Source organism: Streptomyces sp. NPDC056373, from assembly GCF_042262425.1.
Taxonomy (GTDB): Bacteria; Actinomycetota; Actinomycetes; order Streptomycetales; family Streptomycetaceae; genus Streptomyces.
Window position 1 is genome coordinate 1 of sequence record NZ_JBHJPX010000020.1, and the last position, 115343, is coordinate 115343.

The 115343-nt window shown below is 70.9% G+C and carries 89 protein-coding genes and 2 pseudogenes (1 of these 91 running past the window's edge); 42 read left to right on the forward strand and 49 right to left on the reverse strand.

All coding sequences use genetic code 11. The annotated features are described in order from the left end of the window. Positions 1-445: 445 nt before the first annotated feature. Complete coding sequence (locus tag ACFCXS_RS33670; RefSeq protein ID WP_376647157.1) at positions 446-925, forward strand: RICIN domain-containing protein; 480 nt, start codon at positions 446-448, stop codon at positions 923-925. A gap of 366 nt (positions 926-1291) precedes the next feature. Here the strand turns inward: ACFCXS_RS33670 and ACFCXS_RS33675 are convergent, their stop codons facing one another. From ACFCXS_RS33675 to ACFCXS_RS33695, 5 genes are all read right to left on the reverse strand, one after another. Next, positions 1292-1741 carry a nuclear transport factor 2 family protein gene (locus ACFCXS_RS33675; RefSeq protein WP_376647158.1) on the reverse strand — a complete coding sequence of 150 codons (450 nt, stop codon included), beginning with the start codon at positions 1739-1741 and terminating at the stop codon, positions 1292-1294. Further along, entirely contained in the window at positions 1738-2004 is a 267-nt protein-coding gene (locus tag ACFCXS_RS33680) for a hypothetical protein (RefSeq protein WP_376647159.1), read from the reverse strand. Before ACFCXS_RS33680 ends, ACFCXS_RS33675 begins: the two co-directional genes overlap by 4 nt. A 125-nt stretch (positions 2005-2129) precedes the next feature. Further along, positions 2130-3227, reverse strand: coding sequence for a pentapeptide repeat-containing protein (locus tag ACFCXS_RS33685; protein ID WP_376647160.1), 1098 nt, complete (start codon positions 3225-3227; stop codon positions 2130-2132). A gap of 111 nt (positions 3228-3338) precedes the next feature. Next, entirely contained in the window at positions 3339-3824 is a 486-nt protein-coding gene (locus ACFCXS_RS33690) for a transposase (RefSeq protein ID WP_376647161.1), read from the reverse strand. A 9-nt stretch (positions 3825-3833) separates the two neighbouring features. Then, entirely contained in the window at positions 3834-4355 is a 522-nt protein-coding gene (locus tag ACFCXS_RS33695; RefSeq protein ID WP_376647162.1) for a transposase family protein, read from the reverse strand. 392 nt (positions 4356-4747) lie between these two features. Between ACFCXS_RS33695 and ACFCXS_RS33700 the strand changes: the two genes are divergently transcribed. From ACFCXS_RS33700 to ACFCXS_RS33710, 3 genes are all read left to right on the forward strand, one after another. Further along, positions 4748-5596 carry an alpha/beta hydrolase gene (locus ACFCXS_RS33700; RefSeq protein ID WP_376647163.1) on the forward strand — a complete coding sequence of 283 codons (849 nt, stop codon included), beginning with the start codon at positions 4748-4750 and terminating at the stop codon, positions 5594-5596. Between the two features lie 394 nt (positions 5597-5990). Next, positions 5991-7079, forward strand: a complete 1089-nt coding sequence (locus ACFCXS_RS33705; RefSeq protein WP_376647164.1) for a Ku protein — start codon at positions 5991-5993, stop codon at positions 7077-7079. A gap of 200 nt (positions 7080-7279) precedes the next feature. Beyond that, positions 7280-7885: a dihydrofolate reductase family protein gene (locus tag ACFCXS_RS33710; RefSeq protein ID WP_376647165.1), complete on the forward strand. Its 606-nt coding sequence runs from the start codon at positions 7280-7282 to the stop codon at positions 7883-7885. A gap of 244 nt (positions 7886-8129) precedes the next feature. On the opposite strand, the gene ACFCXS_RS33715 is transcribed toward ACFCXS_RS33710, so the two are convergent. The 4 genes from ACFCXS_RS33715 to ACFCXS_RS33730 form a co-directional block, all read right to left on the reverse strand. Beyond that, a complete protein-coding gene (locus tag ACFCXS_RS33715; RefSeq protein WP_376647278.1) occupies positions 8130-8870 on the reverse strand; it encodes an alpha/beta hydrolase in 741 nt (246 codons plus the stop codon). A 302-nt stretch (positions 8871-9172) separates the two neighbouring features. Next, positions 9173-9751, reverse strand: coding sequence for a hypothetical protein (locus tag ACFCXS_RS33720; RefSeq protein WP_376647166.1), 579 nt, complete (start codon positions 9749-9751; stop codon positions 9173-9175). A gap of 219 nt (positions 9752-9970) precedes the next feature. Continuing rightward, positions 9971-10609 (reverse strand): nucleotidyltransferase domain-containing protein, encoded by a 639-nt coding sequence (locus ACFCXS_RS33725; RefSeq protein WP_376647167.1) that lies wholly within the window; start codon positions 10607-10609, stop codon positions 9971-9973. Positions 10610-10628: 19 nt separating this feature from the next. Continuing rightward, positions 10629-11507: a hypothetical protein gene (locus ACFCXS_RS33730; RefSeq protein ID WP_376647168.1), complete on the reverse strand. Its 879-nt coding sequence runs from the start codon at positions 11505-11507 to the stop codon at positions 10629-10631. A 179-nt stretch (positions 11508-11686) separates the two neighbouring features. Here ACFCXS_RS33730 and ACFCXS_RS33735 point away from each other — a divergent pair, with 179 nt between their 5' ends. After that, positions 11687-12874: a PotD/PotF family extracellular solute-binding protein gene (locus ACFCXS_RS33735; protein ID WP_376647169.1), complete on the forward strand. Its 1188-nt coding sequence runs from the start codon at positions 11687-11689 to the stop codon at positions 12872-12874. 16 nt (positions 12875-12890) lie between these two features. Here the strand turns inward: ACFCXS_RS33735 and ACFCXS_RS33740 are convergent, their stop codons facing one another. Together ACFCXS_RS33740 and ACFCXS_RS33745 are read right to left on the reverse strand one after the other, a co-directional pair. After that, positions 12891-14654, reverse strand: a complete 1764-nt coding sequence (locus ACFCXS_RS33740) for an FAD-dependent oxidoreductase (RefSeq protein ID WP_376647170.1) — start codon at positions 14652-14654, stop codon at positions 12891-12893. Positions 14655-15157: 503 nt separating this feature from the next. Continuing rightward, on the reverse strand, positions 15158-17827 hold the full coding sequence (locus tag ACFCXS_RS33745; protein WP_376647171.1) for a SpoIIE family protein phosphatase: 2670 nt from the start codon (positions 17825-17827) through the stop codon (positions 15158-15160). Between the two features lie 192 nt (positions 17828-18019). Between ACFCXS_RS33745 and ACFCXS_RS33750 the strand changes: the two genes are divergently transcribed. Continuing rightward, positions 18020-19147 carry a PP2C family protein-serine/threonine phosphatase gene (locus tag ACFCXS_RS33750; RefSeq protein WP_376647172.1) on the forward strand — a complete coding sequence of 376 codons (1128 nt, stop codon included), beginning with the start codon at positions 18020-18022 and terminating at the stop codon, positions 19145-19147. Positions 19148-19291: 144 nt separating this feature from the next. Next, positions 19292-19486, forward strand: coding sequence for a hypothetical protein (locus tag ACFCXS_RS33755; RefSeq protein WP_376647173.1), 195 nt, complete (start codon positions 19292-19294; stop codon positions 19484-19486). 39 nt (positions 19487-19525) lie between these two features. Here the strand turns inward: ACFCXS_RS33755 and ACFCXS_RS33760 are convergent, their stop codons facing one another. Beyond that, entirely contained in the window at positions 19526-19891 is a 366-nt protein-coding gene (locus tag ACFCXS_RS33760) for a hypothetical protein (protein WP_376647174.1), read from the reverse strand. 415 nt (positions 19892-20306) lie between these two features. Between ACFCXS_RS33760 and ACFCXS_RS33765 the strand changes: the two genes are divergently transcribed. The 4 genes and pseudogenes from ACFCXS_RS33765 (at position 20307) to ACFCXS_RS33780 (ending at position 26088) form a co-directional block, all read left to right on the forward strand. After that, positions 20307-20747, forward strand: coding sequence for a hypothetical protein (locus ACFCXS_RS33765; RefSeq protein WP_376647175.1), 441 nt, complete (start codon positions 20307-20309; stop codon positions 20745-20747). Between the two features lie 248 nt (positions 20748-20995). Next, entirely contained in the window at positions 20996-21616 is a 621-nt protein-coding gene (locus ACFCXS_RS33770; RefSeq protein ID WP_376647176.1) for an SRPBCC family protein, read from the forward strand. Positions 21617-21651: 35 nt separating this feature from the next. Then, positions 21652-23970 carry an FdhF/YdeP family oxidoreductase gene (locus tag ACFCXS_RS33775; RefSeq protein WP_376647177.1) on the forward strand — a complete coding sequence of 773 codons (2319 nt, stop codon included), beginning with the start codon at positions 21652-21654 and terminating at the stop codon, positions 23968-23970. A gap of 608 nt (positions 23971-24578) precedes the next feature. Continuing rightward, positions 24579-26088, forward strand: a pseudogene (locus tag ACFCXS_RS33780) (DUF4246 domain-containing protein). Positions 26089-26137: 49 nt separating this feature from the next. Here the strand turns inward: ACFCXS_RS33780 and ACFCXS_RS33785 are convergent. The 3 genes from ACFCXS_RS33785 to ACFCXS_RS33795 form a co-directional block, all read right to left on the reverse strand. Then, complete coding sequence (locus ACFCXS_RS33785; RefSeq protein ID WP_376647178.1) at positions 26138-26905, reverse strand: DJ-1/PfpI family protein; 768 nt, start codon at positions 26903-26905, stop codon at positions 26138-26140. Next, positions 26902-27906, reverse strand: a complete 1005-nt coding sequence (locus tag ACFCXS_RS33790) for a GlxA family transcriptional regulator (protein ID WP_376647179.1) — start codon at positions 27904-27906, stop codon at positions 26902-26904. The genes ACFCXS_RS33785 and ACFCXS_RS33790 overlap by 4 nt, the downstream gene beginning before the upstream one ends. Positions 27907-27982: 76 nt before the next feature. Next, positions 27983-28441, reverse strand: a complete 459-nt coding sequence (locus tag ACFCXS_RS33795; RefSeq protein WP_376647180.1) for a winged helix-turn-helix transcriptional regulator — start codon at positions 28439-28441, stop codon at positions 27983-27985. 89 nt (positions 28442-28530) lie between these two features. Between ACFCXS_RS33795 and ACFCXS_RS33800 the strand changes: the two genes are divergently transcribed. The 3 genes from ACFCXS_RS33800 to ACFCXS_RS33810 all read left to right on the forward strand — a co-directional run bounded on the left by ACFCXS_RS33800 (position 28531) and on the right by ACFCXS_RS33810 (position 31087). Beyond that, positions 28531-29709: an MFS transporter gene (locus ACFCXS_RS33800; RefSeq protein ID WP_376647279.1), complete on the forward strand. Its 1179-nt coding sequence runs from the start codon at positions 28531-28533 to the stop codon at positions 29707-29709. Positions 29710-29762: 53 nt separating this feature from the next. Then, positions 29763-30443 carry an HAD family hydrolase gene (locus ACFCXS_RS33805; protein WP_376647181.1) on the forward strand — a complete coding sequence of 227 codons (681 nt, stop codon included), beginning with the start codon at positions 29763-29765 and terminating at the stop codon, positions 30441-30443. A 254-nt stretch (positions 30444-30697) separates the two neighbouring features. Then, positions 30698-31087 carry a hypothetical protein gene (locus ACFCXS_RS33810; protein WP_376647182.1) on the forward strand — a complete coding sequence of 130 codons (390 nt, stop codon included), beginning with the start codon at positions 30698-30700 and terminating at the stop codon, positions 31085-31087. A gap of 150 nt (positions 31088-31237) precedes the next feature. On the opposite strand, the gene ACFCXS_RS33815 is transcribed toward ACFCXS_RS33810, so the two are convergent. The 3 genes from ACFCXS_RS33815 to ACFCXS_RS33825 all read right to left on the reverse strand — a co-directional run bounded on the left by ACFCXS_RS33815 (position 31238) and on the right by ACFCXS_RS33825 (position 33285). Continuing rightward, positions 31238-32698, reverse strand: a complete 1461-nt coding sequence (locus ACFCXS_RS33815) for an NlpC/P60 family protein (protein WP_376647183.1) — start codon at positions 32696-32698, stop codon at positions 31238-31240. Next, entirely contained in the window at positions 32688-32816 is a 129-nt protein-coding gene (locus ACFCXS_RS33820; protein ID WP_376647184.1) for a hypothetical protein, read from the reverse strand. The genes ACFCXS_RS33815 and ACFCXS_RS33820 overlap by 11 nt, the downstream gene beginning before the upstream one ends. Positions 32817-33072: 256 nt before the next feature. Next, positions 33073-33285 carry a hypothetical protein gene (locus ACFCXS_RS33825; protein ID WP_376647185.1) on the reverse strand — a complete coding sequence of 71 codons (213 nt, stop codon included), beginning with the start codon at positions 33283-33285 and terminating at the stop codon, positions 33073-33075. A 230-nt stretch (positions 33286-33515) separates the two neighbouring features. Between ACFCXS_RS33825 and ACFCXS_RS33830 the strand changes: the two genes are divergently transcribed. Then, positions 33516-34259, forward strand: coding sequence for a beta-glucanase (locus ACFCXS_RS33830; protein ID WP_376647186.1), 744 nt, complete (start codon positions 33516-33518; stop codon positions 34257-34259). 127 nt (positions 34260-34386) lie between these two features. Here ACFCXS_RS33830 and ACFCXS_RS33835 read toward each other — a convergent pair whose 3' ends face one another. The 12 genes from ACFCXS_RS33835 to ACFCXS_RS33890 form a co-directional block, all read right to left on the reverse strand. Continuing rightward, positions 34387-35838, reverse strand: coding sequence for a serine/threonine-protein kinase (locus tag ACFCXS_RS33835; protein ID WP_376647187.1), 1452 nt, complete (start codon positions 35836-35838; stop codon positions 34387-34389). Between the two features lie 227 nt (positions 35839-36065). Next, positions 36066-37388, reverse strand: coding sequence for an aldehyde dehydrogenase family protein (locus tag ACFCXS_RS33840; RefSeq protein WP_376647188.1), 1323 nt, complete (start codon positions 37386-37388; stop codon positions 36066-36068). Positions 37389-37541: 153 nt separating this feature from the next. Next, positions 37542-38480, reverse strand: a complete 939-nt coding sequence (locus ACFCXS_RS33845; RefSeq protein ID WP_376647189.1) for a glutathione S-transferase C-terminal domain-containing protein — start codon at positions 38478-38480, stop codon at positions 37542-37544. Between the two features lie 129 nt (positions 38481-38609). Then, positions 38610-38735 carry a hypothetical protein gene (locus ACFCXS_RS33850; protein WP_376647190.1) on the reverse strand — a complete coding sequence of 42 codons (126 nt, stop codon included), beginning with the start codon at positions 38733-38735 and terminating at the stop codon, positions 38610-38612. A gap of 134 nt (positions 38736-38869) precedes the next feature. Next, positions 38870-39304: a VOC family protein gene (locus ACFCXS_RS33855; protein ID WP_376647191.1), complete on the reverse strand. Its 435-nt coding sequence runs from the start codon at positions 39302-39304 to the stop codon at positions 38870-38872. A 133-nt stretch (positions 39305-39437) separates the two neighbouring features. Continuing rightward, positions 39438-40634, reverse strand: a complete 1197-nt coding sequence (locus tag ACFCXS_RS33860; protein WP_376647192.1) for an SfnB family sulfur acquisition oxidoreductase — start codon at positions 40632-40634, stop codon at positions 39438-39440. Further along, positions 40631-41188, reverse strand: a complete 558-nt coding sequence (gene ssuE, locus ACFCXS_RS33865; RefSeq protein ID WP_376647193.1) for an NADPH-dependent FMN reductase — start codon at positions 41186-41188, stop codon at positions 40631-40633. Before ssuE ends, ACFCXS_RS33860 begins: the two co-directional genes overlap by 4 nt. A gap of 11 nt (positions 41189-41199) precedes the next feature. After that, positions 41200-42417, reverse strand: coding sequence for an acyl-CoA dehydrogenase family protein (locus ACFCXS_RS33870; protein WP_376647194.1), 1218 nt, complete (start codon positions 42415-42417; stop codon positions 41200-41202). 28 nt (positions 42418-42445) lie between these two features. Further along, positions 42446-43573, reverse strand: a complete 1128-nt coding sequence (gene sfnG, locus ACFCXS_RS33875; protein ID WP_376647195.1) for a dimethylsulfone monooxygenase SfnG — start codon at positions 43571-43573, stop codon at positions 42446-42448. A gap of 329 nt (positions 43574-43902) precedes the next feature. Continuing rightward, the gene (locus tag ACFCXS_RS33880; protein WP_376647196.1) at positions 43903-45009 is read right to left on the reverse strand and encodes an LLM class flavin-dependent oxidoreductase; all 1107 of its coding nucleotides are present in this window, start codon (positions 45007-45009) and stop codon (positions 43903-43905) included. Then, positions 45006-46379 (reverse strand): NtaA/DmoA family FMN-dependent monooxygenase, encoded by a 1374-nt coding sequence (locus ACFCXS_RS33885; RefSeq protein ID WP_376647197.1) that lies wholly within the window; start codon positions 46377-46379, stop codon positions 45006-45008. Before ACFCXS_RS33885 ends, ACFCXS_RS33880 begins: the two co-directional genes overlap by 4 nt. 20 nt (positions 46380-46399) lie before the next feature. Next, on the reverse strand, positions 46400-47602 hold the full coding sequence (locus ACFCXS_RS33890; RefSeq protein WP_376647198.1) for an LLM class flavin-dependent oxidoreductase: 1203 nt from the start codon (positions 47600-47602) through the stop codon (positions 46400-46402). 523 nt (positions 47603-48125) lie between these two features. On the opposite strand from ACFCXS_RS33890, the gene ACFCXS_RS33895 reads away from it, so the two are divergent. From ACFCXS_RS33895 to ACFCXS_RS33905, 3 genes are all read left to right on the forward strand, one after another. Then, positions 48126-48704, forward strand: a complete 579-nt coding sequence (locus ACFCXS_RS33895) for a TetR/AcrR family transcriptional regulator (protein WP_376647199.1) — start codon at positions 48126-48128, stop codon at positions 48702-48704. Between the two features lie 217 nt (positions 48705-48921). Beyond that, entirely contained in the window at positions 48922-49803 is an 882-nt protein-coding gene (locus tag ACFCXS_RS33900; RefSeq protein WP_376647200.1) for an alpha/beta fold hydrolase, read from the forward strand. Positions 49804-50003: 200 nt separating this feature from the next. Continuing rightward, complete coding sequence (locus tag ACFCXS_RS33905) at positions 50004-52775, forward strand: hypothetical protein (protein ID WP_376647201.1); 2772 nt, start codon at positions 50004-50006, stop codon at positions 52773-52775. A 122-nt stretch (positions 52776-52897) separates the two neighbouring features. Here ACFCXS_RS33905 and ACFCXS_RS33910 read toward each other — a convergent pair whose 3' ends face one another. Continuing rightward, positions 52898-53809, reverse strand: coding sequence for a helix-turn-helix domain-containing protein (locus ACFCXS_RS33910; RefSeq protein ID WP_376647202.1), 912 nt, complete (start codon positions 53807-53809; stop codon positions 52898-52900). 55 nt (positions 53810-53864) lie between these two features. Between ACFCXS_RS33910 and ACFCXS_RS33915 the strand changes: the two genes are divergently transcribed. From ACFCXS_RS33915 to ACFCXS_RS33925, 3 genes are all read left to right on the forward strand, one after another. Next, on the forward strand, positions 53865-54380 hold the full coding sequence (locus ACFCXS_RS33915) for a UbiX family flavin prenyltransferase (RefSeq protein ID WP_376647203.1): 516 nt from the start codon (positions 53865-53867) through the stop codon (positions 54378-54380). A 36-nt stretch (positions 54381-54416) separates the two neighbouring features. After that, entirely contained in the window at positions 54417-55841 is a 1425-nt protein-coding gene (locus ACFCXS_RS33920; protein WP_376647204.1) for a non-oxidative hydroxyarylic acid decarboxylases subunit C, read from the forward strand. Between the two features lie 88 nt (positions 55842-55929). Beyond that, the gene (locus ACFCXS_RS33925; RefSeq protein WP_376647205.1) at positions 55930-56208 is read left to right on the forward strand and encodes a non-oxidative hydroxyarylic acid decarboxylases subunit D; all 279 of its coding nucleotides are present in this window, start codon (positions 55930-55932) and stop codon (positions 56206-56208) included. A gap of 217 nt (positions 56209-56425) precedes the next feature. Here the strand turns inward: ACFCXS_RS33925 and ACFCXS_RS33930 are convergent, their stop codons facing one another. Further along, on the reverse strand, positions 56426-56575 hold the full coding sequence (locus tag ACFCXS_RS33930) for a hypothetical protein (protein WP_376647206.1): 150 nt from the start codon (positions 56573-56575) through the stop codon (positions 56426-56428). Between the two features lie 508 nt (positions 56576-57083). Here ACFCXS_RS33930 and ACFCXS_RS33935 point away from each other — a divergent pair. The 3 genes from ACFCXS_RS33935 to ACFCXS_RS33945 all read left to right on the forward strand — a co-directional run bounded on the left by ACFCXS_RS33935 (position 57084) and on the right by ACFCXS_RS33945 (position 60063). After that, positions 57084-58853, forward strand: a complete 1770-nt coding sequence (locus ACFCXS_RS33935; protein ID WP_376647207.1) for a S8 family serine peptidase — start codon at positions 57084-57086, stop codon at positions 58851-58853. Positions 58854-58986: 133 nt separating this feature from the next. Then, entirely contained in the window at positions 58987-59478 is a 492-nt protein-coding gene (locus tag ACFCXS_RS33940) for a DUF2975 domain-containing protein (RefSeq protein WP_376647208.1), read from the forward strand. A 108-nt stretch (positions 59479-59586) separates the two neighbouring features. Continuing rightward, positions 59587-60063, forward strand: coding sequence for an ATP-binding protein (locus tag ACFCXS_RS33945; RefSeq protein ID WP_376647209.1), 477 nt, complete (start codon positions 59587-59589; stop codon positions 60061-60063). 81 nt (positions 60064-60144) lie between these two features. Here the strand turns inward: ACFCXS_RS33945 and ACFCXS_RS33950 are convergent, their stop codons facing one another. Beyond that, positions 60145-60723 (reverse strand): TetR/AcrR family transcriptional regulator, encoded by a 579-nt coding sequence (locus ACFCXS_RS33950; RefSeq protein WP_376647210.1) that lies wholly within the window; start codon positions 60721-60723, stop codon positions 60145-60147. Positions 60724-60792: 69 nt separating this feature from the next. Between ACFCXS_RS33950 and ACFCXS_RS33955 the strand changes: the two genes are divergently transcribed. Beyond that, the gene (locus ACFCXS_RS33955; protein WP_376647211.1) at positions 60793-61413 is read left to right on the forward strand and encodes a dihydrofolate reductase family protein; all 621 of its coding nucleotides are present in this window, start codon (positions 60793-60795) and stop codon (positions 61411-61413) included. On the opposite strand, the gene tpg is transcribed toward ACFCXS_RS33955, so the two are convergent. The 11 genes and pseudogenes from tpg to ACFCXS_RS34010 all read right to left on the reverse strand — a co-directional run bounded on the left by tpg (position 61407) and on the right by ACFCXS_RS34010 (position 88930). Next, positions 61407-61964 carry a telomere-protecting terminal protein Tpg gene (gene tpg, locus ACFCXS_RS33960; RefSeq protein WP_376647212.1) on the reverse strand — a complete coding sequence of 186 codons (558 nt, stop codon included), beginning with the start codon at positions 61962-61964 and terminating at the stop codon, positions 61407-61409. The two genes, ACFCXS_RS33955 and tpg, sit on opposite strands and share 7 nt — an antisense overlap. A gap of 27 nt (positions 61965-61991) precedes the next feature. Further along, positions 61992-63928, reverse strand: a pseudogene (gene tap / locus ACFCXS_RS33965) (telomere-associated protein Tap). A 35-nt stretch (positions 63929-63963) separates the two neighbouring features. Next, positions 63964-64572, reverse strand: coding sequence for a pyridoxamine 5'-phosphate oxidase family protein (locus tag ACFCXS_RS33970; protein WP_376647213.1), 609 nt, complete (start codon positions 64570-64572; stop codon positions 63964-63966). Positions 64573-64870: 298 nt separating this feature from the next. Further along, the gene (locus ACFCXS_RS33975) at positions 64871-67606 is read right to left on the reverse strand and encodes an amino acid adenylation domain-containing protein (RefSeq protein ID WP_376647214.1); all 2736 of its coding nucleotides are present in this window, start codon (positions 67604-67606) and stop codon (positions 64871-64873) included. Between the two features lie 58 nt (positions 67607-67664). Beyond that, positions 67665-68489 carry an SDR family oxidoreductase gene (locus ACFCXS_RS33980; RefSeq protein WP_376647215.1) on the reverse strand — a complete coding sequence of 275 codons (825 nt, stop codon included), beginning with the start codon at positions 68487-68489 and terminating at the stop codon, positions 67665-67667. Between the two features lie 49 nt (positions 68490-68538). After that, entirely contained in the window at positions 68539-69303 is a 765-nt protein-coding gene (locus ACFCXS_RS33985; protein WP_376647216.1) for a thioesterase II family protein, read from the reverse strand. Positions 69304-69345: 42 nt separating this feature from the next. After that, positions 69346-69558 (reverse strand): MbtH family protein, encoded by a 213-nt coding sequence (locus tag ACFCXS_RS33990; RefSeq protein WP_376647217.1) that lies wholly within the window; start codon positions 69556-69558, stop codon positions 69346-69348. A 49-nt stretch (positions 69559-69607) separates the two neighbouring features. Beyond that, positions 69608-73558 carry an amino acid adenylation domain-containing protein gene (locus ACFCXS_RS33995; protein ID WP_376647218.1) on the reverse strand — a complete coding sequence of 1317 codons (3951 nt, stop codon included), beginning with the start codon at positions 73556-73558 and terminating at the stop codon, positions 69608-69610. A gap of 52 nt (positions 73559-73610) precedes the next feature. Beyond that, a complete protein-coding gene (locus ACFCXS_RS34000) occupies positions 73611-79964 on the reverse strand; it encodes an amino acid adenylation domain-containing protein (protein WP_376647219.1) in 6354 nt (2117 codons plus the stop codon). Positions 79965-79970: 6 nt separating this feature from the next. Then, on the reverse strand, positions 79971-87635 hold the full coding sequence (locus ACFCXS_RS34005) for an amino acid adenylation domain-containing protein (protein ID WP_376647220.1): 7665 nt from the start codon (positions 87633-87635) through the stop codon (positions 79971-79973). Beyond that, entirely contained in the window at positions 87632-88930 is a 1299-nt protein-coding gene (locus ACFCXS_RS34010; protein WP_376647221.1) for a cysteate synthase, read from the reverse strand. The genes ACFCXS_RS34005 and ACFCXS_RS34010 overlap by 4 nt, the downstream gene beginning before the upstream one ends. A gap of 265 nt (positions 88931-89195) precedes the next feature. Between ACFCXS_RS34010 and ACFCXS_RS34015 the strand changes: the two genes are divergently transcribed. The 4 genes from ACFCXS_RS34015 (at position 89196) to ACFCXS_RS34030 (ending at position 93986) form a co-directional block, all read left to right on the forward strand. Then, the gene (locus ACFCXS_RS34015) at positions 89196-90335 is read left to right on the forward strand and encodes a thiamine pyrophosphate-dependent enzyme (RefSeq protein ID WP_376647222.1); all 1140 of its coding nucleotides are present in this window, start codon (positions 89196-89198) and stop codon (positions 90333-90335) included. 1 nt (position 90336) lies between these two features. Then, the gene (locus tag ACFCXS_RS34020) at positions 90337-92415 is read left to right on the forward strand and encodes a 2-oxo acid dehydrogenase subunit E2 (protein ID WP_376647223.1); all 2079 of its coding nucleotides are present in this window, start codon (positions 90337-90339) and stop codon (positions 92413-92415) included. 48 nt (positions 92416-92463) lie between these two features. Continuing rightward, positions 92464-93075, forward strand: a complete 612-nt coding sequence (locus tag ACFCXS_RS34025; protein WP_376647224.1) for a TetR/AcrR family transcriptional regulator — start codon at positions 92464-92466, stop codon at positions 93073-93075. 260 nt (positions 93076-93335) lie between these two features. Continuing rightward, a complete protein-coding gene (locus ACFCXS_RS34030; RefSeq protein ID WP_376647225.1) occupies positions 93336-93986 on the forward strand; it encodes an FMN-dependent NADH-azoreductase in 651 nt (216 codons plus the stop codon). A 24-nt stretch (positions 93987-94010) separates the two neighbouring features. Here the strand turns inward: ACFCXS_RS34030 and ACFCXS_RS34035 are convergent, their stop codons facing one another. Beyond that, complete coding sequence (locus tag ACFCXS_RS34035; RefSeq protein ID WP_376647226.1) at positions 94011-95321, reverse strand: MFS transporter; 1311 nt, start codon at positions 95319-95321, stop codon at positions 94011-94013. Between the two features lie 71 nt (positions 95322-95392). Between ACFCXS_RS34035 and ACFCXS_RS34040 the strand changes: the two genes are divergently transcribed. Next, positions 95393-96376, forward strand: a complete 984-nt coding sequence (locus ACFCXS_RS34040) for a GlxA family transcriptional regulator (RefSeq protein ID WP_376647227.1) — start codon at positions 95393-95395, stop codon at positions 96374-96376. Positions 96377-96467: 91 nt separating this feature from the next. On the opposite strand, the gene rph is transcribed toward ACFCXS_RS34040, so the two are convergent. The 3 genes from rph to msrA form a co-directional block, all read right to left on the reverse strand. Then, entirely contained in the window at positions 96468-99080 is a 2613-nt protein-coding gene (rph, locus tag ACFCXS_RS34045) for a rifamycin-inactivating phosphotransferase (RefSeq protein WP_376647228.1), read from the reverse strand. 565 nt (positions 99081-99645) lie between these two features. Beyond that, on the reverse strand, positions 99646-99837 hold the full coding sequence (locus ACFCXS_RS34050) for a hypothetical protein (protein ID WP_376647229.1): 192 nt from the start codon (positions 99835-99837) through the stop codon (positions 99646-99648). 211 nt (positions 99838-100048) lie between these two features. Next, complete coding sequence (msrA, locus tag ACFCXS_RS34055; protein ID WP_376647230.1) at positions 100049-100558, reverse strand: peptide-methionine (S)-S-oxide reductase MsrA; 510 nt, start codon at positions 100556-100558, stop codon at positions 100049-100051. A 639-nt stretch (positions 100559-101197) separates the two neighbouring features. Here msrA and ACFCXS_RS34060 point away from each other — a divergent pair. The 10 genes from ACFCXS_RS34060 to ACFCXS_RS34105 all read left to right on the forward strand — a co-directional run bounded on the left by ACFCXS_RS34060 (position 101198) and on the right by ACFCXS_RS34105 (position 112118). Continuing rightward, complete coding sequence (locus ACFCXS_RS34060) at positions 101198-101722, forward strand: hypothetical protein (protein WP_376647231.1); 525 nt, start codon at positions 101198-101200, stop codon at positions 101720-101722. Between the two features lie 398 nt (positions 101723-102120). Next, the gene (locus ACFCXS_RS34065) at positions 102121-104250 is read left to right on the forward strand and encodes a hypothetical protein (protein ID WP_376647232.1); all 2130 of its coding nucleotides are present in this window, start codon (positions 102121-102123) and stop codon (positions 104248-104250) included. A 98-nt stretch (positions 104251-104348) separates the two neighbouring features. Then, complete coding sequence (pelF, locus tag ACFCXS_RS34070) at positions 104349-105869, forward strand: GT4 family glycosyltransferase PelF (RefSeq protein WP_376647233.1); 1521 nt, start codon at positions 104349-104351, stop codon at positions 105867-105869. Continuing rightward, positions 105866-107284, forward strand: a complete 1419-nt coding sequence (locus ACFCXS_RS34075; protein ID WP_376647234.1) for a hypothetical protein — start codon at positions 105866-105868, stop codon at positions 107282-107284. Before pelF ends, ACFCXS_RS34075 begins: the two co-directional genes overlap by 4 nt. Before the next feature lie 48 nt (positions 107285-107332). Then, positions 107333-108334, forward strand: a complete 1002-nt coding sequence (locus ACFCXS_RS34080) for a GDP-mannose 4,6-dehydratase (protein WP_376647235.1) — start codon at positions 107333-107335, stop codon at positions 108332-108334. A gap of 78 nt (positions 108335-108412) precedes the next feature. Further along, complete coding sequence (locus ACFCXS_RS34085) at positions 108413-109126, forward strand: NDP-sugar synthase (protein ID WP_376647236.1); 714 nt, start codon at positions 108413-108415, stop codon at positions 109124-109126. A 7-nt stretch (positions 109127-109133) separates the two neighbouring features. Continuing rightward, positions 109134-110036 carry an NAD-dependent epimerase/dehydratase family protein gene (locus ACFCXS_RS34090; protein WP_376647237.1) on the forward strand — a complete coding sequence of 301 codons (903 nt, stop codon included), beginning with the start codon at positions 109134-109136 and terminating at the stop codon, positions 110034-110036. Beyond that, positions 110033-110695 carry a spherulation-specific family 4 protein gene (locus ACFCXS_RS34095; RefSeq protein WP_376647238.1) on the forward strand — a complete coding sequence of 221 codons (663 nt, stop codon included), beginning with the start codon at positions 110033-110035 and terminating at the stop codon, positions 110693-110695. Before ACFCXS_RS34090 ends, ACFCXS_RS34095 begins: the two co-directional genes overlap by 4 nt. Then, entirely contained in the window at positions 110692-111513 is an 822-nt protein-coding gene (locus tag ACFCXS_RS34100; RefSeq protein WP_376647239.1) for an endo alpha-1,4 polygalactosaminidase, read from the forward strand. Before ACFCXS_RS34095 ends, ACFCXS_RS34100 begins: the two co-directional genes overlap by 4 nt. After that, the gene (locus ACFCXS_RS34105) at positions 111495-112118 is read left to right on the forward strand and encodes a hypothetical protein (protein ID WP_376647240.1); all 624 of its coding nucleotides are present in this window, start codon (positions 111495-111497) and stop codon (positions 112116-112118) included. Before ACFCXS_RS34100 ends, ACFCXS_RS34105 begins: the two co-directional genes overlap by 19 nt. 76 nt (positions 112119-112194) lie before the next feature. Here the strand turns inward: ACFCXS_RS34105 and ACFCXS_RS34110 are convergent, their stop codons facing one another. Next, entirely contained in the window at positions 112195-112473 is a 279-nt protein-coding gene (locus tag ACFCXS_RS34110) for a GlsB/YeaQ/YmgE family stress response membrane protein (protein WP_344456246.1), read from the reverse strand. 493 nt (positions 112474-112966) lie between these two features. On the opposite strand from ACFCXS_RS34110, the gene ACFCXS_RS34115 reads away from it, so the two are divergent. Together ACFCXS_RS34115 and ACFCXS_RS34120 are read left to right on the forward strand one after the other, a co-directional pair. After that, positions 112967-113851, forward strand: a complete 885-nt coding sequence (locus ACFCXS_RS34115; protein WP_376647241.1) for an NAD-dependent protein deacetylase — start codon at positions 112967-112969, stop codon at positions 113849-113851. Between the two features lie 306 nt (positions 113852-114157). Continuing rightward, on the forward strand, positions 114158-115343 hold the 5' portion of the coding sequence (locus ACFCXS_RS34120; protein WP_376647242.1) for a type III polyketide synthase. It continues 2 nt past the right edge of the window; the window shows 1186 of its 1188 coding nt (coding positions 1-1186); it begins with the start codon at positions 114158-114160; only part of the stop codon is in view: it crosses the right edge, with 1 base visible at position 115343.

The window sequence follows — 115343 nt, forward strand, 5'->3', positions numbered from 1 at the left end:
GATGTCATACCAGTCAAGGTCACAACATCATCTCTGAACTCTAAGCACAGCAGGTCAGCAGCGTTCTCATGTCGTAACTACATAGAAGATCGACACCCGAGCCCGGCGTCCGGGCGTGGCGCAGACCGCGTATGAGACAGCACATCATCGGGGCGGCTGTCCGTTTCCCGTTCTTGCCGCTCCTGGATGCCACGGCCGTTCTCCCTCGCCTGTTTGAATCCCGCGGTGTACCGCCGCAAGGCTGCGTCACGTGCGCGACCTGTGGGTGACGACCCGCCTGGAAGACCTCCATCGCGCCGTCTACGCGTTCGAGACCTCCCGGACACGCTCCGGCCTCGTGAAACGACTGAATCGCCAGGCGGTGGAGCAGGAGCCGGCTGGCTACTCTGAGTTCCAGGGGCGCCCCTCTCCCGTGAAAGAACTCCCCAGGCTGAGGAGCACTGACTTGACCGACCTCGTACTGCTCGCGGGCGGATCGGTGACCATGACCCATCACGTCACCGGCACCTACTTCATGTGCAACGACTGGCACGACGGTGTCGGCAACCACACCCAGACCTGGGCTCAGGACCCGTTCGCCAAGGACAACACCTCACACCGCTGGTTCCTGCGGCAGAACGCCGACGGAACCGTACGGATCGAGTCCTACGCCAACCAGCGCTGTCTCACCGCCGGCGCCAACCCGCCCGACGTCGTGACCCTTCGAGAACGCACCGACAGCCTCAACCAGCACTGGCGGCTGGTCTCCCACACAGAGCGTGGCAACGACTTCTACATGGTCTCGGTCGTGCACCCGCGCTACGCACTGGCGATCGCCGACCACCTGCAGGGCAACGACCGGCTGGTGGGCCTGACTCGCATGTGGGGCGGCCCGAACCTCTCCCAGCTGTGGCGGGTCTACCCCTCCTCCCAGGACCAGGGATGACTGCCCACGAGCACGCGCGCCGCCATGTGCTCAGAAACCTGATGCGTGCCGCGGCGCTCGCCGCACCGGCCCTCGCCTCGATGCCCGTTCCCGGCTCCGTTTCCCCGTGTTCCGTCCAGGGCCTGCGCGGCTGCACTCCGTGAAAATCAACCGCAACGACTGCGGCTGACCGACCCCTACCCACCCGAGCCAGCACCCGGCTCCTACACAGCAGTCAGCCCCACCCGGTATCACCGGGCGGGGCTGATCAGCATGCGCGGTCGTGAAAGGGCGGTCGCCTTCGCGGCGAACAGCACTGCAGGGCTTCAGTCGAACGATCTTCCCCGCAGGCGATAGGTGAGGCCCGGGGGCACTTTGCCGTGGACCTCAGTGTGTCGGTGCCGACACGGCGCAGGCGTCCGCTATGGCCCGCGTGTCCCAGTAGAACGGACGGACGTCGGTGATCCGCCCGTCCTTGACCGTGATCGCTTGCAGAATCGGGAAGCTGAGTTCACGGCCGGTCGCACGTGCGCGAGCACGTACCTGTGTGAGCACGACCGCAGTCTCACCGGTGGAAAGAAACTCCTGCTCCACCATGTCGAACGACTCCCACACCTCTCCCATCACGAGGAAGAACTGCGCCATGCCGTTGTGCCCCCGCCAAGTGCCCCCGTAGGGCAGGGATTCTGCTTGATGCAGTTCGACATCCGGCGCGAAGAAGGGGGCAAGCAGGTCGAACGAGGCCTCGCCTGGGCCTCCTGCCGCCAAGTACTCCGCCTCGGCCGCATACATGCCGGAGAGGACTGTCACTGAGTCCGTAGTGGATGACATCGTCATGCCGCCAGCATGAGCACCGCAGCAGGATCTTGCCGGCGGCAATCGGACACCGTTGTGCGGCGCGGTCGGCACTTCCACAGCACGCCTTGGGCCTGTTGCGAATGTGGATCTGGGCCGTGGGCGATCACGCGCAGAATCGTCGGACGGATGACCATCAGCGGTGGACTCGGATGCAGAGGCTGCCGGACAAGTGCCGGGCTGCCGCCCACGGTGGCCGTGACGTTGTTCAGCGGGGTCTGGCACGACTTCTGTGGTGAGGTCACGGTGAGTAGTTTCCCCGCCAAGTGAAGCGCGTTGAGCAGGGCCGGGCTGCTGGCCCTCGAAGCGACCACTGGTGGGCTGTTGCTGGAGAGTCCTGACCGCCACGACGCACTCACGGGCTGCCTTATCAAGGCAGGTCGGAGATGCTGGTGTCAGGAGGAAGCCGCAGTCCGGGGGGCCTCACCTGCAGGCCGAACTGCGGGGGGTGGGTGAATTCGGCTACTTGGGAGAAGTCAACAATACCGCCGTTGAAGAGGGCGGGCGGCACCGTGGTGTAGACGGATGGAAGATGGTGCTCACCGAAGTTTACTGTGCTGCCGGTGAAGGTCGCGCCGGTGAAGTCGACGGAGCCGCCGGAGAACTCAGCGCCCTCGAAGGGGACTTCGCCCGCTGTGAAGGCAGCGTCGCGAAAGTTCACTTGAGCCCCGGTGAAGCGGGCATGGTCGAAGGTGACCCAGCCGCCGCTGAAGGTGACACGGTTGAAGCGGAGGGAGCCGCTGCGGAATTCGGCGAGCCGGAAGTAGACGCAGGTGCCTTCGGCGAAGTCGACATCATCGAAGACGACCTGATCCCGGCCGTGACCGACGAAGAGCGCCTTGACGAAGATGATGTCGCCGCCGGTGAAACGGGCGCGACGAAAGTCGGCCTCGTCAAGGACGGCGCCGGTGAAGTCGAGATCGTAGCCCTGCCAGGACGCGGGGGCACCATCGCGCAAGTGGGCACCGATGAGCCCTAAAATGGTCACACGCACTTCCCGCTCGCGCTGCCAGCACACAAACGCCTGATCATCGGTAGGTGGATCGGGAGCATGCGGCATTCTCAGATAGCCGCACAGCACGTCGATGCACATCTGCCGTTCCTGCAGCCACTCATCGGCAAGCCGTGCCATCGCGTAGGCGCCCGCCATCCGAACAGCCGGCTGGTCCGCTCCGAGTTGCTCGGCCGCAGCGCCGAAACGTTCGACCAGCACCTTTTCATACTCGCGGGCATCGGCCGCTTCATTAAGATGCTGACGTCGGTAGGCGACTACGAGTGCTACAACGCCGCCGACTCCTGCTACAACAGCCAATGCGATCTTGATGGCGTCGTACGTGTCACCGGGCTTGAGCGGTCCGGACACCTGCACCCGAGGCGCCCCCAGCATCAGCCACAGCAGTCCTAAGACTGTGATCGCCGCGGCAAAGGCGAACACCAGCACTACGGCGACATGCAGGCCCAGCCGCAAGCGCAGGGCACCGCGCGGAGTCGGACTCGAATTCCTCTCAGCCGTAGTCAAGCTCGACCCAACGGCCAGAAAGCCCCGCTGACGATCACGGGGTCGCAGACGACCGCGGGTTCATCGCGCGGGAACCACCCCATTACGCCCCCCTTCCCCCCATGCGTCACTGGCGTGACGCACCAATAGCCCGCGCAACGGACCTCCGGCATTAGCCAACCAGACCACCTGCCTCGTACCCGAACCACGCCCCTGGCACGCATACCAACCGGGAGCGGAAATGCCGCCCTGCCTCCTACGCCGACTGCGTGGCGTCACGCGAGGAGAACGCGTTTCCGCAGGAGCGGGAAGCCGAATCGGCCGAACATCTGCCGTTTGAGCATCGACGGTCTTTTCGACCACGGTGGCGAGGTTCTGCCAGAGGTGAAAGCGGTCGGCGACCTGGAGGGCCTGGGGTGCGGCGGTGGCGGCCGCCTCGGCGTAGACGCCAGAGCGGTCGCGGCAGATGACCTCGATGCCGGGATGGGCCGTGAGCCACGGGGTCAGGGTGGCGGCGTCGCGCTCGGGCAGCAGGTCGAGCACCCGGTGGGTCTCGGCGTCGATCACGACAGTCCCCTAGACGTGCCCGCGGCGCAGCGCGACGTCGTCCACTCCGACCGCCCGCGGTTCGGTCGCGGGCGGGTCGGGCAGGTCCATCACCCGGCGCAGCAGCGTGCTGCGGCTGGTCGCGATCCCCATCAGTTTCGCGAGCCGGGCCCCGGCCCGGCCGGCCAGCGTCGGCCCGATCGCGCCCGTGGCCTGCCGCAGCGGCTCGGCGACCCGGCCGTGGCGGCGGGTCAGCCCCGGCACCTGCTCCACGAACGTCCGGCGCGGACACGACGGCGGGGCGCAGACGAACCGCCGGACGCGCAAGGCCAGCACCACCCGCTGCCCGGCACTGGGAAGATCCGCCGGGAACCGTAGGTAGGAGCTGTACGCCCTCTCCGACCAGCTGGCACAGCCCGGACAGGCCGCACCGGCCGCAGCGCACCGGGCCTCGATGCGTATCGCCTCGCCATCCGCCTCGACCGACGCGACCGCGACTCCAGCGACCGACGGGAAGAGCACCTCTTGCAGCTGACGCGACACCTCGTCCACGGCGATCGAATGTCGGTCCTGTCTGCCGAACGAGGAGCGAAATCAAGGCGACTTCCGACGCCCCAACCAAAGATCAACAACTACAATGCGTAGTGAGCGCACGGAACTTGTGCCAGACCCCGCTGAACGACGTCACAGCCAGCCCACGGCCAGGTTCCGTGCGGGACTGCCCAGTTGCCCCTTCCAGGAAGCAGAGGCGAACCGGGGTATGCCGGCGTTTGAGAAGCTGAGCCGTCGCGAGGGCGGGCATCGAGGACCACCTGCGAGCAGAGGTTCCTCTGGTGTTCAGGAACACTGCGCATTTTCCAGCCACGTACTGAAGCTGCGAGATGGAGCGGCTGGGCCAAAACCCCTTGCGGCCACGGGTGGTGGTCGTCCTACGGTTGCTCCTCGTGACCCTGCGGATGCCCTACCGGCCACTTCCGATCGACCAGTCCGACGTGCACTACATCCACGGACCCGATTCCGCTCCACAACCAGGTGTGCCCGCCGGCAGGACGGTCGAGCACGAGTGGAAAGACAGCAAGGTCTACCCGGGAACCTTCCGGAAGTTCTGGGTCCACGTGCCCGCACAGTACAACCCGGCGGAACCGGCATCCTTGATGGTGTTCCAGGACGGATGGTGGTACCTGGACCCTGCCGGGCAGGTGCGCGGCGCGATCGTCCTGGACAACCTCGTTCACCGCGGCGACATTCCCGTCACCATCAGCGTGTTCGTCGATCCTGGCGTCTTCCCCCACGCGGAGAACCCGAAGAACCGCAACAACGAGTACGACGCCTTCGACGACCGGTACGTCACCTTCCTCCTCACCGAGATCATCCCGCACGTTGCAGAGCGCTACACCCTCGCCCAGCCGTCCGACAGGTGGGGCATCTGCGGCGGGAGCAGCGGCGGCAACTGCGCCTTCACCGCCGCGTGGCTGCGTCCGGACAAGTTCTCTCGCGTCATCGGATACCTCTCGAGCTTCGCGCAGATACCGGGCGGCAATCCCTACCCGGACCTCATATCCCGCGTCCCCCGCCAGCCGCTGCGCATCTTCATGCAGAGCGGTCACCGCGACCTGCACTGGAATGAGCCACAGCGCAACTGGCTCGCCGAGAACCTGCGCGTGGCGGCCGCTCTCGCCGAAGCGGGCTACGACTTCCGCCTTGTCCTGGGAGACGGCGGCCACAGCCCCAACCACGGCGGCGTCCTGCTGCCGGACGCTCTGCGCTGGCTGTGGCGGCCCGGAGGCAAATGACCGATACCTGCCTGTCCAACCTGGCGCCGGCTGCGGTGACCTCCCTCAGCGGGGCATGCGTGAACCGGGTCGGGTCGGTCAGCAGCAAGACCCCCCGCGCTCGCAATCGCAGCAGTGGGGCATGGCACAGCCACGCGCTCTGCCGCGGAGAGGTCCAGCCGGCCGAGACGCGCAAGCTTGCCAGCCGGTTCCACGTCGGCGTGGACGTCGTGGAACCGGACCGATCGCTCGCCCACTACTCGGTCGATGCCGTTACCGAGGAACGCCGGTGGTGCATGGCGCCCGTCATGGTGCTCGCCGGGACGGACCGTGATCACAAGGTGCGGACCGCTGACCTGCGGTGTCTCATGAGAGGGACACCAGCCCTGCGGCGGCACGAGGGGAGTGAGCGGTCATGGCACGCGCGATCTGGACCGGTGTGGTGTCCTTCGGCCTGGTCAGCGTGCCGGTCGGCCTCTACAGCGCGGCCGAGGACCACACCGTCCACTTCCACCGACTCCAGCGCGGCACCGCCGACCGGATCCGCAACCGCCGGGTGAACGAACGCACCGGGGAGGAGGTCGGCACCGGCGACATCGTCAAGGGCTATGAGGTGGGCGACGGCGAGTACGTCATCGTGGAACCCGAGGAGCTGGACGAGATCGCGCCGGGCCGCTCTCAGACCATCGACATCACCGACTTCGTCGACCTCGGGGAGATCGAACCGGTGTACTTCGACCGCACCTATTACCTCGCGCCGCGCGGCAAGGAGTACACCAAGGTCTACGAGCTGCTGCGGGCCGCGCTGGCGCAGTCGAACAGGGTCGGCGTCGCAACGTTCGTCATGCGCGGCAAGCAGTACCTGACGGCACTTCGCGCGGAGGACAAGGTCCTGGTGCTGCAGACCCTCCACTGGGCCGATGAGGTCCGCGACCCGCGCAAGGAACTCCCTGAGCTGCCCTCCGGCAGGGCGGGGAAGGGCAAGGAACTGGACATGGCACTCCAGTTGGTCGACTCCCTCGAACGGCCCTGGGACCCCTCCCGCTACCGGGACGCCTATCAGGAGAAAGTACGGGAGCTGGTCAAGGCGAAGGGCGAGGGTCAGGAGGTCGCCGCGGCCGAGGAGGCGCCGTCGGCCACCAACGTCGTGGACCTGATGCAGGCGTTGCAGGGCAGCCTCGACCAAGCCCGCGGCGGCCCGAGGAGGTCCACCGGGCCGAAGTCGAAGCGTCCGGAGCCGACGGGCGAGAAGGCACGGAAGCCTGCTGCGAAGACGCCCCGGAAGCCGGCCGCCCGGAAGGCTCCGCCGACGGCATCCCACGCATCGGCCGGTTCCCGCGATCTGCGCGGCGCGGGCAAGAGGGAGCTGCGGCAGCTGAGCAAGGCGGAGCTGTACCAGCTGGCCGCCGAGCACGATGTCCCCGGCCGGTCGAGGATGAGCCGCGAGGAGCTCGTCGACGCTCTCGCCCGCGCCGGCCGCCGCCGCAAGAAGAGCGCCGCCTGAGGTCGCGCCGATGCTGGGGAGGCCGTCCGGGCCGAGGCTCATTTCGCCCGCGCCCGCGCACCGGCCCCACGGACGGGTGCTGCTCCGTCGGTCTGATCGGGTGCAGCGTCGTTCGTTTTCTCGCTGCTCCACAGCGCGGCCGATGAGTTTGTGGCTCCCGGCCGGTCCAAGCTCATGACACCCCAGGAAAGGACACCACGATGTCGGAGCTTCTCGTCGATTTCATCACCTCTCTCGACGGCTACGCATCCGGAGAGGGCTGGCCCGGGTTCTGGGGCCTCGAGGGCCCGGAGTACCTCGCATGGCTCGGCGAGCAGCCCGAGGTCACCTACCTGATGGGAGCGAACACGTACCGCCTGATGTCGGGCTTTGCCGCGGGCGAGGTGCCGGAGGGCCAAGACGAGTTCAGGCCCGAAGAAGAGGCGTCCGTCGACGAGCTCACGCAGGCGTCCAAAGTGGTGTTCTCCTCCTCGCTCGAGGAGCCACTGACGTGGGCCAACTCCACGCTCGTCCGCGACGACGCCGTCGAGGCGGTCCGCGCCATGAAGTCGAGTGGCTCGGGGCTCCTCAGCACGATCGGCAGCCTCGGCCTGTGCCGGTCCCTGCTGCGAGCCGGACTCGTCGACCGCTTCCGGGTCGTGATGTTCCCGGTGATCACCGGGGCCACGGGCCAAGAACGCATCTACGACGGCTACCCGGACGTTGCCCTCGAGATGATCGAGCATCGCACCTTCGACGGCCGTATCCAGCTGGTCGAGTACAGGCCCCGCGTGCTCGACCACCCGCCGCTCGGCGTCCCGGCGTGACTCGCCCCTCGCCCGGCGGTGGGCTGAGCGACCAGGAAGCACGCTGACGATTGCGACGGGCCCATCTCCGGCCGCGGCCATCGAGCCGAAGTGGACTCCCGCGAGCCGCCCGGCCACGAGCCCCTGCCGGCAGTCCGGCAAGGGCCCGTGGTGGGGAGAGCCGAGGAAGGCTGGGACCTGTCGCCGGGCGAGCGGCATCCTGGCCGGCACGGCTACCGTCTGCTGATGGCCTTACGGCCCGGCGTCACTTCAGGTGTCGGGTGAAGAACTGTGCGGCGGCGTCCCCTGCGAACTGCGGGACGCCGGTGTGGCCGCCCATGTTCGCGTGAAGGGTCTTCTCCTTGGAGCCGAAGGCGTCGAACAGGTCCAGGGCCGCCTGCCGGTCGTTTCCTTCGTCGTCCCACTGCAGCAGGACGTGCAGGGGAACGGTGACTTGGCGGGCCTCCTCGAAGACGGCGCGAGGGATGAAACTCCCGGCGAACAGAACAGCGGCCGAGATGCGCGGCTCGACCACCGCGAGTCGGGTCCCGATGGAGATCACTCCCCCCGAGTACCCGACCGGTCCGCCGAGCTCCGGCAGCGACAGGAGAGCGTCCAGGGCGGTCTGCCATTCCGGGACGGCCTTGTCGACCAGGGGGAGGATGAGGGCGTCGATGATCTCGTCGCCGATCGGCTCGCCGGCCTCCAGGGCCCGGCGCAGGTCGGCGAGCGCCTGCTCGGCGGCGGGCCAACGGGGCCGGTCGCCCCGTCCCGGGAGCTCGATGCTGGCCGTGGCGAAGCCCTCCGCCGCGGAGTGCCGCGCTCGGGCCACCAGCCGGGGGTACGACGTGCGCAGCCCGAGAGGAGGGGGGCTGAGCAGGATCAGCGGCGCAGGTGCGGATGTGGATGGGGTTTCGGGCGTCCACAAGACGCCGGGAATCTCGCCGAGGGTGAATTCGCGCTCGAGAACAGCGTCGTCGAGACGCTGTTCAGAAGTGAACTGCACGGTCGTGCCTTTCGGGAGTGCCATTGAACGGCGCTCCCGGGCGACCTATCGCCCGACCGTGACCCCGGAGGGGAGCACCCATGTCGATACGTTCACGGGTACCACCTCCTCGCTCTTTCGCACGGCCTGTCAAAAACGTAGCAGTGGCCGCCGTGGTTCCGCCAGCGGGTTTTTGCGGAGGTCCTGTCGCTGGACACCACAGCGCCGGATACGCGCCCGACCTGGGCACGGCCGCGGCTGTGGTGCCGAGAGCGCGCTGCGGCGGGCCCGATGGAGTGTGCTCTCCGCTTGCCCGTGGCGTGTCAGGGGCTGAACGGCGGAGCCGGCGGTGTCGGTACCTGGCCGCTACTGCGGTACTGCCTGATCACCTGCCGCATTCTCTTGCGGTCGGCCTTCGTGTACTGCCGCAACGGAGCTGTGATCGCCCTGAACTCCAGGTGGCTCTGTGCAAGCGCGCGGACCACGCCTTCGACCAGCAGCACTGCGATGGCGATCGACACCAGGAAGAAGGAGCCTTCCGCCAGCTCCGGATCCTTGGGGTGAGCAGCGGACCCGGCCCAGCGAAGGATCTTGATCTGCTGCGTGCCGAGGACGATGACCATGCCGGTCCAGGTGACGCCGGCCGTGTAGACGGCCAGTTCTTTGCGCGGGAGGCCGATCCTGTCCACGGCCGGTTCGTAAGCGTCCGTCAGGTCCTGCTCCTCGGGAGCCTGCGCGTCCCTGAGAGCCCGCAGCACGCGGTGCTGTGCCTCGGCCTTTCGCCGGGCGTCTTCGTTCAGCTTCTGTCCCAGCAGCCGCATGAGCGTGTATGTCTGGATGGTCCCCACAGCGAAGATCGCGACGATCAAAGTGGTCAGCAGGGCTGCGTAGTCGTCACTCATGGCCCACTTCATGGATCCCCCCGGATCTTGCTCGGCGTCTGCCGCGAACCTACTACTTGCATGGCCCGTCGCCGCGTACGTGGCGACGGGCCATCGTCGTCGGTCTGTCCGCGCTCCTGCTCATGCTGGTCTTCCAACAAAACTGCTTCGGCGTACAGCCGGGGCCGGTCGAAACGTTCACCCTGCGATGATCTTCGCGTACCGGTGCGGTCCGCTCCGCTACTCGGCCAGGTCCGCCAGCCAGGGATGCCCAGGGTGCACACGCTCCAGCCACCCGCCCAGGGCATTCCGTCGTGACGGGCTCAGCAGCGGCAGCACCCCGTGGAAGTCCGTCTGGTCCTTGGGCCGCAGCGCCTTCGCTTTGAACAGCAGTACCAACTCCGGCCGTAGGTAGGGAATCTCGTCCGCCGTCCGCTCGATGATCGCGTCGTAGGGCAGCCGGAGAGTCTCGTCCCGCCGACAGATCCACGTCAGACCCTGGTGCGGCTCACGGAAGACGTCGAACAGGAACCGGCCGCTCGCCGGATCCCGCACCCAGGTCTGATGCGTTGCCGCCAGCACTTCGGTTCCGGCCTCCGCCCAGACTCGCCCCGAACCCACCGCGTCGAACTCGTACTCGGGGAAGCGGTTCCGGATCTCCGAGAACCTGGCAGCCGGCACGGCGATCTCCAGATCGCCGTGCGACCGCGACTGTCCGCCGCGGAAGAGGTCAAGTGCCCACCCCGCTGCAACGCACCAGGGCGCGCTGATTCCCGCCAACCGCTCCGCGACCTCCTCCGGACGCCAGGCATCCGCCCAGCGGGCATCCAGTTCGTCCGCGTCGGGCACGACACCGCCGGGCGGCACGGTTCCGGTCATCGGCACAACCGTCGCCGCGTCACGACGGCGCGCCCCAGGTGGTCTCCGTCAGCCCGACCGGGTTGCCGGTCGGGACGATTCCGGAGTCCAGGACGCGTCGCGCGAGCGGTTCGAGAAGGTGAGCGAGGCGGGCGGTGCCGTCGGCGCCGAGCGTCTGCCACGGTGTCACCGCAGCCGCGTCCGTGTCCGCCTCCATCTGCTCGTGAGCGGCCGCTCCAGCCCTGGTGAGGCTCCCCTCCTCGTCGATCCAGCCTCGTTCGCGCAGCGTCGCCCGCGCCGAACGCCATTCCTCGACGCTCCATTGACGGACCCGCCGCTGGAACTCGGCGTCGGTTTCACCCGTCGCGCTCTTGAGTACCAGCGCCTCGACCGGCCCCACGCGACGGCCCACCAGCACGGCCACATGTCCGTCGCCGCGGTGTTCGCGCAAGGTGGTCACCGCCTGCCAGAGCCTGACGTGGGGTTGAGCAGGGCGCGGCAGCTCCTGATTGGCCGCGCCGAGCACCCGTCCCCCGGTGTCCGCAGCGCGGGCTGCCTCCCAGGCGAGGTCGGCGGCCTCGGCGAGCTCGGGGGAGGCGATCACATCCGGACCGTAGAAGTTCGCCATCGCGTCGCCCATGGCACGCTCGCGCACCTCGATCAACTGTTTCGGAGGGGCGAGATCCCAGGCGTCCGGCAGCACGCTGGCCGCCCGGCCGGGATGGAAGACGTAGAAGCTGCTGGTGACGACGGCGGTGGGAACAGGGCCGAGCGGCGCCGCGCGCAAGGCGAAGTAGCCCATCCAGTAGCCGCGCAGTCCGAGGCCCTCCACGGCCTCGCGCACCTCGGGGGTGAAGTAGACCAGTTGGTGGACCGGTTCGAATCTCTCCCACATCGCCCGTGCGACGCTTTCGCTCACTTTCGGCCCCTCCCGGCTCGTCCTGCTCGGCTGCGGCGACACCGAGAGGCAGCATCTGTCATGACGGCGGTCATAACAACCCCTTTACCGAGGACCCGGCAAGGTGTCCGGTACCGGTGCCCGGCCTCTCGACGCGGTGTCGATTGTCCGGTCGTCGCCGGGCGCGGCATGCTGCCCCCATGCCCCTGAAGACGATCCCTCCGGTCTCCCGCCGTACGCTGCTGCGCGCGCTGGGCTCCGGCGCGGTGCTCGGCGGACTCACCGGGTGTGGTGTCCCGGCCGCGTACGTACGCCCCGGCGACCGCGCCGCCGTCGATCTGTCCTCCACCGATCAGCGGCTGAACTGGGCGAACTGGCCGCTGTACATCGACACCGATGACGAGCGCCCGTCGCGGCGACCCACCCTGGAGGCCTTCGAGAGGCGCACCGGGATCTCGGTCGAGTACGACGAGGAGATCAACGACAACGACGAGTTCTTCGGGAAGATCAGCCCGGCGCTGATGAACCACCAGCCCACCGGCCGCGATCTGATCGTCGTCAGCGACTGGATGAGTGCCCGGTTCGTGCGGCTCGGCTGGGTGCAGGAGATGGACCGGGCCCGGCAGCCGAACGTGACCCGGTACCTCGACCCGCAGTTGCGTTCGCCCGCGTTCGACCCCGGGCGCAAGTGCACGGTGCCGTGGCAGTCCGGCATCACCGGGATCGCGTACAACCGGCGCACGACCGGCCGGGAGATACGGCAGGTTTCGGATCTGTGGGCGAGCGACCTGAAGGGCCGGGTCACCCTGCTGTCCGGTCTGGATGAAGCCTTCGCGCTGCTGATGCAGGGCAACGGCGTCGACATCACCCGGTGGACGGCCGACGACTTCCACGTCGTCTGTGACCAGGTGGAGAAGCAGGTGAAGGCAGGGCAGATCCGGCGCTTCACGGGCAATGACTACATCAAGGACCTGTCCAGTGGTGACGTCCTGGCGTGCCAGGCGTACTCGGGGGATGTGATCCAGCTCCAGGCCGACGATCCGGACATCGAGTTCGTCGTCCCCGAGGAAGGCGCCGAGTTGTGGGCCGAGTCGCTGATGATTCCCAACCTCGCACGCCACAAAGCGAATGCGGAGCGGCTCGTCGACTACTACTACGATCCCCAGGTCGCCGCCGAGCTGGCCGCCTGGGTCAACTATGTCTGCCCGGTCCCGGCCGCCCGTGACGTCCTGGCCTCCGCCCGGGACGAGGAGAGCGCGGCCCTCGCCGAGAACCCGTTGATCTTCCCTGACGAGGAGATGCGCAGCCGGCTCGCCATCGCACGGGACGTCGCCCCGGACGAGCGCGTGGAGTTCGGCAAGCGGTGGAATCAGATCGCGGGCCTGTGAGCGGGGGCTACGGCCTTCAGCCGATGTCGAAGGCGTTCGGCAGGCCGAGGAGGTGGCGGGTGCGGTCGTGGCGTCTGAGGGGCTCGAGTTCGGGGGCTCGGTACAGCGGGGTCACGGTGCAGCGTCGTGCGGTGGACCCGCATCGGTCCAGCAGGGCGTTGACAGCTTGGCGGGCCGAGGAGTTGGCGCCCTCCATGGTTGCGAGGTCGATGGGTACTGCCACGTAGTCGCCGGCCAGGAAGAGGTTGGGAATCTTCGTGGCCGATTGCGGGCGGAGATGGAAGGTGCCCACCGGGTGGATGAGCAGTTGTTCGTCGTTCACGGGATGCGGTGTGCCAAGGCCGTCGACAGCGGGGTCGAGGAACCAGGAGTGCAGCACGGAGTCCTTCAGGACCGTACGGCCGCTGTCGTTGAGCGACGCCTTCAGCTGTGCCCACACCTCGCGTGCGACTTCGTTACGGGTGCACTGCTTGGCGGTCTTGCCGTACAGGATGCCCGGACGGTCCCACTCGGAGACGTCCACGGACAGGCAGTCCGCGACCGCACCGTCGCCGTAGTCGGACGGGAATTCGCGGCCGGGCCAGTGCTGGGCCTGGGCGATCGCGGTCAGCGACCACGGGGAGTCGATGAGGTCGAGGTGGCCGTGCACGATCGGCATGCGTTCGGTCAGGTAGAACTGAATGCCCGTCATCCAGTCCGTCTCCAGGCGGTCGCACTCCGCCAGCCGGGGGTCGGCCGCGCGGACGGCGGAGTTCCATGTGCGGCGGGCGTGCTCGACGGGCATCGCCGAGATGTAGTGGTCGGCCGTGACGGTCCGGCGCACGCCTGAACGGTCCTCCACGACCGCTCCGGAGATCGCGCCCGCGTCCAGGGTCAGATCCCGTACCGTCCAGCCGACGTGGAACTCCACGCCGAGTGACTTCAGGTAGGTCACCCAGGGGTCGATCCAGGCCTCGTTGGTGGGTGCGTTGAGGATCCGGTCCAGTGGTCCGTCCGCGCCCCGCCCGAGGAGGTTGAAGGCGAAGGCCTCCAGCAGCGTGCCGACCGTGCGAGTGCTGGCCTCCTCGGCCTTGGTGGCCACGATGTTGCGGGTGATGCCGACGGCGAGGACGCGCTGGTAGTCGTAGGACATCCGTCCGGCCCGCACGAAGTCCCACCAGGGCGTCCGTTCCCACACGGTGTCGCGGCGCTGGTCGCAGCTGGTGAGGAAGACGAGGAAGCGGTTGGCGAAGTAGAGGGCCTCGTGGAGGGGGAGGTGGAAGGCCGTGTCCAGAACGGCGGTGAAGGCGCGGCGGATCGCGTCGGGGGTGAGTTCGGCCGGCGTGCTGTCGGGCCAGGGCAGCGGGATCCGGATGTCCTCCCGGCCGCCCGATCTCGCGAACAGCATCTCCTTGGGGGCGACGAGGTTGTCGTGGACGCCGCCCGGGTTGCCGGGGAACGGGATGCGCCGCATCGTGTCGGGCAGGTTGTGGTAGATGCCGGGGATGAAGCGGAAGCCGTGCTCGCCCGGCAGGGGGCGTCGGCCGCCGGTGCCGCTGTCCGGTACGTCCATGCTGCGGGCCTTGCCGCCAAGTGCCTTGCGTTCGTAGACCGTTACCCGGAAGCCGCGCTCGGCGAGTTCATGGGCGGCCGTGAGCCCGGCGACGCCGCCGCCCAGCACCGCCACGGTCTGCGGTGCGGAGGCGTTCTCGGCCGATGCCCTTTCCGGTGTTCCGAGGGCCGTACCGCCTCCGGCGGCTGCGGCCGTGCCCAGGAATCCTCTGCGTGTGGTACCTCGCATCGCCACCCCTTACCGTTGGTAACACCGGCCGCACGAGGATAGGGGCGAGGCAGCAATCCCGGAAGGCAATCGGCGCAACTTGGCCTGATGGCAGAGCACTTGCCCCGGCCGCGGCGCACACCCGGTTGATCACCTCATGCAGCGGCAAGGAAGCGCAGGAGGTGTGGCATGACTTCGGCGTGCGGAGGTGAAGCCGTCCACGGGATTCCAGGAGCCGGCGGTGACCCGGGTGCACCGCTCGGGCGCATAAAGCGCCGCTCCAAGGGCGGTCAACGCACCCTTCGATCAGCCCCAGATCGCAGCTCGGTCAGCACCGAGGTCGTCGAGGACGGCGGTGACGTACTCGACTCGGCGCTCCAGGGCGTAGGCGGCGGAATCATGTGCACCAACCCGCGTGGAGTACGCCACCACCCCATGAACCCGGCGGCAGCAAGCCGCTGCGCAGCGAACGGTCTGTCCCCGAACAGTCGCGGCCGGAGCCGGTCAGGGATCTCGAACACGGCCTAGGCCAGAGCCTGTTCGGCCCAGATCACCTTTCCCTGTGGGGTGTACCGGGTGCCCCAGCGCTCGGCCATCTGAGACACCAGGAACAGGCCCCGGCCACCCTCATCGGTCGTCGCGGCGTAGCGCAGATGGGGTGAGGTGCTGCTGCTGTCGGCGACCTCGCAGATCAGCGTGCGGTCGCGGATCAGCCGTACGTGGATCGGTCCGGAGCCGTAGCGGATGGCGTTGGTGATGAGCTCGCTCAGGATGAGCTCCATGGTGAAGCCGAGCTCCGACAGGCCCCAGGCTTCGAGCCTTCGGGACACGGCCTCGCGCATCCTCGCGACGGCGGCGGGGTCCGGTGGCACGTCCCAGTCGGCGACCCGGTCGGGTGGCAGTTGCCGCGTACGGGCGACGAGCAGGGCGACGTCGTCCTTGGGGCGGCCGGGAAGCACACTGTCCAGCACGTCCTGGCAGGTCTCCTCCGGTGGCCGGCCGGGCTTGCCGGCGAGCGCCTCGCGCAGCAGCTCCATTCCCACGTCCAGATCGCGCCTGCGGTCCTCGATGAGACCGTCGGTGTACAGGACGAGCTGCGTTCCCTCGTCGAGGCACAGCTCCGCGGTCCGGAACGGCATGCCGCCGAGCCCCAGCGGTGGACCGGCGGGCACTTCCGGGAAGGTGACGGTTCCGTCGGGCCGGACCAGCGCGGGCGCCAGATGCCCTGCCCGCGCCATGACGTAGCGGCGCGTCACGGGGTCGTAGATCCCGTACAGACAGGTGGCGCCCACGACGCCCGCCGCACTCTCCGCGGCCTCGCTCTGGTCGATGCTTCCGACCAGGTCGTCCAGATGGCTCAGCAGCTCGTCGGGGGGCAGGTCGAGGGCGGAGAAGTTGTGCACGGCGGTACGCAGCCGTCCCATCGTGGCGGCGGCGTGGAGGCCGTGGCCGACCACATCGCCGACGGCCAGTGCGACCCGGCTGCCCGGCATGGGAATCACGTCGAACCAGTCGCCGCCCACGCCCGACTGCGCGGGGAGGTAGCGGTAGGCGATGTCGAGGGCGTTCTGCTCAGGCATGGCCTGCGGCAACAGGCTGCGCTGGAGGGTGACCGCCAGGGCGTGCTCGCGGGTGTAACGGCGGGCGTTGTCGATGCTTATCGCGGCGCGGGCCACCAACTCCTCCGCCAGCGACACGTCCTCCTCGTTGAAGCGCTCATGCTGCTGCGTGCGCCAGAAGGTGGCCATGCCCAGCACGACGCCACGGGCCTGGATGGGTGCTGTGATGAGGGACTGGATGCCGTAGTCGATGATCGCCTTGGCCCGCTCCGGATCCTGCACACGCCAGCCCGTGGCGGTCGGCAGATCGCTCACCAGCTGGGAGCGGCCGCTGCCGTAACCGCGCGCCTGCGGCGTGGAGGGGAGGTAGTCGAAGAGCCGGCCCTGTTCGGTGAGCGGATGGTTGTCCACGATGCCGGACACGGCCGCGCGTCGCATGGCCGTCCCGGTGGGGGCCGGCTCCTCGCCGTGCAGGACGGCGTCGGCCAGGTCCACGGTGACGAAGTCCGCGAAGCGGGGAATGGGGACTCGCGCCAGCTCGTCGGCGGTGCGCAGCACGTCCAGGGAGGTACCGATGTGGAGTCCGGCGTCGTACAGCAGCCTGAGCCGCTCCCGTGCCACCTCCGCCCTGCCCGTCACCGCCTGCAGCTCGGTGGAGTCGCGCAGTGTCACCACGGTTTCCCTGGGCCCTCCCTCACGCCCTGTGGGCCGCTGGTTGACCGCGAGCAACCGCTCTCCCGCGAGGTGCACCTCGTCGGTCGCCTCGCGCCCGGAGGCGAGCAGCGCCTTCATCTCGGGATCGAGGCCCGGCAGGTCCGGGACGAGCCGCCCCTCGATGTCCGGGGGCAGCTCCAGCAATCGTCTGGCTTCGTCGTTCGCCAGCATCAGCCGCCCGTCGGCGGCCACGATCAGCACCCCTTCCCGGACGGAATGAAGCACCGTGTCGTGGTGCTCGTACATCAGGGCCATCTCGCCCGGGGCGAGGCTGTGTGTCTGCCGTCGCAGCCGCCGGCCCACCAGTGCCGTCACTGCCGCCGACAACGCGAGCGCTCCCGCCCCCGCACCCAGGATGATCGGCAGTTGCTGGTTCAACTGGCTTTCGACGTTCGTGACCTTCATCCCCGCCGAGACGAGGGCCACCACCTTGTTGTCGGCGCCTTTGATCGGGACCGTGGCCTGCACCTCGCGACCGAGCGGGCCGTCGACGCTCTCCACGAAGACCTTCCCTGCCAGTGGCGGCCCGATCTCACCCACGAACCGCTTTCCGATGCGGTCCGGCAAGGGGTGCGTGTACCGGACGCCGGTGGTGTCCATGACCACGATGAAGTCGACGTCGGCGGCCCGGCGTGCCGCCTCCGTGAGCGGCTGGAGAATCTTGCTGGGATCCGGGGTCTGCAATGCCGCCAGGACACCCGGCGAGTGCGCGAAGGTCTGCGCCACAGCCGTGGAGCGGCGCCTGGCCTCGGCGCTGCTGTCCCGTTCCGACTGCAGGATGAGAGCGACGACGCCGCAGGCTACGAGCAGCACCACCAGGGCCACCTGGAAAACCAGCACCTGCCCGGCTACAGTCCGCGTGCTCTTGCTGATCAGACGCTTGACCGACAGGCGTCGAAGTCGGGCGAAAAGTCTCGCCATGCGACCTTTCTAACACCGGTGATCCCGAGTGGCCAGGGCGCGCCCGATCCCCGTTCGGCCGACCTGGGGCGTGTGCGCGGTCGTGCGCCGCGTCGCCTCGCCCCTCCTCGGCACCTGGCCGTCCACCGCGCATCCCCCTGCACGCGTGATCCTTCGACACCCTGCGCCCGATTTGACCGATAAGATACTTTTGTGATCATGTCTGCACGGCCGTGGCGCCGTCGCCCCGCCTACAGCGGCCGATGGGAAGCTGCCCGGCTGGCGCCCCTGGTGCTGACCGTCCTCATCGCCGGCCTGGCGTTCTCCACCCCCAGGGAGATCGCTTTCAGCCGCCTTCTGCCCGTCGCGCCCGCCCTCGCGGCCGCCATGTGGCCCGTGCTCCCCACGTTGGCGCTGGGCGCCTTCTGCCTCGCGCTCATGATCATCCTCAGCTTCTTCTACACCGATCTGGGGACGCCGTACACCTCGGCCGCGATCATCGCGGTCACCTTGGCCGCCGCGTACGGCAGCCACGTCCGGCTCCAGCGGGAGGAGACGCTCTTCCAGGTCCGGCTCGTGGCCGACGCGGCCCAGAAGGTACTGCTGCGCCCGTTGCCACGCCGCATCGCAGGCGTCGAGATCGAGTCGCTCTATCTGGCAGCTCAGGAACAAGCGCGGATCGGCGGCGATTTCTACGAGGCGATCGGCACACCGCACGGGGTCCGGCTGCTCATCGGAGACGTACGGGGCAAAGGCCTGTCGGCGGTGGGGGCTGCCTCGGCGGTGATCAGCTGTTTCAGGGAGGCCGCCTACGACGAGCCCGACCTGCAGGGCATCGTCCACCGCCTGGAGACCACCGTCACGCGCCACAGCGCCGCCTTTCCCGTCCAGGACCAGCCCGAGCACTTCGCCACCGCTCTCCTCGCCGAGATCCCGCACGGCGGCGGCCGGCTGCGGCTTCTCAACTGCGGGCATCCCCCACCGCTGATCGCGCATTCCGGGAAGGTCCGGGTCCTGGAGCCCACCGTCCCCTCCCCGCCCCTCAACCTCGCATCGATCATCGGTGACCGCTACTGGGTCGACATCGTCGCCTTCGCCCCGGGTGAGCAGTTGCTGCTCTACACGGACGGCGTATCGGAGACCCGGGACCACACGGGCCGGTTCTTCCCGTTGTCGGACTGGATGCGGCGGCAGGACCAGGCGCACCCCCGCGAATTGCTGGACCAGCTGCACCTTGATCTGCTCCGGCACAGCGGCGGAAGGCTCGACGACGACATCGCGGCCCTCGCGCTGAGACGCACCACCCTGCCGGATCGCGGGGTCGTCGGCGCCGAGGGCTGAATCCTGGTCTCGGCGAGGCCGTCTCGGCGCGGCCTGTGCTCGGGGCGGCTGGGCCGCCGCCGTGCGGACGGTCACGGAATCGACGTCGACGGCATGGGTACCCCGCTTCCCAAGCCGATACTTCCAAGCTGCATTCGGAGAGTCATGACGCAGGGGACAGAGAACGGGAAGGGCAACCGGTTCTGCGAGGCATGCGGTACGCCCGCCGAGAACGGCAAGCTGTGCAGCCACTGCGGCACGCTTCTGGACCTTCCCGATGGGGAGGGACTGATCGAAGATGAAGGTGCGGCAGTGCGCCGGGACTTCGAGGGACGTGCCGGGCAGCACGGGCACGAGTGACTGGACCTGCAGCGAGCCCGCCCCCGGAAGTGGTCGGTGTCAGTTGCAGCGGATCAGCGGGTCGGTCTCGGAGCTGACGGACGTGTCCTTTATCCATCCCCAGACTCCGTTGTCCGCCTTCGTCAGCAGCCAGCGGTTCGGGTGCGGGCCGCCTACATAGCCGCCGTTGTCGAGCCGGCAACTGAACCAGCTGTAGGTGGTGTACATGTATCCGACGACTTTGCCGGTGCCGTCGAATTTGTCATACACCTTCGCGGCGTACACGTTGTAACAGTAATGGGCATTCACCTCGAGCGTGCACTGGTGCTGGGCGCCCGCGGAGGCCGTGGGCGCGATCAAGCCCAAGCTCCCGATTGCGGCGGCGATGGTGAGCGCTGCGGCTCGGGCTCGCAGGTGAAGTCGCATGGTGGTCCCCCGTCTCCTGGCTGCCGTCGTCAGCACGCGGGTGAGGTCGGCAGGCCGGCGTGTCTCACTGGTGCACGAAAGGCTAGGAGGTCGCGGTCGGGAACGGTCCTGACAGATGTCAGGGATCGGACGACTTCGTCGGCGGCCGACCAACCGACAAGCCGTCCGGGACGGTGATTCGGCTCGGGAGGGATCAGGCCGACTCGGCAGAAGGGACCCGGAGCCCCGGCGCGCACGGGCTCCATGAGAGGGATCGAATTCGGTGCGGGCCGGCCTCGCCCCGCTGTGACACTGGTGACAGGACAGTGACGAAGCGCTCCACAACCATCGGTGAGCACCCCGGGTCTCATGATGCGTGGACGGCGACGACCGCCGTCCGAGACGCACCGACTCGAACCACAACCGGGGGAACATCATGAAGTCGACCCGCCGCAAGGCAGCCACCGCCGCCGCCCTGACCGTCCTCGCCGTGGGCGGGACACTCGCCGCCACCGCACCGGCCTCGGCTGCCACGCCCACTCGCTACAACGGCGCGTGCGGCACCGGATACGACGTCATCCGGGCCACGCCGATCCACTCATCGCAGTCCACCGTCCCCGCCACCACGTTCGTGACCTACAACAGCAGCGCCGGCAAGGTCTGCGCGGTCACCGTGCGCACCAACGCCGGCCCCCGCGCCTTCATGGAGGTCACACTGGACACCTGGCCCTACAGCAGCGGTGAGGCCAAGGACTCCGGCTCCTACAGCAGCTACGCGGGCCCGGTCTACAAGGACGTCCCCGACGACGGGCAGTGCCTGACGTGGAGCGGCTCGTTCGACATCTACTTCAACTCGGACAACGGCAACTGCACCTGACCGGAGATCGCCGCCGTAGGCCGGCGCAGGAGATCGTGGCCTGCGCCGGCCGGGCGTGCACATGGACCGGCCACGCCCAAGCGGCCAGGACAGGCAAGTGGCGGCGCACTTGTCGCAATGACCGCGGGATTCGCCGGAGTCGGGGGACTTGAAGTGCGCGGGGTGGGAACTGGGAGAGCAGCCCTGACGCGCGCGAGGGTGGGCCGGATGTCCGGACGCCCGGCTCCCGCACCGGAAGAGAGAGCACGATGGCGCACGAAGACGACACTCGGCAGGCCGTGCCGAGCACGCCGAGGACGCGCACGGAGGGCGACGGCGTGACGCGCCGCCGTCCTCTGCGGGAACGGCACGTCGAGGAGACGGTCGACGTCGCGGTGCCGGTGCGGACGGCGTACAACCAGTGGACGCAGTTCAAGACGTTCCCGCGCTTCTCGACCGTGGTGCGCGGCGTCGATCAGATCAGGCCGACCGTGACCGCCTGGACCATCGGCTACGGCCTCCTGCGCCACCGCTTCGCCGTCGAGATCGTGGAGCAGGACCCCGATGCCTACCTGGCGTGGCGCGCTCTGGAGCAGCACCCTTCCCACCAGGGCGAGATGGAGTTCAGGCCGACGAAGTCCGGTGGGACCGCCATCACTGTCCGGCTGCTCCTGGAACCGCGGGGAGCCGCGAGGATCCTCAACCGCTCGTCCTGGGCAGCCCGGCTGACCGCCCGTCTGGTGCGGGGCGAACTCGTGAAGTTCAAGCAGTTCATCGAGGGAGTGGGGCAGGAGGGCGGGGCCTGGCGCGGCACCATCCGCAACGGCCGCGTGCAGCACGATCACCCGGAACCGCCCAGGAGCCGCGTGGCCCAGTGGCCCGTCGGCTGACCGGCGTGCGCACACGGCAAGAGAAAGGCGAACCGATGCAGAACCCGCCCGGCGAGGAGCCGGAGACCAGCCTCTCCGTGACACCGCCGAAGAAGTGGGCAGCCGGAGTCCCCGCCGTCGTGCACGCGCTGGAGTACTCCCTGGAGCAGACCTCCCCGCGCAAGACCGGCGTGGATCTGCTGACCATGAATCAGGTGGGCGGGATCGACTGCCCCGGTTGCGCGTGGGCGGACCCGGCCCCGGGCCGGCGCCAGCGCAACGAGTACTGCGAGAACGGCGCCAAGCACATCAACGACGAGGCCACCACGCGCCGGATCACCGCCGGCTTCTTCCGTGAGCACAGCGTCTCCGACCTCGCCGCCCGCTCCGACAAGTGGCTCAACCAGCAGGGCCGACTCACCGAGCCGATGATCAAGCGGCCGGGCTCCGAGCACTACGAGCCCATCGGCTGGAACGACGCCCTGGGCGTCCTCGCGCGGGAACTCACGGACCTGGCCTCCCCCGACGAGGCCGTTTTCTACACTTCGGGCCGCGCCGGCAACGAGGCCGCCTTCGTCCTGCAGCTCTTCGCCCGCGCCTTCGGCACCAACAACCTCCCCGACTGCAGCAACATGTGCCACGAGTCCAGCGGCTTCGCCCTGAGCGAGACCCTGGGCACCGGCAAGGGCACCGTCAGCCTCGACGACCTCCACCACGCCGATCTGATCTTCCTCGTCGGGCAGAACCCCGGTACCAACCACCCGCGTCAGCTCAGCGCGCTGGAGGAGGCCAAGCGCGGCGGCGGCCGGATCGTAGCGGTCAACCCGCTGCCGGAGGCCGGGCTGCGACGCTTCAAGAACCCGCAGAAACCGCGCGGGATCCTAGGACGCGGCACCCAGATCGCCGACCGCTTCCTGCACATCAAGCCGGGCGGCGACCTCGCCCTGTTCCAGGCCCTCAACCGGCTGCTGCTGGAGGCCGAGGACGCCCGGCCCGGCAGCGTCCTGGACCACGACTTCATCGATGCCCACACCACCGGCTTCGAGGAGTTCGCCCAGCATGCCCGGGCTGTCGACTGGGACGACGTCCGCACGGCGACCGGCCTGACCCGCGAGGAGATCGAGAAGGTCCGCGACGAGGTTGTGAACAGTGAACGTGTCGTCGTCTGCTGGGCGATGGGCATCACCCAGCACAAGCACGGTGTGCCCACCATCCGGGAGATCGTCAACTTCCTGATGCTGCGCGGCAATCTGGGGCGCGCCGGCACCGGTGCCTGCCCGGTGCGCGGCCACAGCAACGTCCAGGGCGACCGCACCATGGGTATCTGGGAGCAGATGCCCGACACCTTCCTGGACGCCTTGCAGAAGGAGTTCGGCTTCGATCCGCCGCGTCCGCACGGCCTGGACTCGGTGAACTCGATCAAGGCGATGCGCGAGGGCCGCGTCAAGGTCTTTCTCGCGCTGGCGGGCAATTTCGTCCGCGCTGCTCCCGACAGCGAGGTCACCGAGAAGGCGATGCGCTCGTGCCGGCTGACCGCCCATATCTCCACCAAGCTCAACCGCTCGCACACGGTGTGCGGCGACACGGCGCTGATCCTGCCGACCCTCGGGCGCACCGAGCGTGACGTGCAGGCCGACGGCGAGCAGTTCGTCACCGTCGAGAACTCCATGAGCGAGGTGCACACCTCCCAGGGCCGCCTGGAGCCGGCCTCCCGGCTACTGCTCAGCGAGGTCGCCATCCTGTGCCGGCTCGCTCGCCGCACCCTGGACGGCAAGGCGGACATCCCCTGGGACGAGTTCGAGGGAGACTACGGCACCATCCGCGACCGCATCTCCCGCATCGTGCCGGGCTTCCACGACTTCAACGCACGGGTGACCCGCCCGGGGGGCTTCCAACTGCCCAACCCGGTCAACGAGGGCGTCTTCAACAACAAGGTCGGCAAGGCCCTGTTCACCTGCAACGAGCGCGTGGTCCCCCGGGCACCCGAGGGGCACCTGCTGTTGCAGACGCTGCGCTCGCACGACCAGTGGAACACCGTGCCCTACTCCGACAACGACCGCTATCGGGGGATCCACGGAAGCCGTCACGTCGTGCTCGTCAACCCGGCCGACCTGGCCGAACTCGGCCTCGCCCAGGGCGATCACGTCGACCTGGTGAGCGTCTGGGCGGACGGTTCCGAGCGCCGGGCCGAGAACTTCGAAGTCGTGCCCTACCCTGCCGCCAAGGGCTCGGCCGCCGCCTACTACCCGGAGACGAACGTGCTGGTGCCGCTGGACAGCGTCGCCGACATCAGCAACCAGCCCACGTCCAAGGGCATCGTCGTGCGGCTCGAGTCCACTGCCGACCGGGGAGTTCGACACACCGGTCGGCGTTGAGTCGTGGCTGCGGTCAGCAGGAACTGCTGCAGGACGACGAACTGCTTCCACATGAGGATAAGCTGCTCCCGCAGGACGACGAACTGCTTCCGCACGATGCGGAACTGCTCCCGCAGGACGACGAGCTGTTCCCGCACGATGAGGACGTGCCGCTGGAACAGCCACTCGTAGTGCCTTCGCTCCCACCTGCCACCCACCAGGATGAGTGGTCGACCGGGCCGCAGGCATCGTGCGACGTCGTAGCGCTGTGCGTTCCGCTGCCGGCCGGCCAGGCTCCGGGGCCCGGCCCGGCGCCCGCCCCGTAGGCGGTTGCCCGCGCGCCCAGATCGTCCCAAGCGCGTTGCCATGCACGGCGCACCATCCAGGTGACCAGCGTGACGAGTGCCAGTACTCCCACCAACACGAATGCGATCAACACGACGCCCCCCTTCCACCGAGCTGCGCCCGGATTGCCCGCAGTATGCCCGGCGTCGTGGTCACCTGAAGCGCCTCTTGAGCAAGTCCAGAGCTTCGCCGGGGCGGCGATCACGGGGGTTGGTCCGGAAGCAGTGTCAGTCCGCTGAAGTACTCTTCCCGCCACCGAGTACCCACTGTGAGGACCGAAAGAATTGACCGCCTTGTCTGCTTTCCCCTTGCCGTTTCACACTTCCCGTTCCATACCGTTCACGCCGCCGCGAACTCTGCGGGAACTGCAGATGATGCGGTGCAGCGCACACATCCGGTCGAAGCCGGGGTGGTTCGGGAGGATGAACGATGCCGGCATCGTCGTGAGGTGGACGCGAGAAGCGGTCTCCCAAGGCCTCACCGAAGCGCAAGTGCGCTATGTGCTGGCGGAACTCGCGCATTACGCCGCCCTGAGAGATGAGCGAACCGGGTATCGAGGTGTCCGCCGTAGACGGCGTGTGGCAGTCGGACGCTCTAATCGACGACACGCTCCGCATGCGGTTGCGCAAGGCGGTTCAGGTTCTGGAACAGGTCCCCGAAGCAGAACTGGACTGGCACCCCGGATCCGACGGACAGGTACTGGATCTGGTTCATCCCTCACTGTTCTGTCTGGTGAGAGGGGTGAGCGGTGGGCCCGAGCGTGCCTGGCAGAATCCGACGAACCATTACTCGAAGTACGAGTTCTCGGAGAAATTCCAGTGGCTGCCCACGGACGTCGACGTCAGTGACGACGGCGATGTCGCCTTCCGCTCGTACGTCTACAACATCCACCCCGAGACTCACCATGAACTGGCCGCCGTCCTGCCGGACCTGTTCGCACGTATGCGTCCGCTGCTGGAGAACGTGCTCACCGATCTGCGCCATCCGCGCCCGCTGCGGATCGAGGCCGATCCCTACGGCTGGTACGACTCGGAACCCGAGTATCCGGACAGATCTTCCTACAGCGATGACGAGGCTTATGCGGAAGCCCGCCGTGTGTGGGCAGCGGCCCATGACGACTGGTGGGAGAACCGCCGCCCCGTCGTTCCGGACGCCCCGGCCTTCGCTCCGCCCGAGCTGCCCGATGAAGCCGCCCGAGTCGACCTGTGCGGCCACCGTCTCCAGGTCATCGTCAAGCTCGCCACCATCCGTCTCACCCCCGGCAAACCCGAGTACCCCGGCGGATCGTGGCATGTCGAGGGAATGCTGAACGAGCGGATCGTCTCCACCGGGATCTACTACTGGGACAGCGAGAACATCACGGAAAGCCGGCTGAGCTTCCGGGCGGCACTCGACGACCCGAGTTACGAACAGAACGACGACAACGGCGTGCGTGAGGTCTACGGCCTGGAGGACGAAGACGCGCTGAACCAGATGCTGGGGTCGGCTTCGACCCCAGCGGGCCGCTGCCTTGCGTTCCCGAACATCCTGCAACACCAGGTCGGCTCATTCCGCCTCATGGATCCCACCCGGCCGGGGTACCGCAAGATCCTCGCGTTCTTCCTGGTCGACCCATCGGAAACCATCGTCTCGACATCCGATGTGCCACCGCAGCAACCGTGGTCCGCGGCCTCGACCATGACACTCGCCCAGGCCAAGAGCTACCGGGAACAGCTCATGCAGGAGCGCAAGTTCTTCGTCGACGAACACAACGAGCAGCTGTACGAGCGGGAGTTCTCCCTCTGCGAGCACTGAGCCTCTCCCCCGCTGATACTGCCGTCGAGGCGAGGTCTCACGCCGACCGTCACACCTGGGAGGCGGCGAGCAACTTCAATGCCCTCTCCTTCAGTTCGGGACTGGCCTCGGCGGCATTGCCGGAGTCGAAGGGCGGCTGGGGGTCGTACTCGACGGCGAGCTGGATGGCCTTGGCCGTCTGCTCTCCCGCGATCAGGGACGCGAGGTACAGGGCCATGTCCAAGCCCGCCGACACCCCGGCGGCGGTGATGATGTTTCCGGAGCGGACGTAGCGCTGCGGCAGGTAGGTCACGTCGAACGTGGACTGGAGGTACTCGGCGGAGGCCCAGTAGGTCGTCGCCTGTCTTCCGTCGAGCAGGCCTGCCGCCGCGAGGACGATGCTCCCGGTGCAGACGGAAGTCGTCCACTGTGTGCGCCGGTGGATCCGTCGGATCCAGCGCAGGAGCGTCTGGTTGTTCATCGCCTCGATGGTGCCTCGGTTGCCGGCGCCCGGCACGAGCAGGACGTCGAGGCGGTCGACGTCCGCGATGGACCGTTCGGCGACCACGGCCACATCTCCGGTGTCCGTGCGGACCGGGCCGCGCTTCTCGGCGATCATCGTCACGGTCGCGTCCGGCAGCCGCGAAAGGATCTCGGCCGGACCGGTGGGGTCCAGCAGGCTGTAGCCGTCGTACAGCAGGATGCCGATGCTCGGCCCCGCGCTGCCGCCCGGGGCGGCGGCGTACGCCTCCTCGGTCGGTGCCGCGGTCGTGGTGGCGAGTGCGGCGGTGGCCACGGCCCCGCGCAGTACGTTTCTGCGTGTCGTCGCATTGCTCATGAACCGGGAGTCTTCTGCTGCCTCGTGGCGCGCGCGGGTGGGATGTCCGGCATCCTGCGCATCGTGTCCCCCGTCATGCCGTAGTGGTCCCAGAACGCCTGTCTCAGGGTCTGCGCCGACCTGAAGCCGCAGCGGCGGGCGATCGCCGCGAGGGAGAGTCCACTGGACTGCACCAGGTGTGCCGCCGCTTCGGTGCGCACCACGCGCACGGCCCTGGCCGGAGTCGTATCGAGGTATGTACGGAAGAGTCGTGTCAGGTGCCGGGTGCTGACGCCTGCCCGCCTCGCCAGGGCAGTGGGGGTCAGGTCCTCGGAGAGGTGCGCTGCCATGTAGCCCGTCAGATCCCGCACGAGCCGGTCATCCGGCGGTGGAGCAGCCAGGAACGTGGATATCTGTGCCTGATCGGCCCGGCGGTGCAGATGCGTCACGAGTTCCCGTGCGACTGCCCGGGCCAGCGTCGGCCCGTGGTCGTCCTCGATCAGGGCCAGTGTCAGGTCGAGCGCGCTGGTGACGCCGGCCGAGGTGTAGACGTTGCCGTCCCGTATGTAGAGGGGGTTCGCGTCCACTGCCACAGCGGGGTGGCGGTCGGCGAGCCGGTCGCCCCATCCCCAGTGGGTCGTCACTCGCCGGTGGTCCAGAAGTCCGGCCGCGGCCAGCACGTAGGCACCGGTGCAGACCGAGACCACGCGCCGGCTGAGGCCGGCGAGCCGGCGAACCTGCCCGAGCAACCGCTCGTCGGCCGCCGCGTCCTCGCAGCCGATACCGCCCACGACCATCAGCGTGTCCAGGCGACCCGCCACGGTCTCCAGGCCCTGCCCCGCCCCCACCGTGATCCCGGCCGAACTGCGGGCAGCCCGACGGCCCAGGGTTCCCAGCTCGACGGCGTACCGCGGCTGCGCACCGTAGCGGTTGGCGATGTCCAGCGCGCCACTGGGACAGGCGATGTCGAGGATCTGAGCATCGTCGTAGGCAACGATGAGAACGCGTCGCGTGGAGGTCATGGCCAGATACCACCATGTCTCGTGGGAGCGAAGCAGGTCTTCATGCGGGTCCTGTTGCGGCTTCGGTTCCGTGTCGTCAGCGTTCCCTGCGCACGGATGTGGTGGCCGGGTCCACCGCCGCGCCGCTCGAGTTCGTGGGCCGCAGCTCGGCCAGTGGGTGGCCCTGGTCGTCGAGGAGAACCGAATGGGTCTCGTCGGAAGCGAACGCGTGACGCTCGCCCCACTGGCGCAGGGCGACGACCACGGTGAAGAGGTCACGCCCGGCCGGGGTGAGTGCGTAGACCTGCCGTTTCCCGGAAGGCGCGGTCTGTCGGTCGAGGATGCCGCGCTCGGTCAGCCGGCGCAGCCGGTCGGTGAGGATGTTGCGCGCGATGCCGGTGCGTTGCTGGAAGTCGGTGAAGGCTCGCGCGCCGTCCATGGCGTCGCGAACGATGAGCAGGCTCCACCGGTCGCCGACCAGATCCAGCGTACGGGCGACCGGGCAGGTCGGATCGGTCCAGGTTACGTCATCTCCACGGATCTCCGGCCGGGGCATCACACCTCCAAAGAGTTGCTGATCGAAACTATTCTGCCGTACGTTGCAATAGTTGCAATCTGCTACTGATCGAAGGCGTGTGCATGACTCTGACTCTTGGCCGCAGGGTGCTGTTCGCTGTCGTCTGCGCGGTCGCCGTCGCGACCGTCTACGCGGGACAGCCCCTTCTCGCCCAGGTCGGTGATGACCTGGGCGTGCCCGACGCCGACCTGGGATGGATCGTCACCGCAGGGCAGCTCGGCTATCTGGCGGGGCTGGCCCTCCTCGTCCCGTTGGGTGACACGGTCGACCGGCGCAGACTCATCGCCGGTCACCTCGTACTGGCCGCGGTCGGTACGGCGCTGGCCGCGGCAGCCACCAGCACGTGGCTGTTGCTGGCCGGCCTGGCCGTCGCCGGTCTCTTCGCGGTCGTCGTCCAGACGACGGTCGCCTACGCCGCCGCCCTGGCCCCACCCGACGAGCGGGGCCGCACCCTCGGCATGGTGACCTCGGGAGTCGTCATCGGCATCCTCGGGGGGCGCATCGCGGCCGGCGCCCTTGCCGCGGTGTGGGGCTGGCGCAGCGTCTATGCGGCGCTCGCCGTGCTCCTGGTCGCGCTGGCACACCTCGTCATGAGACTTCTGCCGCCCGACCGGCGCACCGACCGCTTCACCTACCGACAGGTGCTGGCGTCTCTCTCGCAGCTGTTCCGCGAACGCCTTTTCGTCTTACGAGGGTTGATCGCGTTCTTCTTGTTCGCCTCCTTCGGCACACTGTGGACCGGCCTGGCGCTGCCGCTCGGGTCGGCACCGTGGCACCTCAGTACGGCACAGATCGGCCTGTTCGGGATCGTGGGCCTCGCCGGCGCGCTCGGCGCCGCTCGCGCCGGCCGTTGGGCCGATGCCGGATTCGTCCGCGCCGTGACGGGCGGGGCGCTCGTGCTCCTCACCGCCTCATGGCTGGCCATAGGTCAAGCGCCGTGGTCACTGTGGCTGCTCGGCGTCGGCGTGCTCGTGCTCGACTTCGCCGTACAGGCCGTGCACGTGAGCAACCAGCACCTCCTCGCCTCGGCATACCCGCACCGCACGAGCAGCGTCATCGGCGGCTACATGATCTTCTACTCCCTCGGCTCGGCCCTCGGCGCGACTGCCACGACCTCGGTGTTCGCCATCACGGGCTGGAGCGGCTCCAGCTTCGTCGGCGCCGCCTTCGCCGTCTGCGCCCTTCTGGTCTGGGTGTGCTCGCGCAGCGACACCGGGGGGACGTCCCGGCAGTACTCCCGCGTGTAGCGGCCGGTTCAAAAGGGATCGACCAGAGGGCGTCGGTTCACGAGACTGGGAGGGTGACGACACCGCCGGCCTCTCCCGACGATCTCCGTGCCGTTCTCTTCGACTCGGGCGGCGTGCTGATGCAGCCGATCGGCGGTCACTGGAACCCGCGAGCGGACTTCGAACAGACCGTCCTCGCACATGTCCCTTCGATCACACCGGAACAGTTCTCGGCGGCCATCGACGTGGGCGACCAGTTCTTCGCCACCTCGTCATCGACACCCGACTACGACGAATACCACCGTGTGATGCTCCACCACCTCGACGTGGACCCGACGTCGCAACTTCTCACCGACCTGCGCCGCGAAGTCCCCCCGGCCGTGTACCTGGAGACGTACCCGGACGTCGTGGAAACCCTGGAGGAGCTGAGTCGACGGGGGGTGCGGATGGCCGTGGTGTCCGATGCCTGGCCCGGTTTGCCCGACCTCCACGCCGGACTGGGGATCGGCCGGTTCTTCGAGGCCTATGCGATCTCCGCCGTCCTCGGCTGCAACAAGCCGGACCCACGCATGTACCACCACGCCAGCGCCGCGCTGGGCCTCGCTCCCGCTCGGTGTCTGTTCGTGGATGACGATCCGGACCTGGTCGCCGCGGCGATCCGGCTCGGCTATGAGGGACGTGCGCTGTGCCGGGACTCGGCCGTCTCGGACGTACCTTCCATCACTTCCCTGACCGAACTCCTGCCCTTCTTCTGACACGTCCGGCTCGGCTCTGCCAGGGGTCCGGACCTGTGCTGCCGGGCGGCCGCCGACGGCCCAACCGCTGTGCGGTATCGCCGGCCTGTGGCGCCGAGGGGGGAGTCTGTCTGCGAGCGGCCCCCTGATCAAGCGGCGTGCCGCCGGTCACAACACGGCCACGTGCCCCGCACGGCGCCCGCGCGGGACGCATGATGTCGTGTCAGCACACAGCACTCGGGGGGAACATGCGCACGCGTACGACACTCACGGCGGTGACCGCACTGCTGCTCGCCACGCTCACCGCCTGCGGAGGCACCGAAGCCCATGCGGACCCGCAGGCCTGCAAGAAGGCCCTGTACGACCAGAACAGGGACTCGGTCGCCGCCGGGGACGACGCGACCCCGAGCAAGAAGCCCGCAGCCTGCGACGGCATCGACGACAAGACGCTGCAGCGCCTCGCCGGTGAGGCGATCAGGGAGTACCTGGCGAGCGACGATGCCCAGCAGGCTGTCGACGATGCAGTGGAGGGCGCCATCGACGACGCCCCGTGGGAAGACGTGACCCCGACCCCTGCCGCCTCCGACCTCGGCAAGGAGTTCAACGACGCCAAGAGGAAGCTGGACGACCTGACGAAGGAGACCGGCGACGCCGCGACGCCGTAGTACCGAGCACACGAGCCCTCGGGCCGGCTCTCACCCCGGTCCGGGCGACGGCCCGGCGCTGTTCAGCCTCCTCGCCTCGGAGGCGAGGAGCTCGCCCCCTCGCTCCCGCGCCTCACTAGTCCCCGTACTGTACGTCGGCCGGTGTGGCCGTCAGGCCGGGCGGATCACGCCCTTGACGGCCGACCGACCGGCGAAGAACACCGACTCCTCACGAATGAGCGCTCCCGGCCCCGGGGCGTGAATCATCATGCCGTCGCCGCTCCAGATGCCGACGTGACCGAGGTCGTCGTGGAAGAAGACCAGGTCTCCGACCTGGGCATCAGCGAGCGAGACGTGAACTCCCGCTCCCCACTGGGTCTGGGAGGTACGGGGAAGCGTGACACCGGCGGTCTTCCACGCGGCCTGGGTGAGACCCGGGGCGTCGTACGACCCCGGCCCGACCGCGCCCCATACGCAAGGCCGACCCATCTGCGCACGGGCGAAAGCGATCACCCGCTCGGTCCGGGTGCTGTGGCCTTGGTCCGGCGAGAGCCAGGACCCGCCGTAGGCACCGCTTGCGTACGGGGCGGAGGGGGTTCCACGTGGCGTGGGGATGTCCGGAACGAACGGGGCGGCAGCTACCGACGGCGCGGTGGGGGCGAGTGCGGGGACCTGTCCCGTCGGCACCGGTGGCGCGGGAGCCGTCAGCGCCGACGCGGGGATGCCCGGCAGGCCGGCGCCGTAGGCAGCGGTGCTCACCTCGGCCTGCGGACCGGAGGCGTAGTAGGCGGTGGGATCGGCTGCCGGAGCCGTGGCGTACGGTGCGGTCGCGACGGCCGGCTGCCCGGCGCCGTACATCTCCGCCCCGTTTGCCGGAACATCCGCCCGTTGAGCACCCGCGGTGGAGGCGAGGTCAGCGGGCAGCGCAGTGGTGGGTGCCGGAATCGTGGGCAGCGTGGTGGTGGGTGCCGGAATCGTGGGCAGCGCAGCGGTGGGCTCCGGAACCGTGAGCAGCGCCCCGGCGGACTGCGGGCCGAGCTGCGGTGCGGGCGCCGATGAGGGCTCGTACAGCGGCCACGCCGCCATGTCGGCGTCGAGGGCCGACGGCGCACCCGCTCGCCAGGCGCGCTCGTCCTGCCGGGGCTCGGCCTCCGTCGCCGGTGCGGCACGCCGGTCGGGGAGCTCCGGGAGGAACTCGGTGACCGGCGCCTGAGCTGACCCGCTGGTCAGCTCCAATGCGGCACCGGTGGGTGTCCGGTCGAATGCGGCACCGCTGGATGTCCGGGGCGCTTCGAGGGCGCGGGGTTCCGCGGGACGTTCGGCCTGGCGCACGGGGCGTGCTCCCTGGGGCGCGCGGTCGGGCCCGGCCGGCACTTTCTGGCCCGTGTGCCACGCCGGGACGGTCGGGCCCAGCTTGGCGCGGGCGGCGTCGAACCATTTCCGGGCCAGTGTTCCGCCCGCCGGCTCCGCGTCGCTCTGGGACCGGCCACGGGCGGCCGTGTCTCGCTGGCGGGGGATCGCGGCGGCACGGGTCGCGTTGAAGGTGCCCGTGTCGCTCTCGGCCCGGTCGTAGAGCCGGTCGACGTACCGCCGCACCTCGTCGGGGCTCGGCCCTTCGCTGTCAGTCGCCAACGCGGGCACCAGCCAACTGCGAGAGCCGGGCCACGGCAGTGAGAGCCTCCGGAGCAAGGGAGCCGGCCTTGTCCGGGATGTCGGTCACTCCGTGGTGCGAGGTTCGATCCAGCGCCATGGAAAGGGCACTCCTTCCGTTCCGAGAGCACACCAAACCACCGATGCATCGGTGAGAGTTGTGCACACAGTGACCAACGTAGCCAACTTGTGAGTCTTCCGTGAAGATCGAAGAGCGAAATGCCCGATGTGCCGCTGTGATCTTCGCCCCTCGCTGCGCGAGCCCCGAGGCAATTGAGCTCATTGGCACTGCTTTTGGGGCGTGCGAGGAGAGGGCATCGAGCGGCCCCTGCGCGCTCCGCGCCGTTACCTGATGGTCAGAACAGCCGGCCCTGGCAGCCTCGTCGAGAAGAGTGCTGACCGGGCCCGCTTGTCGTCGCCGACGCCGGTTCATCCCCGAACAGCGGAGCCGTACCGCACTCGTCCAGTTCGGCCGGGATCCGCCCGTCGGCCTCCGGGCGCGGCGGTGCCTCACGGTCGAAGTCGTCCGGAGTCATGCACACCCAGTCGCGGCCGCCTTGCTCACTCACTCGTCGTCACCGCCCCTCCCCCGGGTTCCACTCCCGAAAGCCTTCCGGGACCAAGTGTCGCCCACCCATGATCAGTTCCACCATCGGGTGCCTCTGAACACCAGAGCCCGGGCGACGGAGGCGCACCGATACGGCGGCACTGCCTCCGGCCGTTCACCTGAAAGGGTCAGATCTGCCCTGAGGCCGGGGGCTGGGCGCATATGCGGCTCTCGAGCGGTGAGACATTCGCCATGACCGAACCCTTACCGGCCGGCCCACTTCCCGCTCCCGGCCGCCCGCCCTCCACGCCGGTCGTCTTCACCGCCGACTTCACCTCCACCACCCAGTGGGTGGCGGGTCGTTCGTGGGCCTATCCCGACGGAGGGCCGGTCAACCCCCGCGACGACAAGCTCGATCACCTGGTGGCCGACCCCGCGTACAGCCGCTCCGGCGTCTTCCGTGCCGGGCGACGACAGGACGGCCGGTGGAACACCGGGCTGCTCACCACCGAGGGGAGTGAAGAAGGCTTCACCGTCCGCGCGGGGGATGTGCTGGAAGCCAGGGTGCGGCTGCCGGAGGAGATCGGCGCCTGGCCCGCGATCTGGACCTGGCGCGACGGTGACCAGGAAATCGATGTCTTCGAGTACCACCCGGACAACGCCGACCTGCTCGAATTCACCAACCACGTACGCGGCGCCAACCGCTACCACCGCGACCAGGCGGTCCGCCCGGGCGCATGGGTGAACCTGCGCACCGTCTTCGGCACCCGCTCGGTGGACTGGTGGCTCAACGGCAGACAGGTCTTCACCGACGGGCGAGGCGTGGGCCGCACCTGGCACGCCTACCTCATCGTCAATCTCTCCGTGTGCGCCGGGCGATACCATCCCGCACCGCGACCGGGGACGACCGAGATGTCGTACGAGGTGAGCCGCCTGCTCGTACGACGCCCCACCACAAGCACCGCTCCGACCGGGGCCCCGTCGAAGCGGGCCTGATCAGTCGGCCGCGCGCCACCGGGCGGGACACACGATGGGGCTGCTGACCTGACCCGTATGCCGCCGCGGCGGGCGACGTGCGCGTAGAAGGCCACGGCGGGTCCCTGCTTCCCCTCCATCGCCACGATCAGGGCCTGTGGTTCCGCTGTGCGGTCGGTGCCGTCTTCTTTCCCCTGTGCTTCTCCCGTGCTTGCCCCGGCGGCACGTCGGACTTTTCCACCCTGTCCTCGGCGACCGCATGGGCCGCGGCCCGCTCGGGGATGCCGGCGGTGGTTCCGGGACGGGTGCCGGGCTTCGGCGTGCCGGCGGACGAGCCAACGTCGCGCACGGGGACGGAGTCGTTCAGCGGCCGGCCGGAGTCCGAAGGGCTGCGCGAAGGCCGGGTCGCCGAAGCGGAGGGCGCGTCGTCCTTGTGATCGGCGGTGTCGGGAGGGGTGGTGGGAGCGACCGGATCCGGGGCGGACGGAGCCGCTTCGTCCGCGGCATCGTGCTGTGAGAAGCCGTCGGTGACCGCCAGGCCGGTGGCGAGAAGGGCGGCCAGCGCGGCGGCCACCCCACGGGTGCGCAGGCCGCCGCGTGCGCAGGCGGAGCGGGACGCCTTCAGAGGAAGTCCTGTCGAGGTCCTCGGCCTGCGCAGCGCCTGTGTGGCAGGTGACGCACTCCGGTGCCTACGGTCGGCGGGCTGCGGGACGTCGGGGAGTACGACGCCGAGCGGGGGGCGGGCAGCGGATGCGGCAGGGGCCCCCTGCATCGTTTTGCGGACACGGGCCAGGGCTCGGGCGCAGTCGTGCGCCTCGGGACGGGCATGCTCGTCCCGGCTGGTCATGTCCCGCAGGAGGGTCGCGAAGCCCTCGGGCAGGAAGTCGGGGAGGACGGGCGGGCGGTGCAGACGCGCTACGGCGGACTCCAGCGGGCCGCCGTCGTACTCGAGTCGGCCGGTGAGGCTCTCGAGAAGGACCAGGCCGAGGGCATAGATGTCCGCGGGCCGGCCGACCGGCCTCCCCAGTACCTGCTCCGGGGACAGATAGGCCGCCGTGCCGGTCAGGGTGTCGGGAGCCGTGCGGGTGGTGGCGTCCAGGACCCGGGAGATGCCGAAGTCCGTCAGGTGGGCGCGGCCGGAGGAGTCGAGGAGGATGTTGGACGGTTTGACGTCCCGGTGGACGATCCCCTCCTCGTGGGCATGAGCCAGAGCCTCGGCCAAGGCCTCCCCGAGCGCGGCCGCAGCCTCACACGTCAAGGGGCCTTCGGCGATGCGGGACTTCAGGGTGCGTCCGTCGATCAGCTGCATGACCAGGAAGGCATCGCCGTCGTCGCGTCCGGCGTCGAAGGCGGTCACCAGTCCAGGATGGTGCAGGCGGGCGAGGATGACGGCCTCGCTCCGGAAGGCCTCCTCCGTGTCGAAGCCGGTGTCCGGGCGGAACACCTTCACGGCGATCGGCCGTCGCAGCCGGAGGTCGTGCCCGCGGTACACGTCGGCCGCGCCACCCGAACCGATCAGCGCATCCAGACGGTAGCGGCCCGCCAGTATCCGGGCACAGCCTCGAACAGCCCGGGCGCCCCGCACCTCGCGCAATCCCACCTCGATCTCCCCACTCCGCGCACTCGCATCGCTCGCAGGCCCGCCGTCGACGTGCCGCCCGAACGCGGGTACCCATCCATCCGCCGCTTGCACAACAGTGGGAGTGCCCGCCTCGCCGGTCCCCCGGCCGGACGAGCTTCCTGCCGGGGGTCGGGCAGCGGGGCCGGGACAACACCGGGATCATCACGAGCAGCGATGGTGGTGCGGTGCACGCCCGAACGAGAAGTTCAGTTCAGCGGCTTGTCCAGGACCGCCTTGCGGTGGCTGAACGTCTCGATGGAGTACTTGCCGTGGTAGTTGCCCATGCCGCTCTCCCCCACTCCGCCGAACGGCAGGTCGGAGACGGTGAGGTGGGCGAGTGGCAGACCGTATCCGAGTCCGCCGGAGGAGGTCTCCGCGGCGATCCGGTCGCGCGTCTCGCCGGACTCGCTGAAGACGTACAGCGCGAGGGGCTTGTCGCGGTCGTTGATGAAGTCGATCGCCTCGTCGAGACCGGACACGGTGACGATGGGCAGGATCGGCCCGAAGATCTCCTCCTGCATCACGGGGGACTTCGGGTCGACGTCCGCGAGCACCGTGGGCGCGATGTACTTGCCGGTGCGGTCGCTGCCGCCGCCGGTCACGACACGGCCCGAGTCGAGCAGGGCGGACAGCCGGTCGAAATGCCGCTCGTTGATGATCCGGCCGTACTCCGGAGAGGCGGCCGGATCGGTGCCGTACAGGGCATCGACGGCGCGGACGAGGGCGGTCTCCAGGGCGGCTGCGGTCTCCGGGGTGGTGAGGACGTAGTCGGGGGCCACGCAGGTCTGCCCGGCGTTCATGAACTTGCCGCGGGCCAGCCGGTCGGCGACCACGTCGAGGTCGGTGTCGCTGTCGACGAACACCGGTGACTTGCCGCCGAGTTCCAGGGTGACCGGGGTGAGGTGCTCGCTCGCGGCGCGCATCACGATGCGGCCCACGGTGCCGTTGCCGGTGTAGAAGACGTGGTCGAACCGCTCCGCCAGCAGGGCCGTGGTCTCCGGGACACCGCCCTCGACGACGGCGACCGCGTCGGTGTCGAGGTAGGCCGGGAGGAGCTCGGCCAGCGCGGCCGAGGTGGCCGGGGCCAGCTCGCTCGGCTTGGCCACGACCGCGTTCCCGGAGGCGAGTGCGCCGACCACCGGGGCGAGCAGCAGCTGGGCCGGGTAGTTCCACGGGGCGATGACGAGTACGACGCCGAGCGGGTCGAACCGCGTCCAGGCGGTCGCGTCGGCGCCCAGGTGCGCGGGGGCGGGAGCGGGCTCGGGGCGCAGCCACCCGGCGAGGTGCTCGAGGGTGTGGTCGATCTCCCGGATCGTGAAGTCGATCTCGGTGCGGTAGGCCTCGGTGCTGCCCTTGCCGAGGTCGGCGTGGAGGGCGGCGGCGAGGTCGGAGCCCCGCTCGGTGAGCATCGCCCGCATGCGGCGCAGCTGGCCGGTGCGCCATTCCACGGGCTTGGTGCGTCCGGTGCGGAAGGTGGCGCGCAGCCGGGCCACGACGTCGGCGGGCTGCTCGGGTGTGTGCTGGCTCATGGCGCCTCTCCGGTGGGCGCCGGGTGGTCGCCCGCCCGGCGCGGAATCTCGATCAGATGTATATGCCAACCTTTCTTCTGCTCCTGCGCATCCCGTCGACACGTGTTCGTGACGAGGCTCACGAGCGGGCCGAGTGATCACCGGCACGCGGAGTCACGCCGGGCGTGGTCGGGCCGTACGACCGTCCGTGGCGGCACGGGCGGATTCCGCTGCGGCGCTGCCCGCGATGTGGACCGCCCAGTCCAGGATCTGCACCGCTGCCCCTGCGGCCTCCAGGCCCTGGCAGCGGGCGTGGTGCCTGCGGGCGATGCCGTCGAGGTCGAGATGACGGCCGAAGGCGGGGTGAGCGGCAAGGCGGCGTGCGTAGCGCCACAGGTGCGGATGGCCGGCGAGGCGGTGGACCGCGGCGGCGTCCAGATGCAGACGGTGCACGGTGTCGAGCTGCACCAGGGCGACCCACAGCCGTACGTCGGCGGCGGTCACCTGGTCCCCCAGGACGAACTCCTGATGGGTGAGCCGCCACTCCAGTGAGCCCAGCACGCGCAGCAGGGAGCCGAGAGCGGTGTGCCGTGCCGCGTCGTCGATGCGGGCCTGTCCGGCGACCTGTGCGGCATGGTCGATGCGGTCCGCACAGAGGCGTTCCACGGCCTGGATCTCCTTCTCGGCGTCCTGCGGGTAGAGGAGGGGCCGCCGGTCCCGGGCGTCATCGCCGAAGTGGCGGGCCAGGTCCCGGAGAATGTGCGAGGAGTGCGTGGTGACGATCCGTCCCGTCCAGGTGTCGCTCAGCACCGGTGCCACAGCCGGTCCGGGGTGTCGATGCGAGCTGGCCTCGTACAGGGAGTGCAGCGCGGAGTGTCCACCGTCGGGCCGGTCGGGGACCGCCGGCAACGGGACGACCGGGAGGGTGTCCTCCAGTCCGAGCAGGCTGTGGGTGATGGCGATCTGCAGGCAGTTCGGGCAGGGCAGCGAAAGGTGCAGGCGGTAGCGGCGCGGCACAGCGTGATAGCCACTGTTCGCGTCGCGGCCGATCCTGCTCGGGAACGACCGCGAGGAGGGGAGGGACGGCAGGGTGGTCGGGGGCGTGGACGGCATGTGTCTCCCTGGGTCCGGAGTCCGGCTGCTGGCTCTGGGAGGTGCGTCGGGCGGCGCACGGATGGGCACGCGGGGGCGTGGGCTCACATCCGCACGCGGCGGAGTGCGGTGCCGCTGGACACCCCGGTTTCAGCGCGGAAGGCTCGCGGCGCTGCAGACACGCAGGAGATCGATGTGCCGACGGGAGGTGAGGAGCAGGGAGGACCGGCCGACGCGCAGGGCGCGGTCGGCGGTCGGCTCCAGACGCTCCATCATTTCCTACCCATGCACTAGGGAACTCTCCTTCGGAGTGTCAGGGGCCGCTCCCGCCACGTCAAGAGGGCCGCCCATTGTTCCGTCCGGATGCGGGGCGCAGGGCTCTCCCCCGATCCCGCCGTCGCTCAGGATGCTCAGTCGAGGCAGAACTCGTTGCCCTCGATGTCCTGCATCAGAATGCATGATTCGTTTTCCTCGTCGGCGACCATCGTCCGTACGTGCGCCGCGCCGAGCGCGACCAGTCGTGCGCACTCGGCCTCCAGCGCGGCGAGGCGCTCGTCACCCACGAGTCCCGTGCCGGCTCGCACGTCGAGGTGGACGCGGTTCTTGACGACCTTTCCTTCCGGAACGCGCTGGAAGAGCAGGCGCGGGCCCACACCTGAGGGGTCGCTGCACGCGAAGTACACGACCTGTTCCGTGGGCGGCAGCGAGCGGTGGTACTCCTCCCACGTGGCGAACCCCTGCGGGACCGGCGGAACGACGTACCCCAGCACCTCGCACCAGAAGGCGGCGAGGCGGGCGGGCTCTGCGCAGTCGAAGGTGACCTGGAACTGCTTGATCGATGACATCGGCGCACCATAGCAAGGAACTCGGTTGCCCATCTCCCGGCGTGGGCAGGAAGGTTGAGGAGGGCGCTGCCCTCCGCGTTCCGCAGGACGGACGGGGCCCCGTTCCTGCCGAGCGTGATGCGTGGCCGGCGCCTCAGAGAAGTCCGTGCCGGGGCGGCCGGGTGCCGTTCAGCACGTAACGGCCGATGTGCTGGATCTTCCAGCGGGCCGGATCGTGCAGGGTGTGGGTGCGGGCGTCGCGCCAGTGGCGGTGCAGGCCCAGGGAGTCGAGCGCCGAGCGGGTCCCGGCGACTTCGAAGAGGGCGCTGCCGATCTCCACCGCGGCCTCGGCCGCCGTCACCTTGGCGGTGGCGACCGCGATGGATGCGGCGGCGGCCGAGTCGTCGGTCAGGTCGGCGCGGGCCGCGTCGACCTGACGGGCGGCCTCGCGCAGCAAGGCTTCGGCTGCCCGCTCCCGGACGGCCAGTGCACCGAACCGCTGGATCAGCAGCGGATCCTCCGCCGCGGTGGCGTGCCCTTCGTCGACGCTCTCGAACCAGGGGCGGCTCTTGGTGCGGACGAACTCCACGGCCTCCGCCAGCGCACCGTAGGCGATCCCGACGTCGATGGCAGCGTGCAGCAACTGGGCGACGGCGCCGTGGAGCTGCGGACCGTTGAAGGTGAGGTGATGCGGTACGACACGGTCCGCCGGGACGGGCACCGACTCCAGTCGGACGGTCCCGCTGGCGGTGGTGCGCTGGCCCATGCCGTTCCAGTCGTCGAGGACGGTGAGCCCCGGGGCGTCCCGCGGTACGTACGCAACGTGCAGGGTGTCGTCCTCGGCGCGGGCCAGAACCGGGATCCAGTGGGCGTACAGGGCGCCGGTGGAGTAGTGCTTGACGCCGTCGAGGACGTAGGAACCGTCGGAGCCGGGCGCCAGCCGGGTGCGGATGTCCTGCACGTGCGCCGTCCCGGCCTCGGACTGGGCGTTGCCGAACCGCTTGCCTGCCAGTACCTCACCGAAGAGGAATTCACGTTGCTCGTACGTCCCTTGCCGACGCAGCACGTTGACGTACACGAAGTGGCTCTGCGGGATCTGGGCGAGGCTGGCGTCGGCGCCGGCCAGCACACGGAAGATCTCGGCCAGCGTGCCCGCGCCGACGTCGGCGCCGCCGAACTCGGCCGGGACCGAGACCGCGAGCAGCCCCGAGGCCGAGAGCCGCTCGATCTCGGCGTGCGGAAGACGGCGATGGGCGTCCCGTCCGGCGGCGTCCTTGCGGAACTCGTCGGCGAGTGCGGAGGCGACGGCGAGGGCCTCGGCGTCGTCGGCGATCACATGTGCGGCACTCATCCGGTGGCCGCCAGCAGGGCCGTGCGGCCGCCCAGGGCGGCGGAGAAGTGGTCCGTGACCTGGGTCAGGGCCTCCGACGAGCCGGGGTCGACGGTCAGGGTGCCGTCGTCGCCCACCGTGATGTCCTTGTCGAGAGTGAACCAGCCCGGGACGATGTGCTTCGCACCCATGGAGCTGAGCACGGGGCGCAGCGCGTAGTCGATGGCCAGGACGTGGGCGGTGGAGCCTCCGGTGGCCAGGGGCAGGACCGTCTTGCCGGTCAGTGCGTACTGCGGGAGCAGGTCGAGCAGCGACTTCAGCAGCCCGGAGTAGGCGGCTTTGTAGATGGGGGTGCCGACCACGACCCCGTCCGCCTGTTCGACCAGCGCCGTGGCCCGGACGATCGCCGGGTGCCGGAAGTCGGCGCCGAGCAGGGCCTCGGCGGGCAGGTCGCGGACATCGAGGGGGATCACCTCGTGCCCTTGCGCGAGGAGCCGCTGGTCCAGATGGCGCAGGAGGCGCGCGGTGCGGGAGGTGGCGGAGGGGCTGCCGGAGACGGACAGGATCGTGGCCATGGCAGGACCTTTCAGGAGTACCAGGTGGGCTGCGGCAGGTCGCCGGTGAGGACGTGGCGGCCGACCTCGCGGCGCTTGTAGGCGACGGGGTCGTGCAGGGTGTGCGTGCGGACGTTGCGCCAGAAGCGGTCGAGGCCTTCGCCGGCGGCGGTGGCGCGGGCCCCGGTCACCTCGAAGATGCGGTTCGTGATCTCCAGGGCGACATCGGTGGCCCGGGCCTTGACCGCCGCCACCCGCACCTCGAACTCGCCGCGGGCCTGCTCGGTGACCGCGTCCGGGTCGTCGTGCAGTTTCTGTCCCTCGGCGGCCACGGCGTCGGCCAGGGCCTCGGCGGCCCACAGTTTGGCGGTGAGGTCACCGTAGGTGTCGATGACGTACGGCTCGTCGACGGCTCGTTCGTGGCCGCCGTGCAGCCAGGGGCGGGACTTGGCGCGGGTGTAGGTGGCGGAGGTCTCCAGGGCACCGGCGGCGATGCCCAGGTAGAAGCTGACGAAGACGAGCTGGATCGTGGGCACGTTGAGCGTGTTGTACACCCGGGGCCGGAACCGCTTGCCGACGTATCCGGCGGCGGCCGACCAGGGGACGCGTACGGCGTCGAGGGTGACGCCGCCGCTCTCGGTGAGACGCTGGCCGATGTTGTCCCAGTCGTCGTGGAAGGTCAGGCCCTCGCTGTCGGACGGGACGATGGCGAAGACGTGGTCGTCGGTGCCCTCGAGGACGCCTTCGAGCACGGTGACGTCGGAGACCTTGCTGCCGGTGGAGAAGGACTTGCGTCCGGTGAAGGTGAGCGTGTCCCCCTCGTCGCGCACGACCACGTCGGCGTCGCGCGGGTTGACGGCGCCGCCGAAGAACCAGCGGTTGCGGGCGGCGTCGGCCTCCACCTGCTCCCACTGTTCCCGGGTGCCGACCAGGCGGGCGGCCCAGTTCCACAGGTAGTGGTAGCCGAGCAGCTGGCCGATGGAGCCGTCCGCCTTGGCGACCTCGCGGACGACGCGGTAGGCGGTGGGCCAGTCCTGGCCTCCGCCACCGTGCTCGACGGGGCCGAGGAGGGTGACCAGGCCGGAGTCCTTCAGCAGCCGGACCTCGGCGTGGGGAGTGGCGGCGGCCTTGTCCCGGGATGCCGCGTCGGTGGCGAGGACGGCGGCGACCTCCGTGGCCCGGGCGATCCAGTCCTCGGCGTTCTTCGGGAGGGGCGCGGTCTTCCAGTCGGTGCGTACGGCGGTGCTCATTAACTGTTTCCTTTCGTGTGGGGGCTGTTCAGACGCGGGCGGGGGCGGGCTCCGACTCGGGCTGTTCGGCTTCGAGTTCGCGCACCAGGGGCAGCACTCGCTTGCCGAAGTACTCGACCTCTTCCAGGTAGTGCAGGAAGCCGAGGAGGAACAGGTCGACGCCGAGCCGCTTGTAGGCGACGATCCGCTCGGCGATCTGCTCGGGCGTGCCGATCAGACCTGTACGGAAGCCGTCGTTGTACTGGACGAGGTCCGAGAAGCTCGAGTCCTGCCACATGCCCTTGCCGTCGGCGGTGGACTGCCCGGCCTGCCGGACGGCGTCACGGAAGCCGTGCACGGCCGGCGTGTCCGCCTTGGCGACGATCTCGCGGAGCGTCTCGCGGGCCTCGGCCTCGGTGTCGCGGGCGATGAGGAAGCCGTTGAGCCCGAACTTCGGTGGCGTGCGGCCGGCTTGCGCCGCGGAGGCACGGACGTCGGTGATCTGCTCGGTGACGCCGTCGAAGTCCTTGCCGTTGCTGAAGTACCAGTCGGAGACCCGGCCCGCCATGGCCCGGGCGGCGGTGGAGTTGCCGCCCTGGAAGATCTCCGGGTGCGGACGCTCGGGGGTGTTCAGGGGCTTGGGCTTGAGCGAGAAGTCCCGCAACCGGTAGAAGTCACCGGCGAGTTCGGCGTGGTCCTCGGTCCAGATGCTGCGCAGGGCGGTGATGAACTCCTCGGCCCGGCGATAGCGCTCGTCGTGCTCGAGCCAGGGCTCCCCGAGGGCCGTGAACTCGCCCTTGAACCAGCCGCTGACGACGTTGACGGCGAAGCGGCCGCCCGACAGGTGGTCGGCGGTGGCGCCGAGTTTGGCGAGGACGCCCGGGTGCCACAGGCCCGGGTGGACGGCGGCGATGACCTTGAGCCGCTGGGTGGCGAGGAGCAGGGCGAGGCTGAAGCTGGTCGACTCGTGCTGGTACTCGGCGCCGTAGCTGGCCATGTAGCGGACCTGGCTGAGGGCGTAGTCGAAGCCGTTGTTCTCGGCGAGCACGGCCAGTTCGCGGTTGTACTCGTAACCCCAGTCGGTGCGCTGCTCGATGGTGCTGGTGACCAGGCCGCCACTGACGTTCGGCACCCAGTAGGCGAAGCGTGCGGGGTCGGTTGCGGGGAATTCGGGCATGGGAAACTCCTGGCCTGGCGAAATTCGGTGCGAAAGCATGACGGAGGATCCGGAATTCAGGCACGCGTGAGCGGTACCCCGGGAAGAACTGTCGCCACGAAGGGAAGCGGCCGGGGCCGGAATTCACGGAGAGGAAAAAGGGCAGCGCGAGCGGGAGGGGCTTCCTCGGTGTGCTCAGGCCCGACAGCGACAGCGGGAGCTGCAGACACGCGCGAGGTCGACGTGGCGTCGCCGCGTGAGGTCGTGTCGCTTCATGCATCGATCAAAGCAGCGGAACATCCGACCGGTCAAGAATGCCGAGCCTGATTTCACATTTTGGCCTTCGATATTCACGAGGTCGTGACAGGCATTTCGTTGAACGGCTTCTCCGCGTCCTCCGTGGGGAGTACCGGGCCCCACGGGAACGGCGGGTCCGGGATGTCCTTGCGCAGTACCGGGGCCACCGCCGACTGGAACAGTTCCAGCGAGTCACGGTGCTGCGTGTCGGTGAGGCCGTTCGCATCGGCGTGGACGTGGAGCGCTGTGTGGCCGAACTGATCGTGGTAGCGGTGGACCTTGTCGATGACCTGTTGCGGACTTCCGATGAGGGCGGAGCTGCGCTCGACGAAGTCCTCCGGGGTCGCGAACACGACGGGCAGTCCGTTCTGCTCCTGGAAGGCGCGGTCGGCCTCGAAGACCGGCCGGTAGGCGGCGAGCGCCTGCTGGGAGGTGGGGGCCACATGGATGCCCGCCGTTCCGGCTCCGATGGCGATGCGGGCGGGGTCGTGGCCGTAGTGCTCCCAGCGCTCGCGGTAGTGGCGGATGAGCTCGGCGTACGGCTCGACGGGGTGGGTGACGTTCGCGGAGAACAGCGGGTCACCGTAGCGGGCGGCCAGGTCGACCGACTCCTTGCTGGTGGCGCTGCCGTGCCAGACCCTGACGGGCCGCTGGTAGGGCCGCGGCCAGACCTCGGCGTCGGTGAGCGGTGGTCGGAAGCGGGTCGCCACGCTCACCTTGTCGTGGCGCCAGATCCGCCGGAAGACCTCGTAGCTCTCGGCGTTGCGGTCCCACTGGTCCTCCGGCGTGACGTGGAACAGCTCGCGCTGCGCGCTGCCGTTTCCCTTGCCGATGATCAGGTCCAGCCGGCCCTCGGACAGGTGGTCCAGGGTGGCGTAGTCCTCGAAGGCGCGCACCGGGTCGAGCAGGCTCAGGGTCGTCACGGCGGTGAAGAGTCTGATGCGGCGGGTGAGCGCGGCGACGTGGCTGAGCACGACGGTCGGGGAGGAGGAGAGGAACGGACGCTCGTGCCGCTCCCCCACGCCGAAGCCGTCGAAGCCCAGTTCCTCGGCGAGGAGGGCGTTGTCGAGGACCTCGCGGAAGCGGTCGTGGGCCGGCTTGAGCACCTCGGTGACGGGGTCCGGGCGGTGCACGATCAGGGTGATGGCGATGAACTTCATGACGCGACCCGCTCGTCGCCGATGGCGTCCGGGTGAGCCAGTCCGAGGTGGTCGCGCAGGGTCGTGCCCTCGTAGTCCGTGCGGAAGACGCCCTGCTCCTGCAGCAGCGGGACCACCTTGTCGGCGAACTCGTCGAGGCCGGTGGGGGTGAGGTGCGGCACAAGGATGAAGCCGTCGCTCGCGTCGGCCTGCACGAGGTCGTTGATGGTGCGGGCGACGGTGGCCGGGGAGCCGATGAAGTTCTGCCGGTTGCCGGTGTGGATGACCAGCTCACGGATGGACCAGCCGTTGGCCTCGGCCAGCTCGCGCCACTCGCGCGCGGTGGCCAGCGGGTCCCGGTACATGCGGACCTGGGCACGGCCCTTGGCGATGTGGTCGTCGCCGACGTCCGGGGCGATGTCGGGAAGGGGGCCGTCCGGGTCGTACGCGGACAGGTCCCGGTTCCACACGAACTCCAGGTGCTTCAGGGCCGTGGCACCGCTGACCTGCTGCCGGCGCACCTCCCGGGCCAGTTCCCCGGCCTCCGCGTCGGTGTCGGCGAGGGCGAAGGTCGCGGCGGGCAGGATGAGGAGCTGATCGGGGGTCCGGCCGTGGGCGGCCAGGCGCGACTTGACGTCGGTGTAGAAGGCCTGCCCGGCTTCGAGGGTGCCGTGCCGGCTGAAGATGGCGTCCGCTTCCGCGGCGGCGAACTCGCGGCCCTCGTCGGAGTCGCCGGCCTGGAAGATGACGGGGCGGCCCTGTGGGGGGCGGGGGACGTTGAACTGCCCGTGGATGTCGAAGTGCGGGCCGGTGTGGGCGAAGGTGCCGGCCTTGGCGTCCGACAGGAATCTGCCGGTCTCGCGGTCGGCGAGGATCTCGTCGCCGCGCCAGGAGTCGAAGAGTTCATGTGCCGTGGCGAGGAACTCCCTGGCCCGGGAGTAGCGCTGTTCCTGCGGCAGGAATCCGCCGCGGCGGAAGTTCTCGCCGGTGAAGGCGTCCCAGGAGGTGACGACGTTCCAGGCGGAGCGGCCGCCGGAGAGATGGTCGAGGCTCGCGAACTGGCGGGCGACCTCGTAGGGCTCGTTGAAGGTGGAGTTGATGGTGCCGGCGAGGCCCAGACGCTCGGTGACGGCGGCGAGCGCGGCGAGGACGGTGAAGGTGTCGGGGCGGCCTACGACGTCCAGGTCGTATATTTCGCCGCCCTGCTCACGAAGCCGGAGTCCTTCGGCGAGGAAGAGGAAGTCGAACTTGGCGCGTTCGGCGGTCCGTGCGAAGTGCGCGAAGGAGCTGAACTCGATGTGGCTGCCGGCCCGCGGGTCGCTCCAGACGGTGGTGTTGTTGACGCCGGGGAAGTGAGCGGCCAGGTGGATCTGCTTCAGGGGCTTGGTCATCGGGGTGGCGTCCCTCCGGCTCAGACGGCGGCGTAGCGGTTGGCGGGGCGGGTCAGGCCCAACAGGCCGCGCAGGGTGTCGGCCTCGTAGGCCTTGCGGAAAGCGCCCCGGCGCTGGAGTTCGGGGACCAGGCCGCGGGTGACGGCCGCGAGGTCGTGGCCTGCGACGGCGGGCCTCAGCCGGAAGCCGGACAGCCCGGCCTCGCGCAACTCCAGCAACTTTTCGGCGAGTTGGGAGGGTGTGCCGGTGAACACCGGGGCGTCGCTGGTGTACGGCTGTCCGGCGAGCGCGTCGAGCCGTTCCCGGCGGGCCCTGGCGGCGGCCGGGTCGTCGTCGAGGAAGACGACGAGGTCACCGAAGACGTGGAGGGTTTCGGACGCCCGGCCTGCGGCGTCCTGCTCGGCGCGGATCCGGCTGACGACGGTGCGGGCCTCATCGGCGTCGTGCGGAGTGACGTAGCCGACGTCGGCGGCGCGGGCCACGAGACGGTAGGGGACGGTGTCGTGGGCGAGGGCGCTGACGATCGGCTGGCCCTGCGGCGGGCGGGGCGTGATGGAGGGGCCTCTGACGCTGAAGTGCCCGCCCTGGAAGTCGATGTAGTGCAGTTTGCCGCGGTCGATGAAACGGCCCGTGGCCACGTCCCGGATCTCGGCGTCGTCCTGCCAGCTGTCCCAGAGCCGGCGCACGGCCTCGACGTGGTCGGCGGCCTCGTCGAACAGGTCGGTCACCGTTTCCCGGGAGGCCGGGCTGTCGTAGGCGTCGATGCGCGCGATGGTGCGGCGGCCGAAGTGTGCGGCCTCGTTCGGGCGTGCGGTGATCTGGACCCTCAGGCCCGCACGGCCGGTGCTGACGTAGTCGAGGGTGGCGATCGCCTTGGAGATGTGGAAGGGCTCGGTGTGGGTGGCGACGACCGTCGGCACCAGGCCGATGTGCCGGGTCAGCGGGCCGATACGGGAGGCGACGAGGACGGCGTCGAGTCGGCCGCGCACCTGGTCGGTGCGCTCGTCCGGGTCCAGGAAATGGGAGGACTGGGGGCCGAGACCGTCTTCGATGGTGACGAAGTCGAGCAGTCCGCGTTCCGCCTCTGTGACGAGATCGGCCCAATAGGCGGCGGTGAACTGGTCTTGGGGCCGCGCCTCCGGTTCCCGCCAGGAGGCGGGGTGCCAGCCGGTGCCGTCCAGGGCGACGGCGAGGTGCAGCGTGGATGAAGCGGTCGAGGACACGAGGGGCCTTCCTGCAGGGGTTTGCCTACGTGTTTGTCCTGGGCAGCCCGGTCGGGTGGAACTCCGGCTTCAGGACCTTCGCCTGTCGGGGTCGGGTACGGCAGCACCAGCTCGCGCGCAGCCCGACTCGCCTGCGTGCAGGGAAAAGTGACCGGACGACACCGGCGGATCACGTGATGCCGACGACGTGCCGTGTCAGTCCGAGAACGCCGTGTGTCAGGAAGCGGTGAGAGTGCGGGGCGGAGAGCCGGTTCGGGAGGGACTCACCGAGCGCGGGAAAGGCCGGCCCGCTGCCGCGTCAGGCGCAACACGCCGCGGACCACACCCGACCGAAGTCGATGTGGCCACGCGAGACCAAGCGTTGCTGCGCGTTCATGGGGTTAGTTGAGCAATACATCGTGCTTCTCGTCAAGGAGCGCTCGGATGCCGGACCTCGTGGTGCGAAGGCCGTTCGACTGCCCCGCCGAACGAGACACCGGCCCCCTTTCTTGAGTGACCGATCCAGATAGGTTACGGTGAGGCCATGGCAAGGACCCGGGAGTTCGACACCGAGGCGGCGGTCAGTCGCGCCATGGACCTTTTCTGGACGCGCGGCTACGAGGCGACCTCGGTGCGCGATCTGACCCAGCACCTGGGGATCGGGCAGGGGTCCCTGTACGCCGCGTTCGGCGACAAGGACGGCCTGTACCGGGCCGCACTGGAGCACTACCGCACCACCCTCGCGGCGGCCGCCCTGCGCAGCCTGGAGGAAGGAGCGGACACCCGCGCGGCGATCCGTACGCTGCTGACGGAGCGGATCCGCATCGCCGTCAGGAGCGGCGGCCAGGGCTGCCTGGCCGTCAACGCCGTCTGCGAGCGGCTGCCTCAGGACGCGGCAACCCGGCGCACCGTGCGCGACATGCAGGACGCCAGCCGGGAAGCGCTCACCGAGATACTGCGGGCCGGGATGGAGCGGGGTGAGATCGCGGCGCGGCACGACCCGCACACGGTCGCCGCGTTCCTGGTCACCTTCCTCAACGGACTGCTGGTCTCCGCGAAGGTCACACCGGATGCGCCCGCCCTCGAACCTCTCGTCGAGGTCGCGCTGACCGCTCTCGACTGAAGCGCCCGCCGCGGCCTCGGCCGGCTGTTCCCCCTGCCCCGAATCTGTAACGAACGATAAAGAAAGGGAGCGTCCGCGCCGGCCGTGACGACGCGGCGCCCGTCGGCACCGACCGCCCGAGCCGGCCTGCCGACCTCACCGAGCCACCGCCCACCGCACCCACCGCACCCACCGCACCCACCGCACCCACCGCACCCAAGACAGGAAGCACGACGTCATGATGTACGACCACACCACAGCACCCCTGCGTACCGGCCGTGCCGCCGTCAACGGAACGAGCCTGCACTACCGGACGGCCGGGTCCGGCCCCGCCGTGGTGCTGCTGCACGGCGTGCCCAAGACCGGTTACCACTGGCGCCACCTCGTCCCCAAGCTGACGCCCCACCACACCGTCGTCGTGCCGGACCTGCGTGGTCTCGGTGACTCCGCCCGCCCCGCGGACGGCTACGACTCCGCGACGATGAGCGACGACATCGCCGCGCTGATGGCCCGCCTCGGACATGAGACCTACGCCGTGATCGGCGAGGACTGGGGAGCGGTGATCGGCTACCAGCTCGCCGCCCGCCACCGTGACCACGCCACCGCCCTGGTCTTCGCCGAGGCACTGTTCCCCGGCTTCGGCTTCGAGGACCACACGGCCCTCACCCCCGAGAACGTCTCGGGCGGCATGCATCTGTGGCACCTGGGCTTCTACTTCCAGCCCGACGTCCCGGAGATGCTGATCTCCGGGCACGAACGCGAACTGATCACCTACATGATCAAGAACGAGCGCAGCCACCCCGACACCGCCACCCCCGACGCCATCGAGGAGTACGTGCGCTGCTACTCCATGCCCGGCGGCATCCGCGCGATGCTGGCCGTCTACCGGGCGATGCTCACCGACGCCGAACAGAACCGGCGGGCCGCACGGCAGAAGCTGTGCATCCCCGTCCTCGCGCTCGGCGGCTCCGCCTTCATCGGCGAACGCAACGAGTCCCAGGCGCGACTCGTGGCCGATGACGTCACGGGACACGTCTTCGACGCGGGCCACGACCTCGCGGAGGAAGTACCCCACGAGATGGCCGAAGTCGTCCTGCCGTTCCTGGCCGCGCACCGGTAGCAGGCACCCGGCCGCCGGGCCCGCAAGCCCCCGGCGGCCGGAGCCGGGCACACCGCACGTGGCTTCGCCCTGACCGGTCAGGCGCCCGTCTCGGCGTCTGCGCACAGACAACCCACGGACGTCACTTCCCGTCCTAGGTGACGCGAGAGGCGCCCGGGACCGACGGGACGTCTGCGCACGGGGTGTTGAGGAGAGAATCATTGATCCGTGCCCGGCGAATATGTGTGACCGCCCTGGCGGTGCTGGCGGCCCTGGCGGGCTCACCCGGGTCGGCACAGGCTGAACAGCGCCCCGCGTCACGGCTGTCAGACGCGACCGATGACAACAACCCACTTCCGCAAGGATGGCGGATCGACGGGAAGGCCGGGACACGTGAGCTGGTGTGGCGTGCGCCGAAGACCGTGCCCACGGGGGATGCGCGGGTCGAGTTCCGTGCCGACGACCGGCTGCTGGGGGTGCCGAAGCCGGCGAGGGACGGGCGGACCTTCCGGCTCGCCCTCGGCGAGACGCGGCCCGGGCAGCTGACGGACCTGCAAGTGACAGCCGCGGGGCGCCGGCTGGACACGACGGCCGGCGACCCGCCCAGGACCGGCTCGCGCGTAGGACGGATGCCCGCACAGGCACCGGCCAACGGCGTCGATCCGGGCAAACCCGGCCCGTACCGCACGGTCACCGGGGCGTACGACCTCGACCCGGTGCGCCTGCCCGGGTACGCCGCCCCGGTGGAGATGACCGCCCAGGTGGTGGCGCCGAAGAATGCCACCGGCAGTCGGCCGCTGGCGCTGTTCCTGCACGGCCGCCACGACACCTGCTACAGGCCGGGCACCGAGGCCGACGTGACCCGCGACTGGCCCTGTGCGAACGGTTACCGGCCGATTCCGAGCTACCTCGGCTATCTGCGCGACCAGCGCCTGCTGGCCTCCCAGGGCTATGTGACGGTGTCGATCTCGGCGAACGGCATCAACGCCCAGGACCTGGAGACCGAGGACGCCGGCGCGCAGGCGCGTTCCTCGCTGGTACGGCAGCACCTCGCCCGCTGGGCCGACTGGGCCGCCCGTCGCTCCTCCGCCCCGGCCGTCGTCCGCAAGGCGCCGAAGGCAGACCTGTCCCGGGTCCTGCTCGTCGGCCACTCGCGCGGCGGCGAGGGCGTCAACCGGGCTGCCCTGGACAGCCTGTACCCGCCGCCGGCCGCCGAGGACGGCTACCGGGGCCCGGTGCGCTGGAAGGTGCGCGGGGCCGTGCTGATCGCACCGACGATCTTCGGCCAGAACCCGGTCGCCGACGTACCGTCCGTGACGCTGCTGCCGGGCTGCGACGGAGACGTGTCGGACCTGCAGGGCGAGGTCTTCGTCGACGGGACGCGCGGGATCAGCCGGGGCACGGCACTGCACAGCGCCGTTTACATGAACGGCGCCAACCACAACTACTTCAACAGCGAGTGGACCCCGGGCGTGGCCGTCGCTCCGGCCGGTGACGACTTCAGGGCCGACCCGGATCAGCCGGACCCGGTGTGCACACCGGGTGCCGCGACCCGGCTGACCGCGACCCAGCAGCACAAGGCGGGCGCCACATACATCGCCGCCGCGGCCCGGCTCTTCCTCGCCGGGGACGATCGAGTGCGTCCGCTGCTCGACGGTTCCGGCAAGCGGGCCCCGTCCGCGGACCCGGCCCGGGTGCTGACCCACGCGGTCGGCGGCCGCCGCAGCGGCGGTTTCCTGCCGGACGGCGGGGCGAAGGTGAGCGGCGCCCGGCTGTGTTCCGCGATCGACCCCGACCCGGCCGTGGCCTGTCTGGACCCGAAGACCCCCGGATCGTCGCCGCACTTCGCGTCCTGGGAGACGGAACAGGAGACCGGCCGAAGCGCCGTGGACCTGAAGTGGTCCGCGCCGGGCAGAGCCGCGCACATCACTCCGGCCAAGCCGATCTCCCTGCACGGGTCGCAGAAGCTGGCGCTCCGGGTCTTCGTACCGCCGAACACGACCGGCACGAAGTTCGACGTGTCCGTCACCGACTCCCGCAACCGCACGGCCACGCTCGGCCGGGTCGCGGTGGCGGGACTGCCGGGCTCCGCCGCCACCGCGTCCTACTGGGCTCAGGAGCTGCGCGTCCCGCTGTCGGCGGCGACCCGGACCGGACTCGATCTCACGCACGTCAAGTCCCTGACGCTGACCCCTCGGTCACGGTCCGGTAGGGCCTGGCTGATGGACGCCTGGGGCTGGGCCCCCGGCACTCCGGTGGTGAAGTCGGCCGCTCTGCCGCGTGTCGACGTGGGCCGCACGATCGTCAAGGAGGGCGACTCGGGCACCCGCACCTACCGGGTCCCGGTCGAGGTCTCCGGGCACGGCAGCGGGCAGGTCCGCGTGTACGTCCTCGACCCGGACCGCGACCGGGTCGAGAACCGCCTCGTGACGGTACGGCCCGGCAGCGGCGCGGTCGACATCCCGGTCGAGGTCAAGGGCGACACCGCCTACGGCGACGACGTGGAACACGACATCGCCGTCAAGGCCGTCCGGGGCGCCGTCGTCGGCAAGTACCGGGGCGGGCTCACCGTGGCGAACGACGACCCCGAGCCGGTGACCACCCTGTCGCCGGTCACGGACCGGGTGACCGAGGGAGGGACGCTGACCTGGCGGCTGTCCCTGAACGAGCCCGCGGCGGTGGACCTCTACGAGCCGGTGCGGGTGCTTCCGGTGACCGAGGGCGCTGAGCTGTCCACCAACGACGTGGACCCCAAGTGGCTCGAGGAATCGTCCGGTGACGTGCCCGACCCCGAGCGGCCGCTGTCCGAGGCGCACCTGTGGGTGTGGGTGACCGTTCCGGCGGGGAGCACCGGCGTGGACTTCGTCGTGCCGACCGTCCGGGACCGGGTGGCGGAGCCGGCCGAGACGACGCGCCTGGCGCTGACCGACCGCCGCGGCAAGCCGCTTCCCGACAGCCCGGTGCTGACGGGGACGGTGCTCGACCAGCCATAAGCACGACGTACGAAGGATCAGGAACACTCTGTCGCGCGGGGTCCGCTGTGTCGGGCCCCGCGCTTCACCCTTGAGCGCGGGTTGGCCTGTCGGGCCCCGCGCTTCACGAGGACATCTTGAGGTCAGTCGGTCGGCTGCGTACCACGCGCCGCCGCGCGGAACTCCTGCGGCGCCCGGCCGTCGCGCTTGCGGAAGAACTTGGCGAAGTCGCCGGGGTCCCGGAAGCCCAGCCGGCCGGCGATGTCCGCCGACGTGGCCTCGGTGTGCACGAGGAGGCGTTTGGCTTCGAGCAGGATGCGCGCGTCCAGGTACTGCTTGGCCGTGGAGCCGGTGGCCGCGAGGGTGGCGCGGGTGAGGGTGCGGACGCTGTAGCCGAGTGCCGAAGCGTAGTCGGCGACCCGGTGCGTATGGCCGAAGTCCCGCTCGACGGCGGTGTGGTAGCGGCCGAACGCCCCCTCGGCAGCGGCATTTTCCAGCGGCCTGCCGATACGGGCGTGGGTGAGGCGGAGCAGCAGGACGCCCAGCAGCTGACGGAGGGCCTCGATGTGCGCGTCGAGCGGGATGGCACCCAAGTCGGCGTACTCGTGGGTGAGATGACGCAGCGCTAGCGCCAGCGCGCCGTCGTGCGCGAGGCCGGGCAGCAGGGGTGACGGGTCGGCGGGGGCCGCGGCGCCGGACTCCGGGTCGCTGGCGGTGAAGCCGGGCTGCCAGATGACGATCGTGCCGCGGGCGGGGGCGAGTTCGTCGGGTGAGTACTGGTGGACCTGGCCCGGGCGGATCCGCAACCAGCTGCCGGGGTGGAGAGTGTGGTCCGAAAAGTCCACGGTGTGCCGGAGCGGCCCGCTGTCGCCGTGGACGTGGATCAGATGGTGGAAGGCAGGTCGTTGCGGCGCCGTCAGGTCGATTCCCCGCCGTCGCCCCCGGTCGCGGAGTTCGGCGAAGTCCAGGACGTCCATACCGAGAGGAGCACTGAGCAACGGGCGGTACGCGACGTCCGTGATCTCCGCCCGGTCAGCCTGTCCGTTTTTTCCCATGAGAAGTCCTCAGCGTACCGGAAGGTCCGGTGGGGCCGCTCCTACGGTCGAGGACATGCGACTGATTGTGGGGATGACCGGGGCCACCGGGGCACCGTTCGGGGTCCGGCTGCTGGAGCGGCTGGCCGCACTGCCGGAGGTCGAGACGCACCTCGTCCTCAGCCGCTGGGCGCGGACGACGATCGAGATGGAGACCGGACGCACCGCCCGTGAGGTCGGCGCCCTGGCCGACGTCGTCCACAAACCGGACGACCAAGGCGCCTCCATCGCCTCCGGGTCGTTCAGGACCGACGGCATGGTGATCGTGCCCTGTTCGATGAAGACGCTGGCCGGGATCCGCGCCGGGTACGCGGACGGGCTGGTCGGCCGGGCGGCGGACGTGGTGCTGAAGGAGCGGCGTCCGCTGGTGCTGGTACCGCGGGAGACACCGCTGGGCGAGATCCACCTGGAGAACATGCTCGACCTCGCGCGCAAGGGCGCCCGGATCGTGCCGCCGATGCCCGCCTTCTACAACCATCCCGTCTCGGTCGACGACATCGTCGATCACATCACCGCCCGTGCGGCGGTGTAGGGCCGTCCCGGAACAGACACGACGAAGGACACACACATGGCCTACGACGACCTCCGCGGCTTCCTCTCCGCCCTCGACGACGAGGGCCAGTTGCTGCGTATCACCGACGAGGTCCGGCCCGAGCCCGACCTGGCCGCCGCGGCCAACGCGGCCTGCCGGATCGGCGACGGCGCCCCGGCGCTGTGGTTCGACAACGTGGCGGGCTTCACCGACGCCCGCATCGCCATGAACGTCCATGGTTCGTGGCGCAACCACGCCCTGGCGCTCGGGCTGCCGGCCGGGACGTCGGTCAAGGACCAGGTCGAGGAGTTCGCCCGCCGCTGGGACATGTTCCCCGTGCCGCCGGAGCGTCGCGAGGACGCGCCGTGGCGGGAGAACACCGTCGAGGGCGTGGATGTCGATCTCTTCCGGATCCTGCCGCTGTTCCGGCTGAACGACGGTGACGGCGGCTTCTACCTGGACAAGGCCGCGGTGGTCTCCCGGGACCCGAGGGACCCGCGGCACTTCGGGAAGCAGAACGTCGGCACGTACCGGCTCCAGGTCACCGGACGCGACCGGCTCGCCGTCCAGCCGGTCCCCATGCACGACATCGCCCTGCACCTGCGTGCCGCCGAGGAGCGCGGCGAGGACCTGCCGGTGGCGATCACACTGGGCAACGACCCGGTGATGACCATCGTGGCCGGCATGCCCATGGGCTACGACCAGTCGGAGTACGAGATGGCAGGTGCTCTGCGCGGTGCGCCGGCGCCCCTCGCCACCGCACCGCTGACCGGCTTCGACGTGCCCTGGGGCAGCGAGGTCGTGATCGAGGGGGTCATCGAGGGCCGCAAGCGCGAGATCGAGGGCCCGTTCGGCGAGTTCACCGGACATTACTCGGGCGGGCGGCGCATGCCGGTGATCCGGGTCGACCGGGTCTCGTACCGTACGGACCCGGTGTTCGAGTCGCTGTATCTGGGCATGCCGTGGACCGAGGTGGACTACCTGGTCGGGCCGAACACCTGCGTGCCGCTGCTGAAGCAGCTGCGCGCGGAGTTCCCCGAGGTGCAGGCGGTCAACGCGATGTACACGCACGGGCTCGCGGTCGTCATCTCCACGAAGAAGCGGTACGGCGGCTTCGCGAAGGCCGTGGGGATGCGGGCGATGACGACGCCGCACGGCCTCGGCTACGTCGCACAGGTGATCGTCGTCGACGAGGACATCGACCCGTTCGACCTGCCGCAGGTGATGTGGGCGATGTCGGCGAAGGTCGATCCGCAGGAGGACGTCGTCATCATCCCGAAGCTCTCCGTCGTCGAACTCGCGCCTGCGGCCTCACCGGCCGGCATCACCAGCAAGATGATCATCGACGCGACGACGCCGGTGTCCCCCGACGTCCGGGGCAACTTCAGCACACCGGCGCGCGATCTGCCCGAGACCAAGGAGTGGATCGGCCGTCTGCAGTCCCTGCTGGGCGCCCGCTGACCCGCCGACCGTAAGGAGTGGGCCGGCTGCCTGCACTCCCTGCCGGGCACCCGCCGACCCGCCGACCGTGAGGAACGGAGCCTCGACCATGACCTGTATCTGCCCCCGCTGCGCGCACGGCACCGTCGCGACCGTCGCCACCTCCCCCGTGCCCGGGGTGTGGGACGTTCTGCAGTGCGACCGTTGCCGCTACATGTGGCGCACGACGGAGCCGGACCGCCGCACCCGGCGCGAGCTGTACCCGGCCGAGTTCCGGCTGACGCAGGCGGACCTCGACGATGCCCCCGAGGTCCCGTCGGTACCGCCCGCTCCCTCCACCCCGGCGACCGCCCGAGCCACGGGCGCGATCCGCAAGGCCGCGTCCTGACACCTGTCCGAGGCCGGCCGGCGCCGACGGCGTCAGTGTCGAGGCCCGAGCCCGCCGTGCCCTGCTGGGCGGCGTACCAGCGGTGGTTGTTCCATACGCGGCTCGGCGGCGTGGTGATCCGTGCCACTCCCCGGGCCCATCGGCTGCGGCCGCCGTTAACCGGCCCGGCGACCCACCCGACACTTGAACGCGTTCAAATTTGGTGAGAGCATCGCGCTCAACCGCTCAGGGGGTGGGTGAGGATGCCGGACGAGGCAGCGCGGCAGGGGGCGACGACCGTGGAGAGGTCCGGTGGGCTCACCGCCTCGTCCATGGCGTGGGCGACACTGATCACCGTGAGCCCCTGGCTGCCGGGCGTCGTGGGCATCCTGGACCTGACAGGCGTGGCCGTCGCCTTGAGCATGCTGCTCTGCGGCCCTGTTCCGTCCTTCCTGCTGGGAACGCTGCTGGGGCGCGCTCGTGCCACCTGGCTGGTGGCGACGTGTGCCGCCGCCGGGCCGCTTCTGTGGATTCTCGACTTCACGGTCTTCAGCGATCCCCATGTCCGTTCCTCGACGGCGGTGGCAGTCGCTTTCGGGGGCGCTTCGGCCCTGGGGCTCGTCAGTGTCCCCCTCCTGGGGGGAGCGGCGGCAGGCCGATGCTGCCGTCGCTCCGGCACAGCCGGCCGCGTCCGGGCTTGATCCGGAGCCGAGCCACCCACTTACCTGCTCACGACCCCCGATGCGCCGCAGCCCTTCCCTTGTCATGCCCTCATCTGAAATCTTGCGTCGACCCATTCGGCCCACGGCCCGGCCGGCGCCACCCATTGCCCCGGGCTCTCGGAGGATGCTGTGACAACCCCCCGCATATCCCGGCACCGTCTCAGACGGTCGCTGTTGTCCGTAGCCGCTGCCGGAGCGGCTCTCGCGCTCGCCACCCCCGCCGGGGCAGCCGACCTGGACACCGGCCTTCCGCCGGGTCCGGCCGCGGCCCGCGCCGCCACGCCGCCCGTCCCATCCGCTGCCGGATGGGCCGCCGGCACTCGCTCCTACCTCGTCATCACCGCTGCCGGCGACACCTCGGCGGCACGCAACGCGGTGACGGCGAACGGCGGTTCCGTCTTCGCGTACTACGACGCGATCGGCGTGGTGGTCGCACACTCCACCTCGACAAGCTTCGCCACCGCGATGCGCTCCGTCACCGGCGTGCAGAAGGTGGGGGCGACCCGCACCTCGGACGTCCCCGCGGACGCCTACTCCCCCACCCTGCCGGGCGCTCCCGCGCAGTCGCCCACCACCCTCACCGAGACCACGCGGTGGGACATGACCAGGATCAACGCCGACAAGGCCTGGGCCGTCAGCACCGGGTCCCCGTCCGTCACGGTGGGCGTCCTCGACACCGGGGTGGACGACCGGCACCAGGACATCGCACCCAACTTCGACGCGGCGGACTCCGCCTCCTGCGCCTACGGCAAGGCCGACACCAGGACCGGTGCCTGGCGTGACGTCGACACCCACGGCACCCACGTGGCGGGCACCATCGCCGCCGCGAAGAACGGCAAGGGCGTGGTCGGCGTCGCGCCGGGCGTCAAGATCGCCTCCGTGCGCATCGCCGAGCCGAACACGAGCATGTTCTTCGCCGAGAACACGATCTGCGGCTTCATGTGGGCCGGTGACCACGGCTTCGACGTCACCAACAACAGCTATTACACGGACCCGTGGATGTTCAACTGCCCCGACGACCCGGACCAGGCAGCCATCATCGAGGGTGTGCGCCGGGCACAGGAGTACGCGGAGAGCAAGGGCTCGCTCCAGGTCGCGGCGGCCGGCAACTCCGACTACGACCTGGCCGACAAGCGTTCGGACAGCTCCAGCCCGAACGACTCGACGCCCGTCAACCGCACGATCACCAACGCCTGCGTCGACATCCCGACGGAGCTGCCCGGCGTCGTGACCGTCGCGGCGATGGGCAACGGCAGCATCAAGGCGTCCTACTCCAACTTCGGCCGGGACGTCATCGACGTCGCGGCCCCCGGCGGCGACGGAGCCTACGGTGTCTACTCGACGCTCCCCGGCGGCAAGTACGGGAACAAGAACGGTACGTCGATGGCCGCGCCGCACGTGGCGGGCGTCGCCGCGCTGCTGAAGAGCGCCGACCCGGCCGCCACCCCCGCCGACCTCCGCGCGCGGCTGGGAAGCCAGGCCACGGACACCGCGTGCCCGTCCGACAGCCGCTGCACCGGCACCACTGCGAAGAACGCCTTCTTCGGGGAGGGCCAGGTCGACGCGCTGAAGGCCGTCGGTGGCGGCACGCCGCCGCCCGGCCGCCACTTCGAGAACGCCACCGACGTCACCGTCGCCGACAACGCCACGGTGGAGTCCCCGATCACCGTGACCGGCGTGCCGGGCAACGCCCCGGCCGCGCTGAAGGTCGGCGTGGACGTCAAGCACACGTACCGCGGCGACCTGGTGCTGTCGCTCGTCGCCCCCGACGGATCGGTCTATCCGCTGGAGGACTTCGCCGACGGCGACAGCGCGGACGACGTGGTGAAGACGTACACCGTCGACGCCTCGTCCGAAACCGCGTCCGGTACGTGGAAGCTGCGAGTCCGCGACATCGCGACACAGGACACCGGCCGGATCGACACCTGGACTCTGACCTTCTAGAGGGAGAATTCCCGGCGCGCACACGCCTTCCCCTTCCGCCCGCCCCCGCCCCTGGCCACCCCTCCTTCTCACCTCTTGCCTGGCCTATCGAAATTCGATAGGTTCCCATCGTAAGTCGATTGAGGGATGGGTCATGGGGAAGCTGGCAGTGTGCGCGCTGCGCGCCGTGCTCGTGGTGTTGCTCGTCGGCACCGTGTTGGTCCAGGCATCGATGGTGTGGGCGTTGGTCAGCGGGAACGACCCGGAGGACGGGTCACTCCCGCTGACCCCACTGCGCGTGATCACGATCCTGGGCCTGGCGGCGGCCCAGGCGGCCCTGGTCTGCGTATGGCGGCTGGTGACGATGGTGCGCCGCAGGACCGTGTTCTCGCCCGCCGCCTTCCGGTACGTGGACGTCGTGATCGGCTCGATCGTGGCCGCCGCCCTCGTGTGGTTCGCGGTCACGATCCTCAACGCGCCGGGGCAGCGGGACGATCCGGGCGTCACCGTCATCATGGGCGGCATCGGTCTGGGCATCCTGGGGGTCGCGCTCATCGTGCTCGTACTGCGGATGCTGCTCGCGCAGGCCGTCGCTCGCGATGTCGAGGCGTCACAGATGCAGGCCGAACTGGACGAGGTCATCTGAGACCGGTCGCCGCCTCGAACTTCGTGGGCGGGCCGGTGGCATTGCCCGGCGTTTTGTGGGTAAGCGCGGCTCGTGTTGGACGAATACTCGAAGGACGCGACGGCCCCCATGGATCACGAAGTGGGAGGAAACGGCCCGGACACACTGTCCGCCGGCGCCATTTCCGTGTCGGCGGCGTTCGACGGCGACACCGGGATCGCCGAAGCCCGCGACCTGGCCCGGACGTTCCTGACCCGGGTGCAGGCGGTGCACGGCCTGCCGGTCTCCGGCCGGGCCATCGGGACGGTCCAGCTCGTGGTCAGCGAGCTGGTCACCAATGCCCGCAAGTACGCCCCCGGCCCCTGCCTGCTGACCCTGGACATCGTGGACGGGGCCGTACGGACCAGCGTGTGGGACAGCAGCACCACGCTGCCGGCGATCCTGGCACCCGACCCGAGCCGGATCGGACAACACGGCCTCGAGATCGTGGCCGCCGTCTGCGTCGGCTTCTCCATCCACCGCGAGCCGGTCGGAAAGCGCATCACCGCCGACGTCGTACTCGCCGACGACCCCGGCGGGTCCCCGGCCGGCCACCAGGTGCTGTAGTACCGGCGCAGAAGCCGGCGGGGCCGGGCATCGCACGCGCCGACGCCGGTCTGGTCCGCTGCGGCCGTGCGACTGACATCGCTACGCGGCCGCCACGATGCGCTCCACGGCGGCCGTCACCAGCTGTTCACGCTCCGCCTCCGTGAAGACGTCCGGCAGGGTGAGCTGCTCGACGATCAGCCAGTTCAGCGTCAGCATGAGCAGCTTGACGGCCGTGGCGTCGCCGGGGAGGCCGGAGGCCTCGTGGTAGGCGACGTTGGCGTCGACGTCGGCACGGACCCGCTCGGTGAGGACCTTGCGCAGTTCGGGGCGGCGGGTGGCCTCGAGGCGAAGTTCCAGCAGGGCGAGGTAGCCGGTGCGGAAGGAGGCGATGCGGCCCACCAGGTCGCGCATCAGGCCGGTATAGGCCTCCCGGTCGCGCCCTGCCGCCCGCTGTCGCGCGATCATCTCCTCGTCCGGCTGAAGCCGCTCGTACACCCGGGCGCCGGCCTGCGTGAACAGGTCGTCGCGACTGGCGAAGTAGTTGGAAGCCGTACCGGCGGGAACGGACGCCTCCGCATCCACGGCCCGAAACGTCAGGCCCCGTGCACCCTCCCGGGCCAGCACCTCGATCGCCGCGTCGACGAGAGCCGCGCGCCGCTGGTCGTTCCGCCTCACCATTGACACCACTCCAGACGTAGTACTACGTTCAAACCACTTCAGCCAGAGTACTACGTATGGGGGACCACTGTGCGCAAGCTCGTGTACTACATCGGCGTCTCGCTCGACGGCCGCATCGCCGGCCCGGGCGGGGAGTTCGGCTTCTTTCCGCAGGGCGACGAACAGCAGGCCGCTGCCTATGCGCAGTGGATGAACGGGCTGTACCCGGAAACCGTCCCGACGGCCTACCGCGCGGCCGCGGGCGTGGCCGACGCACCCAACCGGCGTTTCGACACCGTCCTCATGGGCCTCGGCACCTACCGCCTCTCCCACGACAACGGGATCACCAGCCCGTACGCGCACCTGCGCCAGTACGTCGTGTCCAGCACCCTGGAGCCCGACGTCGACCCGGCGGTCACCGTCGTGGCGAGCGACCCGCTCGGACTCGTCCGCGAACTCAAGGGCGAGGCCGACGCCGGCCAGGACATCTGGCTCTGCGGAGGCGGCCGGCTCGCAGGCACCTTGTTGCCCGAGATCGACGAACTGCTGATCAAGACCTACCCGGTCATTGCGGGGAGCGGAATCCCGGCGGTCGACGGGGCCTTCGACCCCACCGCCTTCGACGTCGCCGAGCGCACCACGTTCCCCGGCGGAGCCACCCTCACCCGCCTCACCCGCCGCCGGCCCGGGGGCACCGGCCGGTCTCAGTAGTCGAGGTCGATGTAGTCGATGTCGTTGAGGGCGACGTCCGAGAGTCCCGGTGCCCGGGCTCCGCCGTCCTGGAAGTAGGTTTCCTTGAAGCCGTCAGCGATGATCTGCCGCAGTCGCTGGTCGCCCGCGCCTGCTTCGCGGGCGTCGAACAGCTGCTGCGCGTACGCCGGGGGGAGGTGCACCGTGAGTCGGCGGAAACGGCCGTCGTCGGTCGTGCCGACCGGTGCCGTGCAGCCGAAGCGGGCTCTGGTCTCCACCGTGATCCCGCCGGTGGAGGCGGCCTCCTCGCGCCGGCGCCGGCGGACCTGCGGCTGCCACCGGGTCCGGACGGCGGCATCGATCCTCTGCCGGATCTCCTCAGGCGGTTTCTTGCGTTCACCCGTGCGGTAGCGCTCCACCGACCGTCGGCTCACCCCCAGCTCCGCCGCCACGGCCCGGGTCGTCTTCAGCTGCCTCAGCAGGAAGTTGATCCGGCCCTTGAGCGTCTTCGGCGGAGTACGGGTGGAGGCCTCCTGGCCGGCGCGCTCGATGGCGTCGTCGATTTCTCCCACGGCGTCCGTTCCTCTCGCAGGCCGGTCCTACTCGCCGTCGTCGAGGACGGCGTCGCCGCCCTTGACGTGGCGGGCCGGGTTCAGGCCCTTCTCCATCAGGTCGACCGCCCAGAGCATCTCCTGGACGCCCTCCGGTTTCGCCAGGCCCGGCGTGGGGCCGAGGCGGAAGCCACCGGGCTGGGACTTGCCGGAGGCCGCGTAAGGGAGGAAGTCCAGCGGCGAGGGACCGGGGCTGGGGTAGACGACGCAGTCCGAGAGCACCGCGAGCGGGTACCGTCCCGTCAGCCTGGCCATGTTCAGCAGCTTGCGGTGCATGTTGACCCGGGCTTTGGAGATGACGGCGGCGCGGATGTCGGGTCGCCAGGTGGGCCGTTCCAGAGCCGGCCACCGCTCCCCCTGCTTGTAGTGGCGTCCCTGGGGGCGTTCACTGAGCTTGCCGATGCCGCCCTTGACGGTGGCCTTGATCGCGGCGAGGACGGCGGCCAGGGCCGGGTCGGTGTCCTTGTGTCGCTCCATCGCCGCGATGAACTGCCGGTCGTCCAGGTCACGGGTGACCCCGAGGTCGGCCAGGGTGTCGACGTAGGCGCTCTTGAGCCGGTCGTGCCACGGGTCCAGATACGCACCCGTCGCACGGCGCAGGTAGGCCTCCAGCGGCCGCACGTTGTAGCCCAGCTCCTGGGCGTAGGCGACCGTGTGGGTCTGGTACCAGGCGGGGCCGGACGGCCGTTCACCGCTCGGTGTGAAGGGGCTGGGCAGGCGGGGGGCGAGCTCCACATGACTCAGGTCGACCAGCCAGGAGCCGGGGATCTTCGGATTGAACTGCGGGCCGACGAAGTGCTCCGGTCCCGACAGTCCGACCGTGAGCCGGGCCGCGGCGGCGAGGAACGCGGTGTTGAGGTCCAGGCCGACGGCGTAGGGCAGATGGCACTCCTCGTCGCTCAGCAGGTCCGCCTCGCGCACCCACTGGTAGGCCTCCTCGTCCAGGAACCCCCCGCTCCAGCCGGATTCGACGACCACGGGGTGCTCCGGGGTGGCCTCGGGCGGCGCCGGGTCCACCGGCGGGGTGCCGAGCGAACCGGGGTTGTGGCCGGGCACCCAGTTGCCGGTGGCCTCGTCGCGGACCGCGCGGGTGGGCGGCCGCAGCGCCGTCATCAACTCCAGGCCCGTGACGGCGGTACTGCCGCGCGGGGTGAGGACGCGCCGCGCGTAGACGCCGAGGACCCGGGCGACGTCGGCGGGTTCCATCTCCGTCACTCCCGGCCAGGACCGCTCGTCCAGGGCGTCCCACGACAGAACCGCCAACTGCACGCACTGCCGCCGGCCTTCCTGGGCCTTGCGGTAGATCCGGGCCCATGGGCCGAACCCAGGCTGCGTCAACTGCCACCCCGCCTTCGTCACCTGCACGACGACCGGATGGTCATGGGGCAGACGCAGCGAACGGCGCTGCTCGGGACCCTCCAGACGCTCGGGCAGTCCGATCCGCACAGCCGCCGCCGGCGTGGCACGACCAATGGGTCGGAATCCTTGCCGTTGCGGTGCAGGCGTGGCGCGCCGAGACCGGACTCGCGCAGCGTCCACTCCACCAGCTGCGGCACGGAGGTGGCGGGGCAGTCGAGGACGATGCCGTCGACGCCGTATGCCGAGCCGTCACCGCCGAGCACGACCAGCGGCCCGTGCGGGTACCTGGGGTCGGTGGCGGGCGTCGCCACCCTCTTCGCTGCCGGTCGCCGCGAGGACGCCGTCGGTTGACGGTGAGGACGCTCGGGTGCGGTCGGCGTCCGCGTCGGCGCGGGTGCCGTTCGGGGCGGTGAGGGCTCGGCCGAGGGCGCCTGAGTCTGCGCAAGGAGTTCCGGCCGGGGCGCGTCGGAGGGAGCCGGAGTCGCTGACGCGGGGACCGACGAGGCTGGTGCGGTGGCCGACGGAGCTGGTGCGGTGGCCGGAGGCGCTGACGCGGGGGCGGGGATGTGGGCGCGTGTCGGTGCCGGGCCGGTGCGTGGGATCACCGCACGGCCTGGTTGCGTCGTGCCTCCGCAGCCTTGAAGTAGTCCCCGCCTTTGCGCTTGGCGTCGTCCGTGCCCCAGGCCTGCTCCCCGCCGGCGGTGGCGGTGCCGTCCTGCGCGGCATGCGGCCGCAGCGGCGCTCTGACCAGCCTGGGTATGTGCTTCGAGCAGTGGATGTAGGCCTCTTCGACCTCGACCTCGACCCACATCTGGGGGCGGCGGCCGGGCAGTGGGTCGACGGGCAGGTGGGGGTGGCTGCGGCGCATCGCCTCGTCGGGGACCAGGCGGGCCCGGCCGTTGACGTGCAGGCCGATGCGGTCCTCGGAGAAGTCGATCATCAGGAGGCCGACGTGCGGGTTCTCCCGGATGTTGCCGAGTGAGGCCATGACGCCGTTACCCCGGTACTCCGGGTAGGCGAGGGTCGCGTCGTCGAGAACGCGGAGAAAGCCGGGCGGCCCGGCGCGGAACGTACTGTCGCACTCGCCCCGGCCGTCCGAAGTGGCGAGGAAGAACATCTCCTGGCGGGCGACGAACTCCCTCATCCTGGTGTTGAGCCGGTCCAGTACCTGCTCGTCGTAGAAGCGGTCGGCGCGACTGGTGGTACCCAACTCGCCCTGGATCTGGTGCTCTCCGTGGCTTCCGGGCCGGTCCGCCCGTGGATCCTGGTGCAACGGTCCTCCTGACAGGCGAACCAACGCCTGTGTCCGAGCCCTGCACCGGTGGTCCCTCGGCGCAGGTGACTCTGCCGATCCCCTCGGAGGCCGAACAACGCTCACCGGCCACGCACACGAGGGTAGAGCAGGCGCTTGCACGGTCCGCCGTGCACCCGGCGTTCGCACGCTCAGGCGCCCGGCGTTCCACGCTCCGGTCGGCGGCCACCGGATCCGGGCCGCCTTCGCCGTCGCCTCACGTGCGCGGGTGCTCGTGTGCTCCGGCGAGACTCGCCACCGTGGCCCGGACGGTGGGATGCCGGTACAGCTCCCGCAGGCGCAGGGACGGCAGGCCGCGGGCGCGCAGGGCGGCACCGATACGGACGGCGGACAGGGAATTGCCGCCGAGTTCGAAGAAGTCGTCGTCCGGGTCGACGGGCACGCCCAGGACGTCGCTCCAGATCTCCGTCAGGCTCGCGGTGAGGTCGCCGGCGGCGTCGGTGCGGGCAGCCTCGGCGCGTCCCGGCGGGCGCGGGGCGGCAGGCGCGGGGAGCTTCGCCGTGTCGAGTTTGCCGTTGGCCGTCAGCGGGAGTGCGTCCAGCGCGGTGACGGTGGCGGGGAGCATGTAGTCGGGCAGGATGCCGGCAGCCCGCTCACGCACCCGGGCGGGGTCGCCACTCCCGGACGAAAGAGTCACATAGGCGTCGATCCGGGCAGTGGCGGCGTCCGCCGGGTCGTCGCGGCGTACCAGGACGGCCGCGGAGCGCACGGCGGGATCCTCCAGCAGGACGGAGCGGATCTCGTCGAGCTCGATCCGGAAGCCGCGGATCTTCACCTGGCTGTCGATCCGGCCCAGGTGTTCGAGCCGCCCGTCGGGGCGCAGGCGCCCGAGGTCGCCGCTGCGGTACATCGGGCCGTCGGAGAACGGGTCCGGTACGAACCGGCGGCCGGTCAGCTCGTCCCGGCCCAGGTAGCCGAGTGCCACGCCCGCGCCGCCGACGCATATCTCACCCGCCGCTCCTGGCGGCAGCAGCCGTCCGGCCGGGTCGGCCACGTAGAGGTGCCAGCCGGGCAGGGCCCGCCCTACGGAGCGGGTGCCGGCGAGCGCGAGTCTGCGGGTGAGCGTCTGCTCGGTGACATGGACGGTGGTCTCCGTGATGCCGAACATGTTCACCACCCGGCAGGACCGTTCGGGATGCCGGTCGAACCAGGGCAGCAGCATCCGCGCGTCCAGCGGCTCACCTCCGAACACGACCAGACGGACGGACACGTCGGCGTGGTCGACGTCGAGCAGCTGGGCGAAGGCCGACGGTGTCTGGCTGAGCACGGTGACCTTCTCGGCGACGAGCAGGTCACGGAAGTGGTCCGGTTCCCGGGAGACGAAGTACGGCACCACGACCAGCCGGCCGCCGGTGAGCAGACAGCCCCAGATCTCCCATACCGAGAAGTCGAAGGCGCTGGAGTGGAACCAGGTCCACACGTCCGCCGCTTCGAGGCCGTACTCCTCGCGGGTCGCGTCGATCAGGGCGATCACGTTGCGGTGGGGCACCACGACGCCCTTGGGCCGGCCTGTGGAGCCGGAGGTGTAGATGACGTAGGCGGGGTCGTCGGGCGAGGGAGGCGTCGGGCTCGCGTTCCCGCGGTGCGGCTGCCGTCCGCCTCGCGGCTCGGCCACGAGTTCGTCCGGCGTCACCCGTGCGCAGCCCGCCACGGCCGGGAACTCCGGGAGCCGGGTGACCACGACGCCCAGCCCCGCGTCCCGCGCCGTGTGGGCGAGCCGGTCCACCGGGTAGGCCGGGTCGACGGGAACGTAGGTCGCACCGGCCCTCAGCACGGCGAGCAGGGTCACCACCAGCTCGGCGGAGCGCTCCAGGCACACGCCCACCCGATCGCCCGCGCCGACACCACGTGCGCGCAGGCCGTGAGCCGACCGGGCGGCCCGCTCGTCGAGTTCGCGATAGGTCAGAGCCGTACCGCCGTCGGTGACGGCGATCCGGTCCGGCGTCGCCGCCACGACCCGGGCGAACGCGCCGGGCACGCTCACCGGCACGGTGGCCAGGGGACGCGGCGGCCGGCCGAGCGCCGCCACGCGGGCACGCTCGGCATCGTCGAGGAGCTCGACGTCGTCCGGCGAAGTCTGCGGGCGATGCCGGACCTGCCGGTGCACGTGCGCCAGGTGCCGTACGAACCGGGCGGCGATCTCCGCGGAGAAGTGGCTGCCCAGGTGGTCGCAGCGCAGCCGCAGACCGTCCGAGTCCCGCAGGAGGGAGACGGTGAGCGGGAACGGGGGCGCCAGACAAGGCACATACTCGGTCTCGGTCCCGGTCCCGGTCTGCGTCCGGGTTACGGCCTCGCCGGACAGGGCGGTGCCGTCCGCGTGGCCGCAGCCGTGGTCGGCGTCGTCGCAGAAGAGCAGACCCGTGAGCGCGGGGCCGGTCGCGGAGGTGGGTGTCGACTCGCCCAGGGTGGCTGCCGGTTCGACGGTGAAGGTGCCGTGATCGGTGCCGATGACCGGCCGGGTGCCGGGGTCGTAGCGGCGCAGGGTGACGGCGAGTGCCGTGAGCCAGCTCGCCTCGTCACCTGCGTCGTCCAGGGCGACGACATGGGCGGTGCCGGTGCCTTCGCCGCCCAGTCCCCAGGCGGGCGGGGCAGCGGATGCCGAAGCGGGGGCGCGAGGGGCGTCGCTCGGTGCCACGGGCTGCCCGGCTGCCAGCCGGGTGAGGGCCGTACGGTCCCAGCGCCCGCGCGGGGCGACGACGATCAGGTCCGTCAGGCCGTCGGCATAGCGCAGGAGGACGCTGCGCGGATCGCGGCTCGGGCGGGCGAGTTCGGCGGCGCGCCGGCGCTCGGCGAGCGGGTCCGTCGCCGGCACGGCGATGTCTTCGATCCACAGCCCCGGCCATGGGGCGGGGTCCGGGGAGGGGCCCGACCGGACGCGCAGCGCGTGGCAGTGGGCCGCGTGGAGGAGGGGTTCGGGCAGCGACGCGGACACGGGCCGTACTCCTTGTGACTTGTGTCGTTCTTGCTTTGTTCTGCTTGCCGATGCGGCTTCAGCGGGCGCTGAACCCGCCGTCAACGGTCAGGACCGATCCGGTGATGTGCCGGGACTCGTCCGAGGCGAGGAAGACGACCGCGGCGGCGACGTCCTCGGGTTCGATCAGCGCGTTCATGGGCTGCGCCTCCACGAAGGTCTTCTCGTGCTCGTGGACGGGCACGTCCAGGGCCCGGGCGATCTCGGTGAGCATCCTGCCCTCGGCCTGTGCGTCGTCGCGCACGGAGCCCGGGCAGACGGCGTTCACCCGCACCTTCATCGGCGCGAAGTCGAGCGCGGCAGCCTTGGTGAGACCGACGACGGCATGCTTGGCGGCGACATATCCGGCGAAGTGCCGGTAGCCGACGAGTCCGGCGGTGGAGGCCACGTTGACGATGCTGCCCGACCGCCGGGAGCTCATCGCTCCTCCCACCTCACGGATCACCCGCCAGGCCCCGGAGAGGTCCACGTCGATCATCAAGGACCATTCGTCCTCCTCGATCTCGTGCACCGGTCTGCCCGAGGGCGCTGCGATGCCAGCGTTGTTGACGGCGACGTCGACCCGGCCGAAACGGTCCTCGGCACGGACCACCGCCTCCCGGATGCCGAGGGTGTCGCGGATGTCGGCCTGCGCGGTGAGTACGGACGCACCGGCGTCCCGGCACAGTGCGGCGGTGTGTTCCAACTGCCCCACGGTGCCCAGCGGGTAGGGCACTCCCGGCAGGTCGGCGCAGATGTCCAGCAGGGTGAGGTCCGCGCCCTCGGCCGCGCAGGCGAGCGCGGTCGCTCTGCCGAGTCCGCGGGCGGCGCCGGTGATGAGGACCGACTTGCCGTGCAGACGCATCGGGTACTCCCTGAAAGTGGTGAAGGGGCAGGTGGGCGAGGGGCGACGGCTAGCGGGCCTTCGCGACGATCATCGAAAGCAGGGCGGGCGCCGACTCGGTCAGGTACATGTGGCCGCCGGGGATCTCGATGTGCTCGAAGTCGCGGCCGGTCGCCTTGTTCCAGGACGCGGCGTCGTCACGGCCGACCAGGGTGTCGTCCTCGCCCCGGACGACGGTCAGGGGCGCGTCCAGCGGCAGGGAGGTGCTGGGGACGTAGGTCTCGTGCATCTCGACGTCCGCGCGCAGGGTGGGCAGGAGCATCTCGCGCATCTCCGGGTCGTCGAGCGCGGGGTGGCTGTAGCCCGCGAACTCTCCGACCCGGGCGAGGAAGTCGTCGTCGGAGAGGCCGGTGGCCCGCCGTTCACGGCCCTGGCCCGGGTGCGGCGAACCGCTGACGAACAGGTGGGCGAGCTCGACGCCGGGTTCGGCCACGAGCCGGTGTGCCAGTTCGTAGGCGAGCACGGCACCGAGGCTGTGCCCGAAGAGGGCCACCCTGTGCCGTCCGGCGCCGAGCCGCTCCCGCAGCTGGGGCAGGAGTCCGTCGACGGCCGTGTGCACGTCCCGGTGGGGCTCCTCGTCGATCAGCCTCTCCCGGCCGGGCAGTTGGAGCGGCACGATCTCCAGCGCCTCCCCGGCCAGGGCGGCCCAGGGGCGGTAGAACGAGGCACCGGCTCCGGCGTACGGAAGGCACACCAGCTTGGTCGTGACGGTCGGGTGGGTCGGGTGGGTCGGGTGGGTCAGGACAGTGGGGCCGGTCGGGTCATCCAGGGGCATGGCTTCTGTGGGTCTCTCTTGTTGGGCCTGCGAGGTCGCTGTCTACTCACCCATCGCGGTGATCAGGCTCTTGGGCCGCATGTCGGTCCAGTGCTCGCCGACGTAGTCGAGGCAGGACTGCCGGCTCGCCCGTCCGTGGACGACCGTCCAGCCGGCCGGGACCTCGGCGAAGGCGGGCCACAGGGAGTGCTGGCCCTCCTCGTTCACGACAACCAGGTGCTCGATGCTGTCGTCGTCGAAGGGGTTCGTGGTCATGGGTGGTTCCTTCTGTGGTGGGCGGTCGGCTGCGTCCGGTGTTTTCGGGTCAGGCGCGGAGCCGGTTGTCCAGCACCGGGCCGATGAGCTCCAGTGACGTGGGCCGGGTCATCTCTCCGTGCGTGCAGGGCAGGTCGTGGTTGTCGATGTGGCCCGCGACGTACGGCTGCCAGGAGCGGTACCGGCCGGGGACCGCGTCGGGGTCCCGTGCGGCGGTGAAGAACAGCAGGTCTCCTCGGTACGGCGTGGGGACGAACTCGCCCAGCAGGCGGCGGTTGTTCGCCGTCACCTCGACCAGGGCCGCCAGTTCGGCGTCGTCGAGGCTGCCGGGCATGTCGGGTACGCGGCGCACCAGCTCGGCGAACCGGGTCTCGGTCAGCGGTTGCGTCTCGTCGACGGGCATCTGCCGGCCGAGGATGGTCAGGAGGTTGCGCAGCAGGGCCGGCCGGTCGGACCGGGCGGGGGCCTGTCGAATCCAGGTCCCGGGGAAGGAGTCGAGCAGGGCGAGGAGTGCGACCTGTTCTCCCGCCGCCTGGAGGCCTACGGCGACGTCGTAGGCCACGAGGCCGCCCATGGAGTAGCCGAGCAGGTGGTAGGGGCCGTGCGGCTGTGTCTCACGGATGAGTGCGGTGTGCTCGGCGACCACCTCGGCCAGGCTGCCGGCCGGGTCCTGTCCGGGTGTCAGGCCCCGGGACTGCAGGCCGTAGAGCGGACGGCCGGTGTCGATGTGACGGGCCAGCCCGGCGAAGCCCCAGGACAGGCCGGAGGCCGGGGGAAGACAGAAGAGGGGTTCGCGATCGCCCCGGGTACGCAGCGGGAGCAGGGGTCCCACGGGGGCCGCGCTCGACCCGCCGGCCAGGCTCCGGGCCAGCGCCGACACGGTCGGTGTGTCGAAGATGGCCCGCAGGGGCAGTTCGACGCCGAGCTCGGCGCGGACGCGCGCGGTCAGACGGGGGGCCAGCAGGGAGTGGCCGCCGAGATCGAGGAAGCCGTCATGGACGCCGACCTGGGCCGGGGCGAGGCCGAGGACCTCGGCGAAGATGCCGCGCAGGGTCTCCTCCCGCTCGGTGCGCGGAGCGGTCTTCGCGGCGAGCGGCGCGTCGGGTGCGGGCAGCGCCGTGCGGTCCAGCTTGCCGCTGGCCGTGTACGGGAGGGCCTCGAGCGTGACGAACACCGAGGGGACCATGTGGGCGGGGAGTACGCGGGTGAGGTGGCCGCGCAGGTCGTCGGCGGTCGGGGCGGCGGCTTGCGCGGGTACGACGTAGGCGGTCAGTTGCTTCTCGCCGCGCTGGTCCTCCCCGACGGCGGCCGCCGCCCTGCCGACCGCCGGATGCGCGGCGAGGACGGCTTCGATCTCGCCGAGTTCGATCCGGAAGCCGCGGAGCTTCACCTGGTGGTCGGCCCGCCCCAGGAAGCGCAGCTGCCCGTCGGATCCGCGCACCGCCAGATCGCCCGTGCGGTACATCCGGTCCCCCGGGCCACCGAAGGGGTCGGCGACGAAACGTTCGGCCGTCATGGCCGGCTTGCCCAGGTAGCCGCGGGCGGGGCCGCCGCCCGCCACGTACACCTCGCCGACGGCCCCGTCGGGCACAGGGTGCAGCGCATGGTCGAGGAGGTGGACGAGGTTGCGGGCGAGGGGGCGGCCGATGGGTGGGCCGGCCCGGTCGTCCGGGTCGGTGCCGGACTGCCAGGCCGTGGCGTAGACGGTCGCCTCGGTGGGTCCGTAGAAGTTGACGAGCCGTGCCCCGGGGAAGGCGGCCTCGATTCCGGCGCGGAGCTGTGCGGGGACGGGTTCGCCGCCGAGGGCGACCGTGTGCGGTGAGAGCGCCGGGCGCTCGGCGAGCACGGAGGCCATGACCGTCGGCACGCCGCTGATCAGGCCGGCCTCCCGGGGCGGGCCCTCGGTGAGTGCGAGCAGGTTCTCGACGATCTCGATACGGCCGCCGCACAGCAGCGGGGAGAAGATCTCGAACACCGACACGTCGAAGTTGAGCGAGGTCGAGAAGAGCACACGGGCCAGCCGCTGCGGACCGAACGCCGCGTGCGTCCACTCGACGAACTCGACCGCGTTGCGATGCGTGGCCAGAACGCCCTTGGGGCGGCCGGTGGAGCCGGAGGTGTAGGTGATGTAGGCGAGGTTGTCCGCTGTCGGCGCGGTCGCGGGGGGATCGGTCCGGTTGCTCGACCCGCTGTCCTGGGGGTCGAGGAGCGGGGTGCCGTGCGGCAGCGCCCTCGCCGTCTCCGCGGTGGCGAGGACGACGACGGGGCCGGCGTCGTCGACGATGTACGCCAGACGGCCGGCCGGGTAGGCGGGGTCGAGCGGCAGGTACGCGGCACCGGACTTCAGTACGGCGAGCACGGCGACGAGGAGTTCCGCCGTACGGGGCAGAGCGATGCCCACGACGTGCTCCGGGCCTGCTCCGAGGGCGGTGAGACGGCCGGTCAGCTGCTCGGCTCGTGCGTCCAGTTCGCGGTAGGTGAGTGATGTCCCGCGGTCCAGTACGGCGTCGGCGTCCGGGGTGGCCGCGACCTGGGCGGACCAGAGGTCGGTGAGGGTCCTGGCCGCGGGCGGTGTGGGCCGGGGTATGTCCGGGAGTTCGTGGGGTGTCAGGAGCCCGATGCGGCCCTGCGGGAGTTCCGGGTCCGCCGCGATGGCCTCGAGGATGTGCACCAGTCGGGCGAGGGTGGCGTCGGCCCAGTCGGCGTCGAACAGTCCCGGGTGATAGGCCAGCCGGAAGCGGGGGCGGGGGCCCGGGAACGCCACGAGGGTCACGGGGTAGTGGGTGGCGTCACGGCCGCTCGAACCGACGACGCGAAGCCGGCCGCCGTAGCCGCCACGCCCCTCACCGGTGGGCCCTGCCCCACGCTCACCGCCGTCGGCGCCGTCACGCCCGTCGCCGGCAGGCGCCTCGCCCATGGCCTCCGGGTCCACCGGATAGTTCTCGAAGATGACGAGGGTGTCGAAGAGTTCCGGCACGCCCACGGCCCGCTGGATGTCCGCCAGGCCGAGATGGTGGTGGTCGAGGAGACGGACGTAGCCGTCCTGAACCTCGCGGAGCAGGGCACTGAAACTCTGCTCCGGCCTCAGCCGCACCCGCGTGGGGACGGTGTTGAGGAACAGGCCGACCATCGACTCCACACCGGGGAGCTCCGGCGGGCGGCCGGAGACGGTGGCTCCGAAGACGACGTCGTCACGGCCGGTCAGGCGGCCGAGCAGAATCGCCCAGGCGCTCTGGACGAGCGTGTTCGCGGTAACGCCGAGGCTCCGTGCGCGTGCCGTGAGGGCGGCTCCGGTCTCCGCCGACAGCTCGGTCCGGGCCTGTTCCGGGTTCGTGGAGCCCGGCGTGGTGGCCGGGGCCAGTCGGGTCGGTTCGGTCACGCCGGCCAGCGCGTCCCGCCAGGCCTCCTCGGCGACCCTGCGGTCCCTGCGGTCCAGCCATTCGAGGAAGGAGCGGTACGGCGGGGCAGGTGCCAGTGCGGCCCGGTCGCCGTCGGCGGTGCAGAGGGCGAGCAGTTCCCGCAGGAGCACGGAGACCGACCAGCCGTCGAGCAGGAGGTGGTGGTGGGTGACGAGCAGCCGGTGGCGGTGCTCGCCGGTGCGGACCAGGGTGCAGCGCAGGAGCGGCGGGGTGGCGGGGTCGAAACCCAGGGCCCTGTCCTCGTCGAGCAGCGCGGTCCACGCCTTCTCGGCGTCGGTGGCGGTGACCGGCTCGGTGAGATCGGCTTCCGCCCACGGCAGGTTCGCCCTGCGCGGGACGACCTGTACCGGCTGGCCGCCGCGACGCCGCCGGAAGGCCGCCCGCAGGTTCGGGTGGCGGTCCAGCAGTGCCTGAGCGGCGGATTGCAGCCGGCCGGCATTCACCGGGCCTTCGAGTTCGAAGACCAGCTGCACGACGTACACGTCGGAGGCGCCCCGTTCGTGCTCGTACAGGGCGTGGTAGAGCAGGCCCTCCTGGAGCGGGGTCACGGGGAGTACGTCGGGCGGCCCGGGCTGCGTCATGTCGTCTCGTCTCGCTGTGTTCCGGATCTGCTGCGTGTGCACGTGGGGTCGGCTAGTCGAGGCCTGCGGTCAGCTCGTCGAGCTCGTCCCCGGACAGGCCCCGGACCGACGCACCGGCGCTCTCGGCGGCCCGGGACGCGAGTGCGGTGAGTGCCGTGAACCAGGCCTCGGCCAGCTCGCGGACCTCCTGCTCGGTCAGCACCCCCTCGGGCCAGGCCCAGTCGGCCACCAGTCGGGGTCCGCTCGCCGTGTCGTGGACGACCGCGTTGATGTCGAGGGCGTGGGCGGCGCCGAGGCCGGGGTCGCTGCCGGAGCCGAGTGCCGACGACTCGGGGGCGAAGGTCCACAGCTCGCCGGCGGTGGCGTCCGGAGTGCTGAACCGGCCGAGGTAGTTGAAGCCGATCGCCGGTGCGGGCGCCTTGGCCAGCTCGGCTGCCGTGTCCGGGTTGAGGTGGCGCAGGAGGCCGTGTCCGGCGCCGTGGTCGGGCAGTTCCCGCAGGCGCTCCGCGACCCGGGTGAGGGCTCGGTCGGCGGCGGGTCCGCCGGTCAGCGCGTCGGCCACGTCCACGCCCCGCACGTCCAGGTGGACCGGGTAGAGCGAGGTGAACCAGCCGACCGTGCCCGACGGTTGGAGCCCGGGTGACAGTTCCTCGCGGCCGTGCCCCTCGATGTCCAGCACCACGTGCGGGGAGCCCTGCCGGTCGGCGACGGCCAGGGCGAGGCCGGTGAGCAGGACGTCCTGGACACCGAGGTGGAAGGTGGCGGGGACGTCGGTGAGCAGCGGTCCCGTGGTCTCGGGCGGCAGGGTGAGCCGCAGCGAGCGCGTGCCGGCGGCGGTGTCCCGGTCGGGGTCGAGCGGACGCCTGCCCAGCGGGGCACGCGGGGCGTCGGCGATACGGCGCCACAGTTCGGCCTCGGCAACCCTCTCCGGTGTACGCGCCTGTCGGCCCAGCTCCACGGACCAGCGGCGGAACGACACCCCGACGGGTGGCAGTTCGGGGCTCCGACCGGTGGTCACTGCCTCCCAGGCGGCCCTCAGGTCGGGTACGAGGATGCGCCAGGACACGCCGTCCACCGCCAGGTGGTGGACGACGAGCAGCAGCCGTCCGGGCAGGTGCGCTCCCGCGTCGAACCAGACGGCCCGGACCATGGCCCCGGCCGACGGGTCGAGCAGTCCCACGGCCCGGTCGAACTCCTCGGCGACGGCTTCGTGGAGGCCGTCGCCGCCGGACGTGCCGCGGACCTCCCGGCGGTCGAGCAGATCGGCGGCGCGGACGTGGCCGACCGGACCGACGGCGAGTTCGGGGGAACCGGTGCCGACGTCGACGGTGTCGCCGTCGAGTTCGGCGGTGCCGGTATCGAGCTCGGCAGTCGTGGTGAGCCTGGTGCGCAGCATGTCGTGGTGGTCGAGCACCGCCTGCAGCGCGCCGGTCAGCTGCGGCAGACCCGCGCCGGCCGGGACCGTCAGCAGCACGGACTGGCTGAACCGGTCGATGGGGCCGCCGCGTTCGAGCAGCCACCGCATGATGGGGGTGAGCGGCACCCGGCCCACACCGTCGCTCGCGTGGACACCCGCGGTGCTGCCGCCCGCCGGGCCGCGAGCCACGGCCGCCAGTTCCTTCACCGTCTGGTGCTTGAAGACGTCCCGCGCGCTGATGACGACCCCGGCCTCGGCCGCCCGGCTCACGAGCCGGATCGAGGTGATGCTGTCGCCGCCGAGGGCGAAGAAGTCCTCGTCGAGCGGGACTTCGGGCAGCCTCAGCAGCTCGCGGAACAGCCCGGCGAGGATGCGCTCGGCCGGGGTCGACGGTTCTTGTGCCTCGCCGGTCCCAGGTGCCGGTGCGGGCGTGGGCAGCGCGGCACAGGCCTGCTCACCGTCGGGCGTCAGGGCCGGCACGTCGCGTGCGACCTCGTCCTCCCCCAGGAGGTCCACGTCCTCGACGCGCAGGTCGGGCTCCGCGGAGACGGTGCTCAGGAAGCGGAGGAGCAGCCGCGTGAGCAGCTGCGCGGTGGCCGGGTCGAACAGGTCGGTGCTGTACTCGGCGATGCCGTCGATGCCCGCCGGTGTGCCGTCGCCGTGCCGCCGCTCGTTCAGGTAGAGGCACAGGTCGAAGCGGGCCGCGCCGGTCTCGACGGGCTCGCGTGCCACGCCCAGGCCCGGCAGGGACAGGTCGGCGTCCGAGGCGTGAGCGGTGAAGGCCAGCATCACCTGGAACAGCGGGTGGCGGGCGAGGGTGCGCTGCGGGCTGAGGGCGTCCACGAGGAGGTCGAACGGCACGTCCTGGTGGGCGTAGGCCGCCAGGTCGAAGTCCCTGACGCGGTCCAGGAGTTCGCGGAACGTGGGGTTGCCGGAGGTGTCGGTGCGCAGCGTGAGGCTGTTGACGAAGAAGCCGACCAGGTCGTCGAGCCTGCCGTCGGGGCGCCCTGCGACGGGTGTGCCCATGGTGATGTCGGTGCCCGAGCCGAGCCTGGTGAGGGTCGCCGCGAGGCCGGCCTGGAGCACCATGAACAGGGTGACGCGGGAGGCGGACGCGAGGTCGGCGAGAGCGGTGTGCAACTGCGCGTCGATGGTGAGTCCGGCCCGGTCTCCGCGTCCGCTCGGTTCGGCGGGCCGGGGACGGTCGGCGGGGAGCGGCAGCTCCTCCGGGGCGCCGGCCAGCGCCTCTCGCCAGAAGGCCGTCTGCCGTTCCAGCGGACTCACCGCCTCGCCCGCCGCCGTGCCGAGCAGCTCGCGTTGCCAGTGCGCGAAGTCGGCGTACCGGACGGGAAGAGGCCGCCATTGCGGCGCGCATCCGGTGAGCCGGGCCGCGTATGCCGTCTTCAGGTCGCGCATCAGCGGTGCCATGGACCAGCCGTCGACGGCGATGTGGTGGGCGAGCAGCAGCAGGACGTGCGTGTCGCCGTCGAGGTGGAACAGGGTGGCGCGAAGCGGCGTTTCGGTGGACAGGTCGAAGCGGTGCCCTGCGGCGGTGGTGAGCAGCGCGGGGAGTTCCGCCTCGGTGGCCTCCACCACGGCAAGGTGCGGGCGTCCCGCCTCGGGGTCCAGGATCCGCTGGTACGGGGTGCCCTGGAAGTCGGGGTGGAGGGTGCGCAGCGGTTCGTGGCGGGTCACGACGTCGGCCAGCGCGGATGCCAGCGCCGTACGGTCCAGGGGGCCGGTGAGGCGCAGGGCCCAGGGCACGGTGTAGGGATTGCTGCCGTCGAGGCGGCTCATGAACCACAGCCGCTGCTGGGCGTACGACAGCGGAATCGGGGTGTCCGGGCGTGCGCGTGCCGTGAGCTCGGGGCGGCCGGCGCCGCCCTCGCCTTCGCCGAGCCGCAGGGCCAGTCCGGCGGGGGTCGCCGCCTCGAACACGGCCCGTACGGGCAGCGCGGTGCCCAGCGCGCTTCTGATGCGGTCGCTGAGGCGCATGGCGAGCAGGGAGTCGCCGCCGAGGTCGAAGAAGCCGTCGTCCGCGCCGATCCGGTGCGGCTCCTGGCCGAGGACGTCGGCGAAGAGACCGCACAGGATCTCCTCCTGCGGGGTGCGCGGGGGGCGGCCCGCGCCGTCCGCGGAGGGCGCGGGCAGGGCGGCGCGGTCCAGCTTGCCGTTGGAGGTCAGGGGGAAGCGTTCGAGGACGACCACCGCGGAGGGGACCATGTGGTCCGGCAGGGTCCGCGCGGCGTGGCGGCGCAGAGTGCCGGCGTCGAGGGATCGTCCGGCGGTGTAGCCGACCAGCCGCCCGTCCCGTTCGAGGACGACGGCCTGTGCCACGTCGGGGTGGCTCGCGAGCGCCGCCTCCACCTCGCCGAGTTCGATGCGGAAGCCGCGGATCTTGACCTGGTCGTCCGCCCGGCCCAGGTACTCCAGCTCTCCTTCGGCCGACTGCCGCACCAGGTCGCCCGTCCGGTACATCCGTTCACCCGCGTCGGCGGCGAACGGGTCGGCGACGAAGCGCCCTGCCGTCAGCCCCGGCCGCCCCAGGTACCCGCGCGCCAGGCCCGCTCCCGCCACGTACAGCTCGCCGGTGACGCCGGGCGGCACCAGCCGCAGACCCGCGTCCAGGACGTAGGTCCGCAGGTCGGCAATGGCCTGTCCGATGCCGCCGGACCGGTCGCGCGCCGCGGGCTCGGTCAGCGGCAGGCCCGTGACATGCACGGTCGTCTCGGTGATGCCGTACATGTTGACCAGCACCGGTGCGTCCTGCGGGTGCCGGGTGTACCACTCGGCGACCCGTGTGAAGTCGAGTGCCTCACCGCCGAAGACCACGTAGCGCAGGGCCAGTGCACGTCCGACGTCGGGGAGGGCGGCGTCGGCGCGGAGCAGCTCACCGAAGGCCGAGGGCGTCTGGTTCAACACGGTGACGCGTTCACGCGCCAGCAGCCTCAGGAACTCCTCCGGTTCCCGGCTCACGGCGTGAGGGACGACCACGAGCGTGCCGCCGTGCAGCAGCGCGCCCCACAGCTCCCACACCGAGAAGTCGAAGGCGTAGGAGTGGAACAGGGTCCACACGTCGTCCGGGCCGAAGTCGAACCAGTGCCGGGTGTGCTCGAAGAGCCGCTCGACATTGCGGTGCGTGACCGCCACGCCCTTCGGGCGGCCCGTGGAGCCCGAGGTGTAGATGACGTAAGCGAGGTGATCGCTCGTCAGTTCGGTGGTGGGGACAGGGCTTCCACCGGAGGGCTGCGGGTCGTCGAGCAGGAGGACGGGGACGGGCGAGGCGGGGAGGCCGGGGGCGACGTCGCCGGTGGTCACCAGCAGCACGGGCGTGGCGTCGGCCAGCGTGAACGCCAGGCGTTCCGCGGGGTACTCCGGGTCGAGCGGCACATAGGCGGCGCCTGTTCTCAGGACCGCGAGGATCGCCACCACGAGTTCCGGCGAGCGGGGCAGCGCGAGCGCCACCAGCCGCTCGGGCCCCGCGCCCCGGGCGGCGAGCAGCCGGGCCAGCCGTTCGGCTCGGGCGTCGAGTTCCGCGTAGGTGAGCCGGGTGTCCCCGTGCACGACGGCGGTGGCGTCGGGGCTGTGGCCGGCCTGGCGGGCGAAGAGCGCGGGCAGGGTCTGGGCCGGTGTGCCGGCCGGGACCACGCCCTGCCGCGTCGCCGGCATTCGCCGCCGCTCCCCCGGCAGCAGGATCTCCACCTCCCGTACGCGGCGCGCGGGATCGGCCACGAGGGCCTCCAGGACGGCGGCGAACCGGTCCAGGACGTGCCGGGCACCCGCCTCGTCGTACAGGTCGGGCCGGTAGGACAGGCGCAGGGCGAGGCGGCGGCCGGGCAGGACGGCGAGGGTGAGGGGGTAGTGGGTGGCGTCGCGGCCGGTGAGCAGGCTGACCGGGGACGGTCCGTGGCCGCTCGTGGCCGGGTGGTTCTCGAAGGCGAGGAGCGTGTCGAAGAGTTCACCGCCGCCTCCCGCGGCGCGCCGGATGTCGGCGAGGCCCAGGTGCTGGTGCGGCAGCAGGGTGGCCTGCCGCCGGTGCAGCGCGGTGAGCAGGTCGGCGACGGTGCCGTCCTCGTCCCAACGGACGCGGGTGGGGACGGTGTTGATGCAGAAGCCGACCATGGACGCGATGTTCGGCAGTTCGGGCGGGCGGACGGTCACCGTCTGGCCGAAGACGATGTCGGTGCGGCCGGTCAGCCTGCCCATCAGCACGCCCCAGGCGCCCTGGACGAGTGTGTTGAGGGTGATGCCGAGGGACCGGGCCGTGGCCTCTCCCGCGCCGGTCAGCCGCTCGGGCAGCTCGACGATCAGTTCGCCGGGCAGTGCGGCGGCGCCGGTGGCCCCGGGTGAGAGCAGCGTGGGCTCGCCCGCCCCCTCCAAGGCGCGACGCCAGGCGGTCTCGGCGGCGGTACGGTCCTGCCGCCCCAGCCAGGCGAGGTAGTCGCGGTAGGCGGGCGCCGGCGGCAGAGCCGCCGGGTGCTCGCCCGAGTGCAGCGCCGTGAACTCGCGCACCAGCAGCTGCTTCGACCAGCCGTCCAGCAGGATGTGGTGGTTCGTGACGAGCAGGCGGTGGCTGTCCGCGGACCACTTGACCAGCAGGTGGCGCAGCAGCGGGGGCTTGGCGAGATCGAAGCGGCGGGCACGCTCCTCGTCCAGCAGCCGTTCCCACTCCTTGTCCCGCTCCGCCTCGCCGAGGGTCGACAGGTCGTCCTCGGCCCAGGGGAGTTCGACGTCCGTGGGCACGATCTGCAGGGCCCGGCCGGTGTCCCGGCGACGGAAGCAGGCGCGCAGGTTGGGGTGCCGGTCGAGCAGGGCCTGCCCGGCGGCGCGCACGGCGGCGGGGTCGACCGGGCCCGTCAGCTCCAGGACCTGCTGGGTCGCGTAGAGATCGGGGGCCTTCTCGTCGTCGTACAGGGCGTGGAAGAGCAGGCCTTCCTGCAGCGGCGACAGGGGCAGGATGTCGGCGATTGCGGAACCGGACCGAGTCACCGTGGGTTACCTCCACTCATTGCCGAACTCGGCTTCGAGTTCGTCGATCTCTGCTTGGGTCAGCGACACGAGGGGCAGGTCGGACGGGGTGTGCCCGCCTCTCGCACCGGTGCCGCCCTCGGCCTGCGCGGTCAGCTCCGCCGTCCAACGGTCCGCGAGGGTGCGTACGTCGTCCTCGTTCCAGATGCCGGGGGCCCAGGACCAGGTGGTGTCGAGCCGCCCGTCCTCGGTGGTGACGGCGGTGATCTCCAGGCCGTGGGTCACGGGCATCGCCGGATCGTGCACGGCGCCCAGGTCGCGCGGCGCCTCCGGCGCGATGGACCAGTCGCCTTCGGCGGATCCGGTTCCGGTCACCCGGCCCAGGTAGTTGAAGCCGATCTCCGGAGCGGGGAGCGACGCGAGGAGCGGCCCGTGACCGGGGTCGAGGTGGCGGAGCAGGCCGTATCCGATGCCGTGGTCCGGGGCGGACCGCAGCTGTTCCTTGACGGTCTTGAGGACCTGGGCCGGGTCCGCGGCGTCGACTCCCTCGAGGTCGAGACGTGCTGGTACGACGCTGGTGAACCAGCCGACCGTGCGCGACAGGTCGACGCCGTCGGCGATGTCCTCCCGGCCGTGCCGTTCGATGTCCAGCAGCAAGGCCGGGTGCCGCCGCCATCCGGCGAAGGCGGCGGCGAGCGCGGCGATCAGGACGTCCTCGGGACCGGCGTGGAACGCCGCGGGCACCTTGGTGAGCAGGTCGGAGGTGACGTCGGCAGGGAGGTCCCTGGTGAGGTGCCGCATCGTGCCGACGACGTCCCGGCCGGGGTCGGGCCGGCGCGAGCCGAGCCGCGGGCCGGGCCTGCCCAGCGTCTCCCGCCACAGGCCCGCTTCGGCCTGCCGCTGCGGCGTGGCCGTCTCCCGCTCCAGAAGGCGGGCCCAGTGCCGGAAGGAGGTGCCCCGTTCGGGCAGCTCCTTCTCGGCCCAGGCCGCGGCCAGGTCGGAGCACAGGATGCGCCAGGAGACGCCGTCCACGGCCAGGTGGTGGAGGGTGAGCAACAGCCGTCCTGGGCGGTCGGGACCGGCGTCGCACCACACCGCGCGCACCAGCTCGCCCTGTTCCGGGCGCAGTCGCGAGGCGGACCGCTGCGACAGGCCGGCGAAGTCCGCCGGCCCGGTGGTGCGGTCCAGCACCGTGGCGGCATCGACGGCACCCGGAGGCGGAACCTCGGCCGACCGCCCGTCGGATGCCAGGCACAGCCGTAGCACGTCGTGATGGTCGAGCACGGCCTGCAGGGCGGCCGTCAGCCGCTTCTCGTCGGCGTCGGCGGGGGTGACGAGCAGGACGGACTGGCTGAACATCGCGAACGGGCCGCCGCGTTCGAGAAGCCGGCGCATGGCCGGCGTCAGGGGCATCGTGCCGGTCGGCTCGTCCTGGTTCCGTGCGTGGCCGGGAGCCGGGCGAGCCTGTGCCGTGGCGGCCAGGCCGGCGATCGTGCGCTGCTCGAACACGTCCCGCGGGGTCAGCCGCAGTCCCGCCGCGAGCGCGCGGCTCACCAGGTGGATGGAGGTGATGCTGTCGCCGCCCAGGTCGAAGAAGCCGTCGTCGGCACCGATGCCGTCGGCGGGGATTTCGAGGACCTCGGCGAACAGTGCCCTGACCGCCGCCTCCTGAGGGGTGCGCGGAGCCCGGCCCGCCGTCTGACCCGGCGTGAGCGGTGCGGGCAGGGCGGCGCGGTCCAGCTTGCCGTTGGGGGTCATCGGCAGCGCGTGGAGCGCGACGAGCGCCTCGGGAACCATGTGGGCGGGCAGGTGCCGGGCGGTGTGGGCGAGGAGGGCGGGGCAGTCCTCCTCGGCGGCTCCGACGACGTATCCGACCAGGCGCCGCACGCCCGCCCGGTCCTCACGTACCACCACCGCGGCCTGGGTGACGGCCGGATGGGAGGTGAGCACGCCCTCGATCTCGCCGGGTTCGATCCGCAGGCCGCGGATCTTGAGCTGGCCGTCGACCCGCCCACGCAGCTCCAGTACGCCGTCGGCCCGCCAGACCGCCAGGTCACCGGTACGGTACATGCGGCCGCCGGTCGTTCCGAAGGGGTCGGCGACGAACCGCTCGGCGGTCAGGCCCGGCCGCCTCCGGTAACCACGGGCCACCTGGTCACCCGCGACGTACAACTCGCCCTCGACACCGACCGGTACGGGGTTCAGCCGGGCGTCGAGGACATACGTGCGGGTGTTCCACATGGGGCGGCCGATCGGCACCGGGCCCGTCGGCAGCTCTTCGCCGGGCTCGATGCGGTGGTCGGTGCAGCCGACGGTGAGCTCGGTGGGACCGTAGTGGTTGATCAGACGTACGTCGGGGTGGTCCCGGCGCCATGCGCGCAGGGCCTCTCCCACCAGCGCCTCGCCGCCGAGCATGAACTCCTCGGCCGGCGACAGGTCGTGCGGCAGGGCGGGCAGCAACGGCAGGTGACTGGGCGTCGCCTTGAGGAAGGTGTAGCCGCCCTTCGCCGGTGCCACGCCCGCGTCGTGGAAGCCGGCGACGTGCACCCGGCCGCCCGCGGCGAGCGCTCCGTGCAGGGTGGTCACGGTGGCGTCGAAGGACATCGTGGCGTGCAGCAGCGACGTGCCGCGCAGGCTCGGGTACGCCTCCGCGCAGCGGGCGACGTAGGTGGTGAGGTTGCGGTGCTCGACGACGACGCCTTTGGGGCGGCCGGTGGTGCCGGAGGTGTAGATCAGGTAGGCGGGGTCGGCCGGCCGGACCTCGGGCAGGGGCGCGCCCGGATCGTCGGGGGCCGCGTCGGGAAGGACCGGGCGGCAGCCCGTCGGGAGGTCGGCGGGGTGCGGGTCCCGGGTGATCAGGCACACGGGCTCGGCGTCGGCGAGCAGGAAGGCGGTGCGCTCGGAGGGATGTTCCGGATCCAGCGGGAGGTACGCGGCGCCCGCCTGAAGGACGGCGAGCACGGCGACGGCGAGGTCGGCCGAGCGGGGCAGCGAGAACGCGACGATCCTGCCGGGCCCGGCGCCCTGCGAGACGAGTACACGGGCCAGCCGCTGGGCCCGCGTGTCGAGTTGCTCGTACGTGAGTGAGGTCGTGGTGTCCTCGACCGCCACCGCGTCCGGGTGCGCGGCGACGCGTGCCGCAAAGAGCCGGGGGAAGACGGTGTCCGGCAGGTTGCGTGCCGTGTCGTTGAACCCCTCGAGCAGTCGGCGGCGTTCGCCGTCCATGAGGATGTCGAGAGCGTCGATCGCCAGGTCGGGTTCGCGCACCGCGGCCCGCAGCACCCGCACCAGACGGTCGGCCAGGTCTTCGGCGGTGTGCCGGTCGAAGAGGTCGGCGCTGTACTGGAGGATGCCCTCGATCCCGTCCGGGGAGCCGTCCGGGGCACGGTGTTCCGCGAGGTTGAAGGTCAGGTCGATCTTCGTGGCCCCGCTCTCCACGGCCAGCGTGCGGGCGTGCAGTCCGGGCAGGTCGAGGTGGGGCCCGGCGTCGGGGCGGAAGGCGAGCATCACCTGGAACAGCGGGTGCCGGGCCGGCGTACGGGGCGGGTTGAGGGCTTCCACCAGGTACTCGAAGGGCAGCTCCTGGTGGGCGTAGGCCGCCAGGTCGGTCTCGCGTACCCGGCCGAGGAGTTCCCGGAAGCCGGGGCGGCCCGAGGTGTCGGTGCGCAGGACGAGTGTGTTGACGAAGCAGCCGACCAGGTCGTCGAGCGCCTCGTCGGCGCGACCGGCGACCGGCGTGCCGATCGGGATGTCGGTGCCCGCGCCCAGCCGTGTGAGGAGCGTGGCGAGTGCCGCCTGCACGGCCATGAACACCGTGGTGCCGGTCTCCTCGGCGAGCGCACGCAGCCCCTGGTGCAGGTCCGCGTCCAGCCGGACGGGTATGTCACCGCCCCGGTGGGTGGCGCGGGCGGGGCGCGGACGGTCGGCGGGGAGCGGGAGTTCGTCGGGGAGCCCGGCGAGTGCCTCGCGCCAGTGGTGGAGCTGGCGGTCCTGTTCGCCGCCGAGCACCTCGTGGTGCCAGACGCAGTAGTCGGCGTACTGCACGGGCAGCGGCGCCCAGCCCGGCTCCCGCCTCTCCAGACGGGCGCGGTAGGCGTCCGCCAGGTCGCGCAGGAGGGGATTCAGGGACCAGCCGTCCCCGGCGATGTGGTGCAGGGCGAGGAGGAGCACATGGTCCTCGGGGCCGAGGACCAGAAGATGCGCCCGGAAGGGGGCGTCCTCGTCGATCCGGAGCCCGGTGCCTGCCAAGTGCCGGAGCTGCCGCTGCAGGTCTTCCTCGGCGACGGGGCCGATGACGTCGAGGGCCGGCGAGGCCTGCTCCAGAACCCGCTGGCACGGACGGCCGTCGGCGTCCGGGTAGACGGTGCGCAGGATCTCGTGCCGGGTGACGAGATCGGCGAGGGCCGCGCGCAGGGCGTCCTCGTCGAGGCCGGTGCCGGTCAGACGCAGGGCGAGGGGAATGGTGTAGGCCGCGCTCGGCCCTTCCAGACGGTGCAGGAACCACAGCCGCCGCTGGGCGGACGACAGCGGTGTCTCCCCAGGGGGAGCCGCACGCGGCGTCGGGCGCAGGGCCGGGCGTACGTCCTTCCCGGCATGCTCCAGGAGCCGGGCCAGCCCGGCCGGAGTGGGCGCCTGGAAGACATCACGCAGGGTCAGGTCGGCTCCGAGGACGGTGCGGATGCGCCCCAGCAGACGCAGGGCGAGCAGCGAGTGGCCGCCGAGCGCGAAAAAGCCGTCCCGGGGGCCCACGTCCGGCAGCCCTAGGACGTCGGCGAAGAGGGCGCACAGGACCTGCTCGTGCGGAGTGCGCGGGGCGGCGGGCGGTGTCCGTGGTGCGGCAGCGGCGGGCGGCGCGGGCAGGGCGGCGCGGTCGAGCTTGCCGTTGGGGGTCAGCGGCAGCCGGTCGAGGGTCACGACGGCCACGGGGACCATGTAGTCGGGAAGGCGGCCGGCGAGGTGGCCGCGCAGGGCTTCCGGGGTCGAGGCGCCCCCTTCCGCACGGACCGCGTAGGCGACCAGTTGCCGGTCGCCGCCGCGTCGCCGGTCCTCGCGGACGACGGCGACGGCCTGAGTGATGTCGGGGTGCGTGGTGAGGGCCGCTTCGATCTCACCGGGTTCGATGCGGAATCCGCGGAGTTTGATCTGGCCGTCCGCGCGGCCGTGGTACTCCAGCTCACCCCGGTCCGTCACACGCGCCTGGTCGCCGGTGCGGTACATGCGGGCGCCGGGCGGGCCGTAGGGGTCGGCGACGAAGCGTTCGGAGGTCGCGCCCGGGCGGCCCAGGTAGCAGCGGGCAACGCCCGGCCCGGCGACGTACAACTCCCCCACCGTGCCCGGCGGGAGCGGCTGAAGGGACGTGTCGAGGACGTATGCGCGCATGCCGTCGAGGGGGCGGCCGATCGGCAGCGGATCGGGGACGGGCAGGGCTGCCGTGCAGGGCCGGGAGGTGGCGAAGGTGGTGGTCTCCGTCGGGCCGTAGCCGTCGGTGACCGTCAGCTCCGGGCACGCTGCCAGCACGCGGCGCACCGCGCCGGCGGGGACGGCCTCGCCACCGGTCCACACCTGGCGCAGCCCTTCGAAACAGTGCGGGTTCTCCTCGGCGGCCAGGCGGAACAGGCCGGCGGTCAGCCACAGCGCCGTCAGCTCGTGACGTGCGGTCAGGCGGGCTACGGCAGCCGCGTCCACGTCCTCGTCCGGCCCGGCGACCACGGCGGTGCCGCCGTTCAGCAGCGGCACCCACATCTCGTACGTCGAGGCGTCGAACGCGGTCGGCGAGTGCACCAGGACACGCGTGTGCGCATCGCCGCCGAACGCCGAGTCGGCGGCCAGGGCGACCACGTCGCGGTGAGTGACGGCGACGCCCTTCGGCAGGCCGGTGGAGCCGGAGGTGTAACTGACGTAGGCGAGTTGTTGCGGGTGCGGGAGCACGCCCGGGTTCGTGTCCGGTTCGGCCGCGAGGTCCGGGGCGTCCGCGCGCACAACGGTCATGTGCTCGTGCGGCTCCGCCGGAGCGGTGTCGGTCAGCAGGACGGTCGCAGCCGTCTCGGTCAGGATGTGCCGGGTGCGGGCGGCCGGGGCGCGCGGGTCGAGGCCGACGTACGCGCCGCCGGCCTTGAGTACGCCGAGCAGCGCGGTGAGAAGCCCGTCGGAGCGGTTCATGAGGACGGCGACGCGGTCCTCCGGCCGGACGCCGAGGGCGATGAGCCGGTGCGCGAGCCTGTTGGCACGGGAGTTCAGCTGCCGGTAGCTGGTCGCGCGTTCGCCCTGGACGGTGGCGATCGTGTCCGGCGCGGCCGCGGCGCGGGCCGCGAACACCTCGGGCACGGTCGCCCCTCCCCCGCGTGCGGCGGGGCCGGCGAGCTGCGCCTCGGTCCGTTCCCCGGGCAAGGTCACCTCGACGCGGCCGACCGGTGTGCCCGCGACGACGGCTGCCGCGAAGTGCTCCACGAAGCGTGCGAGCCGCCGGTGGTGGCCGTCGAGTTCGGCATCCGTGTAGTGGCCGGGCCCGGCGTCGAGGTCGATACGGATGCCGTGACCGTCGGCCCGGTCGTAGACGTTGACGGCCAGGTCCTCGACGGGCCCGGTGGAGAGGTTGTGGCGGGTGGTGGCGTGCCCGGCGAAGCGCAGCTCGGGCCCGAACGCCATGATGTTGACGACGGGTCCGAAGAAGCGGCGCCCTCCTTGCGGCCAGTCCAGCTCACGGCGCAGGTCCTCGCCGCGGTAGCGCTGGTGCGCCAGGAGGTCGCGGGTGGCGGACGCCGTCCGACGTACGAGGTCGTGCGCGGGTGTACCGGGCTCTACGGTCAGTCGCAGGGGGAGCACGTTGGACGCCATGCCCGGCGTGCCGAGTTCGGTGCGGCTGTCGCGGGCGGTGACGGCGAGGCCGAGGACGATGTCGCGGGCTCCGCTGAGCCGGTGGAGGTAGGCGGCGGTCGCCGCGAGCACGACGCGCGACCAGCGTGTGCCGGCCCGTTCGGCGGCCGCGTACACCATGTCCCCGGCGGTGGCGGGGAGATGGCCGGTTCGGCGGAGGAAGCCCCCGGTGACGTGCGGCGCCCGGGCGGACAGGCTCACCGGCTCGGGCCGGTCGGCGAGTGCGGCCGTCCAGAACTCCCGGTCGGTGGCGTGGCGTTCCCCCGCACGGTAGGCCTCGTCCGCCTCGACCAGCGGGGCGAGCGGCGCGGGGGGCGGGGTGTGCGGTGTGCCCGCGACGAGGGCGCTGTAGGCGGCGGCGACCCGGCTCGCGACGAGCGAGCAGCTGTAGCCGTCGACGGCGATGTGGTGGTAGGGCTGGTACCAGATCCAGTGCGCGTCCGCGAGTTTCAGCAGGGCGTATCGGAAGAGCGGGGACCGTTCGAGGTCGAAGGCTGTGGCGAAGTCGGCGGTCATCCAGGCTTCGGCGGCCGACCGGGGGTCGGGGTCGCCCGTGAGGTCGACCACGGGCGGTTCCGGGGCGGGGCCGGTGTCCACGAACTGGCGCACGGAGTCGTCGGCGGCGGCGAAACGGACCCGCAGCGTCTCGGTGGCGGCCACGACCTGCTGGACGGCCGCACGGAAGCGGACCGGGTCGACGGGGCCGTGGATCTCGGTGTACTCGCCCACGTTGTAGGCGGGCCCGGCGGGATCGAGCCGCTGCCCGAACCACATGGAGCGCTGGGCGGCGGAGACGTCCAGGGCACGCGGGACGCTCATCGGGCGCCCTCCGTGACGGTCGCGAGGCCGGCCGACCGCTCGGCCACGAGCTCGGCGACGGCTCGCGGACCCTCCTCGCGACCGGGCCAGGGGACGCGCAGCCAGGGCTCGGCGGGCACGAGCGCCAGGTCGCGGGCCTGGCGGGCGCGGCCTCCCCCCGTGACGTTGAGCAGGACGAGTTCGTCGCGGCGGACCCGGCCGGACCGTGCCGCCTCGGCCAGGGCGGCCAGGGCCACACCGGCGCCCGGTTCGATGTCGATGCCCTCGACCTCCTCGAAGAGGGCCATGGCGGCGAGGGCCGCGAGGTTGTCGGTGCGCAGGACGTCACCGCCGCTCTCGGTGAGCACGTCGCGCACTCCGCCGCGGACGGCGAACGGTGGCCGCCGGTTGGTGAGTTCACGGGCCAGCGGCTCGTGCTCCCGGTCGGCGGGAGCCGTGCCGGTACATCGCCACGCTTCGTACAGCGGCGCGAAGGGCGCGTTCTGGCACATCAGCAGGCGTGGCAGCCGCTCGCCGTCGGCACGCAACCGGTGTGCTGCCTCGTGGGCGCCGATGGCGCCGGTGCCACTGCCGACGGCCTGCACATACGTCTCGGGCAGCCGCCCGACGGCCTCGGCTGCGGTGAGCATGACGGTGCCCAGGCCGTCCCGGCGGCCGATGTTGCGCGAGCCCCCCTCGGCATGGTGACCGGGCAGGGCGGCGAGCAGGTCGGCGCAGGCGATGGCGTCGCTGTAGGTGGCGGTGCCGTCGAGGACGACGATCCGGACGCCGGGGTCCAGCGGGCCGGGGAAACGCATCCGTTCCAGGGCCGGGGCGGGCACCACCAGCAGACAGGGCACCTGGTGGCGGGTGGCAGCCCAGGCGAACGCGGCGGCGGTGTTGCCCGCCGACGGGATGACGAGCACGGGTGGCGCGGCGGGCAGCCGGCCGAGCACCGTGTAGGCCTCCAGGTCCTTGAAGGTGCAGGTCGGCAGGTGCGCCTCGCGTTCCGGCCAGTACCCGTTGAAGGCCACCCAGAGCCGGTCCAGGCCGAGGCGGCGGCCGAGCCGTTCGGCGGGCCGGACGACCGGGCCGGGAACATCGGGGAAGGTGCGCACCACCGGCAGCAGCGGGGCGTGCCGAAACATGCCGGTCTTTTCACCGACGGGTATTCCGCTTCTTTCGTACTCGGTGCGCAGGAATGCCGGTTCGTGTCGACGGGAGCAGTCGAGGAGGAGGCCGTCGTCCTCGTAGCGGGTCCCGCATGAGGAACAGACGACTCGGTAGTGACGTGTTCCCGGGCGTACTCCGGACATCTTCGCTTGCCTTCCGCAGTGCCAGGTTTCGCTGATCCATTGGAACCGGGCCTTCGAGACGGGCGGGCAACGCCCGGATGACGCCTTTTCGACGTGCAGTTGACACATGGGAAGCGCTTGCCACGGTGCTGCGCGGGCAGCGCCCCCACCCCTCGGACTGTTCAGTTCTGCTTCACCCTCTCTTTCCCGACCGGCAGTTGGGAAAGCGCTCACTGCAGAGAGCATCCGAGGCGCGCACGACTGACGATGAAAAGGCGGCGGAAACATGGGCGATACGCCGACACATACGACCGTGGGAAACCATGCGGACCCTTCTCTCTGGCTTCCTTCCCAGGTTCCGGTTTCTTTTCGGTCAACGAATGGCAATGCGGAGACATTCGACGCGACTCAGGAGTCGCGGAGGCGCCCGTATCCCGAGCCGCCGGCCGAGTCACTGCTGACGGCGTACCGGAAGATGGTCCTCGGGCGCCGTTTCGACGAGCAGGCGACGTCACTCGCCCGGCAGGGCCGGCTCGCGGTCCATCCCGCGAGCCTCGGCCAGGAGGCGTGCCAGGTGGGCGCGGCGCTGGCCCTGCGCGCCACGGACTGGCTGTTCCCCACCTACCGTGACGCTGTCGCGCTGGTCAGCCGCGGGATCGACCCCGTCGAGGTGCTGACACTGCTGCGCGGCGACGCACACTGCGGCTACGACCCGGTACGGCACCGCACGGCACCTCAGTGCACCCCGCTGGCCACCCACGCCGCCCACGCCGCCGGACTGGCCCACGGCGAGCGGCTCAAGGGCGCGGACACGGTCGCCCTCGCGCTGGTGGGCGACGGTGCCACCAGCGAGGGCGACTTCCACGAGGCGCTCAACCTGGCGGGCGTCCTGAAGGCTCCGGTGGTCTTCCTGGTGCAGAACAACGGGTACGCCATCTCCGTACCGCGGTCCGAGCAGTGCGCGGCATTGAGCCTGGCGTACAAGGGAGTCGGCTACGGCGTCCGCGCGGAGCAGGTGGACGGCAACGACGCCGCGGCCGTACTCGCCGTGCTGACCACGGCCGTCGAGGACGCCCGGGCGGGCGGAGGGCCGTGGCTCGTCGAGGCGCACACCTACCGGATGGGCCCGCACACCAGCGCCGACGATCCCTCCCGGTACCGCACGGCGGCGGAGGCCGGCCGCTGGCGGGAACGCGACCCCATCGCCTTGCTCGAATCCGGGCTGCGCGAACGGGGTCTGCTCAGCGACGCCGACGCGAAGGCGGCGGCCGCCGAGGCCGAGGCGTACGCCGCGGATGTGCGCGCGCGGCTGGCCGAGGAGCCTGAGCTGGCCCCGCACGCCCTCTTCGACCACGTCTTCGCCGCACCACTTCCTCACCTTGCCGGTCAAAGGGCTTCGCTGCGAGCCCGGTTGGAGGACTGCTGACATGACCACGGCCGACATGGGGATGGCCAGGGCGCTCAACGCCGCCCTGCGGGACGCCCTGGGCACGGACGAACGCGTCGTCGTCTTCGGTGAGGACGTGGGGCGGCTCGGCGGCGTGTTCCGGGTCACCGACGGGCTGCGCGACGCCTTCGGCGACCGGCGCTGCTTCGACACGCCGGTCAGCGAGGCGGGCATCGCGGGCCTCGCCGTCGGTATGGCGATGGCCGGCTGGCGGCCGGTGGTGGAGATGCAGTTCGACGCGTTCGCCTACCCGGCGTTCGAGCAGATCGCCTCCCACATGGCCAAGATGCGCAACCGCACGCGGGGCGCCCTGCCACTCCCCCTTGTCGTCCGGATTCCTTATGGCGGGGGCATCGGCGGTGTGGAGCACCACAGCGATTCCAGCGAGGCGTACTACGCGCACACGCCGGGCCTGAAGGTCGTGACTCCGGCGACGGCGGCGGACGCGTACTCCCTGCTGCGCGAGGCCATCGACGACCCGGACCCGGTGATCTTCCTGGAGCCCAAGCGCCGCTACTGGACCAAGGAACCACTCGAACTCCCCGTTCGCACGGGGCGGTTCGGCACGGCGGCCGTGCGCCGGGAAGGCAGCGACGCCACGCTCGTCGCCTACGGACCGTCGGTCGACGTGGCCCTGGAGGCGGCTCAGCTGGCCGCCGCGGAGGGCTGGGACGTGGAGGTGCTGGATCTGCGCACGCTCGTCCCTCTCGACGACGACGCGCTGGCCGCCTCGGTGCGGCGGACCGGTCGGTGTCTGGTCGTGCACGAGGCCCAGGGCTATGCCGGAGTGGGCGCCGAGATCGCGGCGCGGGTGCAGGAGCGGTGCTTCGACGCCCTGCGGGCGCCGGTGCTGCGCGTCACGGGGTACGACATCCCGTATCCGCCGCCCCTGCTGGAGGACGCCCATCTGCCGGACGTGCGCCGGGTGCTGGAGGGTCTGCACCGCTTGCTGCCGGCCACCGCACCTGCCCCCGCCGCGGCGCGCCGGACCGGTGGCGCCGTGGCCGCCACGGGTGAAGCCGGCAGCCGGACGTTGCTGCTGCCCGACCTGGGTGAGGGGCTGGCCGAGGCGGAGGTGCTGGAGTGGAAGGTCGCCGTGGGCGACCCCGTCGAACACGATCAGGTCGTCGCGGAGGTGGAGACGGCCAAGTCCGTGGTGACACTGCCGAGTCCGTACACCGGCACGGTGACCGCTCTGCACTGCCGGGCCGGCGCGGTCGTCGAGGTGGGGGCACCGCTGCTCACCGTGGGAGAGGAGACAGCGGCCTCCGGTGCCGTCCTGACCGGCTACGGCACGTCGGGCCGGGCCGGACTGCGGCTCTCGCCCCGCCCCTCCGGTGCGGCCACGTGCGCGATGACCGATGCCGCCCACGACCGGGACGCGGCCCGGGCCGTCCCCTCCCCCTCTCGTACTCCGCTGGGCCCCGCGGCGCAGAAGTTCGAGCGCGGGCAGCGTGACACGCCTGCGGTGACCATCTGGGCGGACACCGAGGCCGACCTGCTCGCCGCCCGCGCCACCCTCGGAACCGGCTTGATGCCGCTGCTCGCCCGGGCGTGCCTGGACGCGCTCGCCGCGTTCCCTTCGCTCAACTCCCGTGTGGACAGCGACCGTGGGGAGCTGGTCCGGCTGCCGCAGGTGCATCTCGGCTTCGCCGCGCAGACCGACCACGGCCTGGTCGTCCCGGTCGTCCGGAACGCCGGCGGTCTCGGCCTCGACGACCTCGCCGCCGAACTGCGGCGGCTGACAGGCCTCGCCCGCCGCGGAACGCTCCCCTCCGAGCATCTCACCGGCGGCACCTTCACCCTGAACAACTACGGCGGCTTCGCGGTCGACGGCGCCACGCCGATCCTGAACCACCCCCAGGCCGCCATGATCGGGGTGGGCCGCATCACCGACCGCCCCTGGGTGCGGGACGGCCGTGTCGAGGTACGCAAGGTCGTCAACGTCTCCCTGACCTTCGACCACCGCGTGTGCGACGGCGGCACGGCGGCCGGTTTCCTGCGGCGTGTGATCGACGGCCTCACCTCCGCCGATCTGCCGGGAAACCAACCGGAGTGAGTGCTCACTCATTGACGGAGTGAGCACTCACTCCGTAGCCTTGTGGTCATGACAGCAGCCAAGGAGAACCAGACCACCCGCCGCCGCGCCCCCAGCATGTCCCCGGAGCGGCGCCGCGAAATGATCATCCAGACCGCCATTCCGCTGATCGCCGAGTACGGCGCCGCGGTGACGACCGCGAAGATCGCCCGAGCCGCGGGCATCGGCGAGGGAACGATCTTCCGCGTGTTCGCCGACAAGGACGAGTTGCTGCAGGCCTGCATCGCCGAGGCACTCTCCCCCGAGCACGCGGTCCGCGAACTCGACGCGATCGACGTGTCCCAGCCGCTGGCCGAGCGGCTCGCGGAGGCGGCCGACGCGCTGCAGGCGCACACGGCGAGGATGGGTGCGGTCATGGGTTCACTCGGGCACGGCGGCGGCAAGCACCCCGGTGCGGTGCGCGGCGCGGGCCGCACCGAGTCGACGACCCGCATCCGCGCGGCCCTCGTGGACCTCCTGGAGCCCGACAGGGCCGCCCTGCGCCGCCCACCGGAGCAGATCGCCGCTCTCTTCTTCGGTCTGCTCTTCACCCAGCCGCGTACCGAGGACGAGCCGGACCTGACCCCGCAGGAGCTGGTGGAGGTGTTCCTGCACGGGGCGGTCTCGGGCGGCGCCGAGTGAGAACACGCCTGGGTGCGACCCTGGCGGTCCTGGCCGCCGGGTTCGGCGCGACCGGCCGCGGACCCGCTGCCGGGGGACTGCGAGCACCGAGCAGCCCGCCCCCGCACGCGTCAGCGAACCGTGAGCCGACGGCACGGACCGTGTCCGATGATGACGTGGATCACACTTGCTGGACCTCAACTGCACTTGAGGAAGCAGGCTGTCTGCATCCCACCGGGCGTGCCGCGCAAGGGCAGCCCGAAAGTCCGCAGGAGACACTGATGGCCACGTTGCTTCACATCGACACCTCCCTCAACGGCGACAACTCCCACTCCCGCGCGGTGACCGCCGCCTTCCGGCGCGTGTGGGAGGACGAGAACCCGCAGGGCTCGGTGATCTACCGCGATCTCGACGCCGAACCGGTCCCCCATCTGCGGGCCGACGCCTACTACGCCGGCTACACCGCCCCCGGCGACCGGTCGCCGGAAGAACGGGCCGCGTTCGCGCTGCGCGCGGAACTGATCGAGGAAGCCGAGGCGGCGGACGCGCTCCTGCTGAGCGCACCGATGTACAACTACTCGATCCCTTCCACGCTCAAGGCCTGGATCGACCACGTGTTCGCCGTGGGCCGCACCTCGATGACCGAACGGCCCTCACTCGCGGGCAAGCCGGCGGTCGTCGTGACCAGTCGCGGTGGCTCCTACCAGGAGGGAACCCCGCAGCACGGCAATGACTACGTGCAGAGCTATCTGCAGCAGGCCCTCGGCACCGGCCTCGGTCTGAACGTCACCTTCATCGTCCCCGAGCTGACCCTGGCCCCGACGGTCCCGGCCATGGCCGATCTCGTCCCCCTCTTCGAGACGTCCCGCAGCGCTTCCCTCGCGGCAGCCGAATCCCGCGCCCGGGAACTGGCCGTGGGTCCGGCCGCATAGCAGGGGGAGCACTCGCTGTCGTCGTCACAGCCGCGTGGCCGTGGCGGCGTATGCCCTGTGGCCGGCGTCGGCACAGGTCGTGGGGTGGTGACGGATGACCAGGGGAAGCAGGGCCGCGGCCGCGCAGGCCGCGCCCAGGGCCAGCCAGACGGGGTCGTAACTGCCGAACGTGTCGCGGGCGGCGCCCCCGAGGAGGGACGCCGACGCGGCGCCGACCTGGTGTGCCGCGCCGGCCCAGCCGAAGACGATGGCGCTGTCCCTTCCGTAGAAGGTCCGGCACAGGGCGATGACCGGTGGCACGGTCGCCAGGTCGAGCAGGCCGAAGGCCACCACGAAGACCAGCATGGGCGCGCTGACCGTGGCCGTCATCGTCAGCGGAAGGCTGACCATGAGCAGACCCCGCAGGAGGAAGTAGACGGCGAGGAGCCGACGGGGGTCCGCCCGGTCGGTGAGCCATCCGGAGGCGATCGTGCCGACCACGTTGAAGACGCCGATGAATGCCAGCAGGGTCGAGGCTGTGGTGGCAGGCATGCCGTGGTCGTGTGCGGCAGGGGTGAAGTGGGTCCACATGATGCCGTTGGTGGATGCGCCGCAGACGGCGAACGCGCCCGCGAGCAGCCAGAAAGGGGCGGTCCGGGCGGCGCGGCTCAGGACCGTCAGGGTGCGGCGGGCGGCGCCCGGGACAGGCTCGGGCCGCGGGACGAAGGTGTCACTGCCGTAGGGATGCCGCCCCAGGTCGGCGGGATGGTCGCGCAGGACGAGGTGGACCAGCGGGCCGATCGCCACGGCCGCGAGGGCGAGGGTGACGAGGGCCGGTCGCCAGTCGTAGCGGTCGACGGTCCATGACAGGGCAGGCAGGAAGACCATCTGGCCGAGGACGCTGCCGGACGAGAGGATGCCGGTCACCAGGCCGCGGCGGGCGGTGAACCAGCGATGGGTGACGGTGGTGCCGAGGGTCATCGACAGCGACCCGGTGCCCAGGCCGACGAGAAGGCCCCAGAAGAGGGTGAACTGCCAGGCGGCGTTCATGGCGGTGGTGAACATTGCTCCCGCGGCCGCCGTCCCGAGCGCGGCGACGACGACGCGGCGGACGCCGAACCGGTCCATCAGGGCGGCGGCGTAGGGAGCCGTGAGTCCGTACAGAACCATGTTGACCGAGGCGGCCAGGCCGATGGACCCACGGGACCAGTGGAACTCCTGCCGCAGGGGGCCCTGCAGAAGGCCCGGCATGGTGGAGAAGGCGCCGGCGACGATGATGGCCGTCCCGGCGACGGCGGCTACCCACCAGGCACGGCGCCCGGAATCCTTGGTCTGATGGCCGGTTGTCTCATGCATGTCTTCATCGTCAAAGGCGAGGGACGACCGAAACCACTGGCCGTTTGGACACGTAGTGAAAGAATCTGGTCATGAAGGTCAGTGATGAAGGGGTACACACGGTCGCCGTCCTGGTTCGTGCCGGGTTGCTGCCCATGGAACTCGGGATCGTTCACCGGCTGTTCGGCACCGCGGTGGATGCCACCGGCCGGCCGCTCTATTCGGTGGTGACCTGCGCGGCGGAGCCGGGTGAGATATCGACGGAGGCCGACTTCACCGTCAACGTGCCGCTGGGGCCGCAGGCACTGCGCCGGGCGGACACCGTCATCGTGCCCGCCGCCGTCGAGGACTACCGTCCCCAGCGCAGGGGCCGACTGAGTCCGCCGGTACGGGCCGCCCTTGAGGAAGTGCCGGGAACAGCGCGTCTGGCTTCCATCTGCACCGGGTCGTTCGTGCTGGCGGCGGCCGGCCGTCTCGCGGGCCGCCGGGCGACGACGCACTGGAAGTCCTGCCCGGAACTCGCCGCGCTGTACCCGGAGATCGAGGTGGACCCCGATGTGCTGTACACCGACGACCGCGGAGTCCTGACCTCCGCGGGGGTCGCCGCGGGAATCGATCTCTGCCTGCACATGATCCGCAGCGACCACGGCGCCGACATCGCCAACACCGTCGCCCGCGGCACCGTGGTCCCTCCCCACCGCGAGGGCGGCCAGGCCCAGTACATCGACCGTCCCGTACCGGAACCCGACGACAGCTCCATCGCCGCGGTCCGCGCCTGGGCCCTGGAGCACCTCGGTGAGCCCCTCGCCCTGGAGGATCTGGCGGGACGGGCGGCGACGAGCGTACGCACGCTGTCGCGCAGGTTCCGTCAGGAGACCGGGGTCCCTCCCATGCAGTGGCTCGGCCAGCAGCGTCTGCAGTACGCCCGGAGGCTGCTGGAGCGTACGGACGAGCCGGTGGACCGCATCGCGGCCGAGGCCGGCTTCGGCACGGGCACCGCGATGCGCCAGCACTTCCGCGAGACTCTGGGCGTGTCACCGCGCGCGTACCGCAACACCTTCCGTGGAGGGAGGTGAGGGCGCGTCACGCCTGTTCGGGCGAAGGGAATCCGTCCGGGACCGCGGCTGCACCAGGACATCGCCGACCTTAATCGGGGGCTGCGGCTCGTCAGGACAGGACCTCGACGTATCCGTCGCTTCCGTGTACCCGGATCCGCTGCCCGTCACGGATCAGCCTGGTGGCCTGGTCCACGCCCACGACAGCCGGCAAACCGTACTCGCGGGCGATCACCGCGCCATGGGTCATCAGGCCACCCACCTCCGTCACCAGGCCCGCGATCCCGACGAACAGGGGCGACCAGCTGGGGTCCGTGAAGGCCGTGACCAGGATGTCGCCCGCCTCGAGATCGGCTTGCGCCATGTCGAGGACGACACGTGCCCGCCCCTCGATGGTCCCTCCGGAGACCGGCAGGCCGATCAGAGCACCGGGCGGCACGTCGTCGCGCCGGTACGCCCCGTTGACGGTCTCGCCCTCGGAGGTGAGGACCCGGGGCGGTGTCAGAGCGTGGTACGTCCGGAACTCCTCCTTGCGCTGCTGGATGAGCTGGTCGTCGACCTGCTTCGAGCGGACGACGTCGTGGAGTTCCTGGAACGTGAGGTAGAAGATGTCCTCCCTGTCGGCGAGGACCTCGGCCTGCACGAGACGGTCGGCTTCTCCCAGCAGGGCTTGCTTGTAGACGAAGTAGCGGCTGACGATGCCGTACTTGGGGTATTCGCGGTACCCGATGAAGGTGCGGACCCGGTCGATCATCCGCTTGGTCTCGTCGGCTTTGCTCTCCCCGTCGGGCAGGGCCCGCAGGCGTGACAGTACGTCCTGTTCCTTCTTCCACGCCTCCTGCCGGCCCTGCTCGAAGCGCCGTCGGGCGGCGCCCGGCCGGAAGTTCCTGACGTTGTCGAGGATCGCCGGCACGAGCGTGCTGGGGCGCTCTCGCCAACGGGGCCTCGTGATGTCGATCTCTCCGGCACAGCGCATGCCGTACCGGTCGAGGTAGTCCTCGATGGCGTCGCGCGCCTCGGTGCCGCCCGCGAGCTTCGGCAGCTCGTCCAGGAAGCCGTCGTCGCCGGCGTTCCGCAGGAACCGAACCACCTGCGGGTGGGGGCGGATCGCGTCCGCGACGTCGAGCAGCGCGAGTCCCATCTCGGACGTGATGTTGTCGGGGGCGGACAGCGTCAGGGTGTCAGCCGCGTTCTTCTCTCCCAGCCATTCCTGCAGCTTGTCGTTGAGCCACCAGGTGGCCTCCATGCCCGCCATGATCGCCTGCATGCTCAGCGGATCGGTGAGCACTCGCTTGTGCTCCTCGAAGGCCTCCAGGAGGTGGTCGAACAGAGCGGGCCCGGTCTTCGCGCCGATGTCGCGCCGCAGGGCGGCGACCGACTCCCGGTTGCGCTCGATCAGCCCGGTGACGACGGCCGGGTCGGTCTCGAGCGGGGTGGGTGCGCCGCCACCTGCCCGCGGGCCGTGGGGAGCCGCTTTCGGGTCCGGGTCCGGGAGCGAGGGGACGAAGTCGTCGCGCTCCAGGACGGTTTCCAGCGCGTCCCTGGTCAGGGGATCGCCCCTCCCTATGAGGTCCAGGAGGCCGGCGCGGCTCGCGGGCGAGGACAGGGCCCGGGTGGCGTCGACGAACAGCCTGCCGCCGGCGTCGGAGAACGAGGCCATGGCCGTCAGCTTCCACAGGGAGAGCCCCAGGGGCTTCATGGGGTCGGTCATCATCTGCTGATGGCCGACGGAGACGTAGACGTGGTTGTCCTGATCGTCGGTCTCGGGGACGGGGAAGAGCGTGGTGATCGGCCGGCTCTGAACCATCTGGAAGCCGTCGTCGACGAGGCACCATTCGACGTCCTGGGGGCGGCCGAAATGCTCCTCGATCCGCCGCCCGAGCTGAACGAGCCGCACGACCTGCGCATCCGTGAGCGCCGGCTCCTGCTGCCGCTGCGGGTCGACCGCCACCTGCTGCGTGCCGCCGTCCGGCAGGGCGTGCACGGCACGCTGTTTGGCGGCGACCGCCCTCTCGACGACCTCGCCCTGGCGCACCTTGTAGACGTCCGGGTTCACCAGGCCGGAGACCAGGGCTTCACCGAGGCCGAAGCCCGCGTCGACGGTGGCGACCTTACGGTTGCCCGTGACGGGGTCGGCCGTGAACAGGATGCCGGACGCATGCGGGAAGACCATCCGCTGCACGACCACGGCCATGTCGACCGAGCGGTGGTCGATGTCGTTGTGCTGACGGTAGGTCACGGCACGCTCGGTGAAGAGCGAGGCCCAGCACCGGCTGACATGCCGGAGGACCTCCGCCGGCCCCACGACGTTGAGGTACGTGTCCTGCTGGCCGGCGAAGGAGGCCGTCGGCAGGTCCTCCGCCGTCGCGCTGGATCTGACGGCGCAGGCGACCTGCCCGCCCAGCCGGGCGACGGCCCGCGTGATCTCCGCCGCTAGGTCGTCCGGGACGGTGGTCTCTTCGACGGTCCGGCGGATCTGCTCGCTGAGCGCGCGGATCGCCTCCCGGTCTTCCGGTGCCGAGCGTGACAGCCGATCCAGCAGATCCTCGATCGACGGCGCCTGCGCCAGGATTCGCCGGAAAGCGTCCGTCGTCACGCAGAAGCCGCCCGGCACACTGATGCCCTCGATCCGCGCGAGCGCGCCCAGGTGGGCACCCTTGCCGCCGACGACCGCGAGGTGCGTCTCGTCGACGTCACCGAGATCCAGCACGTACCGCTCGGTCATCGCGATACCTCCCGCTCCGCCGCATCCATGGTCGAGCCCGTCCCGATCTCCGACACACGCACCTCGTGTCCCCGTTTCCGCAGGTAGTGACTTCGGTCGACGATTCTGCGACAGCACCGGGGCCTTGCCGCAAGCCCCCCGGTGCGCTATAACTTAGGAGAGGCAAGGAGAGATCTCCTTGCCTTCGTGCTTTTCGGGCCCTGCTGGAACCGTGTCCGTTTCCGGCGTTGCCGCTGACGGCCACCGGACGCGCCGAGGAACGGCCGTCGACCTGGCCCGTTCATCGCACCCCCGGATCACGGGTGAGGCGCGGACGTCGGGGCCGAACCGGGGGCGATCGCACTCTGCCCGGGGGCACCCCCTCAAGCGGTGACGCTTCCTGCCGTGCAGAGGTGTCACGTCCGGGAGGCGACCGCAGTGCTCAGGTGACGCACCGGCCCGCCACGGCACCGGCTGACCGGGCGGGAGGCACTGAGCCGCCCGGGCGACGGTCCGTGCGCCGGGCCCTGAGGAACGGCGCCTCCCCCGACAACCGCAGGCAGCGCGCGTCGGAGTCGGCCCGGACCTACAGGCCCAGGTCGAGCGCGAGGCACGAGTAGTACTTCCACGAGCCCTCGAGGCCGAGGGCGTTCACCCCAGTGCGCGGAGTGGCCTGCACCTCTTCGGCCATGTCGGCGAAGCGGATGCGCTCGGGAAGCTTGCCGTACCGGGCCTGGCGTGTCGCTGCGGCTCTGTCCTTCGCCGGTTCCCTGTCCATGACGGTCCCCCCTCGGAATCACACTGTTGCCTTGGGCGAACAACAGCATGCCCGCCCGGGCGTCACTGGTCAAGGCGGTGACGCACGCTGCCCGCCACCGTCACCTGTCACATCAACGCGCGATTCCGATGACGTGCCGCCCCACAGGTGCGCCATGAACGACGCGTGGCCGGGAAGGGCGCCCCCTTCCCGGCCACGCCGACATGCAGGATCAACCGCGCCTGGGCAGCCGCCAGTTCGGGCGCGGGAAGTGGCAGGTGTAGCCCTCCGGGTAGCGCTGGAGGTAGTCCTGGTGCTCCGGCTCGGCCTCCCAGAACGCACCGGCCGGCACGACCTCGGTCACCACGGGTCCCGGCCACAGGCCGGACGCCTCGACGTCGGCGATGGTGTCCAGCGCGACGCGCTGCTGCTCGTCGTCGAGGTAGAAGATGGCGGACCGGTAGCTCTCACCGATGTCGTTGCCCTGCCGGTTCCGGGTGGTCGGGTCGTGAATCTGAAAGAAGAACTCCAGGATCGCCCGGTAGCCGGTAGCGGTCGGGTCGAACACGATCTCGATCGACTCCGCGTGCCTGCCGTGGTCACGGTAGGTGGCGTGAGGCTTGTCGTTGTCGCCGCTGTAGCCGACCCGGGTGCGGATCACACCGGGGAGTGACCGGATCAGCTCCTGCATACCCCAGAAGCAGCCACCCGCCAGCAGTGCCCTCTCCTCGACATCACTCATGGCGCATCACCTTTCTTGCCCGTATTCGTCCACACTCACATACAGTCACCATCTTGACAGGTGACGAGCCGCACTGTCACGGCCGGCCCGTCCCGCACCCCACAGGCATGAGTTGCCTCACCTGTATGACAGTACGAGTATCAAGTGACACATGAGCGAGGCTCGCCTCCGACCAGGGACTTCTCCATCCCGGCCTCCCCCGAGGGTGGGCCAGCGCACTGCTGCCCCAGCTCATGCACCTCACGTCCGGGCAGATGCCGGATCCGGGCCCGCACAGGCCGCGGACGTCATGCTCGGCACGTTGCCGCGCGGCCTCGGAGCGCCCTGACGGGATCCACCTGACGCAGGCCGGAAACCGGCGGGTGGCCGAGAATCTCGGGGCGATCCCGGGAGGCAGAGCGGTCCGGTGGATCCAATATGCGCCAATGTCATCTTCTCTCGCCGGGGAAGCGCCCCACCCCCTCCGCCCCGCTCAGCCGCCCCGGCAGGCACCGACTGCCTGGGGCGACGCAAGACCCCTCACGCCTTCATGCTTTCCACACGGCTTGCTCACACCATGAACACTTCCGGCCGCATGGCCGACCGCGCCTCCCCGAGGGGGCAGACGGTGCGCCCGGCCCCTGCCTAGCCTCCCAGGCCATGCGATCACCCCTGATGAGACGTTTCGGCCTCGGCGCCGTCCTCGCCCTCGCCCTCGCCGTGTTCGGCCTGGCCCCCAGCGCGAGTGCGGCACCAGCTCCAGCGGAGCTGACCTTCACCACCGACAGCGCCACCACCACGCCCGGCGGCTCGGTCAAGCTGTCGATGACCCTCACCAACAACAACACCTACGACGTCTGGTTCGTGTACCAGACGATCGAGCCGACGTGGCTGACCACGCAGCGCCCCGACCTCAAGTACAGCTTCTCCGGGTGCAGCCTGACCACCACGAGCGGCGCAGCCCCGTGCTCCGGCACCGGCCCGGCCAACCTCGGCGGCAACTACGGCGCCACCATCCCGCCCGGTCAGAGCCGCACGGTCACGCTGACCCTGGACGTCGCCCCCGACTCGGGCTGCAACGGCAACATCGGCTTCTACTCGTACTTCTACGCCGAGTTCAGCGACTCCACGAACGTCAGCGGCGGGCCGGCCTACACGCCCGTGACCCGAGTGCTCTGCTCCTGACGGCTCCGTCCGGGGGCCGGCGGCCGTGACCTGAACGTTTCGCTGCCCGGGTACCGGCGCCGGTCTGTACCACTGGCACTCCGACCGGCGGGTCCCACTGGCCCGCCGGTGCGCCGCACAGGGCCCGGACCAGCGCGCCGGGCCCTCGCGCCCACCGGCCCCGGCCCCACCCGACAGCACGGAACGGCTCGTTTCGCTTTCGGAACCACCCCGTTCGGCACCTGCGCTTTTCCGTCATGTTCCGCAACATGACCGCGAAATCTCCACACAGACATCACTATGTGACGCGAACGGATGCGTGACGAACTGGCTTCTGAGGGGGACGCCGGCGGCACGCAAGGGGGTGTCCGCTCCGCAGGAGCCGTGCTCACCCCTGCCCGGGGAGGGGACCTCACCGCATGAAGCGGACCTTTCGCACCACCGTGCTCACGGTGAGTGCGCTCATCGCCGCACTGGGCCTGCCGGCCGGCGCGGCGCACGCCGACACCACGCCCCGCATCGACCTGCGGGTGCTGGTGGTGAGCGACGGCGGCCCGTCGACCGACGCGATAGCCGCCGAACTGGCCGCTGCCGGAACGCCGTACACCCACATCGACCTCACGCAGGCCGGACGGGCCGTGATAGACGCCGCCTTCCTCGCGGACACCGTCGACGGCAGGCCGCGCGCCAAGTTCCAGGCCGTGGTGCTGCCCAACGACAACCCGTTCCCGGCCGGATCCGCCGAGATGGCGGCCCTCGCGGCGTACGAGCAGAAGTACGACGTTCCCCAGGTCGACGCCTACACCTACGCGCGCCCCGAAGCCGGTCTGCAGTACCCGGTCCACGGGGGCTACTCCGGCAGTATGGACGGCAAGCGGGCGGAGGTGACCGCCGCCGGGCAGTCCGGCCCCTTCGGCTACCTCGACGGGGCGGTGCCCTTCGAGGACAACGACCCGGCCATCGGCGAGAGTTACGCCTACCTGTCCAAGCCCGTGGCGGGGGCCGACTTCACCCCGTACGTCCAGGCGACGATCCCCGGACAGCCGGCCAAGGGCACGCTGGTGGGCGAGTACCGGCACGACGGGCGACGCGAGCTGGTCGTCACCTTCGTCTACAACCAGTACCAGCAGCAGTTCCGGCTGCTGGCCCGCGGCATCGTGGAGTGGATGACCGGCGGGGTGCACCTGGGCGCCTCACGGAACTACTTCTCCGTCCACGTGGACGACGTGTTCGCCGCCGACGACCGCTGGAACAGCCAGCTCAACTGCACCCCCGGCGACGTCGACTGTGAGGACCCCGGCGCGACACCCGACCCGATCCGGATGACGCCCGCCGACGTCGACCACGCCATCGGCTGGCAGAACGACAAGAAGTTCACCCTGGACTTCGCCTACAACGGCGCCGGCAGCGCCGACCAGCGCGAGGACAACAACGGTGCCGACCCGCTCGCCGACCGGCTGATCGCGCGGCGGGGCGAGTTCCGCTGGATCAACCACACCTACTCGCACCCCTTCCTCGGCTGTGTGCAGGACACCAGCGTCGTGCCGTGGAAGTGCGCGACCAACGCCGACGGCAGCACCCGCTGGATGAGCCGCAACGACATCTCCGACGAGATCGCCACCAACCGTGTCTGGGGCGAAAGAGCCGGACTGCCCCTGGTGAACGACGAGTTGGTCACCGGTGAGCACTCGGGCATGAAGGTGCTGCCGCAGCAGCCCCAGGACAATCCCAACCTGGCGCTCGCCCTCGACGACAACCACATCGCCTGGCTCGGCTCCGACAACTCCCGTGAGCCCGCCCAGCGCCGGGTCGGCCCGGCCACGACCGTGCCCCGCTACCCCATGAACGTCTTCTACAACGCCGGCCGGGCGGCCGAGCAGGTCGACGAGTACAACTGGATCTACACCAGCCGCGCGCAGGGCGGCAGCGGCATCTGCGAGGACAACCCCGCCACCACCACCTGCCTGCCGGCGCCGCTCGACCCCGCCACCGGCTACGCCGGCCACATCGTCCCGCTGGAGACCCGGATCGCCCTCGGACACGTCCTGGCCAACGACCCCAAGCCGCACTTCATCCACCAGTCGAACCTGGCCGAGGACCGCATCGCCTACCCCGTGCTCAACGGCGTCCTGGACGGCTACCAGGCACTGTTCGCCGAGAACACGCCCGTGGTGAACCCGCGGATGAAGGACATCGGCGTCGAACTCCGGCGCCGGGCCGACTGGCAGGCCGCACTCCGGGCCGAAGAGATCACCGCCTACCGGATCGGCAGCACAGTGACCGTCGACGCGCCGAGCGGGCTGGCGGTCGCCGCGACCCTGCCCACCGGCAGCACGCTCGCCGGGGCCCCGTTCGGCGAGGCGTACGCCGGGGCCGTGTCCGGATGGACACCCGCCCCGGGCACGCCGCTGGCCCTCACCCTGCCGGCCTCCGCGACGGCTTCGGCCACCGGCGGCGCGGCCGAGCCCGCCCCGGCCACCGGCACCGCACCACGAACCCGTGTCCCCGCGGGCGTCACCGACCCCGTGGGACACACCGCAGACGGCTGAACGGCGCATCCACCCCAGTCCGACCGACGGTCCCGGCCGCTCCGCACGCGGCCAGGACCGGCCCGAACCACCCCACTCCTCGGCCGTGGAGCACATCGATGCCCGTTCCCCAGGGCGCGCGACCTGCCGGAGCAACGCGCGTCACCCTGCTCACCGAAGGCACCTACCCGCACAGTCACGGAGGCGTCAGCGTCTGGTGCGACCAGCTCGTCCAGGGCATGCCCGACCTCGCCTTCGACGTCATCGCCGTCACCGGGACCGGACATGAGCCGGTCGTATGGGACCTGCCCGCGCACGTCACAGGCGTGCTGTCCGTCCCCATGTGGGGCGCCCCTCCCGAGGGACGCCCGCCGCGGGGCAGGTCCCGCAACCGACTCACCGCCGCCTACGAGCGGTTCCTGACCGCGCTGCTCGATCCGCGCGCCGAGGACGGGTTCGCACCCGCCCTCCACTCGCTGGCACGGGCCGCGTCGGACGGGACGCTGAGCCCCTTCCTGCGCGGAGACCGCGCGATCGCGATCCTCACCGCGCTGTGGACCCGTCCCGGTCTCGCCGTGCGCGAGGCGCAGCCGACCCTGCACGACGCGCTCACCGCGACCGCCCTGCTGGAGCACGCCCTGCGCCCACTGGCCGCCCCGGTCCCCGAGACCGGGGTCGCGCACGCGGTCAGCGGCGGGGTCGCCGTCCTGCCCGGCCTCGCCGCACTCGAACGCCACGGTGTGCCACTGCTGTTGACCGAGCACGGGGTCTACCTGCGGGAGCGCTACCTCGGCTACCGCACCGCGCCCTACCGCTGGCCGGTGAAGGCCGTGATTCTCGGGTTCTTCCGGCTGCTCGCCCGGGAGAGCTACCGCCGGGCCGCCCTGATCACGCCCGGCAACCGCTACAACCGGCTGTGGGAGGAGGAGGGGGGCGCCGACCCGGAGTCGATCCGCACCGTCTACAACGGCGTCGACCCCGCCGCGTTCCCGGCCGCAGGGCCCGAACCGGACACCCCCACCCTCAGCTGGGCGGGCCGCGTCGACCCCATCAAGGACCTGGAGACCCTCATCCGGGCCTTCGCCCTGGTCCGGGCCCAGCTCCCGCACGCACGGCTGCGGTTGTTCGGTGGGACGCCCCGGGGCGGAGAGGCCTACCGGGAACGGTGCGAAGCCCTGGCCGCCGAACTCGGACACGCCGACGCCGTCACCTTCGAAGGCCGCGTCGACGACATCAAGGACGCCTACGCCGCCGGGAACGTCGTGATGCTCTCCAGCATCAGCGAAGGCTTCCCCTTCACCCTGATCGAGGCCATGTCCTGCGGCCGGGCGACCGTCTCCACCGACGTCGGCGGGGTACGCGAAGCCGTCGGGGACACCGGGCTCGTGGTGCCTCCGCGCGATCCGCGGGCGATGGCGGACGCGGCACTCCAGCTGCTGGGCGACGCCGCGCGGCGCAGCGCCATGGGCGAGGCGGCCCGGCTAAGGGTCATCGAGCAGTTCACCCTCCGGCAGACCATTGACACGTTTCGGTCCGTCTATCTGGAACTGGCCCACCCCGAAAAGGAGTCGCCGGCCATGACCACCACGGTCCAGATCTCCGCCCCGGCCGTCCACGGCACGGGAAGCCTCGCCCTGTGAGCGGGCCGATATCCCTGGAACCCGGGGGCTCCGAACAGGACACGCTGGCCATCCGGCTGGCCGGCACCCGCCCGCCGCGCCGCCGGCCGCGGTGGGCCCTGGACGACGCCACGCTCGCCATCCGGCTCCCCCGCAGCGGGCCCGACGTGCAGGCGGTCAGTGAGCTCGCCGCGGAGCTCGCCGACCGCGTGGGGCCCGCCGTTCACCCCTACGAGGTGGCCGCGCTGCTGGAGGCGGAGGGACTGTCCGCCTCCGTGATCAACGAGCGCTACGGTCACCCGAACCTGTTCTCGCTCGCATCGGCCCTGTACGAGCAGGTGCCGCGCACCTTCCCCGAACCCGCCGCGGCGGCCGACCCCTGGCGCCCCGACACGGTGCGCTGCCTGCTGCGGGGCGTGCTGTTCGCCCTGCCCGGGCTCGCCTACCTGCTGACCGCACCCTTGTGGGACGCCGGCGGGTACGCCCCCGCCCTGATCGTGGCCGGACTCCTCTCGTGGGCGTGGGGACAGGCGCTCGGGCACCGCGCGCACCTGCGGTTGGCGGCCGGGCGCCGGGAGGCGGGGCGTACCCTCCTGGCCGGCGCACCCGTGGGAGCGGCGGTGGCCACGGCGGCCGCCGCGCTGCCCGCGGGCGGCGGAGCGGTGACCCTGGTGGCGGCCGCGCAGTCCGCGTATCTGGCGGCCGCCGGTGTCCTGCTGGTGCTGGGCCGGGAACGGCTGCTGCTGGCGGCGCTCAGCCCGCTGCTCGCGGGTGCGGCCGTCCTGCCGTGGTGGGAGCCCGGCCCCGTGGTGCGGGCCGGGCTGCCCCTGCTGGCGCTCGTCGCCACCCTCGCCGTCACCGGCCGGGTCCTGCGGGGCGCCCTCGCCGTCCCGGCGAGCGCCGGCTCGACCCGGCCGCGTCTGCTGTGGTCACTGCCGTACGGGCTGTTCGGACTGGCCTCCGGGGTGCTCGTGCTGCTGGAAGGCCGTGAGGAGCCGTACGCGGTGATCGTGCTGACGCTGAGCATGGGTCCGGCGGAGTGGCTGCTGTACCGCTACCGCGGTCTTTCGGTCGCCGCGCTGCGCGCCACCGCCACACCCGCCGGGTTCCTGCTGCGTTCGGCCGGCATCCTCGGCCTCTGCCTGCTCGGCTATGTCGCGCCGCTGCTGCCGGCGGCCCTGCTCACCGGCGCCGACCCGGTCGCCCTGCTGCTGCTCGCCGCCGTCCTGTGGACCGCGCTGCTGCTCCAGGCGTTCGGGGCGGCCTGGTCGTCGGCCGGGATCTGCCTGACGGCAGCCGGCGGAGCGGGTGCGGTCGTCCTGTTCCATCTGCCACCGGGCGCCGCCCTGGCCCTGCCGCTCGGCTGCGGCGCCGCCGCCCTGTGTCTGGCGGTGTGCGCGCTGTGGCTGCTCGGCCGGCCCGCACCGCACGCCTGAACCCCGCTCCTCCCCCGCTCCGTTCATCTCATCGAAGGGACAACCCAGTTGACCTCCGCACCGCTCGCCGCCGTCACCGGAGCCGAGGGCTTCATCGGCTCGCACCTCACCGAGGCGCTGGTCGCCTCCGGCCACCGGGTCAGGGCCATGGCCCAGTACAACTCCTTCTCCTCCTACGGCTGGCTGGAGACCCTGCACCCGGACGTCCTGGACCAGGTGGAGATCGTCCTCGGCGACGTCCGGGACCCCGGTTCCGTCCGGGGTCTCATCGAGGGCGTCGACACCGCCTACCACCTGGCCGCCCTGATCGCGATCCCGTACTCGTACCAGGCCCCGCACAGCTACGTGGACACCAACGTCACCGGCACCCTCAACGTGCTGGAAGCCGTGCGCGCCCTCGGCACGCCCCGGCTGGTGCACACCTCCACCAGCGAGACGTACGGCACCGCGCAGACGGTGCCCATCACCGAGGACCACCCCATCAACACCCAGTCCCCGTACGCCGCTTCGAAGGCGGGCGGAGACCGGCTGGCCGACAGCTACCACGCCAGTTTCGACACCCCGGTCGTCACTCTGCGGCCCTTCAACACCTTCGGGCCGCGCCAGTCGATGCGGGCGGTCATCCCCACCGTCATCGGGCAGGTCGCGGCGGGGGAACGCACGATCACCCTCGGCGACCTGCGCCCCACCCGTGACTTCACCTTCGTCAAGGACACCGCGCAGGCCTTCCTCGCCGTCGGTACCGCCCCCGCCGAGCGGGTCGTGGGCCGTACCTTCAACGCCGGGACCGGCGGGGAGATCTCGGTGGGCGACCTGGTCGCGCTGATCGGCAAGGTGATGAACACCGCCCTCGACGTCCGCGAGGACACCGCCCGCATCCGCCCCGCCAACTCCGAGGTGATGCGGCTGGTCGCGGACGCCGGCCGGCTCGCCGCGGCAACCGGCTGGCAGCCCGCGCACACCCTGGAGGAGGGCCTGGCGGCCACGGTGGAGTTCTTCCGCGACCCGGCCAACCTCGCCCGGTACAAGACCGGCATCTACAACATCTGACACCGCACAGCGCATCTCGTCCGTCACGTCCGCGCACGTCCGCGCACGTCCACGTAGCGTTCACGAAGGAGGAGCCCCATGCACGCAGTGATCCTGGCGGGAGGCAAGGGCGTCCGGCTGCGGCCGTACACCACCGCGCTGCCCAAGCCGCTCGTGCCCATCGGCGACCAGCACGCCATCCTGGAGATCGTGCTGCGCCAGCTGTCCACGGCCGGCTTCACCAGCTGCACCATCGCCATCGGCCATCTGGGTGAGATCATCCGCGCCTACGTCGGCGACGGCTCCCAGTGGGGCCTGACCGTCGACTACGCCACCGAGGACAGCCCTCTGGGCACCATGGGTCCGCTGCTCAACCTGCGCCACCGGTTGCCCGAGACCTTCCTGGTGATGAACGGCGACGTCCTCACCGACCTCGACTACGCCGACGTCCTGCGCCGGCACCGCACCTCCGGGGCCCCGCTGACCATCGCCACGTACGCCCGCAAGGTGCACATCGACTTCGGGGTGCTGACCACCGACTCCAGCAAGGTCGTCGCGTTCACGGAGAAGCCGAGCATGGACTACCGCGTCTCCATGGGCGTCTACGGTCTGTCCCGCAGCACCCTGGACGGCTACACGGCCGGACTCCCCCTCGGTTTCGACGAGCTGGTGCTCGACCTGCTGAAGACCGACAACCAGCCGCACGCCTACGAGTTCGACGGATACTGGCTGGACATCGGACGCCCGGACGACTACGACCGGGCCAACGCCGAGTTCACCACCCGCAAGTCGCTTCTGCTCAAGGGAGCCTGAGCACGTCATGCGCATTCTCGTCCTGGGCTTCACCGGCTATCTCGGCTCTCATGTCGTCGAGCGGCTGCGCGCCCTGCCGGGCGCGCTGGTCGTCGGCGCCGGCCGGTCGCCTGCCGCCGACCTCGACGTCGATCTGGCCCGTGTCCGTCCGGAGCGGCTGGCGAAGACCCTCGCGTCGGCCGCGCCCGACACCGTCGTCAACTGCGCGGGCGCGACCGGGGGTGACGCCGTCACCCTCGCCGAGGTCAACACCCGCGGTCCCGCGGTGCTGTGCGCCGCTCTGCACGAGGCGGCTCCCGCGGCGCGCCTGGTGCACCTGGGCTCGGCCGCCGAGTACGGCCCGGGCACGCCCGGCGTCCCGGTGACGGAGTCGGCGCCGAGCCGCCCGGTCGGTCCCTACGGTGCGACGAAGCTCGCGGGCACGGTCGCGGTGACCTCCTCGGGCCTGGACTCGGTGGTGCTGCGGGTGGGCAATCCGGTGGGCCCGGGGGCCCCGCCCACGGGGCTGCCCGGCCGGATCGCCGCGCTGCTGCGGGAGGCCGGTGCGGGTCCGGAGGCGGTGCTGCGGCTCGGCGACCTGTCCGCCCATCGGGACTTCGTCGACGTACGCGATGTGGCGCGGGCGGCGGTCCTCGCGGCCACGGCGCCGGGCCCGTTGCCGCCCGTCCTCAACATCGGCGGCGGCGGGGCCGTCCCGGTGCGCGACCTGGTACGCCGTCTGGCCGCGCTCGCCGGTTTCCGGGGCCGTATCGAGGAGGGCACGGCGAGTGGGGCGGGCTCGGCCCGTTCCGCGCAGGTGTCGTGGCAGTGTTCCGACATCACCGCCGCGGAGCAGGCCCTCGGCTGGCGTCCGGCGCACTCCCTGGACGACGCGCTGACCGCCCTGTGGGAAGGCGGCCGCACACCGTGAGCCTGCTGATCCCGCTGTACGTCCATCCGGCCGAGGACCCCGGTGCCTGGCACCGGCTGATCACCGCGGCGACCCACACCTACGGTGTCGTTCTCAACCCGGCGAGCGGGCCGGGCGAGGTGCCCGACCCGGCGTTCACCGCGGCGGCCGGTGCGCTGCGGGCCGCGGGGGCTCGGCTGCTCGGCTATGTCGACACCGACTACGGGGTGCGCGATCCCTCGGCCGTCGCCGAGGACGTGCGCCGGCACCGGGAGTGGTACGGGGCGGACGGCTGTTTCCTGGACCGGGTGACGGCGACCGCGGACGGACTGCCGGCCTGCCGCAGGCTGGTGCGGAGGGTGCGCAGACTGGGTGCGGGGACGGTCGTCCTCAACCCCGGGGTCCATCCGGAGCCGGGTTACGCCCGCCTCGCCGACCTGACCGTCACCTTCGAGGGCCACTGGTCGACGTACGTCTCGGCCTTCAGCCGGCCGGCCTGGGCCGCACGGCACTCGCCGGAGCGGCTGTGCCACCTCGTCTACGGTGTGCCCGAGGCCCTCGTGCCTCTCGCCGTACGCACCGCGCACGAGCGCGGAGCGGCGGTCTGCGGGCCGGTGACGGGAGAACCACCCAACCCCTGGGGCCGGTTGACGCCCGCGCTCACCGGGGCGGGGCGATGAGCAGGCCGGCGGTGTGGTGCGCGGCTGCGCTGACCGCTGTGACGGCCGCGGCGCTGACGGGTTGTTCCGGCAGCTCCGAGCGGCCCGCCGACGGGCACGGAACGGCGTCACCCGCTCGGGCCGTGTGGAAGCCCCGTCCGGGTCTCGCCTGGCAGTGGCAGCTCGACGGCAAGGTCGACGCTTCGGCCGACGTGCCCGTCTACGACATCGACGGCTTCGAGAACTCCGCGGCGGACGTGGCACGGCTGCACCGCGCGGGAAGGAAGGTCATCTGTTACGTCAACGTCGGCGCGTGGGAGGACTTCCGGCCGGACCGGGACGCTTTCCCTCGCTCGGTGCTCGGCGAGCCCAACGGGTGGTCGGGTGAGCGGTGGCTGGACATCCGGAAGCTGACCGTTCTGCGGCCGATCATGGAACGCCGCTTCGACATGTGCCGCGACAAGGGCTTCGACGCGGTGGAACCCGATCTGGTGGAGGGTTACGGAAACGACACCGGTTTTCCGCTGACCGCACGCGACCAGCTCAGGTACAACAGGATGGTCGCGTCCCTCGCGCATGAGCGCGGGCTGTCGGTGGGACTGAAGAACGATCTCCCCCAAATTCCCCAGCTCGTGGGCGATTTCGACTTCGCGGTCAACGAGGAGTGCGCCCAGTACGACGAGTGCGGCGAACTCACCCCGTTCATCGCGGCGGGCAAGGCGGTGTTCCATGTGGAGTACGCGGAGCCACGGAGCGCTTTCTGTGCCGAGTCGCGCCGACTAGGGTTGTCGTCGATGCGGAAGAAACCGGAACTCGGCGTGTGGCGGAGCTCCTGCTGACCGTGGTGCATGATCAGAGCATGTCCAATCCTGCTGCATTCCGTGACCGGTCGAACTGGTCCGGCGGGTACTACGAACTGGCCATCGAGGTCGGGTCGACCGCCGACGCCGACATGCAGGCGCTCTTGAGCGCTGTGCGGTCGGAAGCGGATGTGCGGGGCTCGTTCGCGTTCACCGACCGTGAGCCGGAGGAACAGGAGCCGGTGCCGTGCACGGTCGCCTCCCTCACGGAGTACGGCCACCTTCACGGTCAGGTGCGCCTGCCCACCGGCCAACTGGCCGTGTGCGGTTGCGTGGCGATCCGCGGAGGTGACGACAGCGGCGACTGGCTGGACTTCTACATCCCTGACGGCGCACTGGACAACGCAGGGATCGCCCACTGGGACGGCCGGCCGTTCTTCAGGTCTGCCGTCATGGACGACTGGCTCGCGGCCATCGGGACGGCGGTCTTCGACCGGGTGCCCTTCAGTCTCGGCGTGATCGGCTGGGAGGTCTCCGGATGCACCGATGCGGCAACGCTGGCGGGCGCACTGCCGAAGGAGCGCTCGATCGGATACCTGCTTCCTCGGGAGGAAGGCCTGCATTACGGGGCGGCCAACGACTGAGCAAAGCCTGACGGCTCCTCCCGGCGAAAGGGAGGAGCCGTCGGAATGTGTTCAGAGGCGTTCGCCTTCTACGGGGTCAGGCGTGCCGATGCGAGTGCCGGTTGCCGGTGACGACGCGGTAAAGGGCGAGCAGGATGAGGGAGCCGACGATCGCGGCGATCCACGTGGAGAGTTCGAAGAACCCGTCGATCGAGTCCACTCCGAAGATGACCTTGCCGAGCCAGCCGCCGAGCAGACCGCCGACGATACCGATGAGCATCGTGACGATGATGCCACCGGGGTCCTTGCCCGGCATCAGGGCCTTGGCGATGGCGCCGGCGAGGAGCCCGATGATGATCCAAGCAATGATGCCCATGGTGCGTCTCCGCTTCCTCGTATAAGGATTCTGTTAAGTCATCGGGTACGCCGATTCCGCCCGGCCAAACGTCTCCTTCTGATATCGGCTCTACGGGCCTTGATTCGAACGGGGTTGACGGGGCGCCTCAGCGAGAGCGGGTACGGTCCAGGGCCGTCACCGGTTGCTGTCCGCCTGCTGATCGGGAGTCATACGCGGGGCGAGACCCGCGGGCACGGCAGGGCATGAACCATCCCGTCCGCCGTGACAGCTTCCGGATCCGCTGTTCCATGGCCGCGGCGGGGTTCATGCGACCCGTGTTTCCAATATCGGAAACGCTACGTTGCATTCACTATTCCAGCAACGCTCTTTTTGCGACCACTCTTCGATGCTCACAGTTCAAAGCCAGCAACCATTGCAACAGCCTTGACGCTCAAACAACGGATCCATCCAACACGTTGCAATGGGATGAGAGTGCAGGGTGCGGGAGGCCGCTGTTCCGTACCCTGACGGCATGCGCATGCGTCCCACCTTGAGCTGGACCCCTGCCGAGGACCTGCCGCCGGGCACCACTGATCCCGAGCCGGTCGTCGAGGCGCTGCGCAGCGGCGGGGTACTGGTGCTCAGCGGCGCGGGCATCTCCACCGAATCAGGCATCCCCGACTACCGGGGCGAGGGAGGCAGCCTGAGCCGGCACACTCCGATGACCTACCAGGACTTCACCGCCACCCCCCAGGCCCGGCGCCGGTACTGGGCACGCAGCCACCTCGGCCGGCGCACCTTCGGCCGAGCCCGCCCCAACGCCGGGCACCGGGCCGTGGCTTCCTTCGGACGCCAGGGTCTTCTCTCGGGTGTCGTCACCCAGAACGTGGACGGCCTGCACCAGGCCGCCGGCAGCGAGGACGTCGTGGAACTGCACGGCACCCTGGACCGGGTCGTCTGCCTCTCCTGCGGCGCCTGCAGCCCGCGCCGCGAACTCGCCGTGCGGCTCGAGGAGGCCAACCCCGGGTTCGAGCCCGTGGCCGCGGGCATCAACCCCGACGGGGACGCCGATCTCACGGACGACCAGGTCGCGGGTTTCCGCGTGGTTCCCTGCACGGCGTGCGGCGGCATCCTCAAACCGGACGTCGTCTTCTTCGGCGAATCCGTACCGCCCCAGCGAGTGGAACAATGCCGCGAGTTGGTCCGTGCGGCGACCTCGCTGCTGGTCCTGGGTTCCTCCCTGACCGTGATGTCCGGCCTCAGATTCGTCCGCCAGGCGGCACAGGCCGGGAAACCGGTGCTGATCGTCAACCGGGATCAGACCCGCGGCGACCACCTCGCCCGTGTCAGGGTCTCTCTCCCGCTGGGCTCGACCTTGAGCGCCGTATCTCTGCGCCTGGGCATTCCCGTCGACTGAGCGGAGCGTGAAGGGCCGCGCCGCGGCGGGCCCGGTCATGCGTGCCCCGCGGCGTACGGCCCGACGGAGCCGGTGTGTGCTGGACAACCCCTCATGAGTCGACGGCGTGGGGCGTGTCACACCGCCCAAATCTCGCCTTAGTTGTCTGCATCACAGCGGAAATGTCCCTTTAGCATCCATGCTCGAACCGGATGACTGCCCCTGAAGTGGCGCTCATCCGCATTCCCTTGGGCGCGAACTTACAAAGTGACCCATGACACAGCACTCTCGGCATTCTCCCCGCCTCCCCTCGAAAGGTGCATCATCATGGCCGCATACCTCTGCCCGCCAGCCGTGATACACGGCGAGCACGCCGTGGTGACCAGCGAGATCGTGGCGGAGGTGAGCGACCGGCACCGGGGTGCGGCGTGGGCGCCGCGAATCGACGGCATCGCCGCGAGCACGGGCATCGAGACCCGCGGCTGGATGCTGCCTCTGGAGACCGCCGTCGCTCCCGGCAAGGGCAGCGGTCTGCACGCTGTCGGTATCGAGCCGGCCCAAGAGGCGCTCGCGCGTGAGGGGTTCGCCCAGCAGGACGTGGACCGAGCGATCGCCGCCCTGGAGTCCATACCCGCCCCGCAGACGGTCCAGGAGCGCACCGCGCCCGCCTGGGAGGCCGTGCAGTCCTACGGGGAGCGCGCGGCGCGCGGGGCCCTGCAGACAGCCGGGCTGGACGCAGCGGACGTCGACTGCCTGATCACCAGCCACTCCACCACCCCGGCGCTGCCGGGCCTGGACGTCGCCCTGGCCAACAGGCTGTCGCTGCGCAGCGACGCGATGCTGCTGCCGGCCACGCAGTGGGCGTGCATCGCGGGGACGCGTTCCCTGGCGCTGGCGGCGGAGCTGGTCGCCGCCGACCCCGACCGGGTGGTCCTGGTCGTCATCTCGGAGGCGCTGAGCACGACCTACCAGCCGGCGGACGACACGCTCGAGTCCCTGATCGTCCGGCTGCTGTTCGCGGACACCGCGGTCGCCGCGGTGGTCACGGGCCGCCCGAGGCCCGAGTCGGTGCTGCGGCTGGACGCGTCCTGGCACCACACCCTGCCCGGCACCCAGGACCTGCACCGTCTGGAGACCCGCGCGGACGGCACCCACTTCGTGATGGACCGGCGTGGACCGCGCGCCGTACAGGAGACGGTCACCGCGATGTGGGAGTGGCTGCGCACCCGGTACCAGGACGACCCTGACTCCTGGCACCCCGACGTACTGCTGGCGCACCCCGGGGGGACCCGCGTGCTGGAGTACATGGAGCAGACGATGCCCGAGGGATGGCCGTCGGGACTGCTGGACTACAGCCGGGACAGCTACACCACCGGCAACCGCGGAGGCGCGGCGGTGTTCGACATCCTGCGCCGGGCACACGACGCGGGCCGGCTGAAGGCGGGGCATCGCGCAGTTCTGTACGCGGCGGCACCCGGACTCAGCGCGACCGCGCTGGAGGGGCAGTGGCTGT

Excerpts from the sequence above, each read along its gene's own strand:
- ACFCXS_RS34035 (WP_376647226.1), bottom strand. The coding sequence starts at position 95,321 with ATGCATGAGACAACCGGCCATCAGACCAAGGATTCCGGGCGCCGTGCC.
- ACFCXS_RS33755 (WP_376647173.1), top strand. The coding sequence starts at position 19,292 with ATGACGCAGGGGACAGAGAACGGGAAGGGCAACCGGTTCTGCGAGGCA.
- ACFCXS_RS33760 (WP_376647174.1), bottom strand. The coding sequence starts at position 19,891 with ATGCGACTTCACCTGCGAGCCCGAGCCGCAGCGCTCACCATCGCCGCC.
- ACFCXS_RS33820 (WP_376647184.1), bottom strand. The coding sequence starts at position 32,816 with ATGGCGCTGGATCGAACCTCGCACCACGGAGTGACCGACATCCCGGAC.
- ACFCXS_RS33735 (WP_376647169.1), top strand. The coding sequence starts at position 11,687 with ATGCCCCTGAAGACGATCCCTCCGGTCTCCCGCCGTACGCTGCTGCGC.
- ACFCXS_RS33860 (WP_376647192.1), bottom strand. The coding sequence starts at position 40,634 with ATGAGTGCCGCACATGTGATCGCCGACGACGCCGAGGCCCTCGCCGTC.
- ACFCXS_RS33880 (WP_376647196.1), bottom strand. The coding sequence starts at position 45,009 with ATGAAGTTCATCGCCATCACCCTGATCGTGCACCGCCCGGACCCCGTC.
- ACFCXS_RS33790 (WP_376647179.1), bottom strand. The coding sequence starts at position 27,906 with ATGACCTCCACGCGACGCGTTCTCATCGTTGCCTACGACGATGCTCAG.
- ACFCXS_RS34065 (WP_376647232.1), top strand. The coding sequence starts at position 102,121 with ATGAAGCGGACCTTTCGCACCACCGTGCTCACGGTGAGTGCGCTCATC.
- ACFCXS_RS34115 (WP_376647241.1), top strand. The coding sequence starts at position 112,967 with ATGCGCATGCGTCCCACCTTGAGCTGGACCCCTGCCGAGGACCTGCCG.
- ACFCXS_RS33850 (WP_376647190.1), bottom strand. The coding sequence starts at position 38,735 with ATGATGGAGCGTCTGGAGCCGACCGCCGACCGCGCCCTGCGCGTCGGC.
- ACFCXS_RS34020 (WP_376647223.1), top strand. The coding sequence starts at position 90,337 with ATGACCACGGCCGACATGGGGATGGCCAGGGCGCTCAACGCCGCCCTG.
- ACFCXS_RS34015 (WP_376647222.1), top strand. The coding sequence starts at position 89,196 with ATGGGCGATACGCCGACACATACGACCGTGGGAAACCATGCGGACCCT.
- ssuE (WP_376647193.1), bottom strand. The coding sequence starts at position 41,188 with ATGGCCACGATCCTGTCCGTCTCCGGCAGCCCCTCCGCCACCTCCCGC.
- ACFCXS_RS33765 (WP_376647175.1), top strand. The coding sequence starts at position 20,307 with ATGAAGTCGACCCGCCGCAAGGCAGCCACCGCCGCCGCCCTGACCGTC.
- ACFCXS_RS34090 (WP_376647237.1), top strand. The coding sequence starts at position 109,134 with ATGCGCATTCTCGTCCTGGGCTTCACCGGCTATCTCGGCTCTCATGTC.
- ACFCXS_RS34100 (WP_376647239.1), top strand. The coding sequence starts at position 110,692 with ATGAGCAGGCCGGCGGTGTGGTGCGCGGCTGCGCTGACCGCTGTGACG.
- ACFCXS_RS33945 (WP_376647209.1), top strand. The coding sequence starts at position 59,587 with ATGGATCACGAAGTGGGAGGAAACGGCCCGGACACACTGTCCGCCGGC.
- ACFCXS_RS33895 (WP_376647199.1), top strand. The coding sequence starts at position 48,126 with ATGGCAAGGACCCGGGAGTTCGACACCGAGGCGGCGGTCAGTCGCGCC.
- ACFCXS_RS33745 (WP_376647171.1), bottom strand. The coding sequence starts at position 17,827 with ATGGCGAGACTTTTCGCCCGACTTCGACGCCTGTCGGTCAAGCGTCTG.
- ACFCXS_RS34040 (WP_376647227.1), top strand. The coding sequence starts at position 95,393 with ATGAAGGTCAGTGATGAAGGGGTACACACGGTCGCCGTCCTGGTTCGT.
- sfnG (WP_376647195.1), bottom strand. The coding sequence starts at position 43,573 with ATGCCCGAATTCCCCGCAACCGACCCCGCACGCTTCGCCTACTGGGTG.
- ACFCXS_RS33770 (WP_376647176.1), top strand. The coding sequence starts at position 20,996 with ATGGCGCACGAAGACGACACTCGGCAGGCCGTGCCGAGCACGCCGAGG.
- ACFCXS_RS34110 (WP_344456246.1), bottom strand. The coding sequence starts at position 112,473 with ATGGGCATCATTGCTTGGATCATCATCGGGCTCCTCGCCGGCGCCATC.
- ACFCXS_RS33870 (WP_376647194.1), bottom strand. The coding sequence starts at position 42,417 with ATGAGCACCGCCGTACGCACCGACTGGAAGACCGCGCCCCTCCCGAAG.
- ACFCXS_RS34030 (WP_376647225.1), top strand. The coding sequence starts at position 93,336 with ATGGCCACGTTGCTTCACATCGACACCTCCCTCAACGGCGACAACTCC.
- ACFCXS_RS33910 (WP_376647202.1), bottom strand. The coding sequence starts at position 53,809 with ATGGGAAAAAACGGACAGGCTGACCGGGCGGAGATCACGGACGTCGCG.
- ACFCXS_RS33855 (WP_376647191.1), bottom strand. The coding sequence starts at position 39,304 with ATGTCATCGATCAAGCAGTTCCAGGTCACCTTCGACTGCGCAGAGCCC.
- ACFCXS_RS33675 (WP_376647158.1), bottom strand. The coding sequence starts at position 1,741 with ATGACGATGTCATCCACTACGGACTCAGTGACAGTCCTCTCCGGCATG.
- ACFCXS_RS33920 (WP_376647204.1), top strand. The coding sequence starts at position 54,417 with ATGGCCTACGACGACCTCCGCGGCTTCCTCTCCGCCCTCGACGACGAG.
- ACFCXS_RS33980 (WP_376647215.1), bottom strand. The coding sequence starts at position 68,489 with ATGCGTCTGCACGGCAAGTCGGTCCTCATCACCGGCGCCGCCCGCGGA.
- rph (WP_376647228.1), bottom strand. The coding sequence starts at position 99,080 with ATGACCGAGCGGTACGTGCTGGATCTCGGTGACGTCGACGAGACGCAC.
- ACFCXS_RS34005 (WP_376647220.1), bottom strand. The coding sequence starts at position 87,635 with ATGAGCGTCCCGCGTGCCCTGGACGTCTCCGCCGCCCAGCGCTCCATG.
- ACFCXS_RS33840 (WP_376647188.1), bottom strand. The coding sequence starts at position 37,388 with ATGAGCCAGCACACACCCGAGCAGCCCGCCGACGTCGTGGCCCGGCTG.
- ACFCXS_RS33705 (WP_376647164.1), top strand. The coding sequence starts at position 5,991 with ATGGCACGCGCGATCTGGACCGGTGTGGTGTCCTTCGGCCTGGTCAGC.
- ACFCXS_RS33795 (WP_376647180.1), bottom strand. The coding sequence starts at position 28,441 with ATGCCCCGGCCGGAGATCCGTGGAGATGACGTAACCTGGACCGATCCG.
- ACFCXS_RS33990 (WP_376647217.1), bottom strand. The coding sequence starts at position 69,558 with ATGACCACGAACCCCTTCGACGACGACAGCATCGAGCACCTGGTTGTC.
- ACFCXS_RS33740 (WP_376647170.1), bottom strand. The coding sequence starts at position 14,654 with ATGCGAGGTACCACACGCAGAGGATTCCTGGGCACGGCCGCAGCCGCC.
- ACFCXS_RS33985 (WP_376647216.1), bottom strand. The coding sequence starts at position 69,303 with ATGCCCCTGGATGACCCGACCGGCCCCACTGTCCTGACCCACCCGACC.
- ACFCXS_RS33925 (WP_376647205.1), top strand. The coding sequence starts at position 55,930 with ATGACCTGTATCTGCCCCCGCTGCGCGCACGGCACCGTCGCGACCGTC.
- ACFCXS_RS33900 (WP_376647200.1), top strand. The coding sequence starts at position 48,922 with ATGATGTACGACCACACCACAGCACCCCTGCGTACCGGCCGTGCCGCC.
- ACFCXS_RS34050 (WP_376647229.1), bottom strand. The coding sequence starts at position 99,837 with ATGGACAGGGAACCGGCGAAGGACAGAGCCGCAGCGACACGCCAGGCC.
- ACFCXS_RS33720 (WP_376647166.1), bottom strand. The coding sequence starts at position 9,751 with ATGAGTGACGACTACGCAGCCCTGCTGACCACTTTGATCGTCGCGATC.
- ACFCXS_RS34010 (WP_376647221.1), bottom strand. The coding sequence starts at position 88,930 with ATGTCCGGAGTACGCCCGGGAACACGTCACTACCGAGTCGTCTGTTCC.
- ACFCXS_RS33845 (WP_376647189.1), bottom strand. The coding sequence starts at position 38,480 with ATGCCGTCCACGCCCCCGACCACCCTGCCGTCCCTCCCCTCCTCGCGG.
- ACFCXS_RS33710 (WP_376647165.1), top strand. The coding sequence starts at position 7,280 with ATGTCGGAGCTTCTCGTCGATTTCATCACCTCTCTCGACGGCTACGCA.
- ACFCXS_RS33915 (WP_376647203.1), top strand. The coding sequence starts at position 53,865 with ATGCGACTGATTGTGGGGATGACCGGGGCCACCGGGGCACCGTTCGGG.
- ACFCXS_RS33785 (WP_376647178.1), bottom strand. The coding sequence starts at position 26,905 with ATGAGCAATGCGACGACACGCAGAAACGTACTGCGCGGGGCCGTGGCC.
- ACFCXS_RS33775 (WP_376647177.1), top strand. The coding sequence starts at position 21,652 with ATGCAGAACCCGCCCGGCGAGGAGCCGGAGACCAGCCTCTCCGTGACA.
- ACFCXS_RS34085 (WP_376647236.1), top strand. The coding sequence starts at position 108,413 with ATGCACGCAGTGATCCTGGCGGGAGGCAAGGGCGTCCGGCTGCGGCCG.
- ACFCXS_RS33940 (WP_376647208.1), top strand. The coding sequence starts at position 58,987 with ATGGGGAAGCTGGCAGTGTGCGCGCTGCGCGCCGTGCTCGTGGTGTTG.
- ACFCXS_RS33930 (WP_376647206.1), bottom strand. The coding sequence starts at position 56,575 with ATGCCCACGACGCCCGGCAGCCAGGGGCTCACGGTGATCAGTGTCGCC.
- ACFCXS_RS34025 (WP_376647224.1), top strand. The coding sequence starts at position 92,464 with ATGACAGCAGCCAAGGAGAACCAGACCACCCGCCGCCGCGCCCCCAGC.
- ACFCXS_RS33725 (WP_376647167.1), bottom strand. The coding sequence starts at position 10,609 with ATGACCGGAACCGTGCCGCCCGGCGGTGTCGTGCCCGACGCGGACGAA.
- pelF (WP_376647233.1), top strand. The coding sequence starts at position 104,349 with ATGCCCGTTCCCCAGGGCGCGCGACCTGCCGGAGCAACGCGCGTCACC.
- ACFCXS_RS33950 (WP_376647210.1), bottom strand. The coding sequence starts at position 60,723 with ATGGTGAGGCGGAACGACCAGCGGCGCGCGGCTCTCGTCGACGCGGCG.
- ACFCXS_RS34060 (WP_376647231.1), top strand. The coding sequence starts at position 101,198 with ATGCGATCACCCCTGATGAGACGTTTCGGCCTCGGCGCCGTCCTCGCC.
- ACFCXS_RS33885 (WP_376647197.1), bottom strand. The coding sequence starts at position 46,379 with ATGACCAAGCCCCTGAAGCAGATCCACCTGGCCGCTCACTTCCCCGGC.
- msrA (WP_376647230.1), bottom strand. The coding sequence starts at position 100,558 with ATGAGTGATGTCGAGGAGAGGGCACTGCTGGCGGGTGGCTGCTTCTGG.
- ACFCXS_RS33995 (WP_376647218.1), bottom strand. The coding sequence starts at position 73,558 with ATGACGCAGCCCGGGCCGCCCGACGTACTCCCCGTGACCCCGCTCCAG.
- ACFCXS_RS33830 (WP_376647186.1), top strand. The coding sequence starts at position 33,516 with ATGACCGAACCCTTACCGGCCGGCCCACTTCCCGCTCCCGGCCGCCCG.